Origin of the sequence: Castellaniella sp., assembly GCF_049671645.1 — a bacterium.
In the GTDB taxonomy this organism is placed as follows: Bacteria; Pseudomonadota; Gammaproteobacteria; order Burkholderiales; family Burkholderiaceae_B; genus Castellaniella.
Window position 1 is genome coordinate 57137 of sequence record NZ_JBATVG010000019.1, and the last position, 115343, is coordinate 172479.

Genomic DNA, 115343 nt, shown 5'->3' on the forward strand with positions numbered 1-115343 from the left:
CCCCCGAACAACACGCCGCCATGATGACGCAGCTGGGCCTGGACCAGCCCCTGATGACGCAGTATTTCCATTACATCTGGGGCGTGCTGCACGGCGATCTGGGTACGTCCCTGACGACCCGCGAACCCATCTGGTCGGAATTCGTGCCGCGCTTCCAGGCGACCCTGGAGCTGAGCGTCATCGCCATGTTCATCGCGCTGCTGATCGGGATTCCGGTCGGGGTGCTGGCCGCCGTCAAGCGCGGGTCCTGGTTCGACCACGTATCCATCACGGCCGCCCTGACCGGCTATTCCATGCCGGTGTTCTGGTGGGGCCTGATGTTGATCATGCTGGTGTCGGTGCAGTGGAACCTGATGCCGGTGTCCGGGCGCGTCAGCGCGGCGCTGTTTCTGGACCCCAGCAACCCGCTGACCGGATTCATGCTGATCGACACCCTGTTGTTCGGCGAGCCCGGTGATTTCTGGGATGCCCTGCACCACATTTTGCTGCCGGCCTTCGTGCTGGGCACCATCCCGCTGGCGGTGATCGTGCGCATGACGCGCTCCTCCATGCTGGAAGTGCTGAACGAGGACTACATCCGCACCGCCCGGGCCAAAGGGCTGTCGCGGTTGCGGGTGGTGATCGTGCATGCCCTGCGCAATGCCCTGCTGCCGGTCATCACCGTCATCGGCCTGCAGGTGGGGGTGCTGATGGTCGGGGCCATCCTGACTGAAACCATCTTTTCCTGGCCGGGAGTCGGCCGCTGGCTGATTCACGGACTGGAGCAACGCGACTACCCGGTCGTGCAGGGCGGCGTGCTGATCGTGGCCACCCTGATCATTCTGGTGAACATGTGCGTGGATATTCTGTACGGCCTGGCCGACCCGCGCATCCGCCAGCAGCGGGGACGCAAATGACCGAACTGACCACCGCCATGCCGGCCCCTCCGGGGCCGCTCAAATCCTTCTGGCAGGATTTTTCCCGCAATCGGGGCGCCCTGATCGGGCTGATCTACATCCTGCTGATGCTGTTCATCGCCATCGCGGCCAATCTGGTCGCGCCGCACGATCCGGCTGCGCAATTCCGCGAGCATCTGCTGCAGCCCCCGGTCTGGCATTCAGCCGGCAGTTGGCAATTCATCCTGGGCACCGACGATGTGGGCCGCGACATCCTGTCGCGCCTGATCTACGGCGCGCGGCTGTCGCTGCTGGTGGGCTTCCTGGTCGTCAGCGTGTCGCTGGTGCTGGGGATCTTCTTCGGCGTGCTGGCGGGCTATACGGGCGGCGTGGTGGACATCACCATCATGCGCCTGGTGGACATCATGCTGGCGCTGCCCAGCCTGCTGCTGGCCCTGGTGCTGGTGGCGATTTTCGGCCCGTCCATCGTCAACGCGTCCCTGGCGCTCAGCTTCGTGGCCCTGCCGCACTACGTGCGACTGAGCCGCGCCGCCGTGCTGCGCGAAATGACCCGCGACTACGTCATCGCATCGCGTGTGGTGGGCGCGGGCGCCTGGCGGCAGATGTTCATCAACATCCTGCCCAATTGCGTGGCGCCACTGATCGTGCAGGCCTCGCTGGGATTCTCCAACGCCATCCTGGACATGGCCGCCCTGGGCTTCCTGGGCATGGGCGCCCAGCCGCCGACCCCGGAATGGGGGACCATGCTGGCCAACGTGCTGCAGTTCGCCCAGAGCGCCTGGTGGGTCGTGACCTTCCCCGGCCTGGCCATTCTGCTGGCGGTGCTGGCGTTCAATCTGATGGGTGACGGGCTGCGCGACGCGCTGGACCCGCGCCTGAAAGTCTAGGGGGGCGGATCATGCTGGAAGTTCGCAATCTGTCCGTGCATTTCGGTGACGAATCGGCGCCCTTCAAGGCTGTCGATCGCATCAGTTATCACGTCAACGCCGGCGAGGTCGTCGGCCTGGTGGGTGAATCGGGTTCGGGCAAATCGGTCAGTTCCCTGGCGCTGATGGGCCTGATCGATTTCCCCGGCCGCGTGCAGGCCGATGCCCTGTGTTTCGAGGGACAGGACCTGCTGTCCCTGTCGGAAAAGAAACGCCGCGCCATCGTCGGGTCCAAGGTATCCATGATCTTCCAGGATCCCATGACCAGCCTGAACCCCTGTTATACGGTGGAATATCAGATCGCGGAGGCCCTGCGGGCGCACCAGGGCGGGTCGCGGCGCGCGCTGCGGGCCCGCGTGCTGGAACTGCTGGAACAGGTCGGCATCCCCGACCCGGCCTCGCGCCTGAAGGCCTATCCGCACCAGTTGTCCGGCGGCATGAGCCAGCGGGTCATGATCGCCATGGCGATCGCCTGCAACCCCCGCCTGCTGATCGCCGACGAACCTACCACGGCGCTGGACGTCACCATCCAGGCGCAGATCATGGATCTGCTGCTGTCGTTGCAGCGGCAGCAGGGGCTGGGCCTGGTGCTGATCACCCACGATCTGGCGCTGGTCGCCCAGGCGGCCGACCGCATCCTGGTGATGTACGCCGGGCAGATCGTCGAATCCGGCCCCGCCGCCGATATTTTCAAGCGGCCGCGCCACCCCTACACCCAGGCGCTGCTGCGTGCCCTGCCGGAATTTTCCAGGGGCGCGGACCGCCTGGTGTCGCTGCCCGGCGTCGTGCCGGGGCGCTACGACCGGCCGCAAGGCTGCCTGCTCAGCCCCCGCTGCCCCTACGCCACCGAACACTGCCGCGCCGTGGAACCCACGCTGACCGGGCCGGAAGGCCGCCAGGTGAAGTGCCACACCCCACTGGATGACCAGGGCCAGCCGACCGGACTGTCCACCGAGGTTTCCGCATGAACACCCCATCTTCATCGGCCGCGGACACCGTCGGCAATACCCGTATCCCCGACGCCGCCGGCGACGTCGTCCTGCAGGCCATCGACCTGAAACGCCACTATCCCGTCGAAACCGGCTTCCTGAAGCCGAAGCGATCCGTCAAGGCGCTGGATGGGGTGTCCTTTTCGCTGCACGCGGGCAAGACCCTGGCCGTGGTCGGCGAATCGGGGTGCGGCAAATCGACGCTGGCCAGGGTGCTGACCATGATCGAGCCGCCCACCGCCGGGCAATTGCTGTATCGCGGTCAGGACGTGTCCCACACCAGCGCCGAACTGACCCGCCTGCGCCGCAAGAAGATCCAGATCATTTTCCAGAATCCGTATGCCTCGCTGAACCCGCGCAAGCGCATCAGCGCCATCCTGGAAGAGCCGCTGCGGATCAACACCACGATGGACGCCGCCCAGCGCCGCGCGCGCGGGCAAGCCATGATGGAACGCGTCGGCCTGCGCCCGGAACACTACAGCCGCTACCCGCACATGTTTTCAGGCGGCCAGCGCCAGCGCATCGCCATCGCGCGCGGCCTGATGCTGGAACCGGAGATCCTGGTGGCCGACGAAGCCGTGTCGGCGCTGGACGTATCCGTGCGGGCGCAGGTGCTGAACCTGATGAAGGACCTGCAACGCGACCTGGGCCTGTCCTACGTCTTCATTTCCCACGATCTGTCGGTGGTGGAGCACCTGGCCGACGAGGTCATGGTGATGTACCTGGGCCGGGTGGTGGAACAGGGCGACAAGGCGGCGATCTTCGGCCGGCCCCTGCACCCCTACACCCAGGCGCTGCTGTCGGCCACGCCCCGGCTGAACCCCGAAGGCCACGGCGAACGCATCCGCATTTCCGGCGAGCTGCCCAGCCCCCTGAACCCGCCGCCCGGCTGCCCGTTCAGCAGCCGCTGTCCGCGCGTGATGCCGGTCTGCCGCCAGACCATGCCCGACCTGAAATCGCAGGGCGGGCGCCTGGTGGCGTGTTACGCAGTGGAGCAGGACCTGAGCGCCGGCTGAGGCGACCCTGCCGCGGCACGCGCTCAAGGCAGGGGCTGGGCCACCACCTGATCCACGAAGTGGCCGCACAGGCCCGTATAGACGCGCGGGTCCAGCATGGCATCGATATCGTCCTCGTCCAGCCGGCCGGCGACGACGGGGTCCTCCATGAGAGCCTGCTTCAGGGACCCGCCGCGCTCGAAAACATCCATGCAGATCCGGTACACGATCTCATGCGCCTCCTGGCGGCCCAGCGCGTCGCTCAAGCGCATCATGACAGCCTCGGACATCAGCAGGCCGTTCTGCAGAAAGAGATTCTTTTCCATGTTGCCCGTGCGCACGCTCAGGCCGTCCAGCACGGCGCCCAGCTTGCGCAGCACGAGATGCGTCATCGCGCATACCCGGGGAATGAACTCGCGCTCGGTCTGCAGCACCATCTTGTCGCGCTCATGTTCGGCCATGACGGCCTCGAGCGCCGCGGGAACGCTATGGCGCACCAGGCGGGCCACCGCAACGATGGTCTCGCACGCGGGCGGGTTGCGCTTGTGCGGCATGGTGCTGCTGCCGACCTTCCCCATCGCGAACGGCTCTTCCAGCTCGGCCACCTCCGTCTTCTGCAGGCAATAGATCTCATGCGCAATCTTGCCGGCGGTCGCCGCGCAGATCGCCAGGACGCACACGAGTTCGGCGATGCCATCCCGCGACACATGCCAGCTGATCTCCGGGGTTTCCAGACCGAGCTCCGCGAAGAGCGCCCGCTGGACAGCCAGCCCCTGTTCACCCAGGGCGGCCAAAGACCCCACCGCGCCGGAGAACTGCCCGACCAGCACGCGTTTTCGCATTTGCGCCAGGCGGCCCAGGTGGCGACGGATCTCGTCGGCCCAGACGGCCGCCTTGAAGCCGAACGTGATCGGCAGCGCCTGCTGCCCATGGCTGCGGCCCACCATCACCTGATCGCGGTAACGAACGCACAACGTCTTGATCCTGGCATGCAGTTCGCGCAGGGAGCGCTCGATTTCATCCAGCGCATCGCGCACCTGCAGGACCGTGCCGGTGTCCACGATGTCCTGGGTGGTCGCGCCCCAGTGGATGTATTCACCGGCATCCTTTTCGCAAACGCGCTTCATCAAGCGCAGCAAGGGCACGATCGGATGCGCCGTCCGGTCCATTTCCCGCTTGAGCTCCTCCAGGTCGATCAGTTCGACCCGGGCCTTGGATTCGATCTCCTCGGCCGCCCAGGCCGGAATGACGCCCAGCCGCCCCTGGACCCGGGCCAGCGCCGCCTCGACATCCAGCCAGCGCTGCACGACGGATTCATCGCTGAAGATCTCGCGCATCTCCGGTGTGCCGAACTGGTCACGGAACAAAACACTATCCATTACATATGCCGCCATTCCTGCTCTCTCCTCTTGGATTCACGGCCGCCTCCGACGAGGCGCCCAGTAGCGATGCTGCGTGTCCGGCCCACGCTCCGAAATCGTCCTGCTCCCCAAGTCCCGCCAGGGAGGCCTGCCACGCCCCCAGGACATGTGCCGGATAGTCGGCGCCCAGGACCCGGGACGACTTCTCGCACAACCGCCGCCACTGCCGCTCCAGGTCGCGCTCCGGGCGACTGGCGTCCGCAGCCGCCTCATGGCTGCCGGCCCGGGTCTTGAGGGTCACCCGCGCCTGAGCACGGCCCAGGGACGCATCGCCCCGGACCTCGGTTTTCCGGCACAAGTCGCGGATGCGGGGATCGGCGCGCGCAGCGGATGAAAACCCGGCAGCCCCTGCGGTCGCCCCGCCGGAAAGCGCCAGCGCCACCATGTGCCGGACACTGAACTTGGCTTGCAGCGCCGTGGCCGGCTCAAGGACGTCGCAGACCGACAGATATTGGGGTTCGATGTCGATATGCACCGATTCGATATCCCCGGGAACGCACCGCGCCCGCAACAGCAGGGCTGCTTCGACCGGCGCTTGCGTGCCATAGCACGATTCGTGATATTTGAAGACGATGTCGCGCGCATGCCAGTGCGCTCCGGACACCTGCGGGGCATCCGGAAACCGTTCGCGAGCGTAGAGCCCCGCAAACCCGTCGGGCCGGTCGAACACATCCACGGGGGCGTCCATCCCGCTGCGCGCCAGCCTCACGGCCTGAAGTCCGACCACCGCCGAACGGGCCACCTGATAGGCCTTGCACGCCGTGCCGAACACCATGCGCAATCCGCCCGACTGGGTGGCCGCAATCGTGAGCGCTCGAGACAGTGTCTCCGCCTTCAATCCATACAGCCGGCCCACGGCCGCCACGGCGCCAAAACACCCCAGCGTGGCCGTGTTGTGCCAACCCAGGCGGTAGTGGCTTTCGCCCATGTAGGCGGCCAGGCGCGTCTGCATCTCGACTCCGGCCGCGAAAGCGGCGAGCGCCTCGCCGCCCGGCAGGCGCTCGGTCTCGCAGACCGCCAGGATCGCCGGCCACAAAGGGGCCGACGGATGGACCCGGGACGCCAGGTGGGTATCATCGAAATCCAGCAGATGCGCCGCCATGCCATTGGCCAGCACCGCCTGCGACAGGCCCAGGCGCACGCCCCGCCCCCAGACGGTGACGCTCGCCGGCGAGCCTTCGGAGACCAGTTCCGCCATCAGCCGTCCGGCGTCGGGCTCCCGGCTGCCGGCCAGGGCCATCCCCATCCAGTCCAGCAGGCAATGCGTGGCGATCACCGCCACGTCCCGCGGCAGCTCATCGGCGCCGAACCCGAGGCTGCGCTCGATCAGACGCGCGGTCAGGCTGGCGCGCATGCCGACACCCCCGCAGGCCGGTATCCCTTGCTGGCGGCGATCAGTTCACGGGTGTAAGCCTCGGCAGCCTTCCCCTGGTTCAGATCATCCCGGGTCATTTCCTCGACGATCCGTCCATGGTTCATGACGGCCAGCCGCGAACACATATGCGCCACGACAGCCAGATTGTGGCTCACCATGACGTAGCTGAGGCCGCGTTCACGGCGCAGACCGTCGAGCAGATTCAGGATTTCCGATTGCACCGAGACATCCAGCGCCGACGTGGGCTCGTCGAGCAGCAGGACCTCGGGTTCCGTGATCAGCGCCCGGGCGATCGCCACGCGCTGGCGCTGTCCTCCCGAGAGCTGATGGGGAAAGCGGAACCGGAAACCCGGGCCGAGGCCGACGTCCTTCAGGGACTGCAGGATGCGGGCTTCCGCATCGGGAATTTTATGGATGCTCAGGGGCTCGGACAGAATGCGATCCACGGGATGCCGCGGATGGATGGAACCATAAGGGTCCTGGAACACCATCTGCACCCGGCGGCAAAAGGACGTATTCCGGGAATGGCCGACCGCAACCCCGCCGATTTCCATGCGCGCGGCATCGCTGGCGGCAAGCCCCATGATCGCCCGCAGCACCGTCGATTTACCGGAGCCGGATTCCCCGACCAGGCCGAAGCTCTCACCGCGTCCGACCCGGAAGGACACATCCTGCAGGGCGTGGAATTCCTTGTAGCGCACATTGAGGCCCGCTACGTCGATCATCGTGTCGCTGCCGTTCATTGTTCCCATGCCTCCTGCCTGTCCAGCACCGCCAGGCGCTCTCTCTGTTCCCCCAGCCTGGGCGCGCAGGCCAGCAGGCCCCGCGTGTATGGATGCTGCGCGGCATGCAGCTGATCGGCGCGGCACTCCTCCACGACGCGCCCCCGATACATGATCAGGATCCGGTCGCAGAACGTCGACACGAGGTCAAGATCGTGGCTGATGAAGATCAGGCCCATATTGTGTCGGGACACCATGTCGTCGATCACTTCCAGGATCTTGTTCTGCACGGTCACGTCCAGGGCCGATGTGGGCTCATCGGCGATCAGGAGCCTGGGCTCCGGGATCAGCATCATGGCAATCATGACGCGCTGCCCCATGCCGCCGCTGATCTCGTGCGGATATGCCTTGAATACCCGCTCGGGGTCCTTGATGCGCACCGCCTCGAGCATCTCGAAGCTGCGGGCGCGCGCATCCTGCCGGCTGGCCCGATGGTGCGTCCGGTAGGCTTCCATGATCTGCGCGCCCACCGTCATGACCGGATTCAGCGAATAGCGCGGGTCCTGCATCACCATCGAGATCCGGCGCCCCCGCACCTCGCGCCATTGCGCGCCGGTGAGCGTGCGCAGGTCGACGCCATCGAACTCCATCTGATCGGCCGTCACCCGGGCCGGCGGACGCAACAGTCCCAGGACAGCCCTGGAAGAGATCGTCTTGCCCGAGCCGGACTCGCCCACGATGCCGATCTTCTCGGTCCCCATCGACCAGCTGACATCGCGGATGGCATGGACAGGCCCTCGCGGCCCTTCGAATGTGACGTTCAGGTTGCGCAATGACAATAAAGGCTTTTGCATGCGGAATCACCTCGCCTTGGGGTCGAGCACGTCGCGCATGCCGTCCCCCAGAATATTGAACCCTAGGCTGACGACACAGATGGCCAGCCCGGGAATCGTCGCCACCCACCAACTGTCGATCAGGTAGTTCCGTCCATCGGCGATCATGGCCCCCCATTCCGCCTGCGGGGGCGGCGCTCCAAGGCCCAGGAACCCGAGACCGGCCGCGATCAGGATCACCCCCGCCATGTCCAGCGTCAGGCGCACGATGACCGAGGACAGGCACAACGGCGTGATGTGCCCCACCAGGACCCTCAACGGCGAAGCCCCCTGCAGCTCGATGGCCTGGATGAAGTCCGTGCCGCGATACATCAGCGTCTCGGCCCGCGCCAGACGCGCATAGGCGGGCCAGGAGGTGACCGCGATGGCGATGATGGCGCTCTCGACGCTGGGCTGCAGCACCGCCGTGAACGCCAGCGCCAGCACAAGCCGGGGAAATGCCAGGAAGATGTCCGTGATGCGCATCAGCACGCGATCGAGCCACCCGCCGACATAGCCGGCCACAATCCCGATGGCCAGTCCCAGGGGTCCCACGATGGCGGCCACCATCACGATGATCAGCAGCGTCATGCGCGAACCGTAGATCACCCTGCTCCAGATATCGCGGCCCAGGTGATCGGTGCCGAACCAGTGCTCCGCGCTGGGCGGCAGCAGGCGCTGCGCCAGCGCCTGCTGGTAGGGGTCCTGGGTCGCCAGCCAGGGAGCGAACGCCGCGCACAGCAACAGGGCGAGCACGATGCACAGCCCGATCACCGCCAGGGGGCTGCGAAGAAAGGCGAGCAACAGAAGATAGAGCTGGCCGAGATTGGCCTGCAGCCGCGACGCGGGCGAGTCCGCCAATAACCACGATTTCATGTGCGCGCACTCCGGGTTCGTGGATCGAAAAGCATGCCCAGGGCATCCGAAACCGCATTCAGCAGGACAAAGCAGACGCCGATGACGGTCGTCCCGGCCAACACCGCATTCATATCCGCGGCAAACAGGGAATTGGTGATGTACAGGCCAAGGCCGGGCCAGGCGAACACGGTTTCCGTCAGCACGGCGCCTTCCAGCAGATAGGCGAAAGACAAGGCGATGACGGTAATCAGCTGGGCCAGCACGTTGCGAAACGCATGCAGGACGATGCGGCCTTCGCTCAGGCCCTTGACCCTGGCGGTCACGATGTATTCCTGACCCAACTGCTCCAGCATGAAGGACCGTGTCATCCGGATGATGTACGCCATGGACATATAGCCCAGCAGCGCCCCGGGCAGCACCAGATGGGACAGGAAGTTGCGGACAATATCCCACTGGCCATGCCACACGGCATCCAGCAGGACAAAACCCGTTTCCCGCTCGATGATGTATTCATACACGGCATCGATGCGGCCCACGCCGGCCACCCAATCCAGCTTGACGTAGAAGACCAGCAGGCCGACCAGGCCCAGCCAGAAGATCGGAATCGAATATCCGACCAGGGCGACCAGGCGCACCAGCTGATCCAGGAGCGTGTTTTTCCTGACGGCGGACAGGATCCCCAAGGGCACGCCCAGCAGCACGCCGATCAGCGTCCCTGTCACGGCCAATTCGATCGTGGCGGGGAAAAAAGCGGCGATGTCGCGCACGACGCTCTGCGAGGTCAGGACCGATGTGCCGAAATCCCCCTGCGCGACTTTATACAGATACATCAGGAACTGATGGTAAAGCGGCTGATCCAGGCCCAGTTCCGCATAGACGCGGGCATAGACTTCCGCCGTCGCCCGATCGCCCACGATCACCAGCACCGGATCGACCGGGACGACCCGGCCGATCATGAAAGTGACCAGGAGCAGGCCGAAAATGGTGACCGCGAACATGGACATCTGTAGGCACAGGGCCTTCGCCCCTGCCTGCAACGACCGGAATTTGAACCAATTCGTCATGTTCAGCCATCCTATCCTTGGTGATACGACCCGCGCCTGCATCACGTCACTTCACCTTGCGGGTGTTCCAGAACACGGCGGTGTCAAACCCGGGGCCCGGGGTGAAGCCGCTGGTGTTCTTGCGAGAAACCGTGCTTTCGACCAGCTGGAACATCATGATGATCGGCGAGTGCTCCTGCACGACCTTCTGCTCCTTCTGGTAGATCTGCTTGCGCGCGGCGGGATCCCGCTCGAGCATGGCCTTTTCCGTCATGGCCGACAGCTCCGGAATATCCCAGGCATTGCGCCACGCGGCCGATTTGTTCGTCGAAGCATCCGAATTATCGGGATTGCGCACGAAGAACTCGGCGGTGGAATGGGGGTCCAGATAGTCCGGCGACCAGCGCGCGAACGCCAGTTCATGACCGCGCGCCCGGTAGGTCGCCAGCACCTGCGCCTGATCGCGCAGCACGAGATTGAGCTTGACGCCCGCCTGCGCGAAAGTCGCCTGCATCGATTGGGCGATATCCGGGAACGGCGGCGGGTTGGCCACCAGGAAATCGATGGAGAAGCCATTCGGATAGCCGGCCTCGGCCAGCAGTTTCTTGGCCTTTTCCACGTCCAGGCGGTAGGGCTTCTCCTCCAGGCCCATATCGCCGGTCAGGAAGGACTGGTGGACCGCGAAATAGCCATCCAGGAACGAATCGGCCATCCCCTGATAATCGATCAGCCAGCGGAAGGCTTCCCAGACCTTGGGATTGGCCAGAATCTCATTTTTCGTGTTCAGCCCGACATAGTAGGTGTTCACTTTCTTGAACACGTCGACGCGCAGGTCCTGATTCGAACGCGAGGCCTTGATCTGATCCGGCCCCAGATCGCGGGCGATGTCCACGTCCCCGGCCTGCAGGAGCAGGCGCTGGGCGGAGGGCTCGGGAATATGACGCACGATGAAACGCTTGAGCGCCGGAGCGCCCAGATAGAAATCCGGATTGGATTCCATCACGACGGCATCCTTGGGCTTCCAGGCCACCAGCCGATAGGCGCCGGCGCCGGCCGAGCGGGTCTTGAGCCAGTTGTAGCCATAGTCCCCGTCCTGTTCGTGCTTTTTGACTTCCTCGCTGTCGACCACCGACGCCACCCCGGCGGACAGGCAACTGATGACCAGCGAGGGGGAATACGACTTGCCGACCTTCAGCACCAGCGTGCCGTCATCCACCGCCCGGACCATCTCGGCGACATTGTCCTTGTTCCAGCCCAACTGCTGGAAAATGAACACCGGGGTCTTGGCCAGGTAGATCACGCGCCGCAGGGAATACTCGGCATCCCGGGCCGTCAGGGCGCGGCCGGATTGGAACTTCAGGCCCTGGCGGATTTTCAGCTCGTAGGTCAGGCCATCCTCGGAGACCTTCCACGACTCTACGGCGCCCCCCACCAGTTTGCTGAAGTCGTGCGGATCATAGGCCATGAGACGCACGTAAAGATTGTTGATGATTTCCCCGCTGCCCCACTCGAACACCTCGGCGGGGTCCAGGGATTTGATGTCGTCGATCTTGCGCGCCATGACCAGGGTGTCGTCCGGCGTGGCGGCCTGGATGGGGCCGGCGCCTCCCAACACGGCTGCCGCGATGGCTGCCCCGAGCGCCCGCTTCCAATATTTTGCATTCATGTCTGTCTCCTGTTTTTAAACGGCATCGGGCTCTAGGCCACCGACCGTTGCGTCACGAATTTCGTCACCGTATAAGCTTCCAGCCCTTCGACTCCCCCCTCGCGGCCATACCCGCTGTCCTTGATTCCGCCGAAAGGCGCTTCCGCCACACCCAAGGCAAAATGATTGATCGCCAGCATGCCGGCCTGCATGCCCGCCGTCACACTGGCGATCCGATCCGCGGACCGGGTAAAGGCATAGGACGCCAGGCCATAGGCCGTGCTGTTCGCCTTTTCCAGCGCTTCTTCGACTGTGTCGAACACATCCAGAACCGCCACCGGACCAAAGGGCTCCTCCTGCCAGATCCGCGCCTGAGCGGGGACATCGGCCAGCACCGTGGGCCGGAAGAAAAACCCCGCTCCTTCGAGACGGGCGCCGCCGGCAAGCACCGTCGCCCCTCGTTGGACGGCGTCATCCACCAGCGCCTGCAAGGCATCGACACGACGGCCGCTCGACAGCGGCCCCATCTGCACGTCCGGCCGATCCCCCCGCCCCACGACGATCGCATCGGCGGCCCGTGCGAACTCGGCGGCGAAACGCTCATAGACGCCCCGCTGCACGAACAGCCGGGTCGGCGAAATGCAGACCTGCCCCGCATTGCGAAATTTGGCGGCCGCCACCGAGCGCGCCACCTCGCCGGGGTCCACGTCGTCGAACACCAGCACCGGCGCATGGCCCCCGAGCTCCAAAGTGCAGGGCTTCATGTACCGGCCCGCCAGCTGGGCCAGCGCCTTGCCCACGGGCACGGACCCCGTGAACGAGACCTTGCGGATCACGGGGGACGGAATCAGGTGGTCGGAGATCATCGGCGGATCGCCGAACACGAGATTCACCACGCCCGCGGGCAGACCGGCATCCGCCAGGGCCTGCACCAGCGCGGCGCTGCCGCCCGGCGCTTCTTCAGGCCCCTTGAGCACGATCGAGCAGCCCACGGCGATCGCCGCGCCGAGCTTCTTGGCGGCTTGCGACGCCGGGAAATTCCAGGGACTGAACGCCGCCACCGGGCCGATGGGCTCGCGCAGCACGATCTGGGACACATCCGACTGGCGGGCCGGAATCATGCGCCCGTAGGCGCGACGCCCTTCTTCGGCGCACCAGTCGAACGCGTCGGCGCAGTTGCGCACCTCCTGCTCAGCCTCGACGACAGGCTTGCCGATTTCGCGGGAAATCAGGGCGGCGATCTCCGGCGCGCGCTCCCGGACCAGGACGGCGGCCCGGCGCAGCACATCCGCGCGATCGCGGGCTGCGATCCGTTTCCAGTGCTCGAAACCGCGCTGCGCGCTCGCCAGCGCGTCATCCAGATCCTGCGTCGTCGCTCTGGCCACGCGGCCCGTAATCCGCCCGCTGGCGGGATCGACGACATCCCGGACCGATCCGTCGCCCGCGGGCCGCCAGCGGCCGTCGATGAACAGACCGGCCAGCGTCTTCTCCATATCGACCCCGCTCATTGGACCAACTCCGCCTGGCGCGCCACGACGAGCGCCTCATCGAGCCCATGCGCAATCCCGTCGAACAGTTCGTCGATCTGCTCCTTCGTGATGATCAGCGGCGGGCTGATCGCCACCGCATTGCGGATGCCGCGCACCAGCACGCCGCGATCGGCAGCCTTGTTCTGAACCACCGCCGCGATATTGTTCTGGGCATCAAAGGGGGCTTTCGACGCCTTGTCCCGCGTGATCTCCAGGGCCCCGATCAGCCCGACGCCCCGCGCTTCGCCCACCAGCGGGTGATCCGCCAGGGACCTCAATCGATGCTGGAAATGAGGCGCCACCGCGCGGACATGGCCGACGATATCCCGCTCTTCATAGATCTTCAGGGTTTCCAGCGCAACGGCGGCGCACACCGGATGGCCCGAATAGGTCACGCCATGCGCGAACACCCCCAGATCCCTGGTCCGCTCGACAACCTTGTCATAGACCTTCTGGCTGACAAGGGTGGCTGAAATCGGCAGATATGAAGCCGACAGGGCCTTGGCGACCGTCATGATGTCGGGCTCGAGATCGAAGGTGTCGCTGCCGAACATGTTGCCCGTCCGGCCAAAGCCGCAGATGACCTCATCCACGATGAAGAGAATGTCGTGCTTTTTCAGCAAGGCCTGCACCTGCTCGAAGTAACCCTGCGGCGGCACGATCACGCCGCCCGAGCCATTGACCGGCTCGGCGATGAAGGCGGCGACCGTTTCCGGTCCCTCGCGCAGAATCAGGGCTTCCAGGTTGCCCACGATGCGCCGGGTAAACTGCGCCTCCGTCTCGCCCGGCCGCGCCTCGTGGTAGTAGCTGGGGCAATCCGTATGCAGGATCCGGTCGATCGGCAGGTCGAAATCCTGGTGATTCGCGGGCAGGCCGGTCAGGCTGGCCGCGGCGACCGTCACGCCGTGGTAGGCGCGCCAGCGGGAGATGATCTTCTTCTTTTCGGGCCGCCCCATGGCATTGTTGTAGAACCAGACGAGCTTCACGGCAGCGTCATTGGCCTCGGAGCCGGAGTTCGCGTACAGAACTTTCCCGAGCGACTTGGGCGCGATCGACAACAATTTCTCGGACAAATCGATGGCCGGTCCATGAGATCGCGAATTGAACAACTGGTAATAAGGCAGCTTCGACAGCTGCCGCGTCGCCGCCTCCACCAGCCGCGGTTCCGAGAACCCCAGGGAAGCGCACCACAGGCCGGACATCCCTTCCAGGTAGCGGCGCCCCTGGTCGTCAAACACATAGACGCCTTCGCCGCGCTCCATGATCAAAGGCCCCTTGTGCAGGTGCGTATCCAGATTCGTATATGGATGAACCAGGCTCTCGATATCCTGGGACACTCTGCGTTGTTCACTGCTCATTGCCTGTCTCCTTCCCTGACTGAATATTGCTTCCCGCCTGCCCCTTGGGCAGATCCATCAAAAGCGCCAACCGGCCGGGGCGCGCGCCATGCGGCGCTCACCGGCCCTTGAAATCGGGCGTCCGCTTCTCGCGAAAGGCGCTGCGCCCTTCCTCGATGTCCTGGCTCGCCTGCACCACGCCCAGTTGCGCGAGGGTGGCCGCCATCTGTTCGGAAGGCCCTTGCGGCAGGACGGAGCGCCGGACGAACCCCTTGATGGTGCGCAGCACCAGCGGCGCCATGGCGGCCAGCTCCCGGGCCATGTCGAGCGCGGCATCGACCTGCTGCCCGACCGGCACGATCTCGTTCACCAACCCGACTTCATACGCCCGCTGCGCATTCATGGGCTTGCCGCGCAAAATGAGTTCCATGGCGATCTTGTGCGGGATGCGGGCCGCCAGCCCGGCGATCATGCCCCCGGTAAAGCCCATCTTTCCCTCCGGGTACGAGAAACGGGTGTTGTCCGCCGCCACCGCCAGATCGCACATCATGTGCATCACCATGGCCCCGCCCACGACCCAGCCTGCCGTCGCGGCAATGACGGGCTTGTCCGTGACCACGCCCACCCCGGGGATGCAGCGCCAGAGTTCGGGCAGATTATTGACGTCGGCGCCTGCGGAGAAGGCCTCGTTGCCCGCCCCGGTAATGACGACCACCCGTTGCTCGGAGGCATCGAACTCGGTCAGGGCCTGCTGCAACGCCAACGCGGTATCCCTGCAGATGGCATTGCGTCTATCCGGCCGATTGATGGTCAACAAGGTGACCAGGCCATGCTGTTCCGTGATGACTACGCTCATGAATTCGCCTCTTCCGTCCTATCGTCAAACAATCTGCGCGCGGGCATCCACCGCGACACACCCCTGCCCCGCCACGCGCACCTTGAGCGGATTGATCTCGATCTCGAAATCCGCCTCGCGCCAATCATGGGCAAGCCAGCTCAGGCGCACCACCGCATCCACCACCGCATCGACATCCAGCGCCGCGCGCCCCCGGTAGGCCCCCAGCAGGGGCGCGACCTTCAAGGCCTGCAAGGCCCGCACGACGGCATCCGGCGCCGCCGGCGCGGGCAACACCACAAAATCCCGCAGCAATTCCACCAGCACGCCGCCGCTGCCGATCACCACCTGCGCCCCGAACTGCGGATCCCGACGGGCGCCGAGAATCAGTTCGAGTTCGCCGCTTTCCATGGATTGCAGGGAGAACCCCTGTATTTCAGCCTGGGGCAAGGTCCGGGAAATGCGCTCGCGCATGGCCTGCAGGCCGGCCTCCAGCGCCCCGGCGTCCCGCACCCCCAGGAGCACGCCGCCCACATCGGATTTATGCACGATCGTGGGGGAAATCACCTTGGCCACCAGAGGAAAACCCACCTCGGACGCCCGGCGCACCGCCTCGCCGATATCGGCCGCGATCACCTCGTCATTGACTGGAATCCCCGCCGCCGCCAGCAGGCGCTTGCTTTCCGACTCGTTGCGGGCGCCCGGCTCCGCCTCCGCGGGCCGGCACCCCGCCGGCCGGACCGGCGCCGTCCACGGCTGGAACGCGGACCAGCGCCGCCATGCCGCCAGGGCATCCACCGCTTCCGACAGGGAATCGGCATAGGGCACTCGCTTGCCGCGCAGGAAATCGCGCGAGGCCTGGGCCGCCCGCCCGGGATGGACCACGAACAGCAAGGGTTTCGGGCTCCCGTCACCGCCTCTGACCAGGGCTTCGGTCACATCATCGAGCATCGGCGCGGTGGTCAGGGCCACCAGCACCGCATCCACCCGCTCATCCGTGAGCGCGACCCGGACGGTGCGCTCCGCGACGTCGACGGAATTCTCGCCCGCCTCGTATTTGCGTCCCCCCATGTCGATGGGGTTCAGGGCCTGGCCGTCCGAATAGAACTCGTCGAAGGCCGCCCTGGTGCCAGCGGTGAACTCCGCAAGGGGAATACCCGACTCGCACAGCCGATCCGCCGCCAGAGCGCCGCCACCGCCGGAAGGGGTCACCACGGCCACCTGCTCAACCGCGCGGCCCGGCTTGCTGGCCATCGCATGCGCCAGCAGCAGCATGGCGGCGGGGTCCTCCATCAACACGACGTTTTCCCGAGCGCACACCGCCTGGAGCGCTGCATAATCCCCCGCCATGCTGGCCGTATGGGAAAACGTCGCCTTGCCCCCGGCGGCCGTGCGGCCCGCCTTCACCGCAAGCCAGGGTTTCCCGGCCTCGCGGGCCTGGCGCGCCAGATCCACGAAGCGGTCCGGCGACTTGATCCCTTCGATGTAGGTGCAGATGACGCGCGTCCTGGCATCATGGATCAGCATCTCGACGAAATCGCACAGTTCCAGATCGGCCTGGTTCCCCACGGAAATGCAATGGCTGAACCCCACGCCCTGGGCATGCATGCGGTCGAACAGCGTCGCCATCAGGGCGCCGCTCTGGCTGATGAACCCGATCGGGCTTTCGATGAGCTGGTCCACGTTCATGGCGGGCGAGGAACACATCACCAACTGATTCGCGGGGCTGACCAGGCCCAGGCAGTTCGGACCGATCAGGCGCATGCCGCCCGCCCGGGCGATTTCGACGATCTCGCGCTCGAGGGCCGCGCCCTGCGGGCCATCATCGGAGAACTTCGAGGTGATGACGATCCCGCATCTCACCCCCCGCTCGGCGCAGGCAGCCACCTGCTCCTTGACCTTCGCCTGCGCGACGGCCAGCACCACCATGTCCGGCGTCTGCGGCAGAGCCTTGACGGAAGGAAAGGCGGGGATCCCGAACAGGCTTTCCCTGAAAGGGTTGATGGGATAGATCCTGCCCCCATATCCATGCTTGAGCAGCATGCGGTACAAACGCCCGCCGAACTTGGTCTGATCCTCCGACGCGCCAATCACCGCCACCGACCCCGGATTGATCAGTTCAGCCAGGATTCCCGCAGATACCGTGCCGCTCATGCTTTCACACTCCTGTCATTCAATTCTTGGGCGGCAGCCCGGAAGGCCCGGATCCGCTCACACAAACCCGGACGCGAAGCCGACAGCACCAGGGCGTTCAAATCCCGATCCCGATGCAGGCTCTGTCCGGCGGCGGCGTACACCGCGCCCCGCGTCTCGACGTCCAGGCGCAGACTCTCCGCATGCAGGCGCTCGATCAACGCCTGGGCGCCTGCCTCATCCACGCAGGTATGCGCCAGCCCGCGCTCCAGGGCTTCGGCCTGAGAAACCCAGCGGCCGCTTCCCACCCAGTCACAGGCAGCGGCGGCGCCCACGCTGCGCGCCAGGCGGCCGGTCCCCAGGACCAGGCCGAACGCCGCCCCGGGAAACCTGAAACTGGACTCGGCCACCAGAATCCTGCGCTGGCAGGCCACAAAGAGGTCCGCGCCCGCGCCCACCATGCGGCCATGGCCCAGGGCGACTGTGATGAACGGAGCGCTCTGGAGCTTCTGCAGCATCAGCTCGATCCGGACGAACCGGGCCATCAGCGCGTCATCCGTCGCCTCATCCAGGTTGCCCAGATCGAAGCCCGTGCAAAAATGGGGGCCCTGCGCATCCAGGACGAGCAGCGTGGTGCCATCTTCATGGCAGCGGCTGATGACGGCCTCCAAGGCGTGCACCATCTCGGCCGAAAGGCTGTTGCCTTTGTGCGGACGGTCCAGCGTCACGCACGTCCTGGTGCCCTGAACACGAATGCGGACAAGTTCCGTCATGACGCCCTACGCCTCTCTCGCCCAGAGGTTGGGACACAAGGCATTCGAATACCCCGAAATGAACGGCTTGACTTCATTCGCCTTCAGATCGTAGACACTGCGCCGGATTTTGCCGATATTGCCGCCATACAAGTGGATGCTGATGGAGACCTGACCGTCGACCGCGTTGCTGACGGCGTGGATATCCCCGTTGCCCGGCGTGACGCAGGCGACATCTCCCGGCATCAGGGTCTGCGACGGACCGCTCTGGCGCACACGTCCATCCGCCCCCTTTTCATATGGCACTTCCTGCTCGGCCCCGCGCAACATGCCGATGACGCCCCACACGGTATGGTCGTGCACCGGCGTGGCCTGCCCCGGCCCCCAGACGAAACTGACCAGAGAAAACCGGTCCAGCGGATCGCCATACAGCAAATGCTGCTGGTAGAACTGAGGATGCGGCTGGGCCATCGCCTCCGGCAGCCAATCATCCACCGCCACCAGGCCCCTCATCCAGCTGCTTGCCTCTGCCAGGACTGCCGTCTGCGACAGATCCGGGCGGCCGACCAATCGGCTGATGGCCTCGACAAACTCCAGCAACTTCTGACTCATGATCTTGCTTCCTTCAGATTTTCGGAAAGCGCCGCGCGGATGCTATCCGTATGCTCTCCCAGCCCGGGAGGATGCCGACGAATCGGCAAGCCGCGGCCGTCCAGCCTCAAAGGCGAGGCAAAAGTCTTCGTCCGGGCGCCGCCCGGCAGATCAAGCGCCTGCACCCACTGCATATGCACAACCTGGGGATCCGCGAGCGCCGCGGAATAGGTATTGATCCGCGCATGCGGCACACCCGCCCGATCGAACACCTCGATCCAGTACGCCACCGACTGACCCAGAAAGCGGGATTCCAGAATCTCTTTGAGCGCGGCCTGATGGCGGGCGCGATCCGTCGTCGTCAGAAAACGGGGATCCTCCGGCAGATGGGGCAGCCCGACGGCCTCGCACACGGCCACCCAGAGTTTGTGATTCCCCGCCGCGATGGCGAAATACCCATCGCCAGCCTGGTAGGCCTGATACGGCGCATTGCGTGGATGCGCGGACCCCAGCCGCACCGGATCCCGGCCGGCGCCGAAATATTCGCTGGTCTGCAGCGCGGCGATCCCCAACGTGCAGCCGAACATCGGCACATCGATGTGCGCCCCCTCGCCCCCCGCGCGGACATGGGCGAGTTTGGCCGCAATCGCAAATGCGGCATACAGGCCCGAGGCGAAGTCCGACACCGGCACGCCGCATTTCGCCGGCAGCCCCTGCGGGTCCCCCGTCACGCTCATGACACCCGCCGCCGCCTGGATCGTCAGATCGAAGCCGCCCTCGCCCGCCCTGGGTCCGGTCTGCCCATAAGCGGAAATCGAGCAATAGACGAGATCGGGCCGCTTTTGCTTGAAATTGGAGAAATCCAGGCCGAGGCGCTTCATCACGCCGGGCCGATTGTTCTCGATCACCACGTCCGCATCCAGGACCAGTTTCGTGGCCAGGCGCAGGTCATCGGCGTCCTTCAGATTCAGGACCGCCGAGCGCTTGTTCCGGTTCAAGGAGGCGAAGTTCTCGCTATAACCCTCATTCAGAGGTGGCCAGGTCCTCAGGGCATCCCCGTCCGGCGCCTCGACCTTGACGACATCCGCGCCCATGTCGGCCAGCAGCATCCCGCAAAACGGCCCGGCCGCGACAGAACAGAACTCGACGACCTTGATATCAGCCAGGGGCAGACCCTGTGCACTCAACTCATCCATCAGACGCCCTTGATCAGTAAGAAAGCATGTGCACAGCTTAAAATCGTTCTAAAATAGCATACAACTGTTCTATTTTATGGAACTCACCATGAACAACACCCTGATCAAGGGGCTGCAAATCATCGAGCTTCTCGCAGACAGCACCACCCCGCTGTCGCTGACGGAGATCGCCCGCGCACTCGGTCTGACCAAAAGCAACATCCACCGGCTGCTGGGCGCCCTGAGCGAGAGCAACTACGTGATCCGGGATCCGGACAGCGGCACTTACACCGCATCCATCCGGCTCTGGGAGCTGGGCTCCGCCGTCCTGGCAAAACTCGATCTACGGCTGCATGCCGCCCACCTGATGGAATCCCTGGCGGAACAGACAGGCGAGAGCGTGCACCTGTCCATCCAGGACCGGGACGAAGTCGTCTATGTGCACAAGGTCGACAGTCCCAACCCGATCCGGGCCTATTCCCAGATCGGAGGACGCGCGCCCATCCATTGCGTCGCAACGGGCAAGGCCATGCTGGCCTTCAAAAACCGCGAATCGCTCCTGTGGAGCACCCGGCATCTGCAGGCGCACACGGAGCACACCATCACAAGCCCCGAGGCCATGCTGGTCGAAACGGAACGGATACGCCGCCAGGGCTATGCCTTGAACGCCGGCGAATGGCGCGAAGGCGTCCACGGCGTGGGCGTGCCGATCTTCGACGGCACAGGACAGGTGATCGCCGCCATCGGGCTCTCCGGGCCCAAGGACCGCTTCACGCCGGAACACATCGAGGCATGCGTCGACCTGCTGAAACAGGCCGCCCAGGACATCATGACGAACCTGGGCAGCAGCCCGTCCCAGCACGCCCTGACGCATCTGTACCGCTGACGCATCGCGCCCGCGGACAACACGATCAGGATGCCGGCGCGGCCTCGGCTTCCAGGCGGCCGGCTAGCGCCCCGACCGGATTTCCTTGAACCCACGCGCCGTATACAGCCAGACCACGGCCATCATGGCGCACACCCAGAACACCCTGGACGGCCCGCTGCCGCGCACCAGGATGCCGCCCAGCACGCCGCCGGCGAACACGCCCAGGGACTGCGCGGTGTTGTAGAAGCCCAGCGCCAGGCCCTTGTAAGAGGGCGGCGCCACCCGCGACACCAGGGACGGCTGCAAGGCTTCCAGGATGTTGAAACACACGAAGAACCCGATCAGGGCCGCCACCACCAGTGCGAAGGAATCCATCAGCCAGGGCAGCGCCCCCAGCACGATGGCCAGCCCCAGCACGGCCCATTCCAGGGCAGGCTTATGGGCCTTGCGGGTTTCGGTGTAGAACACCGCCGGCACCATCAGCACGAAAGACGCCAGGATCACCGGCAGATACACCTGCCACAGGCTGGCGGAATCAAAACCGCCCAGGCGGCCCAGCAGGCCGGGCGCCACCATGAACAGCGCCATCAGGATGAAATGCAGGCAGAACACGCCGAAATTCAGGCGTAGCAGGTCGCGATGAGCCAGCACGTCGCGCGGGGTGGCCTGGATGATGTCGGCCTCGGACTTGGGCACATCGGGCACGAAGAACATCGCGATCAGCAGGCAGACGAAGCCCAGCAGGCTGATGGCCCAGAACAGGCCCGACAGGCCGAACTCGCCCACCAGCACGGGGGACAGCACCAGCGACAGGGCGAAGGAAATGCCGATGGACCCGCCCACCATCGCCATGGCGCGGGTGCGGACTTCCGGCCGGGTGGCATCGGCGATCCAGGCCGTGATGGCGGCCGACACGGCCCCCAGGCCCTGCACCACGCGCCCGATGGTGACCCAGTCCACGTCATTGGTCAGGGCGCAGATCACGCCGCCCGCGACGAACAGCAGCATGCCGAACACGATGATGGGGCGCCGGCCATAGCGGTCGGACGCCATGCCCAGCGGGATCTGCATCACGGCCTGCGTCAGACCATAGGCCCCCAGCGCCAAGCCCACGCGGGCCGGATCGTCGCCGCCCACCAGGGTGCGGGCCGCCACGGCGAAAATCGGGGTCAGCAGGAACAGGCCCAGCATGCGAGCGGCGAACAACATGGACAGCGCCACGCTGCTGCGCCGTTCGAGGGCGGTCAGTTTCAAGCCCGGGGAAGAGGAACGAGGCGACATAATCAGGGCATACCGCAATGAGGATGAAAGAAGGCTGCGCGTTATAGTAGCAAGTTGGCCTTTGAAGAACCTGAACTCCCCTACCGGCATGGACGCCATCTGCATACGCGGTGCTCGCACGCACAATCTGAAGAATATTTCGGTCGACCTGCCGCGCCGCCGGCTGGTCGTCATTACTGGTCTGTCCGGGTCGGGCAAATCGTCGCTGGCCTTTGACACGCTGTATGCCGAAGGCCAACGGCGCTATGTGGAAAGCCTGTCGGCCTATGCCCGGCAATTCCTGCAGATGATGGACAAGCCGGACGTGGACGTGATCACCGGCCTGTCGCCAGCCATTGCCATCGAACAGAAGACCGCCGGCCACAACCCGCGCTCGACGGTGGGCACGATCACGGAAATCCACGACTACCTGCGCCTGCTGTATGCCCGCGTCGGCACCCCCTACTGCCCGGACCATGACCTGCCGCTGCGGGCGCAAAGCGTCAGCCAGATGGTGGACCAGGTGCTGACCCGCCCGGAAGGCAGCCGCCTGGCCATCCTGGCCCCGCTGGCCCGCAATCGCCAGGACGATCTGGCCGCGGAATGCCGGCGGCTGCAGGCCCTGGGGTTCGTGCGCGCCCGCATCGACGGCGTCATCCACCCGATCGACGGCAGCGCCCCTCTGCCCCAGCCCGACGGCGGCTGGAACCTGGACGTGGTGGTCGACCGCCTGCGGGCCCGGCCCGACAGCCGCCAGCGGCTGGCCGAAAGCTTCGAGACCGCGCTGGACCTGGCCCAAGGCCGCGCCGGGGTGCTGGATCTGGATTCCCAGGAAGAATGGGCGTTTTCCGCCGCCTACGCCTGTCCGGTCTGCGCCCGGGGCATGGGCAGCCTGGAACCGCGCCTGTTCAGCTTCAACAACCCGGTAGGCGCCTGCCCCGCCTGCAACGGCCTGGGCCAGGTGGATTCCTTTGACCCGGATCGCGTGGTGGCCTTCCCCGAACTGAGCCTGGCGGCAGGCGCCATCCACGGCTGGGACCGGCGCAATGCCTTCAGCTACGCCATGATGGCCAGCCTGGCGCAACACTACCGCTTCAACCTGGACACGCCGTTCCAGGACCTGGACGCCGCCACCCGCGACCATATCCTGCACGGCTCGGGCGCCGAGGAAATCGCATTCCAGTACCTGGGCGAAGGCGGCATCCCGGCGATCCGGCGCCATGCCTTCGAAGGCGTCATCCCGAACCTGGAACGGCGCTGGCGCGAAACGCACTCCAATGCCGTGCGCGAGGAACTGGGCCGGCTGCGGCACACCACCAACTGTCCGGAATGCCACGGGGCGCGGCTGTGCACCGAGGCCCGTCACGTATTGATCGGCACGGATTCCGGGCCCGGCCAGCGGCGCGGGCGCGCCATCTTCGAGGTCGAAGCCCTGTCGCTGGCCGACTGCCGGCGGTGGTTCCAGGATTCCGACCTGGGCGGCGCGCGCCGCGAGGTCGCCGAGCGCATCGTCCACGAGATCCGCGCCCGCCTGGACTTCCTGGACAACGTCGGCCTGGGCTACCTGTCGCTGGACCGCAGCGCCGACACGCTGTCGGGCGGCGAGGCCCAGCGCATCCGCCTGGCCAGCCAGATCGGATCGGGCCTGACAGGAGTGATGTACGTGCTGGACGAACCGTCCATCGGTCTGCACCAGCGCGACAACCGGCGTCTGATCGACACCTTGCAGCAGTTGCGCGACCTGGGCAACAGCGTGATCGTGGTGGAGCACGACGAGGACATGATCCGCGCGGCCGATCACGTGCTGGACATGGGGCCGGGCGCCGGCGAACAAGGCGGCCATGTGGTCGCCCAGGGCACGCCGCAGGACATCGCCGTCCAGCCGCAGTCGCTGACCGGCCAGTACCTGGCGGGCGCCCGGCGGATCGCCATCCCGCCCCGCCGCGCCGTCGCGCCCGATGACCCGGACCTGCACTGGCTGCGCGCGCTGGGCTGCCGCGGCCACAATCTGCAGGGCGTGGATCTGTCGATCCCGGCCGGGCGCTTCACCTGTGTGACGGGGGTGTCGGGCTCGGGCAAATCGACCTTGATCAACGATACGCTGGTGGCGGCCATGAGCCAGCGCCTGCACCGCGCCCAGACCACGCCCGCCCCCTTCGACCACCTGGAAGGCCTGGAGCATTTCGACAAGATCATCAGCATCGACCAGAACCCCATCGGCCGCACGCCGCGCAGCAATCCGGCCACCTACACGGGCCTGTTCACGCCGATCCGCGAACTGTTCGCAGGCGTCCCCGAGGCCCGTCTGCGCGGCTATGACGCGGGACGGTTTTCCTTCAACGTCAAGGGCGGGCGCTGCGAGGCCTGCCAGGGCGACGGCATGGTGCGGGTGGAAATGCATTTCCTGCCCGACATGTACGTGCCCTGCGAGGTCTGCCAGGGGCTGCGCTACAACCGCGAAACCCTGGACATCCGTTATCGGGGCCACGCCATCAGCGACATCCTGGACCTGACCGTGGCCCAGGCGCTGGAGCTGTTCGCCGCCGTGCCCACGGTGGCCCGCAAGCTGCAGACCCTGATGGACGTGGGCCTGTCCTACATCCGCCTGGGGCAAAGCGCCACCACGTTGTCGGGCGGCGAAGCGCAGCGCATCAAACTGTCCCAGGAACTGTCGCGTCGCGGCTCCGACCGCACACTGTACGTGCTGGACGAACCCACCACCGGCCTGCATTTTCACGACATCTCCGTCCTGCTGGACGTGCTGCAGCAACTGGTGCAAGCCGGCAGCACGGTGCTGGTGATCGAACACAACCTGGACGTGATCAAGACGGCCGACTGGGTGGTGGACCTGGGCCCCGAAGGCGGCGCGGGCGGCGGACGGATTGTCGCCCAGGGCACGCCAGAGGCCATCGCCGCCGCCCCTGACAGCCACACCGGCGCCTGGCTGAAACACGTGCTGGAACCCCGCTAGCGTCCCGCTCGGATCGAGCCGAACGGGACACTGGGCAAAGCCGCCGCCGCGACCTATCATCGACATCATGCGCATCCTGCTGATTGAAGACGAATCGGAACTGGCCAACTGGCTGGCTCGCAGTCTGGCGCGGCACGGCGGCTTCACGGTCGACTGGGCCGATGACGCCGAACTGGCCGAACGCCGCCTGGCGGTCGAGGAATTCGACGCCATCGTGCTGGATCTGGGCCTGCCGGGCATGAACGGCCACGAATTCCTGCGCCGCTTGCGCAGTCGTGACGACCGCTGCCCCGTGCTGGTGCTGACGGCGCGCGACGCCATGGCCGAACGCATCGGCTCCCTGCACGAAGGCGCCGACGACTTCATGCAAAAGCCGTTCGCCATCGAAGAGCTCGAAGCCCGGCTGCACGCCCTGGTCCGCCGCAGTCGGGGCCGCGAACATCCCCGCTGGATGCTCGGCGATCTGGTGCTGGACATCGGCAGTCAGCGGTTTCTGCACCGCGACGCCCCGCTGGCCTTGTCGCCCCGCGAATACGCCGCCCTGAAAGTACTGATGCAAAAAGCCGGCGAGCCCGTGACCAAGCAGCAGATCCTGGACCGCATCAGCCCGGACGACACCAGCATCAACCTGGAAGCCATCGAAGTCCTGGTGCACAGACTGCGCAAGAAACTCACCGACACCGGGGCGCAGATCGTCACCCTGCGCGGCATGGGTTATTGCCTGGAACCCGCCGACCATGGCCCCGGCTGAGCCCCGATCGCACAGCCTGCGGGCGCTGTTGCTGTGGATGCTGATCCCGGCCCAGGTGGCCGTGCTGAGCGTCGCGCTGTGGTATTCCAGCCACCAGTTGCACAATCAGATCGACCTGGCCTATGACCGCTCCCTGATCGGCGCCCTGCGGGCCATCGACCACAACATCGCTACGGAAAGCGGCGGCCTGGCGGTGGAACTGCCCTACCTGATGCTGGAATTCTTCGAGCTGACGGCCAACAACACGGTGTACTACCGCATCCTGACCGAGGACGGCCTGGCGGATATCGGCAATCAGGCGCTGCCCCTGCCCGAAGAGCGCCTGAAGTCGGACGTCCCGGTTTTCTACGACCGCGACTACCTGGGCACGCCGATCCGCATCGCCGCCATGGCCCGGCGCATGACGCCGCCCCTGTACGGGCAGGAACAGGGGCGGGTCATCGTCATGGTGGGCGAGGACCGCAGCGGCCGCGACGGCGTGATCCGCGACATCATGCTGCGCAGCATCGCGCGCGACGTGATCGAAGTGCTGGCGTCCTCCGGATTGATCTTTCTGGGCGTGCTGATCGGACTGCGGCCGCTGACGCGCCTGTACCGCACGCTGAAAGGCCGCAAGACCGACGACCTGAGCCCGATCCTGGCCCCGGAACTGCCCCGTGAAGTCCAGCCTCTGGTGCGCGCCGTGAACCAGCACGTCGCCCGTCACGCCCGGCAGGCCCGGCGGCAACGCCAGTTTCTGGACGACGCCTCGCACCAGTTGCGCACACCGCTGGCCGTCCTGAATACCCAGCTGGACTACGCGCTGCGCGAACCCGACCCTGCCGAGGCCCGCACCGCCCTGCTGGCGATGCGCCAGGGCCTGGTCCAGGCTCAGCGCGCCGCGGCCCAGATGCTGGCGCTGGCGCGGGCCCGCGAAGCCGACGAACAGAGCGATACTCTGCAGCCCGTCGCGCTGACGCCGTTGGCCCAGGATGTCATCCGCCAGATCTACAACCTGGCCCGGCAGAAGCAGCAGTCCATCGCCCTGGAGGGCGCGGAACTGGATGCGGTCGTTCCGGGCATCGAATGGCTGCTGCGCGAGGCCCTGGTCAACCTGATGGACAACGCCATCAAATACACCCCGGCGGGCGGGACCATCACCTTGCGCATCCTGCGGACGTCCGGGCAGGTCTCACTGAGCGTCCAGGATACGGGGCCGGGCATGTCGGACGCCGACATCGGCAAGGCCGGCCGACGTTTCCGGCGCGGCCAGGCCGGCAAACACAGTCACGGAGCGGGCCTGGGACTGGCCATCGTGCACACGATCATGCAGCGCCATCGGGGCGCGCTGAGCATCCGGTCTCCAGGACAAGGCTGCGAGGTGACCTTGGTCTTCCCCGCCCCATCCACGACCTGACGCAGGGTCAAGGCTCCGGCGCCAGGCTGGAGTACTCCTCGCATTCCACTCGATTGCGGCCGGCCGCCTTGGCCCGGTACAAGGCGCCGTCGGCCTGGCCGATCAGCCATGCGGCGGTATATTGACCGCCGACCTCCAGGGCGGCCACCCCGATACTGACTGTCACGCGGCCATCCAGCCCATGCTCGTGGGGCAAGCCCAGCTGCGCAATATGATCGCAGACCTGACGGGCGAGCCGACACGCCGCGTCCCGGTCCGTGTCCGCCAGGATGGCGGCGAATTCCTCGCCGCCGTAACGCGCCACCAGGTCGCCGGGGCGACGGAAGGTCTGGCGCAGCACCTGCGCCACCTGCTGCAAGACGGCATCCCCCGCCTGATGCCCATAGGCATCGTTGTAGCGCTTGAACCAGTCCACGTCGATCATCAGCAGACTGATGGGAAAACCGCCGCGCCGGGCGCGCTGCCATTCCTGCGCCAGCACGTCGTCGAAATGACGCCGATTGGACACCCCGGTCAGGCCATCCGTGACGGAAAGTTCCGTCAGTTGCTGATTGACGAGCACCAGGGCCCGAGTGCGTTCGGCCACCTGCTGTTCCAGAGCCTGATGATGACTGCGCAAGCGGTCGGCCATGCTGCCCAAGGCCTGCACCAGCAGCACGATTTCCCGGACCGGGCTGCGCACCCGAGGGGGGGCCTGCCATTGGCCCTCGGCCAGGCAACGGGCCCAACGCATCAGAGACTGCAGCGGCCGCGACAGCCACCAGGCAGCCAACGACGCCGCGATCAGCCCCAGCACCCAGAATCCCAGGATCAACAGCCCGATGCGCTGAATGGATTGCTCCACCGGCACCGCATAGCGGCTTTCCGGCAAGGCCAGCGCCAGGGTCAGCATGGGGCCATCTGGCAGCTGGATGGACTGCCAGTAGGTCTGGTAGCGCTGATCCTGCGCGACGATCCGCTGATGGCCGAAGGGCCGGCCCGATTCCCGGATGGCGGCGCCCATCTGCTGGATCATGGGTTGCGGGCTGTTGACGGCCTGCATCCGGGACGCCCGGCCGGCATGCTCGGTATAGACCTGCCCGCCCCCGGAGCTGGCCAGCAGATGGCCATCGGGCTCCATCAGGAACGACAGTCCGCCCAGACCGTCCATTTCCGCCGCCAGGAACCGGCTGATCTGCGTCAGCGCGATATCGGCGGTCAGCACCCCCTGCAACTGATGCCCGGCGTCATACAGAGGCACGGCCATGCCCATGCCCATATCGTCATAGCCGCCGTCATGCGCCCGGATGTCGTACTGATACGCCATGTACCAGTGCAGGGCGCCGGCCTCGACGGCGGCCTTGAACCAGGGGCGCGCGCGGGGGTCGAAATGCGCGTTGCCGGCCGGCAAACGGGTACTGCGGCGATTGGCGTCGTCCACCCGGAAAAGATGCAGGACGCCGCCATCCGCCTGATCGGCTTCCAGGATCCGCAGGCTCTGCCCCGGCTCTCGGGGCGGGCGGCTGGCCGCCAGATAATCGCCGGTGACGGTGCCCACGGACAGATACGTCAGCAAGGGTTGCTGACGCAGTTGCAGCAGGAAGCTATGCAGCAAGGGCGTGCGCGCATCCAGCGACAGCAGGCCATCCTGCAGTTGACGGACGTTGAAGGTGGCGGCGGCGCGGGGAACCTCGAAAAAAGCCGCGACCTTGCCGCGCAACTGGCCGGCCATCTCTTCCACCCGCTGTTGCTCCATGCGCTGCACGGTCTGGATGGAAGCGGTGAAGACCAGCCAGCCGGCCAGCCCCACGATCAACGGCAGGGGAATCAGGGTGGCCAGCAGCAAGAGCATGCGCAGCGACAGCAGCCCCGCCGCCGGCCCCTGGCCCGGCGACCGGGCGGGCCACACATGGCTGCGATACAGGAACAGCAGCACACACACCAGAGTCAGGCCGCCGCCCAGGCCCCGGATGAGCCAGAGCCGCGCCCCATCGTAAGCCAGATCCGGCTGGGGAACCGCAGCCAGCGCCCAGTTGCCGTCGGGCAGGGAAATCTGCGCCTGGGCATGCGCCTGATCAAACAGGCTGGCGTCGCCATACAGGACATGAGTGGGCTGATCCGCCGCCGGACGGCTGCGGATGGCCAGATCGAACAGGACATCCGGGCCTTGCAGGCCGGCCTGCTGCAAGGTCCGGTCCAGATCGACCGTCAAGGCCGCCATGCCCCGGTAACGGGGCGGGCCGCCCGGAGGCCCGTCCAGGAAGAGCGGCGTGCGGACGATCAAACCCGGACGCCCGGTCTGCACCAGGCGAGCGCTGCCATCGATGACCGGCACCCGCTGCTGGATCATCTGCTTGATCTTGGCCATGAATTCCGGATGCAGGCCGTAATCCATGCCAATGACGTTTTCATTGCCCGCGACGGGATAGACCTGGGTGATCTTGAGCCGGTCGACATAGACGATGCTGCGGATATCGGCCCTTTGACCCACCATCCGCATGGCCAGCGCGGCAAAGGCCGGAGCTTCCTGCCCCGGCGCCACGGCGGCCAGGGTATCGGCCAGCCGGTGGTTCAGGGCCAGCAGCGCATACAGATCATCCGACAAGCGGCGGGTATGCAGGTCGAGCTGCTGCCGCACCTGGGCCATGACGGCGGCATCATGACGCGAACGGTCCCAAGACTCCAGCCCCAGCGTGGCCCCCAGCCCTGCCAGCACCAGCACTACCACGATGGACAGGATCCTGTTCAATCGATTTTCCTACCGAGGCTGCTTTGTATGAAAGTGTGTCACCAACCGCCGCGTCTGACCAGTCCAAAATCGACGGCTGCCGGGCGAATCGGGGATTTTGGCCTAGGGTTATCCCGCAACCGCACCATTTTGAAAGCATTTGGAAAGCCTGCGCTGCTTAAGGTGCGAGGGTACCTGGCCACCGCTGACACCCGAGCCAGGTTTTTCCATCATCAGGAGACTCCGATCATGACCCCTCGCTCCTTGTCGCTGCTGCTGGGCGGCGCCTTGCTATCACTGGGCCTGGCTGCCTCAGCCGCCCCGACCAAACCCGAATGCATCGCCCCGGCCAACCCCGGCGGCGGTTTCGACCTGACCTGTCGCCTGGCCCAGGAAGGCCTGAAGACCGCGGGCGCCCTGAGCGACCCGATGCGCATCGTCTACATGCCCGGCGGCATCGGCGCCGTGGCCTACAACCACGTGATCGCGCAAAAGCCCGACGATCCCAATTCCATCGTGGCGTTTTCCGGCGGTTCGCTGCTGAATCTGGCGCAGAAGAAATTCGGCCGCTACAACGTCAATGACGTGCGCTGGCTGGCCGCCGTCGGATCGGACTACGGCGTGGCCGTGGTGCGCGACGATTCGCCCTACAAAAGCCTGAAGGAACTGATGGCCGCCTTCAAGCAGGACCCCGCCAAGATCGTGCTGGGCGCCGGCGGCACCGTAGGCAGCCAGGACTGGATGAAGGCCGCCCTGACCGCCCGCGCGGCCGGCGTGGACTACCGCAAGATGCGTTTCGTGGCCTTCGAAGGCGGCGGCGATGCCCTGACGGCCCTGCGCGGCGGCCACATCCAGGCCTATATGGGCGATGCCGCCGAGGCCTTCACCATGCTGGAAGGCGGCGCCCCGATCCGCGTGCTGGCCGTCTTCAACGATCAGCGCCTGCCGGGCAAACTGGCCTCCGTGCCCACGGCCCAGGAAGAAGGCTTCGACATCCAGTGGCCCATCATCCGCGGCTTCTACGTCGGCCCGAAGGTCTCCGACGCCGACTACCAATGGTGGGTGGACGCCTTCAACAAGACCCTGGCCGATCCGTCGTTCGCCGCCATCCGCGACAAGCAGGGCCTGTTTCCCTTCAACAAGTCGGGCGCCGAACTGGACGCATACATCAAGGAACGCGTCGCCGACTACACCAAGCTGGCCAATGAATTCGGCCTGATTCGTCAATAAGCACACACCGGACCTCGCCATGAGTGATCGCACTTTGGGCTTCTGCGCCCTGATCTTTGCCGGCCTGATGGCGTGGTTCGGCCACGACCTGCAGGCCCCCTTTTCCTACGAGCCGGTGGGCCCGCGGGCGTTCCCCATGCTGATCGCCCTGATCATCGCCCTGTGCGGTATCTGGCTGATGGCCAAGCACTGGAACGATCGCCGCAAGGGCGAGCCCATCGACTGGCCGCGCCTGCTGCTGATGGTGGTCTACATCTTCGGCTACGCCCTGCTGTTCGAATGGCTGGGCTTCATCATCGCCACCGCCATCGTCACCGTGCTGATCGGCCGCCTGTTCGGCGGCGGTTGGGCCAAGATGATCATCGGCGGGGTCGTCATGGGCATTCTGTTCTTCCTGCTGTTTGACGTCACGCTGGACGTCGTGTTGCCGCTGGGCCCCCTGGAGTTCCTGTCATGAGCGAAATCCTTAGCCACCTGAGCATCGGTTTCGATGTCGCCTTTTCCTGGATGAACCTGCTGGTCGCGGCCCTGGGCGCCTTCCTGGGCACGCTGGTGGGCGTGCTGCCGGGGCTGGGCCCCATCAATGGCGTGGCCATGCTCATCCCCATCGCCTACGCCCTGAACCTGCCTCCCGAGACCGCCCTGATCCTGCTGGCCGCCGTGTATGTGGGCGCCGAATACGGCGGGCGCATCAGCGCCATCCTGATCAACGTGCCGGGCGAAGCCAGCGCCATCATGACGACGCTGGACGGTTATCCGCTGGCGCGCAAGGGCCTGTCCAATGTCGCCCTGTCGCTGTCGGGCTGGTCGGCCTTCTGCGGCGCGCTGGTGTCCACCATCGGCGTGATCATCCTGGCTCCCTTGCTGGCCCGCTGGGCGCTGGCCTTCGGCCCGGCCGAATATTTCGTGCTGATCGTCTTCGCCTTCTGCTGCCTGACCAGCCTGCTGGGCAACCAGCCCGTCAAGGGCACCCTGTCTGCCATGCTGGGCCTGGCCATCGCCACCGTCGGCGTGGATGCCAATTCCGGGGTCTACCGCTACACCTTCGACTCCGTGCACATGTTCGACGGCATCGACTTCGTGGTCGTGGTGATCGCCTTGTTCGCCATCGCCGAATTGCTGGAACTGCTGGAATCCGCCATCCGCGGCGAATCCCCCGAAGTCCCGCCCAATGAGCGCAAGCTGTTCAACCTGCAGGAACTGCTCTACACCAAGTGGACCGTGATGCGCAGTTCGCTGCTGGGCTTTTTCATCGGCGTGCTGCCGGGCGCGGGCGCCAGCGTGGCATCCGCCGTGGCCTATTCGAACGAAAAGCGCTATCAGGAAGGCCGCGATCCCAACGCCTGTTTCGGCCAGGGCGACCTGCGCGGCGTGACCGCTCCGGAAGCCGCCTCCACGGCGTCCGCAGTGGGATCCTTCGTCCCCATGCTGACCCTGGGCGTGCCCGGTTCGGGCACCACGGCGGTGATGATGGGCGCGCTGACCCTGTACAACATCACCCCCGGCCCGGTGCTGTTCGACACCAAGCCGGAACTGGTCTGGGGGCTGGTCGCGTCGCTGCTCATCGCCAACGTGCTGCTGTTCCTGATGAACATCCCCATGGTGCGGGTGTTCTCGAAGGTGCTGTCGCTGCCGAACTGGCTGCTGGTTCCCGGCATCCTGTGCATCAGCTACATCGGCGTCTACGCCATCAATGCAGGCACGTTCGACCTGACGATGGCGGCGTTCCTGGGCCTGGTCGGCTACCTGCTGCGCAAGGGAGGCGTGCCCATGGCGCCCATGGTGCTGGGCGTGGTGCTGGGCGACATGATGGAACAGAACCTGCGTCGGGCGCTATCCATCACCGATGGCGACCTGAGCATTCTGTGGGGCAGCCCGATCGCCATGGGGCTGTGGATCGTCTCCCTGGCCATCGTGATCATCCCGCCGATCCTGCGCCGTCGCTCGAAGGGCAAACTGTCGGCCACCGCCGTCGCCGCCCTGGAGGGTGAGGAATAACCCGCCGGACACCGCCCCCGCGCCGGGGCGGAGCGCCCCTCGCAACACTCGCTGAATGCCGCCCCCAAGGGCGGCATTCCTATTCCCAGACGGGCGGACTGCTGAGCAAGTCACCCGCCGGCCGGTCCCAGGACCAGTCCGCCGCCCCCACCCGGCATGGCGCCCGCAAGCGATGCGCCGGCCCCCAGGCGGTGGCCTCGATGGCGGCCTCGTAGGCTTCCTGCGGGGCCTGCCCCACGGCGGGCTCCGGCGTTTGAGACTCAGCCCCGGCGCTGCCATCGGAAGCCGCCGCTTGCGCATCATCGGCCGCCTCGGCGCCGGACGCCAGCAAGGCGGCCGTGCGGGCCAGCGATACCCGCCAGATGCTGCCGCGCAGCCGTTCCCGGCGCTGGATCAGGCCCTTCAACACGCAGGCCGCCATCCAGTAGCCGGTCGCCTGGTCCAGCGCCTGCACCGGCAGCGGGTCGGGCGCCCGGTCCGGGCCGCCGGACCAGGCAATGCCCGTGCTCATCTGCACCAGGCTGTCGAATCCCCGGCGCATCCGCCAGGGCCCGGTCCAGCCCCAGGCATCCAGGCACACATCCACCAGGCCGGGACGGATCCGCTGACGGACATCCGCTCCCAGGTCCAGGCGGTCAAGGGCATCGGGCCGGTAGCCGTGCACCAGCACGTCGGCCCGCGCCAGCAACCGTTCGAAGCGCGCGCGCCCGGCCGGATCGCGCAGGTCCAGCCAGGCGCAGCGCTTGCCCACCGTGACTTCCGGAACCATGCCGGGCTCTTGCCAGTCGGCCGGGTCCAGGCGCAGCACCTGGGCGCCGCAGGCCGCCAGGAAGCGGGTGGCCGCCGGCCCGGCCAGCACCCGGGTCAAGTCCAGCACTCGCAAGCCGGCCAAGGGACGAGCGGGATCGACGGGACGGCCCGAAGCATCCTCGAGCAGACCCGGCAATCCGCTCTCCGACGACGCCCATGTTCCGGCATCGCCGCCCGCGGCGCCAAGGCCCGCCGCCCATGGCATGCCCGCGCAGGACAAGCCATCGCGTCGATGCAGCAGCGGCTCCGCCGCCACGGCCAGGCCCTGGGGGTGGCGCCGCCACTGCGCCGGCGCGCGCAGGGCGGCGGCGCACGCCGCCTGATCCACCAGCGCCGTTTCCAGCGCCTCGGCGGCCCAGGCCCGCACCCGCGACTCAACGGCGGCGCGGGCGGCGTCGGGCGGCAGGTCCAGCACCTGCAAGGCCCGTTGCCGATGGTGGGCGGCATTGGCATGGATGCGGATCCAGCCGTCCTGGGCAGCGTAGTCGCCGGTAACGGCGTCACGCACCTTGGGAACGTCCCAGCCCAGCGGCTGCAGGCTGGCGCCGAACCACCAGGATGCCAGGGGCCGGTCCAGCCGCACGAGCGGAGGACGGGCGGGATCGACCCAGCGGGCCAGCAGCATGGACGCCGCCCCGATGCTGGCGCAGGCCAGGTCCGTAACGGGGTAACGCGACGCCAGCATGCCCTGGCCTTCGATCCGGATGGCGCCGTCCGCCCAGGGTTCGTCCAGCGCGGCCAGGAAAGCGCGCAGGAAAAAGTCGGATGCGGCATTGTGGGGTGTCATGGACGCACCTCCTCTGTTGCTGCCCGCAGGGACTGCAGTGTGGCCAGGTCCCTCCACCTCACCGCTTGCAAGCGGTTCGGATTCGTCAGGCGCACTGCAGTCCGCAGTGGACTGCAGCGCGTCCATTCTCATCCACCTCGCCGCCTGCAGGCGGCTCGGATTAATCAGGCACGACGCAGTCCGCAGGGACTGCGCCGTGTCCAGATTAATCCATGCGGAAGATCGCGTGGTGCTCGCGGATGGCGTAGCGATCGGTCATGCCGGCCACGTAGTCGGCGATGGCGCGCGCCTGGTCGACGGGGTCATCGCGCCGGTATTCATCGGCCAGCAGGCGGGGATCGTCCATGAAGGCGCCGAACAGATCCCGCACGACGCGGCGGGCCTTGTAGGTCATGCGCATGACCTGAGCGTGACGGTACAGGTTGTTGAGCAGGAACTGCTTCAGGGCATCCGCCTGGGCCCGCAGCGCGTCGGAGAACGCCGCCAACGGCGCCGCCGCCCGCACGGCATCGACGCTATCGGGCTGCAGCCGGGCGATGTTCGCCGCCGTGGTCCGGGTCAGATCCAGCACCAGCGTGTTGATCATGGCGCGGATGACCTCGGACACCAGGCGCTTGCCTTCCACGTCGGGGTAGCGGCGCCGCACCTGTTCGTGGTGCGCCGCGAAGATGTCCAGATCCAGCAATTGCGACACGGTGATCAGGCCCGAGCGCAGGCCGTCATCGATGTCGTGGTTGTTGTAGGCGATCTCGTCGGCCAGATTGGTCAGTTGGGCTTCCAGGGACGGCTGGGTGCCATCCAGAAAGCGGGCGGCCACGGGCCCCAGCTGGCGGGCGTGGCGGCGTGAGCAATGCTTCAGGATGCCTTCGCGGGTCTCGAAACACAGGTTCAGGCCGTTGAAGGCCGCATAGCGTTCCTCCAGTTCGTCCACCACCCGCAGGCTTTGCAGATTGTGCTCGAAACCGCCCGCCGCCGGCGCGAATTCACGCAGGCAGGCGTTCAGTTCATCCTGGCCCGCATGGCCGAACGGCGTGTGTCCCAGGTCATGGGCCAGGGCGATGGCCTCGATCAGGTCTTCGTGCACGCCCAGGTTGCGCGCCAGGGTACGGGCGATCTGGGCGACTTCGATGCTGTGGGTCAGGCGGGTGCGGAACAGATCACCTTCGTGATTCAAAAAGACCTGGGTCTTGTATTCCAGCCGCCGGAAGGCGGAGCAATGCACGATGCGGTCCCGGTCGCGCTGGAAGTCGCTGCGGCCCTGGGGGGGCGATTCCGGGTGCAGGCGCCCGCGCGTGGCTTCCGGATGGCAGGCATACGGGGCCAGCGTCGCCATGATCAGGCCCTCGCCCCGGCGGGCAGCATCGGACGGACCCGATCGTCGTCCACGGCCTGCACGCTGGCGCGGCCCAGTTCAGGCAGCAGCACATAGCGGATATGCCGTCCCTCGGTCTTCTTGTCCACCCGCATCAGGTCCAGCCAGCGGTCCGGCCCCAGGTCGGGCGCCTGCACGGGGCAGCCGATGGCCTGGACCAGCGCGCGGATGCGATCGACCACGGCAGCATCCAGGCCGCAGACCCGGGCGGAGAGTTCCGCCGCCATCACCATGCCGCAACCTACGGCCTCGCCGTGCAGCCAGCGACCGTAGCCCAGCCCGGATTCGATGGCGTGTCCGAAGGTGTGGCCGAAATTCAGGATGGCCCGCAGGCCGGATTCGCGCTCGTCCTGGGACACGACCCAGGCCTTCAGTTCGCAGGCGCGGCGCACGGCATATTCGATGGCGTCGTCGTCCAGGTCCCGCAGGGCCTGCACATGGGACTCGCACCAGGCGAAGAACGGCGCATCGGCGATCATGCCGTATTTGATCAGTTCGGCCAGGCCGGCGGAGATTTCCCGGGCAGGCAGCGTCGCCAGCACCCGGGTGTCGATTTCAACGGTTTGGGGCTGGTAGAAGGCGCCGATCATGTTCTTGCCCAGCGGGTGATTGATGGCGGTCTTGCCCCCGACCGAGGAATCGACCTGCGCCAGCAGCGTGGTCGGCACCTGGACGAAGCGCACGCCGCGCATGTAGCAGGCGGCGGCAAAGCCGCACATATCGCCCACCACCCCGCCCCCCAGGGCGATCAGCACAGCCTTGCGATCCAGCCCCGCGCCCAGCAGCGCATCGAAAATACGATTCAGCGATTCCCAGGTCTTGAACTGTTCGCCATCCGGCAATTCGACCCAGCAGAGCGGCGCATCGATGCCGGCCAGCGCCGCGCGCACCTGATCGCCGTACAGACCGGCCACCGTGGTGTTGGTGACGACGGCCAGCGCCGTGGCGTCGGCCGGCAGACTGGCGGCCAGGGCGTCCAGCCGCCCGGGACCGATATGGATGGGGTAGCGCCCGCCTGGGGTCTCGACTTGAACAGTATGCATGGGGGTCCTAATGGGGAAGAGGGGCCGGCAACAGGGGCAGCAGACTGCGCACGACCTGGGAGACGGGCTGGTCCGCCGTATCCTGGCGGATGTCGGCCACACTGTCGTACAAGGGCTCGCGCTGGGTCAGCAGATCGGCGATGCGCTGGCGGGGATTGTCGGTGCGCAGCAGCGGCCGGTTGCGATCCCGCGCCACGCGCCGGTACAGCTCGTCCACGCTGGCGCACAGATAAACGACACAGCCGCGTTCGCGCAGCATCCTGCGGTTTTCCTCGGCCAGCACGGCGCCGCCGCCGGTGGCCAGCACCAGCCCCGGCACCCGGGTGTATTCATCCAGCAGGGCGGTTTCACGCCGACGGAAACCGGCCTCGCCCTCGATGTCGAAAATGGTCGCCACACGCACCCCGCAGCGAGCCTCGATGGCATGGTCCAGATCGACGAATTCCCGACCCAGGGCGGCCGCCAGCTGGCGACCAATGGTCGTCTTGCCCACCCCCATCATGCCCACCAGGAAGATCGGCGCGGCCGCGTCCTGGGCGGAGCCTGGTGCAATTGTGGTGGCGGTGGGAACGGATTCCATCGACATGGGGATGCGGTGCGAGGTTGGTTTGCGTGTATTATCGCATTGGCTGATTCGCGGGCTCCGAGGCCCCCGATCCGGCGCCCCGGCGGCCGTTTCACATCCGCATTCGCAGCATCCGGTTACATAGACTCCGCTCCCGATCTCTGGTCTGCATCCGCCAGGCCTTACAATCGCCTCTGATGAGAACCACCAAAACTCCCACCAAGTCCAAGGCGCCTGCCCGTTCCTGGCTCACGCGCCTGGTCGTGAAGGCGCTTGTCCTCTGCGCCGGCCTGGGCGTCTGCGCGGCCTTGCTGCTTTCGCTGGCGCTGGCGCTGGCATGGCCCAATCTGCCCGACCTGCACGCCATGACCGATTACCGGCCCCGCGTGCCGCTGCGCATCTACACCGCCGACAAGGTGCTGATCGGTGAATTCGGCGAAGAACGTCGCAATGTACTGCGTTTCGACGAAATTCCGGACATCATGAAGTCCGCCATCCTGGCGGCCGAAGACGACCGTTTCTACCAGCACGGCGGCATCGACTGGGCCGGCGTGCTGCGCGCCGCCATCGCCAACATGGTGCACATGTCCAAGACCCAGGGCGCCAGCACCATCACCATGCAGGTCGCCCGCAATTTCTACCTGTCGTCTGAAAAGACCTACACGCGGAAATTCTACGAACTGCTGCTGACCTTCAAGATCGAAGCCACCCTGACCAAGGACCAGATCCTGGATCTGTACATGAACCAGATCTTCCTGGGACACCGGGCCTACGGCTTCGCCGCCGCCAGTCGCACGTATTTCGGCAAGCAGCTGGCCGACATCACGCCGGCCGAGGCCGCCATGCTGGCCGGCATCCCCAAGGCCCCGTCGCGTTTCAACCCGATCTCGAACTTCGAACGCGCCAAGGCCCGCCAGGCCTACGTGCTGGGCCGCATGCGCAGCCTGGGCTATCTGAACGACGCCGAATACCAGCAGGCCAAGGACCAGCCCATCGTCGTCAAGTCGGCGGCGGGCACGCCTTCGGGCCGCTATCTGGTGCATGGCGAATATCCGGCCGAGCTGGCGCGCCAACTGCTGTACGGCGTCTATCAGGACGACATCTATTCGCGCGGCTTCAACATCTACACCACCATCGATTCCAAGGACCAGGAAGCCGCCTACGAATCCCTGCGCGCCGGGGTGCTGGATTACACCCGCCGGGCGCCCTACCCCGGCCCCGAGGAAACCATCGATCTGCCCGCCGGCATCGAAAACCAGCCCGAGGCCTTCAACGACATCCTGGACACCGTCCAGGAAAAATACCCGGACAACGGCGACCTGCTGACCGGCATCGTGCTGTCGGCCAGCCCGACCGAGGTCAAGGTCGCCCGCAGCCCCACCGACATCATCACCATCGCCGACAAACGCGCCCTGCGGGTCGTCGCCCGCGGCCTGACGGCCAACGCCAAAGGCGCCGTGCGCATCGAGCGCGGATCCGTGGTCTACGTCCACAAACAGGACGACTATTGGGAACTGCTGAACAAACCCAGCATCCAGGCCGCCCTGGTGTCGCTGCGGTCCCAGGACGGCGGCGTGGTCGCCATGGTGGGGGGGTTCGACTTCGAAGAAGGCAAATTCAACCGGGTGACACAGGCCTGGCGCCAGCCCGGGTCCTCGTTCAAGCCCTTCATCTACGCCTCCGCCCTGGAACGCGGCCTGACGCCGGCCACGCAGATCTCCGACGAGCCTTTTTCCCTGACGGCCGAACAGACCGGCTCCAAGGCCTGGAACCCCAAGAACTACGGCCGTTCCTACGAACCGATGCTGACCATGCGCCAGGGTTTGTACAAATCCAAGAACATGGTGTCCATCCGCATCATGCAGGCGGTCGGTCCCCAGTACGTGCAGGACTACATCACGCGGTTCGGCTTTGACCGGTCCCGCCAGCCGGCCGTGCTGCCGCTGGCGCTGGGCGCAGGCAGCGTCACGCCTCTGCAATTGGCCGGCGGCTACGCCGTGTTCTCCAACGGCGGCTACCGCGTGCCGCCCTATCTGATCGACCATGTGACCGACAGCAGCGGCAAGGTCATCATGCGGGCCCGTCCGACCATTGCCGGCGACACGCTGGCCCGGGTCATCGACCCGCGCACCGCTTACGTCATGGACGACATGCTGCGCGGCGTGGCGACCGTGGGTACGGGCGCGCGCGCCCACCGCGAACTGAAGCGCAACGACATCGGCGGCAAGACAGGCACCACCAACGATTCCCAGGACGCCTGGTTCGCGGGCTTCACGCCAAAACTGGTGGCCGTGGCCTGGATGGGCTTCGATCAGCCCAAATCCATGGGCCAGGGGGAAACCGGGGGCGGCGCCGCGCTGCCGATCTGGGCAGGCTACATGCGCACGGCTCTGGCCGGCCAGCCGGAAATTCCGCCCGGCCCCATGCCCAGCGGCCTGACCCGCACCGATGGCGACTTCTATTTCTCCGAATTCCCGCCCGGCATCGCGATTGCGCGCGTCGGCCTGCCCGCCCCGGGCGACCCTGCCCCGGGCGCTCCGGCGCCCGGCCAGGATGGAATCGGCGCCTTGCTGGACCAGTTGCACGGTCAGAACGACAACGAGGCCGCCGTTCCCCAACCCGTCCGTGTCCCCTTCTGATGACAATCCGAACCCATACCCGTTTCTCCGCGGGCCTGGCGGGCGCCTGCGTGGCGTTGCTGCTGGCCGGCTGCGGCATGAAAGGCCCGCTCAAGCCCGCCACCCCACCCCCGCCCGCTGACGCGACCCTGGTCGCGCCCCCCACCGTCACTCCCGCCACCACACCCAAGCCCTGATTGCGCCCATGACCGCTGCCCCTCATTTCCCGATCCGGGACGGTATCCTGCATGCAGAAAACCTGCCGCTGACCGACCTGGCTGACCGCTACGGCAGCCCCCTCTACGTCTATTCCCGCGCCGCGCTGCAAGAAGCCTGGCACCGCTACGAAACGGCCATCGCCGGACGCGACGCGCTGATCTGCTATGGGGTCAAGGCCAATTCCAACCTGGCCGTGCTGCATGAATTCCAGCAACTGGGGGCTGGATTCGACATCGTCTCGGGCGGCGAGCTGGCCCGCGTGCTGGCGGCGGGCGCCGCCCCCGACCGCATCGTGTTCTCCGGCGTGGGCAAACAAGGCTGGGAAATCCGCAAGGCATTGGCCGCCGGCATCAAATGCTTCAATGTCGAATCGGCCGCCGAGCTCGAACGCCTGGCCGATATCGCCCAGGAAATGGGCGTGTGCGCCCCGGTATCGCTGCGGGTGAACCCGGACGTGGACGCCAGGACCCACCCCTATATTTCCACCGGCCTGAAAGAAAACAAGTTCGGCATCGACATCCGGAAAGCCCCCGCCCTGTACCGCCAGGCACGGCAGATGCCCGGGCTGAAGATCGTCGGCGTGGATTGCCACATCGGATCGCAGATCACCGAGATCAGCCCCTACCTGGATGCCCTGGACAAACTGCTGGCCCTGATCGATGTCCTCGCCGCCGATGGCATCACGCTGCGCCACCTGGACCTGGGCGGCGGCCTGGGCATCCGCTACACCGACGAAACCCCGCCGCATCCCGCCGAACTGCTCAATCCCGTGTTCGCAGCCCTGCAGGCACGCGGCCTGGACTACCTGCAGGTGATCCTGGAACCGGGCCGTTCGCTGGTGGGCAACGCCGGCGTGCTGCTGACCCGGGTGGAATACCTGAAGCACAACGAGGCCCGCAATTTCGCCATCGTGGATGCCGCCATGAACGACCTGATGCGTCCCGCGCTGTACCAGGCCTGGCACGACGTGGCCCCGGTGCAGCCGCGCACAGGCACCCGCACGGACACCTACGACATCGTCGGGCCGATCTGCGAAAGCGGCGACTGGCTGGCCAAAGACCGCTCCTTGCCGCTGGAACAAGGCGATCTGCTGGCCATCCACTCGGCCGGCGCCTATGGCTTTTCCATGTCCAGCCAATACAACACGCGGCCCCGGGCGGCCGAAGTGCTGGTCGACGGATCGCAGCACTGGCTGATCCGCCCGCGCGAATCGGTCCAGGATCTCTACGCCCACGAACGCATCCCGCCGCGCTCCTGAATGCGCGGCGACGGGGCGGCCTAAAATCCGCATGCGCTTTGTCGTAAAACGCATATCGCTGTAACCTATCCGAAGATCGGCAAGATTGCAGTTTCCTGTCCTCATCGACCCGCTGCATGTCACCATTGAAGGATTCCGCCGCCGCCCCCTCCCCGCTCCCGGCCCCTCGGCCCGGGAGCCCTCGCGTCTTCCTCAGATTCTTCCTGGTTCCCATGCTGCTGGGCCTGGGCGTGCTGCTCAGCGCCTGGCTGTTCCCCGCACACTATGCCAGCCAGTCCGGCCAGGGCATGGCCACGCATTTTCTATCCGGTTCATTCAGCGGTCCGCACCACGCCATCACGGCCCTGCGCACCAGTCCGACCCGCCTGGCTCAGCAGATGCCGGCCGGCCCCGCCTGGTTGCTGGCTGACCTGACCTCCGTCCCCGGGTCCGACGACCCGGCCCCGTCCGCCCTGCTCTTGCGCAGCACCCTGGTGGCGCCTCCAAGCTGCTGGCTGCTGGACAGCCGGAAAGCCGGCCCGCTGACGGCCCTGAGCTTCCAGACCCGCATCCTGGGCTACACCGCCACGATCCCGCCCGGGGCCTCAACGGCGGACCAGGTCGTGTGCCAGCTGGATCAAGTGATCCCCGGCCTCCTGGCCATCGAACAATGGCAGTCCCCGGCCCTGGCCACGGTCACGGCCCATGACGCCCATGCGTTGGGCCTGCTGGAAGGCGGGCTGCTGGTGCTGGCGGCCTTCATCGCGGCCATCGCCCTGACGACCCGCGATCACCTGTACGTGCTGCTGACCGGCTGGATCCTCTGCAATCTGCGCCTGGGCGCCTGGGCGCTGGGTTGGGACCACCTGTGGCTGGGCCACCTGCTGTCGCCGCACGAGCTGATCTGGTCCCGCCAGCTGACACTGCTCCTGTCCTTCACCGCGACCTGGCTGCTGTTCACCCGCTTGTTCCAGCAAAGCCTGGGGGCCGCCATGCGCCACCGGCTGCAGTTGATCGGCCTGGCCTTTTCCGCCCTGATGCTGCTGCCCCTGTTCATCCCGTCCTATGAGATCTTCCAGGCGATCAGTTTCCTGGGGGCATGGGCGGGCACGGCGCTGGTCGCCACCATCCTGATTCACGCCCTGTTCCGCTTCACGACCCGGTCGCTGTTCTGGCATACCCTGGGCGTCTGCCTGGCCACCGGCATCCTGGTGACGGGGTTGATCCTGATCGCCCTGGACCGGAGCGCGGTATTCGGCGCCTGGCTGGCCGTGGGGCTGTTTCTGGCCTGCAACCTGCTGGTGGCGCTGGCCACTGCCAACCGCACCCGCGAAGACCGGCAGATGCGGCTGCGCCAGCGCAACGAGCTGATCGCGCATGATTCGCTGTCGCCGCTAGGGCTGTTCACGCTGGGGGCCACCCGCCACTTCGAGCACCTGAACCCCAACGCCCGCACCATGCTGCAGGTCCAGCCCGACATCGAAATTCCCGCGCTCAGTTGGAGCGCCTTTTTCCCGAACGTCGACTGGGTGGCCGTATCGCTGGCCACTGAACAAGGGCGGGATACCGAGATCCAGCAGCATAGCGCCGATCCCAAGGCGCCCACCCGCAGCTTCCTGCTGCGCGCCACCCTGGCGGGCAGCCGCATCGAGGGTTCCCTGCAGGACGTCACCGCCCGCACGGAAACCCTGCGCAATCTGCGCCTGATGACGGATCACGACGCCCTGACCAATACCCTGAACCGGCGCGGGATCGAAGACACCATGCAGGCCGCGATCCAGGATCTGCAGACATCCGGCACGCCCTGCGCCCTGTCGTTCCTGAGCCTGGATCACCTGAAGCGGGTCAACGACCTGTTCGGGCATTCGGCCGGCGACCAGCTGCTGCAACTGGCCTGCGACCGGCTGAAGTACGCACTGACCGAACAGCAGAAACTGGGCCGCATCGGCAGCGACGAATTCATCATCCTGTTCCCGCAGATCCGCGCACGGGAAGCCCGGCGGATCGCCCAGGACATGATCGACAGCCTGAACAGTTCGCCCTTCTACGTGGGCGACCGTGCCTTCCAGATCAAGAGCGCGATGGGCCTGATCGACCTGGATGCCCGCATGCGCCCCAAAGACGCCATCGCCGCCGCGACCCGGGCCTGCCGCGATGCCCGCAAGCAACACCAGGACATCGTGCTGTACGAGGAAAACGCCCACGAGCTGTTCGACCACATCAACGAATTGCGGGTGTTCGAACAGCTTGAACAGGGCACGCCCCCGGACGATATCTACCTGGCCATGCAGCCCATCATGTCGCTGCGCCACCCCCTGCAGACCCTGAACTTCGAGGTGCTGCTGCGGGTGCGCAGCGACGGCGAACACCCTCTGCAGACGCATAAAATCATCCAGGCCGCCGAAGACAGCGGCATGATCACCATGATCGACAAATGGGTGTTCTCGACCGCCCTGCAGTGGATGTCCAAGCATCACCTGAAACTGGGCCAGACCCAGCAGGTGAACATCAATCTCAGCGGCGTGTCGCTGAACGACGACCGGTTCATCGATACGCTCTTCGGCATCCTGAACCAGCAGCCGCAGCTCACGCGCCGCCTGTGCGTGGAAATCACCGAAGGCGTGGCGCTGCAGGACCTGGAACGCACCCGGCAGTTCATGCGCCGCCTGCAGCGCATGGGTGCCCGCGTGGCGCTGGACGATTTCGGCGCGGGATACACATCGTTTTCCTATCTGAAGGAACTGCCCGCCGACACGATCAAGATCGACGGCACCCTGATCCGCGACATGCTGAGCAGCGAGGCCAACATCGCCATCGTCAACAGCATCGTGGACCTGGCCCATAACCTGGGCATGGAATGCATCGCCGAATGGGTGGAGGACGTGGCCACACTGCGCACCCTGGCCGAGATGGGGGTGGACTACGTGCAGGGCTACGTGATTTCAGCGGCGCGGGCGCCCTCGGACATCCTGGCCCACGACAACATCCTGCCGCTGATCGGCAATCCGGCCGCCCAGGCCTACATCGAGGAAATCAGCGGCCGACGGGTCTAGTGGCCTGTTCGGTTAATACCCGTACCAGATTCGGCGTCCGCGCCGCCCACCCTGCCAATGCGTTCGCAGCCGGGCGGCAGCCCGGCCGGGGCATCACAGCTCGCCGTAGGAATGCAGGCCGGACAGGAACATGTTCACGCCCAGGAAGGCGAAGCTCGTGACCAGCAGGCCGCTGAGCGCCCAGTATGCGGCCATGGACCCGCGCAAGCCCTTCATCAGGCGCATGTGCAGCCAGGCCGCGTAATTCAGCCAGACGATCAGGGCCCAGGTTTCCTTCGGGTCCCATTGCCAGTACGTGCCCCAGGCGTCCGCCGCCCACAGCGCCCCCAGAATGGTCGCCACGGTGAAGAACGCGAAGCCCACCGCAATCGCCCGATACATGATGTCGTCGAGCAGTTCCAGCGACGGCAGGCGCTGGGCGATCGGCGCCCGGAACGCCAGGATGGTCCCGACGATCAGCGCCCCGACGCCGAAATACAGCATCCACGTGGCGGACAGTTCCTGCGAACCGAAGACCAGCGGTTCGGCGCACAGCACGGCGCCCAGCAGGAAGACGGGGATCAGCGGTTTCCATCTACGGGTTTCGCCATGCGATTTGACCAGATAGGCGAAGCCCACCATGGCCGCCAGGCTGAAGGTGCCGTAGCCGATGAAGTTCGCCGGCACGTGCAGTTTCATCCACCAGCTTTTCAGGGCCGGCACCAGCGGCTGGATCTGATAGGCATCGCGCGAGAACGAATACCACAGCAGGAACACCACCAGCGAACTGATGACCAGCAGCACGAAACCGCCCAGCGCCCGGGTAGCGTAGCGACGTTCGTAGTACAGGTAGAACAGGGCCGTGATCAGCGACATCAGCACAAAGACTTCATACAGGTTGCTGACGGGGATGTGGCCGATATCCGGCCCCATCAGGTGGCCTTCACGCCAGCGCACCAGCAAGCCCGTCAAGCCGGCATAGACCGCGCCCCAGGTCAGGACCGTGCCCAGCCAGGCGGCGGTCTTGCTGGCGAAACCGATCCAGTAACAGACGGTGGCCAGCACGAACAGGGCGCACATCCACAAAATGGCCGACTGCGAGGACAACAGGTATTTCAACAGGAAATTGGACTCGGCCCGCGACAGGTCGCCCTGCAGCAAAGCGCCCGTAGGGCTGTAGAGCCAGATGGCCAGCAGGGCGCTGGCGCCCGCCGTGATCATCAGCACGCGCAGCGGACGCCACAGCCAGCCCAGCCAGCTGAACACCGCCGCCGCGCCGATCAGGATCAGCTTTTCGTAGTAGTCCATGAACTGGCCATAGCTGGTCAGCACATAGCCGGCGCCCACGGCCAGCAGCAGGAAAAAGGCGAAATCGGTCCAGTCGGGCCGGCCGCGCCGGCCTCGGCGATCGCCGCTGGTATTCATGTTCTGGGCCCAGAGGGCCCCTGCATCAGGCGTCAGGATGTCAGTTGTCATGGGATCCTCCGAGGCGGCGCAGCGCATCGCGCAGGCGCTCAAATTCGTGATTGAAATCCAGGTTGCGGCGCTGGGTCGTCATGGCCGCCAGCCAGCTGCTGCCGGTATTCGACGGACGGATCCAGACCCAGACCCGTCTTTCCCGAATATAGAACATCGAGAACACGCCCAGTACCAGCAAAAGGCAACCGAGGTACACCGTGTTCTTGCCGGGGCTGCGAGCCACCTGGAAAACGCTGGCCTGGACCTGCTGGAAATTGGACAGTTGCAAGGCGACCGGCGCCGGGTAATCCGGCAACGATGCCAGCGCCAACACCGACAGGCGCAGCCATTGAGCTTCATGTTCGGCCTGCGGCCCGCTGTCGGGCAGCGCCGGCAGGTGCTGCTGCGCCCGCATCAAGGTGCGCAATTCCCGCAGACTGAGCTGAATCATGGGCACGGCGAAATTCAGGATCTTTTCCCGTTGGTCGGGCGGAGCGGAATCAATGATGCCGTTGAAGCCGCGCTGCGAGAACGTGCGCAGCGCCCCCTGGGCCGCCTGGAACATCAGGTCGCGCTGTTCGCCTTCAGGCGCATTGTGGGCGGCAAATTGGCGGGCGGCCTGATCGCGCAAGTCCGGATCGGCCAAGGCGGCGCGCAACTGCATGAATTCCTGCATCGTGCCGCCATCATCGGCCGGAATGCGCAGGTAACGGTAAGGCTCGGCCGCCGTGTTGCGCGTCCCCAGCAGGAACATCGGAAAATCGTCGATCCGCACCGGCAGCATGTACTGAGTGAATTCGTGGGCCTGTCCGTCGGCTCCGACCAGGCGGTACTGGACACTGGGACCGACATTGCGCAGATGGTCGTTGCGCGGCCGCGCCGCGCTGCCGGTCACGGCGGCCACGTCGCGGATCAGGTCGACCGGCTGCGGATCGCCGTCACCCCCCATGTTCTCGACATTGATGACGCGCAAGCCGGTGTAATCCACCGTCTGAGCGCCCAGAGCGGCGGGCAGTTGGGCGTTTCCGCCAACCGTCCCGGACAGATCCAGGGACTGCGAGCCCGTGCCCGACAGAGGCCAGGCCTTCAGCTGCAAGGTACTGCCGCCATCGTCGAAACTGGACTGATAGACGGTCACGCCCTTGTAGCGCAAGGGTTCGTTGACCTTGATGGTGCGGTCGAAGGATTTCCCGGTGGCCAGGTCCGTCACGACCACGTCGCTGCGAAAATCGCTGGGCATGCCGGTGTCATAGTATTTGACGTAGAATTTTTTCAGCTTGACTGAAAACGGCAGCGGCTGCAACAGGACGCCCTGGCCCACCGACACGATGCCCATGCTGCTTTGCTTGCCATCGGGAATCAGCATATTGGCGCGAAAACTGGGATTGCGCGCCGACAGCCGTCCGGATTCGGGCACATCGGAAATCAGCATATTGCCCACGACCGGCTGCTTGTCGAACAGCCAGGTCTGGAACCGCACGGGCAGTTCGCTATCCAGCAACCCGCCCAGGCAGATCACGATGATGGCCACGTGCGCGAAAATGTATCCCAGGCGATTGGCCGCGCCCTTTTTCGCCGCCACCATCCTGCTGTCGCCATCGGCGCGCACCCGGTAGCGGAACCCCTGGCGACGCAGCAGCGCCCCCACCTGTTCCACGGCCTGATCGGGGCTCAGCGCGCTGTCCACGTCCACTTTGTGGTGAAAGGCCTTCAGGCTGGATCCGCGCACATATTCCCGGAAGGTGCGCATGTCGCGCAGCATCTTGGGCGTATTGCGCATGACGCACAAGGTCGTGGACACGACCAGGAACGCCATGATCAACAGGAACCAGGGGCTGTTGTAGATATGCCAGATGGAAAACTGATCAAAGACCGCATACCAGAACGGACCGAACTGATCGATGTAAGTGTTGGTGGCCTGATTCTGCGGCAATACGGTGCCGATCAGGCTGGCCACGCAGATGAACACCAGCAGGCTGATGGCGAAACGCATCGAACCCAGAAGTTCGACAATGTCCGCACCCCGCACACGGGGACTGGAAGAAGACGTCACGGCTGCCCGACTCAAGAAAAAAGGGAGGCGCGCTTGCGCGTCCCCCCCTATATATTTTTTAAAGTTCAACCTTACACCGACTGCGCCAGGATCCTTCCCAAAACCCCAGACGCAACCGGGAAATGCCCCGGCTGGCGAACGGCCGCGCGGCTATCCATGCAGCCCGCGTGCCCCGGCCAACCGGTTACCCATCAGCGCAGCCCGGCGGCGAAATCCGCCACAGCGGCCAGATCGGGGTCGGTCATGCGGCTGGCGATGTCATGCATGATGCTGTTTTCGCGATCACCGGAACGGAACAGCTTGAGCTGTTCCAGGAGATATTCCGGATGCTGGCCCGCCAGACGCGGAAATTCGCCCGGCAACCCGGCGCCATTGGCCGAGTGGCAAGCCGCACAGGCCGGCACCTGGCGATCGGCGATGCCGGCGCGCCAGATGTGCTGGCCGCGATCCATGGTGGCTTCGTGGGTGGCGGTGCCCGCCTTGTCCCAATCGAGCTTTTGCTGCGACAGGTACAGGGCGACGTTCTGGACGTCCTGGGCGGTCAGCGACGGCGCAATGGTGGACATGATGGACGGAGCGCCATCGGCCCCGGTGCGCGCAGCGCGCTTGTCGCCCTGGGGCACGAAATCGTGCAGCTGCTTGGCGATGTATTCGTGCGGCATGGCGGCCAGATTCGGGTTGGCCGGAATGGTGCTGTTGCCGGCGTCGCCGTGACAGGTCACACAGGCCAGCACGCCGCGGGACATGTCACCCTTGATGAACAACTGCTCGCCGGCCTTGGCATCGGGCGTGGCGGCGTCCTGAGCGTGGGTCAAACCAGGCAGGGCGCCGGCGAGCACCAGGCTGCCGGCCATGAACATACTGGAAAGCGCACGCTTCATGAGGTCCTCGGATTCGGATACGAGCGCCGCAAGGCGCCATCAGGTCATGAGGCCAGGCCGCCCATGGAAGAAGCCCCAAGGCAGCCGGCGTAACAAATACAAGCGAAGATTATACAATAGGCACCAGGCGTCCTTCGCTGCCCATGTCGGCCAACGCCAACGCCGCAGGCCGGCACCCGATGCGCCTGCCCCTTGTCCTCCGTGCCCACAGGGCCTTCACCGATCCGCCGTGTCCCTTCTCCATCGTGCCCGTTTTACGGTCTCTGCCGCCCGCCTGGACCAACTGCCCGCCCCGACCACCGCCGAGGTCTGCTTCGCGGGCCGGTCCAATTCCGGCAAATCATCCGCCATCAACGTCCTGACCAATCAGCGCCGCCTGGCCTTTTCCAGCAAGACGCCCGGGCGCACGCGCCTGATCAACCTGTTCGGCATCCCCGATCCCATCACGGATGACGCCTGGCTGGGCTTTCTGGTTGATCTGCCGGGCTACGGTTATGCAGCGGTGGACCGCGCTTCCCGCGACGAATGGGCGGAAGTCCTGGGCGGCTACCTGCACGAGCGCAGCAGCCTGGCCGGGGTGGTCCTGCTGATCGACATCCGTCGCGGCGTCACCGACCTGGACCGCCGCCTGGCCCACTGGATCGGCCTGCGCGGCCTGCCCACACTGGCCCTGCTGACCAAAGCCGACAAACTGCCCTATGGGCAGCGGATCCGCGCCATCGCCCAGGTGCGCAAGGACCTGGCCGAGATCGGCACGCTGACCGCGCTGCCCTTTTCCGCCACCCACCGCATCGGCCTGGAAGACGCCGCCGCCCACATCGAAAACTGGATTTCACCTCAGGTCGTCCCCTGACCGGACCGCTCGCTGTGGCTCACGCGCCTATTCCCTGATCATCCCCAGGACTCTGACATGACTGATTTTCTACCCCCCGTCGATTTCCCCACTGCCCGCCTGCGGCGCAACCGGCGCGATGATTTTTCGCGCCGCCTGGTGCGCGAAAACCGTCTGTCCGCCGACGACCTGATCTATCCCGTCTTCGTGCAGGAAGGCCGCAATGTCCGCGAACCGGTGGCCTCCATGCCCGAAGTCGTCCGCCATTCCCCCGACACGCTGCTGCGGGCGGCCGAGGAATGCCTGTCCCTGGGCATCCCGGTGCTGGCCCTGTTCCCGCACATCGACCCGGCGCTGAAAACGCCGGACGGCGCCGAGGCCGCCAACCCCGACGGCCTGATTCCCCGCACCGTGGCGCTGCTGAAGCAGCACTTCCCCGAACTGGGCGTGCTGACCGACGTGGCCCTGGACCCCTACACCAGCCACGGCCAGGACGGTCTGATCGACGCCGACGGCCAGCTGCTGAACGAACCCACCGTGGCCATGCTGGTGCGCCAGGCCCTGACCCACGCCGGCGCCGGCGTGGACATCGTCGCCCCCAGCGACATGATGGACGGGCGCATCGGCGCCGTGCGCCAGGCCCTGGACGCCCACGACCGCATCCACACCCGCATCATGGCGTATTCCGCGAAATACGCCAGCGCCTTCTACGGCCCCTTCCGCGACGCCGTGGGGTCCGCCGCGAATCTTGGCGCGTCCAACAAGGCCACTTACCAGATGGACCCGGCCAACCGCCTGGAAGCCCTGCGCGAAGTCGCCGCCGACATCCGCGAAGGCGCCGACATGGTCATGGTGAAACCCGGCCTGCCCTACCTGGATGTGCTGCGGGAAGTGAAAGACGCCTTCGGCATGCCGACCTACGCCTATCAGGTCAGCGGCGAATACGCCATGATCAAGGCGGCGGCGGCCAACGGCTGGCTGGACCACGACAAGGTCATGATGGAATCGCTGCTGGCCTTCAAGCGCGCAGGCGGCGACGGGATCCTGACGTACTTCGCCGTGGCGGCCGCCAAACTGCTGAAGCGCTAGGGCTGGCCCAGCCCTGCCAGGCATCCGGGGCGCCCTGCGGGGCGCCCCGGATGTTTTGTGCCTAATGCGAGGGCCGACGCACGGCCGGGCGCACTCCGACCGTGACATCCAGCGCCAGGGCCTTGCCGCCGCGCAGCACACCCAGGTGGGCGGTGCTGCCGGCCTTCATGGGCGCCAGGCGGTTCAGCAAGTCGAATGAATCGCGCACCGGCTGGCCGTCCAGCGACTGCAGGATATCGCCCACCTGCAGGCCCGCCCGCGCGGCCGGCCCGCGCGGAAACACCCGGGCCACGATCGCTCCCCGATCATCCTTCAACCGGAAGGCCCGGGCCAGGTCGGGCGTGATGTCCTGCGGCTCCAGCCCCAGCCAACCGCGCTGCACCCGGCCATGTTCGATGATCTGATCCAGGATCTGATGCGCCGGACCGGAAGGGATCGCGAATCCGATGCCCAAGGACCCGCCGGTTTCGGAATAAATAGCCGTGTTGATACCCACCAGACGCCCTTGGGTGTCGATCAGCGCGCCACCGGAATTGCCCGGATTGATGGCCGCATCGGTCTGGATGAAGTCCTCGTAGGTGTTGATGCCCAGGCGATTGCGCCCCAAGGCGGACACGATGCCCTGGGTGGTGGTCTGTCCCACGCCGAAGGGGTTGCCGATCGCCAGCACCACGTCGCCCACCCGCACGGACTGTTCGGGATCGAACACGATGGTCGGGAGCTTATCGAGATCGACTTTCAGCACCGCCAGGTCGCTTTCGGGGTCCGCCCCCACCAATTTGGCCGTGGCCTGGCGGCCGTCTTTCAAGCTGACCTCGATGGCATCGGCGGATTCGATCACATGGTTGTTGGTCAGGATGTAGCCATCGGCGCGCACGATCACGCCCGACCCCAGGCTGGTGGAATTCTGCCGCTGGGTAAACCCCGGCAGGCTGCGCAGCAACTGCTGCAGGCCGGGGTCCGGCGGCAGGGGAATCAGCGGCACGTCGACATGCTTGCGGGTATAGACGTTGACCACGGACGGCGCGGCCCGGGCGACGGCCGGGGCATAGCTGACGATGGCCTGCCCCGCTGCCGCGTTCGGCGCCGGACGGCCCGAAGCGGACAGGGCCGCCGTGCCGCCCGACGGGGCGTCACGCTCGGGCAGCCATTGCGGCCGCAGGGTGGACACCAGAAACAGCACGCCCAGACACACGGTTACGGTCTGAGCGAAAATCAGCCACAATCGTCTCATAGACACAGACTCCGGGCGACATCGCCGCAAAAAGGACAAACCCCCAATGAAACCACAGATTTCCCGCCAGGAACTGGAAAACTGGCTGAACGGCACCCTGCAGCCGGAACGATTCAAAGATTATTGCCCCAATGGCCTGCAGGTCGAGGGCCGCGCCGACATCCGCCATATCGTCACTGGCGTGACGGCGTCCCAGGCCCTGATCGAAGCCGCCATCGCCCGCCATGCCGATGCCATCCTGGTGCATCACGGCTGGTTCTGGAAAAACGAGAATCCCTGCATCCGCGGCCCCAAGCACCGGCGTCTGTCGGCCCTGCTGGCCCAGGACATCAATCTGTTCGCGTATCACCTGCCGCTGGACGCCCACCCGGAATGGGGCAACAACGCTCAGCTGGCCCGGGTGATGGACTGGACGCCGGACATCCAGCCCGACGGCACGCCGCACCGCTGCGGCCCCGACGATCTGATCTGGCTGGGCGCGCCCGCCTGGGATTGCACGGTGGGCGAGCTGGCCACGGATATCGCGCAGCGGCTGGGCCGCAAGCCGGTTGTGATCGGGGAACTCGATCAGGCGGTGCGCCGGCTGGCGTGGTGCACGGGGGCGGCGCAGGGGATGATGGAGGCGGCGCTCGCGGCGGGGGCGGATTGCTATGTGAGCGGTGAGATTTCGGAACCGACGGTGCATCTGGCGCGGGAAACGGGCAGCGCTTACATCAGCGCGGGGCACCATGCGACTGAACGCTATGGGGTGCAGGCGCTGGGGGCGGCGATCGAGGCGCAGTTCGGGGTGCCTTGCACGTTCGTGGATATCGACAATCCGGTGTGACGGCCCGGCATTGCGGGGCTGGGACTCATGGGCGTTCGGCTGCCGGTGGCGGATCTCCACCGGCGCGAGGCTGCTGATCGAGAGTCTCACCGTCGCGTCCCGGCGCTTAGCGGCCCTGGTCGCGATTTCGCGGGACCTCATCGCCGTGCCCTGGGGCTTTCCGGCCCCGGTCGCGACTCGGCGGCTGCGCCGGATATGGACGAGTAAGCTCCAACAGGGCCGGAAAGCCCCAGGGCACGGCGATTGACGCGGATTGTGACGGTGTTCGACGGGACCGAGGGGTGCGACGACACATGTCCCGAGGAATTGCTGCCTGGTGGAGTATCGCGACGGCTGGGCCGCTGCGAAGCGTCCGATCAGCGTGGCGCATGCAAACGGCCCAATGCCTCTTTGATGGAAGGCACAAGAACGTTGCAGGAAGGGCGGCGCGCCTTCAGGGCGCGCCGCCGCCTCGGGTCGAGGCAGTCTATTTCTTCAAAGAATCCCGTATTTCGCGCAGCAGGACGATGTCTTCGGGGGTGGCGGGGGCTGCCGCCGGCGCGGGAGGGGCTTCGAGGCGGCGGCGGGCGTTGTTCACCATTTTCACCAGGATGAAGACCACCAGGGCCAGCAGGATGAAGTTGACGAAGATGGTCAGGAAGTGCCCCCACGCGAAGACGACGGCGCCGGCCTTGGTCAGTTCGGCGGCGGTCATCGCTCCGGCGTAGCCTTCGGGCAGGCGCATCACCCAGAACAGGTTGTCGAAATTGACCTGCCCGCCCAGGATGAAGTTGATGACCGGCATGACCAGGTCATTGACGATGGAATCGATGATCTTGCCAAAGGCGCCCCCGATGATGACCCCGATGGCCAGGTCCATCATGTTGCCCTTGACGGCGAATTCCTGGAATTCCTTGATGAAACCACGTGCTCCGGCCATGATGCGTGTCTCCTTGGCATTTACCCCATTGGTCGTAACGCTATAATACGCGGTTGAGGACCCCCGTGGGATGCGCCGGCAGGGCCTGGCCGGCCGCCGCAGCTCACGCGTATGCAGAGATTATTGTCAAACCGCTCCGCCCGCTGGGCGGCTATCAGGGATAACAAATGAGTCAGAATCCGACACAGTCCGACGAGCAGGGCGCAGTCGACCCGAACCTGCCCCCCGATCCTTCGCGACGTTTCTGGGTGGCTTCAGCCTGTACCCTGGGTGGGGTGGCTGGTATCGCGACGGCTGTCCCGCTGGTCGGGTCATTTGCCCCGTCGGAAAAGGCCAAGGCCGCAGGCGCCCCGGTCGAAGCGGATATCTCCGGCCTGCCCGAAGGCCAGATGATGGTCGTCGAATGGCGCGGCAAGCCGATCTGGATCGTGCGCCGCACGAAGGCCGAACTCGAAGACCTGCCCAAGCACGACGCGGAACTGGCCGACCCCCAGTCCAAGCGCCCCGGTTTCACGCCGGCATTCGCCGAGAACGAATGGCGCTCGCGCAAACCCGAATACTTCATCTGCATCGGCATCTGCACTCACCTGGGCTGCTCGCCCACGGCCCACTTCCAGACGGGCGCCCAGCCGGGCCTGCCCAACGATTGGCCGGGCGGCTGGCTGTGCCCCTGCCATGGTTCCACCTTCGATCTGGCCGGCCGCGTGTTCAAGAACAAGCCCGCGCCCGACAACCTCGAAGTTCCGCCCTACGCGTTTTCTCCCGACGGGTCACACGTCATGATCGGGGTCGACGAATACCCCAGCAAGGCCTGATGAACGCGCCGTTCATCTTTCCGTGATACTGATAGGAGCCGTTCATGGCCGAAAATAATGTCGAGACGACCGGGTTGCTGGGCTGGGTAGACCGCCGCTTCCCCCTGAGCAAAATGTTCAAAGAGCATATGTCCGAATACTATGCTCCGAAAAACTTCAATTTCTGGTATTTCTTCGGGTCGCTGGCGCTGCTGGTGCTGGTGATCCAGGTCGTCACCGGGATCTTCCTGGTGATGAACTACAAGCCCGACGCGCGCTTCGCCTTCGAGTCCGTCGAATACATCATGCGCGAAGTCCCGGGCGGCTGGTTCATCCGCTACATGCACTCGACCGGCGCGTCGATGTTCTTCGTGGTGGTCTATCTGCACATGCTGCGCGGCCTGTTCTACGGGTCCTACCGCAAACCGCGCGAACTGGTCTGGATCTTCGGCGTGGCGATCTTCCTGTGCCTGATGGGCGAAGCCTTCTTCGGCTACCTGCTGCCCTGGGGCCAGATGTCCTACTGGGGCGCCCAGGTGATCGTGAACCTGTTTTCCGCCATCCCGTTCATCGGTCCCGACCTGTCCCTGTGGATCCGCGGCGACTACGTGGTGTCCGACGCCACGCTGAACCGCTTCTTCTCGTTCCACGTGATCGCGATTCCGCTGGTGCTGATCGGCCTGGTCGTGGCGCACATCATCGCCCTGCACGAAGTGGGTTCCAACAACCCCGACGGCGTTGAGATCAAACAAGGCCCGAAGGACAAATACGGCCGTCCGGTCGACGGCATCCCCTTCCACCCCTTCTACTCGGTGCACGACATCGTGGGCGTGGCGGGCTTCCTGATCGTCTTCGCCGCCATCATCTTCTTCGGCCCCGAAATGGGCGGCTACTTCCTGGAATACAACAACTTCATTCCGGCCGATCCGCTGAAGACCCCGCCGCACATCGCGCCGGTCTGGTATTTCACGCCGTTCTACACCATGCTGCGGGCCACCACCAGCGACTTCACCTGGATCCTGTCGGCCGCCTCCGTCGTGGCCGCCCTGGCGCTGTTTGCCAAGGGCAAGCTGTCGGGCATCTGGCGCCTGGCCATTCCGGCCATCCTGATCATCGTGGCCATCCTGATGAAGACCCTGGATGCGAAATTCTGGGGCGTGGTGTCCATGGGCGGCGCCGTCGTCATCCTGTTCTTCCTGCCGTGGCTGGATCATTCCCCGGTGAAATCGATCCGCTACCGTCCGTCGTGGCATAAGTTCCTGTACGGCATCTTCATCGTCAATTTCCTGATCCTGGGCTGGCTGGGCACGCAGCCCGTGACCCCGACCTTCACCATGATGGGTCAGATCTGCACGGTGATCTATCTGGCGTTCTTCTTGCTGATGCCCGTCTGGAGCCGCCTTGGAACGTTCAAGCCGGTCCCCGACCGCGTTACGTTCCGCGCTCACTAATGGCCCATCACTGACTGTTACGGAAAGATCATGATCAAAAAACTGCTCGGTGCCCTGGCCCTTTCCCTGACCTGCACGCTGACCTTCGCCGCCGAAGGCGGTGTGCACCTGGATCGCGCCCCCGACCGCATCACCGACCTGTCCGCCCTGCAAAATGGGGCGAAGCTGTTCGTCAACTACTGCCTGAACTGCCACAGCGCCAGCTCCATGCGCTACAACAAGCTGATGGACCTGGGCCTGACGGAAGCCGACATCAAGAAAAACCTGCTGTTCTCGCGCGACAAGGTCGGCGATCTGATGACGATCTCCATGACCCACGAAGACGCGAAGAAATGGTTTGGCGCCGCGCCCCCGGACCTGTCCGTGATCGCCCGCGCGAAAAACAGCAACTTCGGCCCCTCGGGCGTGGACTACATCTATACGTATCTGCGCAGCTTCTACCGCGACACGACGAAGAAAACCGGCTGGGACAACACCGTGTTCCCCAGCGTCGCCATGCCCAACGTGCTCTGGGAACTCGAAGGCCCGCGCAGCTACACCAGCGTCCAGGTCCACGAGGTCTCCGACGACAAGGGCGCTGCGCACTGGACGCGCACCACCAAGGTTTTCGACGCGTCTGGCTTCGCCACCGTCAAAAACGAAGCCCTGCCCGGCTACGAGGGCGAATCATCCCTGTCCGGACGCTTTGACTCAGCCGATCCCAAGACCTTCAGCCAGTTTGAAAGCAACGTAGCCGATCTCAGCAACTTCCTCGGCTGGATGGCCGAACCGGGCCAGCTGTTGCGCAAGCAGATCGGCGTCTGGGTGATGCTGTTCCTGTTCCTGTTCCTGTTCGTGGCCATCCGCATGAACCACGCCTACTGGAAGCATGTCCGGTAAAACGTGCGCCCTTCGGGGCGCATCCCCCGCTTTTTCTGCATTGGAATCCTCGACATGATGGTGCTCTATTCCGGGACGACCTGCCCCTTTTCGCAACGCTGCCGCTTCGTGCTGTTTGAAAAAGGCATGGACTTCGAAATCCGCGATATCGACCTGTACAACAAACCGGAAGACATCGCGGTCATGAACCCCTACGGCCAGGTCCCGATTCTGGTCGAACGCGACCTGGTCCTGTACGAATCGAACATCATCAACGAATACATCGACGAGCGTTTCCCACATCCCCAGCTGATGCCGGCCGACCCCATCATGCGGGCCCGCACGCGCCTGTTCCTGTACAACTTCGAAAAGGAACTGTTCGTCCACGTGTCCACGCTGGAAAACCGCAACATCACGGACGAAAAGGCCCGCGACGCGGCCCGTGCCAACATCCGCGACCGGCTGGCTCAGCTGGCCCCGCTGCTGGTGAAAAACAAGTTCATGCTGGGCGACGAATTTTCCATGCTGGACGTGGCCGTGGCTCCCCTGTTGTGGCGCCTGGCCCACTACGGCATCGAACTGCCGAAAAGCGCGGCCCCGATCCAGAAATACGCCGAACGCCTGTTCTCCCGCCCCGCCTACATCGAGGCGCTGACGCCGTCCGAAAAGGTCATGCGTCGCTGATCATGCAGGAAACCTCGACCAAACCGTACCTGATCCGCGCCCTGCATGAATGGTGCACGGACAACGGCTATACGCCTTATCTGGTGGTTACGGTGGACGCCAACACGGTGGTGCCGGTCGCGCACGTGCACGATGGCCAGATCACGCTGAACATCAGCCATCTGGCCACCAATCGGCTGACGATGGGCAACGAATACATCGAATTCGAATCCCGGTTCAACGGCGCGGTCGAGCACCTGTTCATCCCGGTGGCCGCGGTCTCGGCCGTCTACGCGCGGGAAACCGGCGCCGGCATGGGCTTCGAGGTCGTCGCATCCCAGCCCTACCCCGGCGGCGACGATGCACCGCCCGAGACAGCGTCGGCGGCATCGGCCCCGACACCGGACGACACACCGCCCGCCAGCCCCAAGCCGTCCCACCTGAAGATCGTCAAATAAGACCGCCATTCCTGTAGAATGGCGGTCTTTCGCCGGCTTAGCTCAGTTGGTAGAGCAGCTCACTTGTAATGAGAAGGTCGAGGGTTCGATTCCTTTAGCCGGCACCACGGACATCAGGCGAAACGCCACCTATTTGGGTGGCGTTTCGCTTTCCGGCTTTCCACGAGCGACCTGCAAACACATCTTGGGATACGGCCGCCAACATAAAGAATGCATCTCCGGCGCTCTAGGTGGAAAACCCTAGCCAATCTTGATAGGCCGGCCGCTCGGAACCTGCTAAAGTGAAAGCAAGATATCAGGCGCCGGGCAACAGGGCTGCCGAACTCTAGGGTTTCCTGGGGTAACCGCCAAAACGATATACTGTATACTTAAATCAATAATCGACGGGCGAAAAGTCCATAGATGGTGTCATGACTCAAGAAAAGTGCAGAACCTTGGGTGAACTCAAACAGGCGTTGACACGCGATTACAACCTGATCAATTCGCGCCTGTTTTCTACCGGGGTTGTTACCCTGAAGATTGACATCGTGGACGAGAAAATATTCATGCTGGCTGTCCACAAAAGAGTCGTACCTCTACAGATCGTCAGTGAACAGTCAGCGCTAGTAGCGGATATTGCGGACTATTATCTGGTCCGCTTGTTCAAAAGCCAACTCAAGGAGATCCTGACCAAGAACTACCAATTCGAAGTCAGTTCAATATTCAAAGATTACGATCGAGACGACGAGCTGTCATCCACGGTCGTCTTGCTGAAAAAAGAAGTACAGGCGTACCTGCATTAAGCCCTGAAGGCTGTGATGCAATACCCTGGGTAGCTCATGCTGACTGGTTGAAGGTCTTTTAGGTTCCTCGCATGAAAACTTGCGAGGCTGCCAAAAGCGCATGATATCGCCGGCACCCGATACTGGAAGATGATTCCAGTGTTTGGTGTCGGCTTTTTTATTGGAATTTCGACATGAAGACTGTATCCGACCTCCTGGATTCCCTGAACATCATCACAGGTGGCCGCATGGTACCTTCCGTGGAGGCAGCCAAGGATGGAGAGTACGAATTCGTCATACTGAAATCATCTGGCATCTACGGGAAAAGCGTGCTGGAAATCCCCAGCCTGATCTACGGAGACCCCGCGAAGCAAATCAAGAAAATCGCTGTCTGCATGACACTCACCGAGCAAGGCGTGGAGCTTGCGGGGGCCACCGGCGTCGATGCAATCGTGGCGCACCACCCGGTGGCTGACGCCGCGAGCTGCGGTGGTGTCACGCTCCGAGACTACCTGGATCTGTATGGGATTGCAGTCCTGGAATGCCACGAAGCCTTTCACGGCCTGCATCCCGGAATTGCCCACCTGCATGGTCACACCATCCTCAAAAGCAGCATCGCATATGGGGGGATACACGGGAATGTGATGTACGTGGGCGCACCACTGAAAGGAATACACAGCATGCGTGACATCCTTCTGCGCCTGGATCAGTTCATGGGCCTGGACGTCGAAGAACAAATGCTGGAGGCGGAAAGATGCATCAAAGGCTCCACCGATATTCAAGAAGGCAGTCTGGTAACCCGAGGGCGCGTGCTGCTGGGCGACCCGGATAGCCCCATCAAAAAACTGGTACACATTTTCCCGCACACCGGCTTCACTGCGGATCACTTGCGCTCGGCCCTCAAGGATGATCCGGACATCGATACCGTGCTGGCGTCCATCAGCCGTGTCTACGAAGGACACGCCCTGGTCGAGGCTGCGAGCGAGCTGGGGCTCAAGCTGATGGTTGGCAATAGCCATGTGCTGGAAATCATGGAAAACGGGATGCCGCTTGCCCGCGCCCTTCAACGACTACTCGACGGTGTGGACGTTCAAATATTCAGAGAGCGAGTGACGTCAACTCCAATTGACGTTTTTGGAAACGCACGGATGCAGGAATATGCCCTACGCTTTTCGGAAGCTCACCTGCTCGGAAAAAACGCATTGACCTACGTTGAATGACCTGTTGAAGATACTGCGCCACCCTTTACATAAACAAGCAAACTACCGGAGACAAATCATGAGTATCTTGAAATCGATACAGAAGCTGGCATTGCACCGACCCTTTCAAGTGGTCGTGTCGATCGCCACCGCAGGAGCGGTGGCCCTGTCGGTTACGCCGGTCAACGCGGCATCACCCACAAAAGTCCGCTATCAGGAAGTCGTCCGCTCGATACTTTACATGCCCATGTATGTTGCCTTGAACCAGGGATATTTCATGGACGAGGGACTGGATGTCGCCCTCAAGACATCCCAAGGCACCGATAAAGGAATGGCGGCATTGTTGTCGGGCGGCGCGGACGTGGTGTTGATCGGCCCGGAGGCGTCGGTCTACGTCAACAACAGTGAATCTCCCGTCAAAACTCGTCTGTTTGCAGGCTTGACCGCAACCGACGGGTTCTTGTTGATGGGCAAGAACCCCACCAAGCCCTTTGACTGGAATGAAATCAAAGGCAAGACCATCATGTCGTTTCGCCAGGGTTCCAGCCCCGACGTTTTCCTGGAAACCGCAATTAAGCAACACGGGCTGGATCCGGACAAAGACGTCAAGATCATCAGCAATATCGGCCCCGCTGCGCGCGCCGGCGCATGGATGGCAGATCGAACCGACTACGCTATCTTCCTTGAACCTGAAGCCAGCAACATGGAAAAGGCCGGCAAGGGCGAAGTCGTGGCTTCTATCGGCCAAGAGGTCGGGCCGGTCGACTTCACCTCGTTTACCACGACGGATGACTACATTGCCAAGCATCCAGAAGTACTGGAGGCCTGGACCAGGGCCATCTATCGGGCTCAGCAGTATGTCCAGACAGCGACTCCCGAAGACCTGGCCAAGCATATAGATTCGTATTTCCCCGGCGTGAGCCAGGCGGAACTGGTCAAAGCGATCAATCGCTACCGTCCGCTGAATTTGTGGAAAAAGACCCCGTTGATCGAGCAGGGGGCCATGGAAAAGCTGCAGGACATGCTGATCGATCGCGGCTTGCTCAAGCCTGACCAGCGCATCCCCTATGAGCAGCTGGTGGACGTCAGTTTTGCTAAAAAGGTGACGCCATGATGACAGCGGAGGCCCTTGAAACCTGTCCAACGACACGTTCAGCCCACACAGAAAACCGCATCGAGATCAGCCATGTCTCGTTACGCTACTTCACGCCACAGGCGGAAATACTGGCGCTGTCCGATATCTCGCTGACCGTCGAGCCGGGCGAATTCGTCAGCCTGATCGGTCAGTCCGGATGCGGAAAAAGCACGCTGCTATCCATTATCGCCGGGATCCTTCCTCCGTCGGAAGGCAAAGTCTATGTGGGAGCGCAGCAGGTCACCAAGCCATCGCCTCGGATAGGCTACATGCTTCAGCAGGACTATCTGTACGAATGGCGCACGATCATGGATAACGCTCTTCTTGGCGCACAGATTCAGGGGCGCGACATGAAGGTCGCGCGGGACCGCGCCGTACATTTCCTCGAAAAATGCGGCTTGGGCCGCTTCCTGGACCAGTACCCCAAAGCGCTGTCCGGAGGCATGCGACAGCGAGTCGCCCTGGCCCGCACTCTCACGACCGACCCGGATGTAGTGTTGTTGGACGAGCCATTCTCCGCCTTGGATTCACAGACCAGGCTTGCCATCGCCGACGAGGTCGTGGATGTCTTGCGCGCCGAAGGCAAGACGGTGGTGCTGGTCACCCACGACATCGGCGAAGCGATTTCCATGACTGACAGGGTCGTTGTCCTGTCTCGTCGTCCGGGTCGCATCAAGTCGGAGCACGCCATCCACTTTCCCAGCGTCCCCAGCGGCCGGCCGACACCTTTCGAAGTACGGACGCTTCCGGAATTCAATATGTATTTCAATACTCTGTGGGACGAATTGGACGTCCACGTCGAGGGCTAAGTCACGCGGGAGCAGATCACATGAACACTCAAACCACTGAAATGAGCCTACCCTCACCCAGACAGTCTGGAGCGCTGGCTACCGTGCCCAGCCCCCCTTATCTGGCCTATCTGCGCCGCGAAGCCAAGCGACGACGCTTCGTGCTGACTGTCCGGATTATTTTGCTGATGGCGGTGCTGGCGCTATGGGAAATATTGGCCCGCACGCACATCATGAATCCCCTGCTGACCAGCTACCCCAGCGCCGTCTGGCCGACACTGGTCGATCTGTTCCAGAACGGCGACCTTCTGTCCCATACTTGGGCCACGCTTCGCGCAACATTGGTCGGCTTCACCATCAGCATGCTCGTCGGCGTAGGCATTTCCGCCATGTTGTGGTGGTCCACGACACTCTACAAGATCATCGACCCGTTCATGGTGATCGCCAACGCCATGCCCAAGATCGCTCTGGTTCCCATTTTCTATATTTGGCTGGGCCCCGAATATTCGATCTACGGCATGGCCGTCGCCATTTCCATCTTCATTACGATCATGGTGGTCTATGAGGGCTTTCGCGGCATCGACCCGAACAAGATCAAACTGGCCATTACATTGGGAGCGACGCGCCGCCAGGTATTGACCATGGTGGTGCTGCCGGGCAGCGTATCGACACTATTGGCAGCGCTCAAAATGAATATCGGTCTGGCTCTGGTGGGCGTCATTGTCGGGGAATTCCAATCCGCCAGCCAAGGCTTGGGGTTCCTGATCATCAATGGCAGCCAGGTATTCAAGCTCAATATCGTGATGGCCGCCATCGTCGTGCTGGCACTGCTGTCCGGCCTCATGTATTTGGTCATCTCCCGCGTCGAAAAGGCCACGGTGAGCAAGTATTCCTGAATGGCGCAGAGCCGCGCAGCACTGGCTTCAGACAGCGCTGCGCGGCTCTGCGTGTGTAGCCTGCTCTTGCGCCCGCCTCTGTGTGCGGGCCACGACAGCTCGAAGGACCCTGATCACACCGGCAGCAAGAAGGTCGACGGTTCGATTCCCTCAGCCGGCACCACAGATTCAGGCCCCCACGATCCCCCCATCCTGCTTCCAGATCACGACCGTGGCCGGTCTGGGGCGCGTCGCCTGATCGCCATCCGGCCAGCGTGACGCGGACAGCGGCTGGGCCTGGGCTTCGTCCAGCGTCGGGCCTTCCCCGGGATGCTGGATGTTGACGAAGACGAAGCGCTGATCCGGCGTCCAGGTGATGCCGGTGACTTCGCAGCCCTTGGGACCCGTCAGGAAGCGGCGCAATTCGCCGGTTTCAGGATCGGCGACCAGCATCTGGTTATTGCCCTGGCCGGCATAATCCCCGCCGTTGCTGTATTTGCCATCCGTCAGGATCCATAGGCGGCCCTGCGGGTCGAAACCCAGGCCATCGGGGCTGTTGAAGGTGTTGTCCGGCGTCACGTTCCGGGAGCCTCGACGGGGATCATCCTGGCCATAGACACCCGGATTACCCGCCAGCAGGAAGATGTCCCACGTGAAATCCTGACTGGACGCCGCCTGGCCGGACTCGCGCCAGCGCACGATCTGGCCATAGATATTCTTGTCACGGGGGTTGGCGGCATCCGCGCCGGGATGCGCCGGGCCGCCCGGCCAGCGCGGCTTGCCACTGCCGCGCGCGCTGTTGTTGGTCAGCGTGACGTAGGCTTCGCGCCGGCCCGGATGCACGGCCACCCATTCGGGCCGGTCCATGGGCGTCGCGCCCACCGCATCCGCAGCCTGCCGGGTCTTGACCAGCAACTCGCCCATATCCTCGTTGAACAGGGCGCCCAGCCGCCCGCCGTCCGCCGCGGTCGTGTCCAGGACCAACGGGATCCAGCGGCCGACCCCCTGGCCGTCCGCGCCCGCATCGAACCGCGCGACATACAGGACGCCGCGTTCCAGCAGTTGGCGGTTATGGGCGGCATCGCCCGGGCGAAAGACCTGGTCCGATACGAATCTATAGAGATACTCGCTTTGCTGGTCATCGCCCATATAGACCACCACATGGCCATCGGGAGCGATGGTCAGCGCGGCGTTCTCATGCTTGAAACGCCCCAGCGCGGTCAACTTGCGCGGCGCGGCCTTGGGATCGAACGGGTCGATCTCGACAATCCAGCCGTGACGATTGTATTCATTGGGCTCCCGCGTCCAATCGAAGCGTTCGTCGTGCAGGTCCCAGGCATAGTCCGGATCGGAGGTCTTGCTGCCGCCTTTGTAGCGCTGCATATGCTCGCGATAGGCCGCATCCGGATAATCCACCGTCTTCGCGTCCTGGCGGCCGATGCCGAAGTAATCGGTGAAGTTCTCTTCGCAGGTCAGGTAGGTATTCCAGGGCGTCCAGCCGTTGCCGCAATTGCCGAACGTGCCCCGCGCCTGCCGACCGCCGGCATCCGCCTTCGTGCGCAGCAGCGCGTGCCCGGCTGCCGGACCGCTCATATCGATCGGGGTATTGGCGTGAATGCTGCGGTTGTAGGGCGAGTCCTCCACCAGTTGCCACCGTCCCTGCGCATCCAGCCGGATATGAGTGACGGATACGCCTTGCGCATGCTGGGCCTTGCGGATCCAGTCCAGCGTCCATGTCGGGCCGCCTGGCTGCACTCCGACCGGGAAGAAGTAGTGCGGCGTGACATATTCATGGTTGGTGACCAGCAGGCCTTCCGTGCTGCCGCCCGAAGCTCCGTCCTTGCCGTCGATGGGAAAGAAGTGCATGCCATCGTGGTTGTAGCCGACCTGCTGTTCCTGGGCGGCACCATCGTCGCTGGCGTCGCCCTTGAACACGGGCGCGCCGGCCCGCAGGGGATCCCCCCAGCGCTTGATCACGGCATAGCCATACCCTTCGGGCACGACCACAGTATCGGCCGTGCTCATGGGCACGGGTTTGAAACCCAGCACCGGCGCGGCTGAAGCCGAGCCGGCGGCAGCCAGCGCCCGAGCGACCGGCAGCATCCCGCCCAGGAAACCCACGGCTCCCACGCTCAGGCCACCGGCCAGGAAGCCGCGGCGGCTGACGCGCGCCTGCAGATGCGCGAGCGATTCCTGGCAGGAAGGATTCGCGGGGATATCGTCCAGATCATATGATTTCATGGTCATCACCGGCTGTTCAGCAGTTGTTCGGCGCGCAGCAGCACCAGTTCGTTGTCGTCCTGGCGATTCGGTTCGCGGCTGGACGAGAAGGGAAAGTTGTTGTCGTTGCCGACGACGATATGCTCCGCATCCACGACATCGACGTTTTCAATGGTGAAGAAGGGAAACTGCAGGACGCCGTCCGTCAGCGGTTTGCGGGCGATGCCCTTGGGATCCTGGATTTTCAGCAGATCGATGTAGGCCACCTTGCGCACGGCCTGCCCCGCGTTCTCATCCGAGAAGGCGATTTTGTAGATCCGCTTGAACGACGGCAGACTGGAAAAACAGCCCCGGGTGTCCTTCGCCCCGGACGCGCAGGCCTTGTCGGGCGTGCCTTCCCCGTTATCCCGCTCGATCACCAGGCCGGACTGCGCGTCGATCATATTGAAATCACCGATGGCGTGGTCCTTGCCCTCCAGGGGGTAGAACCAGGAGCGGCCCGTCCATTTTTCGTCGGCGACGCTGAATTCGAGGACGCGCAGCACCGTCTTGCCTTCCCTGGCTTCCCAGGTTCCGGCCTGCGCATCCCACAAAGGACCTTCCAGCAGGGGATACAGGAAACGGCCGTCCGGCGAAGCGGCCATGCCTTCAAAACCCTTGGAGCGCTTCAGGTTCACGCCCGTGTACGACTGTCCCGGCCCGCCGGGCGAGGCCACGCCGAAATGGTCCGGCGAGCGGACCGGCGCGCCGTCGACCTGCGTTTCGAAAAACGCCAGCACCTTGCCCGTGCGGTCGGTCTTGATCAGATAAGGACCGAACTCATCTCCGATCCAGAAGTGTTCGCCGATGGGCTGGAAGCTTTCGGTGTCCAGGTCCGAGCCCGTCAGATAGCGCTGCGTCGTGTCTTCGTGCACGATGCGAAACGGGATCTTCTTGTCGGGATCGTTCAGGAAGACCGTCCGCAGCGGCGCGAGCTCGCCCTTCTCCCAGTCGATACGGTACTGGTTCAGGTACAGCATGGAATCCATGGAATTGGCCTTGGCGCCAAAGCCGTTGTCAGTCAGTATCCAGGCCGTGCCGTCTGCCATCATCTTGATGCCGGAATGGCCCTGGCGAGGCTGGCCCTGGATCGGCAAGGCCATGCCGGTCGGCCGGTCCGCCGAATGACCCATGACGGTCTCCAGCGCATCGACACGACGCTGGGTCGTGTACTTACCGGATATTTTCAGGTCGGCCGGGGCGTCCGCCGGCGCCGGCACGACACTTTTTGCCGCCAGCACGGCATGCCCCCGCAACTCGGCGGGCGTCTCCTGCTGCGCGGCGACAGCGAATGGAAGGGCGCCGACGACCGCGGCGATGATCGGCAAATGGCGAAACTGCATGGGCTCATCCTTGAAAGGCTGGGAGAGGAGCACGCAGTCTAGTGGTCGCAGGTGACGAGCATGTGACAGCAGGGGTGGGGCCGACACGCCTGGCCGGCACTGAAGATCTCAGATGCCGGCCCCGCGTGTGTCTCACACCCGACAAACCCCCATGGAAATAAGGGTTAACACTAGTAAAACCTGTCTATAAACTGTATACTAAATACAAGTCGATCGAGACGAATTCAGACAGGAGACCATCATGGCATCCCCTAAACGCTACCCTTCCACGCCGGTAGGCGAACTACTGGGTCATTTCTACAATCACAGGTCAGTCCTCCGGCGCACCATCCCGCTGTTCGCGATCACCGCGAAGGATCTGGCCCGGGCCCTCAAGGGAGAAATCGGGATGGCTCCCGGCGAACCCGCTCGCTGCGAGCCGCAACACCCGCATGCCGGCGCGTCACACGCCAGCCGCCGCCACGCGCACGCATCGTGAATTCACGCTCTGCATCCACGCGCGGCGCGCTTCAGCCCTGAATCCGGCGGCGGTCATCATCAGGCCGCTACCGGATGGTCGCGGTGGTGAAAGGTGAAGCTATCCGAATAGATGTAGTCCAGTTCAGCACCCAGCCCCAGCAACAATCGCTTGGTATCGGTCACCATGCCGGGCGATCCGCACAGATAAAAGGCGAACTCGGACACCTCCTTGAAGTCCTGGGCGAGGGCTTCCTGCACATGGCCGCGCCTTCCCTGCCAGGCATCGGAAGCCCGGGACAGGACCGGCACGAAATTGAACTCATACAAGCGGCCGGCCCAAGAGTCGAGTTCCTCTTTGGCATAGAGATCCGTCTCCGTGCGCATCCCCCAGTACAGTGACACCGGAGGACAGTCCTCATCGTCCAGCAGGGATTCCAGAATGGCGCGGATCGGGGCCAGGCCCGTGCCGGTCGCCACGAAAACCATGGGGCGGTAGTCATCCGGGTGATAACAGAATGTCCCGCGCGGGATCTCGACGTCCAGCGCATCACCCGCAGCAAGCGACCCCAGGCGGTCTTGAGTGAAATGCCCGCCCGGCACACGCCGGATGTGGAATTCGACCTCGTTGCCGAAGGGATAAGCGCCCGCCATTGAAAAGCTGCGCTCACCCGCGCCCTTGAGCAGGATATTCATATGCTGGCCAGGCCGGTAATCGCAGTCCAGGTCCTCGGGAAGCTGAAGCACCAATCGTGAAATGTCCGCAGTGAGCGGTTCAACGGCCCTGACCACTGCGGGCGTGCGGACAGGATCGGGCAATTCCAGCCCCTTGCCGGCCGGCGTGATCACCGCATCGCAATCGGGATGCGCCTGGCACGCCAGGGCATAGCCCTGGGCAGCCTCTTCCTCGGTGAGCGCCATCGGGAATTCATCGTAGTGTACGGATCCCTCCTGCAGCTTGATCCGACACGTGCCGCACCCTCCGAAGGTGCACTCGTGCGGCAGCTTGACGCCGGCGCGCAGGGCGGCATCAAGAATGGTTTCATCCCGTGAAACCTCGAATGCCTCGTCGGTATCCGATACCACTATCCGATGACTCATGGCGGCTCTCCAGACTTGCCCGGTGGCGGGCTTATTTCTTGATATCGGCTTCCACCAGCACGGTCATGCCCTTATCCTTCAACGCGGCAGCCAGCGCCCGCAGGCCGGCAAGTCCCGCTTCCGTGTCCTGTTTGCCATTGCCGCCGCTGAGCCCGATGCCCCCGATGACCTCATCGTCCACCACGATCGGAAACCCGCCCACGAAGGCCGCAAAGCGTCCCTCGAAGGTCAGCTGAATGCCAAAGGCTTCGTTGCCCGGCAAGGCCGGCCCGTTGGGCGGGGTGGTGAACAGGTGTGTGGAACGCTTGTGCCCGGCCGCCGTGAAGGCCTTGTTCATGGCAATCTGCGGTCCGGTGATCCGGGCGCCATCCATGCGCTCCAGCACGATCGGGAAACCGCCGGCATCGACCACGCATACAGTCTCCAGCACTCCGATTTCCCGGGAGCGCGCGATGGCCGCATCCACCATCAGGCGGGCCTCCGCCTGTTCCAGCTGTACGGTCTTTTTCATGTGTTTTCTCCAGTTGCATTAGCGCTTCGATGGTTTCCCCTGAAGCCGTCTTCAAAATAAAGGCTCAAACGCCGCGATAGACCGTTTTGATCTGCGTGAAGAACTCCAGGCCGGCGCGTCCGGACTCTCTGAACGTCGCGGTGCTGGAGCGCTTGATGCCGCCAAAGGGCGCGTTCACCAGGTTTCCGGTCGTCGTGCGATTGATCTTGACCGTCCCGGCTTGTATATCGTTTGCGAACCGGTGGGCGAGGCGCGCATCCCGCGTCACGATGCCCGCCGACAAGCCATATTCGGTGTCATTGGCGATGCGGATCGCCTCTTCATACCCATCCACCGCCAGGATCGCGATGACGGGGCCGAAGATCTCTTCGCGCGCGATCCTCATGCCGGGCGTCACGTCGGTGAAGATCGCAGGCGTCACGAAGTAGCCGTTGTCGTATCCATCCCCGCTCAGGCGATCCCCTCCCGCCAGGTGGGTAGCCTCCGCTTTGCCGATCGCGATGTACTCCAGGACGGTCTTCATCTGATTGGCGGTTGCCAGGGGCCCAAGGTCGTTGCCATGCTGCATACCGGGACCGATCTTGAGTTGCGCGACCCGCTGCAGCAGTTTTTCGGTGAACGACTGGCGGACCGCGCCGTCGACCAGTACCCGGCTGGTGCCGGTGCAGGCCTGCCCGGTCAGCGACAGGCCGCCCTTGATCGTCAGATCCACGGCCAGATCGATATCGGCGTCCGCCATCACGATCAGCGGGTTCTTGCCCCCCAGTTCCATCTGCAGCCGCGTCGTCATCGAGGCGCCGCGATGGATGGCCTCGCCCGCCTGCGTCGACCCCGTGAACGTCACGGCGCGGACTTCGGGCGACTGCGTCAGGACATCGCCGACCCGGGACGCCCGGCCGGTCAGAAAATTCAGGACACCGGCCGGGATGCCGGCATCGACCAGCGCCTCCGCCAGGCGGTAGCCGGACAGCGGCGTGTCTGTGGACGGTTTGAAGACCACGGTGTTCCCCGTGATCAGCGCGGGCGCGATCTTGCGGGACGGTATGGAGATCGGGAAATTCCAGGGCGAGATGACGGTCACGACGCCCAACGGCTCCCGCTGGGTATAGACCACCATATCGGGATCGTCCTGGGGGAACGTCTCGCCCGAATAGGTTTGACCCTCGATCGCATAGAACCGCAATGTGCCGGCGGACCTGAGCACCTCCGCCTTGGCCTGCGACAGCTGCTTGCCTTCCTCGCGGGTGAGTTCCTCGGCGATCTGGTCCGCCCGCTCGTGCAGCAGCTCGGCCGCACGGATCAGAATGGCGGCGCGCCTGGAGATCGGCGTGGAGTGCCAGGACGGGAAAGCAGCATGCGCGGCATCGATCGCGGCCCGGGCATCCTGCCTGTCCGAATCCTGGAACTGTCCAACGATGTCCGACGTATCCGCGGGGTTGAGGTTGGGATAGACGTCACCCGAGGCCGCAACCTGCCATTTTCCGTCGATGTAATTCTTGAAAACCTGCGTATTGATATGACTCACAGCCAATCACCCTGTTACCGGCCCCCCCTGACACCAATGGCATGAGGTCCGGATCGATTGCATGAAGAATGGACTCGCCGACCGCGCGCAGGCGGGCTGCACGCAGCCTGCCTGCGCACAGGCGGATTTATGCCGCCATTTCCAGTTCTTCGAGCGAGATCTCGTTCTTCACGTAATCGTTGTACAGGGCCGTGGTGTACAGATACCGCATCTTTGCGCCGATCTCACAGATATGCAGGCACTTCTGCTGCAGCTCCACCGTGTTGGCGTGCTCCAGGACGATCTGATAGCCACGCTCGCCGTGGATTTCATCCGAGACGATGTGCAGGTCGAAGAATTCCGCTTCTTCGTCGGTGAAACCGTACTTTTCCTTCAGGATCGGCGACTGCTTGCGATAGATCGAGGGCACCTGGGATTCCAGCCCCACCACCAATCCGGCCACCGCGACGATGGGGTCTTCCCGCATCGCCACGCAATAGCACCAGGACTGCAGGGCGCGCGTCGTCGGCGACATGTTGTCCGGATTTTCGACGCGCTCGCGCGTCGTGCCGCAGGCTTCCGCGAATCGGATCAATAGATCGGTGTGCCGATCGCCGCCGATTTCTTCCTCGTACATATTGGCCAGGAGGAAATCCTTCGCTTCAGTGAAGTCGTCCGGCATGCGCGCATAGACGTAGGCCAGGTAATCCGCAAACGGCCCCACGTAGTGATAATGGTTTTCGGCCCAACGCGCCATATGAGCCCGGCTCAGTTTGCCGGTTGCCCAAGCCACGCTGAAGGGAGCCTTATTCGCGCTATTACCCTTGATCGCCAATTCCAGGGCGGTGCGGAATTCATCTTGGTTCATCAATGTAGCCATTTCCATTCCCGTATCAAAACACAGCACAAAAGTAGGTGGTCATAAGACCTCGCCCAGGAAATCCGCATACTGCGCGTGCGGATCGGACGGTACGTACAGACTATTGTATACCGTATACCATTGAAGAAAATAAGGGTTATCCCCGAAATTTTGAATCTTGAATTATCGAGGCCTGAGGGCGCTCAGCCACTGACCGTCCTTCCTCGGATCCGCCGCGCCCTGCAGGTTCCCCGCCGGGGCGCGAAAGATCGCATGCGCACCTCCGAAGTCGCTGCGACCGGCCAATTCGCCAGCCGCCGCGTGGGGTTCCCCGTAGCCAGACGCCCGCAGAGCGCGCGCCAGGTCATCCGGAAAGCCTTTCTCGATCGCCAGAGTGTCCCCCGCTTCAAGCCGCCAACGCGGGGCGTTCAGGGCATCCTGGATATCCCACCCCCAGGCCAGCACCCGCGTCAGTATCTGGATCTGTCCCTGGGGCTGCATCAGGCCGCCTACGACCCCCATGCCCAGAAGAAACTCGCCATCCCGCGTGGTCATCCCCGGCACCACCGTATGGTAGGGCCGCTTGGCGGGCGCGGGGCCATTGATATGACCCGGTTCGGAAAAGCCAAAACCACGGTTCTGCATGCAGAACCCGCCCCCCGGCACTGCGATGCCGGAACCGAAGCGCTTGAAGACGCTGGACATGAGCGTGATCGCCAGGCCTTCTCCATCCACCACGACCGTGCAGACCGTGTTGCCGGCAGGATCGGCGACTGTCCGCTTGGCCGCCGCCATCGCGGATGCCGTGGATCGGACCATGTGCACCCAAGTATCCGGATCCTCCGCGGCGCCGCCATGATCCTGGACAGCCGCCAGCGCATCGAGAATCGCGACGCCATGCGTATTGGGGGGACATTCGTGAATCCGGGCTCCGTGGAATTCCAAGGACAAAGGGGTCACGAAATCACCGGCATGCCGTTCGAAATCCTCGGGCGCCAGCACACCTCCCATCCGCTGCACCGCCCGTGAGGCGTCCTCGGCAACCGGCCCGCGATAAAAATAGTCGGGTCCGTCCGCGGCGATATGCTCCAACGTGTCGGCCAGTTCGGGATTTCGAAAGGCATCCCCCGGCGCCGGCGGACGCCCTGCGCGAAACATCCGGGCGCAAACGGGATCTTCGCGTAGCACGAAGTCGAAGATCGCCCACTCGTGCGCAGCAACCTTGGCCACGGGAAACCCTTGGCGCGCATGACGAATCGCAGGACCGAACACATCACGCCACGCCAGGCGCCCGAAGCGTCGGTGCAGATCCCACCAACCTCGTACAGCGCCCGGCGTGGTCACCGACAGGGGGTGGCGCTCGGGAATCCGGGCGCCGGGCAATGCGCGCACCATGGCCTCATCCAGGGCCAGCGGCGCGCGCCCGGTACCGTTATAGCTGAGCACGGGTTGCCCGTCCTGATGGATCATCGCCAGCAAGTCGCCGCCGATGCTCGTCGCCATGGGTTCCACGACCCCCATGACCGCATCGGCCGCAATGGCGGCATCCACCGCCGAACCGCCGCCCTCCAGCACATCCCTGGCGGCCTGCGCCGCCAGGGGATTGCCGGTGGACACCATAGCGCCCGATTTCCGCTGATTTCCGCTCATCACGTGACTCCTATACTCCGACGACGATCCCCACCCCTGCGAACTGGTCAGAAGCTATGGTTCAAGCCCAGCCCCGCCTCGGTCGCCTTCAACCCGTCGATGTAGGCGATGTTCGTACCGTACGACCCATAGACGTACACGCTGGTGCGCTTCGAAAGCGGATACACATACCGCGCGCTGTATATGCTCTGATCGCCTGCATAATCGCCCAGCTTGTCCCCATCGTCCAGGTTGGATGCGGTGCGCGCCCAGGCGAACCCGGCCGTACCGCCCCCGAAAGGCACGGACAGGCCGACATAGTAATTACTGGCTTTGAAGTCATGCGACATCAGGAATTCGTCATAGTCCGTGATCGTCGAACCCGCCTTCGCAAAAACCTGTGCGAACAGGGCACTGTCCCCAAAGGCTCCCACGCCGTTGAGTTTTGCGTACCGGTCCTGCCCATATCCCAGCGCCAGCTTCGCCGGACCGAAATCATACGATCCAACCAATGCCCAGCTGGTCGCCGCATGTTCCGATTTCCCCGTGCCGGCCCGATCATAAGTGGCGACCGCATGGATCGCCTGATCCGTATACTGCATCCCCAGGGAAAGGTAGCTATCACGATCCCTGTTGTATGTGTCGGGATCCTGATTGTTGCGCACGATCGTCCCATTGGCGGCATAGCCGACACCCGCCTGGAAGCCTGAAAAATTGGGCGTCAGGTACCGGAACATATTGTCCACGCGCACGGATGCCGCGCCGAAGGTTTTATCGATATCGCCCATGGACGTGGTGCTGTTGATGCCGAAAAACGGATCCGCGAGGTTATATTGGCGTCCCATCGCGAACGTCCCCCAATAATCGCTGGAAAGACCGACGTTGGACTCGCGGTGGAACACCCGGTCGGTGACGGTCGTCCCATCGCTCGGGTTGATGCCGGATTCCAGCACGAAGAAGGCGCGCAGGCCATCCCCCAGGTCCTCGACCCCTTGAAAGCCGAATCGGCTGCCCGCCAGATAGCTGTCGTGCAGACCGGAAGCAGTGCTCGAATAATCGATGCCTGCTTTATTGAGTTTCCGCTGGCTGAAGCCATAGCCGGTATCGACGACGCCATACAGGGTCACGGACGTTTCCGCGTGCGCGATACCCGCGACTGCGAAGCCGCCGATCAGTGACAGAATAAGAGCTTCCCTCTTCATGATATTTCGAGTCTCCATCTTATTTATAGGTTGCTGCGCTCCCGCTTCCCATGAACCAGGGCGTCAGTTGGACAATGACATGCGGCACATTTCCCGCAGCCCGGCCGCTCCAGCCTCTCCATACGGCCCGGCCTGCGCACCCGCACTTTTTTCAAGACAGCATCTGAAATCGCCTCCCATGGTTTTCGATTGAAAAAACCTGCCCATACGCAGGCCGAAGCACTGCGCACGGAAGGACATTCATCGGATAATCAGTGATGCACGATGCCGATCAGGCGCCTGGCATTACGGGTCCTGGGCGGACACCACCAGGGAGATCTCGACGGGGGCGCCGCCCGGCAGGGAATGCACCCCCACCGCGGTCCGGCTGCCGATGCCTGAAGCGCCCAGAACGGCGAACAGGCGGTCGGACGCGAAGTCGGCGATTTTTGAATGCGCCTCGTAGGCCTCTTCCGCCGCGACATACACGACCATATTGGCGACCCGGGAGATCGTCTCTCCCTCATGCAGCTGGCTGGCCGCGGCGCGCAACGCATTATCGACGGCCAGTTCGACCGACTCCCGATAATCCTGGATCGGGCGCTGCATCGACACCTTGCCTTTCATCAACAGGGTTCCGTTATTTCGCGGAGTCATCCCGGCGGTGAATATGGTGGCGCCAATCCTGGAGGCAATACTGTAATGACCCTGAGACACAGGCAAGGAAGACATCGTTCGATCCCGAAAGCATCATGGCGTACATGCCGGAAGGAGGAAGCGCGTTCACATCGGGAACGGCGCTCCCTCTCGTGGGCAGTTCTCTAGACCATCCAGATGGAGGCGTACATGGTCGACACCGCGAGGGCGGCCAGCACTGGCAGCGTCAGCCCCCGGACGAGGTCCAGCACTGACACGCGCGCGAACCCCGCCACCGCGATCAGCGATGACCAGGCAATCAGGGTGCCGCCGCCCGTCCAGATCGCGCCCATCTGACCGATGGCTGCCAGCGTCGCCGGATCCATCCCGATCACCGGGCCGATCGCGCCGGCCAGAGAGCCCGTCAGCGGCAGTCCGGAGAATCCGGAGCCATCGATCCCCGTGACCATCCCGACGACCAGTTCCCCGAAAGACATCATGAAAGTGTTGTTGGGGATATAGTGCTGCCCCGCCGCAATCAGCTCAAAGAGCAGGCTGGGCGCCTTGTCGGCCGCGATGCCCAGAATCTGCGCCGTCGCATCGCTGGTGCCCAGGAAGAAGAAACCCGCGATCGGGAGCACCGACCCCATGGCCTTGAAGGCGAACACGAACCCATCGGTCATGTAGTCAGGGCAAAGGTCCAGCATCCTGCGCGGACCGACAAACATCAGACAGGCCAGCATCATCAATACGAAACCGACCCCGCCGACCAACCCGGCGGCATCCCCGCCCCGCAAGGCGGGCAGCGAGGGGTAGACCGAGGGCAGCACCAACACCAGGATGACCCCCAGAAACGCCAGCGGCGTCACCACGGCAAAGGTCCGGGCGCACTTTTTCAGATGCGCCCTGGCGCGCGAAGCGGCGGGCACGTCCTCTTCAGGAGCTTCCGCGCTGTGCGCCATTTCGGCCTTGTCAAAGGTACCTGCGCGCTCGACCTGACCGAGCCCGCCGTCACCCGCCCTGGACTGCCACTCTTCCAGCAAGGCGGGATCCGGCTTGCAAATGCTTTTGCGGGTGAACAGATAGGCCAGCACCAGCGCCACCACGCCGGTGATCAGCGACAACACCAGCGCCTTGTCGGCGACGGCTTGCGCACTGACGGCCGCCCCTGCCGCCTTGGCGCTGATTCCAGGCGCCACGCCAATGATGTAGTCGGACGACAGCGCCATCCCCTGGCCCGCGATCGCAATCACCATCGCGCCGGTCAGCGGGGGCAGCCCGGCCGCGATCGCTGCCGGCAACAGGACCGCCGAAACCAGAGGCACCGCAGGCGTGGGCCAGAAAAACAGGGAAAACAGATACGTCACCACCGCGATGACGATGTAGGACGACAAGCCGCCTCGCATGACTTTTTGAAAAGGCTTGACCATCAGCACATCGGCCCCGGTCGCCTTCAATGCGCTCAGCAGCGCCGTCATGAAGGTAATGACCAGGAAGATATTGAACAGTTCGCGCGCCGCCACGAAACTGGCCGAGAAAATGCCGATGAACCCATTGACGGGATTGCCTGTCAACGACGTGACAACGAGAAACGTACCGATCACTGCCGGTACAACCACGTTGGCACGAAAGATCATTGTGACAATGATGACCACCACACTGGCCAGATATAGCCAATGCGACAGGTTGAGTGTGACTTCTGAACCCATGAGCCTCCCCTCGTAGGCGAATCCCGAAATAAGGATTCAAGGATGGAAATTGCAGAGATGAATGATCCGACCGTGGAGATCAGGGTACGATGACCTATTCCGTATCCTGTATACTTTATATTATATTCTTGAAGCCTATAGGTTTGTACGCGGGGTTTTCCCTAAACTTTCAGGCCTAAAACAAGAAATTCATTGGATCTCATAGGACAAATCAGGGAAATCACGGACTTTTCGTCCAGCGGCGATCTGGATGTCACGGCTTTCCGCAAGGACTTGCTATCATAGTAAGCCACGCAAAACAGTATACAGAATCCATTCGTAGCCCTTTATCTTCCGGAAGCCTCATGACATCTCTCGATCTGCTGCCTTTCACCGATCCATGGGTCTACGCGCTGATGGCATTCCTGATTGTCGGCTCGGCATTCCTGCAAGGCATCGGCGGCGTCGGGTTCACCATGTTCGCAGCCCCCATCGCCCTGATCGTCAGTCCCGAGCTGGTCCCCGGCCCCTTGCTCACTCTGGGCGGCATGGCCACCCTGCTGACCGCGCTGCGGGAGCGGCAGCACATTGCCTGGCAGCCGGCATCCTTTGCGCTTGGGGGGCGGGTCATCGGCGCCCTGATCGCCGTCTTCGCGCTGAGCCAGCTGGCTCCCCGGGCCATGGGTCTGGTCTTCGCGGGCCTCATCCTGATGGCGGTCATCCTGAGCGCGTCAGGCCTGAAGCTCAGAGTCACCCCGTCCAACGCCAGTATCGCCGGCCTGATCTCCGGCATCATGGGCACCCTGACCTCCGTCGGCTCTCCGCCCCTGGCGATCGTCATGCAGCACAGCGCGCCGGCGACCATCCGCGCCACGATAGGCGCCATTCTTGCGTGCGGCGCCACCGTGTCGCTCGCGGCACTCGCCGTCGCTGGCCACTACGGGCTGCGCGACGTCCTGCTGAGCGCCAGTCTGATTCCCTTTCTGCTCTTCGGCTTCCGGCTGTCCAACAAGGCGCGCTACTCCGTCAGCGGCCCTGCGCTGCGCTACGGGCTGCTGACTTTCTGCGCGCTCAGCGCCGTGGGTCTGATCGCCAAAACGCTCTGGCATTGATCGCAAACCGACGCAAAGCCTCACGCATCTTCCCTCAGCCGCACGTTCGGGGACTTGTATACTAAGAAATTGTCCAAGAAGCGTCGAGAGCAGGACCATGAGCACGACCACAATGAAATTGAACAACTACGCGCATGGCAACACCCGGGGGGGTGACTCACTGAAGATCGGCGAACAGTATTCGCCGCTTTTCGCCGTCATCCGCGACAAGCTGCGCGACCGGATACTGCAAGGGGAATTCAGGCCGGGCGCACGCCTGGTCGAAAGCCGCCTGTCCGACGAAATGGCCGTATCCAGAATCCCCATCCGCGAAGCCCTGAGGGCGCTCGCCGCGGAAGGGCTGGTCACGATCGAGCCCCGCAGGGGGGCCTCCGTCGCCATCCTGTCCGACGAACTCGCCTACAACATGGTGGAGGTCCGCGCGGCGCTCGAGGGCCTGAACGCCCGCCTGGCGGCCGAACGGCGCGACGATGCCGCGATCGCGGAACTCCAGCTCATCCTGGAAGAAGGGATGCAGGCGGCCGAACGCGAGGACACGGACGCCTGCCGCCACCTGAACCGCATATTCCACGAAACACTGGCCACCGTCACGGGGAATCCGGTGCTCATGGACCTGATGAATTCACTCCGCGACCGCACCGCCCTGGTGTTCGCCCCGAGCAACATGCGCAGAGTCAAGGAGAACTGGGCGGACCACGCGCAGATCCTGCGCGCCGTCATTGCCGGAAACGTCGAACTCGCGGGCCTCTTGGCCACCCAGCACGTGCATAACGCGGCACGCGCCTACGTCGAGGAACGCGGCGGGGTGCCCCCGCAATGGGCGCGGTAGTCCCCGATTGACGATGGGTTACCAGGAAACCTTGATGTCGCCCGTCACAAAGGTCTGGCACGCCATCCGGTAGCCGGCCTCGAAGTCTTCCGGCTTCAGGTGCCGCCGCTCCTTGGGCTTGATGTTGTCGGTATTTTCCTGCCCTTCCTCGATGAGGCATTTGCAGGTGCCGCACAGCCCTCCGCCGCACTTGAACGGGATTCCGCCTTTCTCGCGGATGGATATGCGCAGCAGGTTGCTATTGTCCGGCGCCTGCACGGACTTCGCGCCGCCATTCAGAAATGTAATCGTCACCATCGCACCGCCCCCCCTCAAACAGCGGCTTCAGAGGTCTGGCAGCGCTGCAGCACCGCATCCAGGCCGCCAAAGCGGACCAGATGATTCAGTTCCGCGCGGGCCTGATCCAGCGTCTCGAAATGTTCGAGAAATTTGGTCGACACGACATTACGGACATGCGGCGGTTCGTCTTCGACGATCCGCACCTTCTTGTCCGACTCCAGGCGCGCGATCTGAAACACGGCCTTGCAGCGGCCATAGAACAAATATTGATAGGTCTCCACCACGGCGTCCTCAGCCTCCAGCGTCGAGGTATACAGGCCAGGCTTGCTGGTCAATATGACATACATGAGCATTCTCCAAGACTAGGAAGGGGCGCCGACACGATGATGAACGGGCTCGACATCCTGGGTCAGTTCAACGTCATGCGTCAGCCATAGCTGACATACCAGCCGGTAGCCTTCGTCCAGCAGCCCCCCGAGCTGCTTTTTCTCCTTCCAGTTCGGAATCGGCAGATGCTCCGCTCCGTCCAGGATCTTGCAAGCGCACGTGGCGCATTTGCCCATGCCGCACTGATAGGCGAGGTTGGGGTGGGGAAACTGTCGGATGCCGGCGCGAACGACCAGATTGGTGTTTTCCTGCACTTCGCCCCGATAAACCTGCCCACCTTTGTGGAATGTAACTTTCACCATGAAATCGATCTCACGACAAGAATGCTGATTTCTGGATATTGTATACCGTTTTAATGAAAGCGCATCGGGACTATCCCTGAGGACAACTCACGACAGGGGCATCAGCGTCCGGCCCGGGCAGGCGCGCTCCCCAGCCCGGGCGCTTCGCGTTCGCTTTGGCGCAGGTAATTCTGGGCCAACACAGCGCACACCATCAGCTGGATCTGGTGGAAGATCATGAGGGGCAGCAACACCGGGCCGATCGCGCCGGCGCTGAACAGCACCCCCGCCATCGGAACCCCTGTGGCCAGGCTCTTTTTCGAACCGCAGAAGACAATCGTGATCTCATCTTCGCGCTGAAACCCCATGCGCCGTGTCGACCACGTATTCAAGCACAATACAAAAGCCAGCAGCGCCGCGCAGACCGCGACCAGCAGCACCAGGGAGACTGTGTCCACCTGATGCCACAAGCCGCCAATGACCGACTCACTGAAAGCGGTGTACACCACCAGGAGAATCGAACTTTGGTCGACATTGCGAACAAGGCGACGATGCCCGTCCATCCATTGGCCGATCCAGGGCCGCGCCAGATGGCCCAGGACAAAGGGCAGCAGGATCTCCAGGCTGATCCGCCCGATGGACTGCAGCAAAGAGCCCGAGCCCAGCGCCGAGGTGTCAGCCGTCAGCAAGAGCTGCAGCAGCAATGGCGTAATCACGATCCCCAGGATGCTGGAAGCCGACGCCGCGCAGACGGCGGCCGGAATATTGCCCCGCGCGATCGAAGTGAAGGCAATCGCCGACTGCACGGTGCCCGGCAACACGCACAGGTACAGCACTCCGATATAAAGCGGCATGCCCAGCAGCGGCACCAGCACGGGACGTAAAGCCCACCCCAGGATCGGAAAAATCACGAAGGTCCAGGTAAACACGACGATGTGCAAACGCCAGTGCGTCACCCCCGCCAGAATGGCCTGTCGGGACAGCTTGGCGCCGTGCATGAAGAACAACAAGGCAATCGCGGCCGAAGTCAGGTGCTTGAAGAACTCCGCCCCCTGTCCATGCGCGGGCAACAAGGTAGCGGCCGCCACGACCGCCACGAGGGTCAGGGTGAACCGATCGAAAAGTAAGCGTAATTTGGTGGACATGCCGTTGATCTCGCAGCAGTTACAGGACAGGCGGATTCAGCTTAAACTGCAAATGAACATGCGTCTGGCGCTAAATGACCATGAAACATTTCCAAAGCGACAAAAAACCACTCGAAACCGTGTCGGGACACCCGCCTCGGACGCCCCTCCGGGCGCTGCCGCGGCCCCTCTACGGCAGCGCGGACCAGCACCCCAACATCGTTCGCGCCCACCCCCACCATCACCGCTGGGCCCAACTATCCTACGCCATACAGGGTCATCTTCAGGTATGGACTCCCAAGGCGCATTTCATCGCGCTTCCGCACCGGGCGGTCTGGATTCCCGCCCACGCCAGGCACCAGGTTCACCAATCGCCGCAGGCCATCATCCGCAGCCTGTACCTGGACGGCGGCGCCCTGGGCCTCGACTGGCCCGACTTTCGCGTACTGGCCATTTCCCCGCTGCTGCACGAACTCATCCGGGAATTTGCCACATTACCCAGCGACTACGACGAAAGCGGGGCCGATGGCAGGCTGGCGCAGGTTCTGGTCGACCGGCTCACGAAGGCGCCGGAAGTCGGACTCATCCTGCCCTGGCCGACCGATGCCAGGCTAGGCGCGATCTGCCGGCAACTGCAGAATGATCCGGCTACGGACCTGGATCTGCCGACGCTGGGCTCCAGGCTGGGGGTGTCCGCGAGAACACTGACACGGATATTCCAGCGCCAGACCGGCCTCGGCTTCAGGCTCTGGCGTCAGCGCGCGCGCCTCGTGCACGCCCTGCCCCTGCTTGAACGCGGCGACAGGATCACCGACGTCGCCCTGGCCTGCGGCTACGACAGCCTATCCTCTTTCATTGCCACATTCCGGGAGCATACGGGCTCCACGCCTGGAATTTTCGCGGCAAACGCACGGCCGGGAACCGGCGCGCGCGAGGGCGATTGAACCCGTCGTCATGGCGTATCGGTCCGCAGGACGATCACAGCGGACCTGAATGACTCAAACATGACTCGGAAGGCTTTCTCCCAGGACCTGGTAATACGACCCCGTCTCGCGCGGTGCCGAGGCCACCAGGACCAGGCGATGGTCGCTCCAGGTGATCGGCCGCCTTGGCGGGATGAGCGACAGATCGCCATCGCCGGCGTGGCGCAGCAGCGACACGTGAGGGCGAAACGGCTCCGCGGGCTGGGGAAAACCCAGTCGCGCCAAATCCCGCCACAAGGACCGATGCAGGGCGGCCAGCCACGGCGCAGGGGTCAAGGGTCCGGCCCAGACGATGCGCGGGCCCCGGAAACGCCCGAAATGATCCAGGGTCAACGGCCCGACGGGCCCGCGCGGCGCGCGCGACAACGCCACCAGCTCCGGAATCCGGCTGGCCGCCACATCCCCCAGAAACGCCAGCGTCAGGTGCAGGGTATCGGCCCGCATCCTGCGCCCGCCGCAGACGTCATGGGCCGCCCGGGCCCAGCCGGTCAGTTCCGTCACCGTGCCCGCATCGGGCCAGAGGGCGAAGAACAGGCGGCGGGTGTCGGTCTGCTGTCCGGACATCGGTTCCTCCATGAACGCGGCGCCATGCGCGAAAGCCCTATCCCAGCACAGGCCGCGTCGTTTTGTAAAGGTGTGTCCTGCCGAGCACGCCATCCCCGGAAGGACCCGATACAAAAGGCAGCGACTCACACACATTGAAAGGCTGTCTCCATCCTGGCTGCGGAACTAAGCCCTACCATCCCTGTCATATCAGCATCCGCTTTGCGCGGAGGACATCATGGACAACAGCAAGAGCCCGGCCACGGCCGCCATACGCCGCCACTCACACGCCAAAGGGCGCGCCGCGCGCCTTGCGATACTCGCGGCGTTGCTGGGCGCGCCTGCTCTGACGGCGCCCATCGCCGCCCAAGCGGGCGTCAGCATCGGCATCGGCGTCACCATCGCCCCGCCCGCTTTGCCGGTCTACACGCAGCCCGTCGCCCCGGCTCCCGGCTACATCTGGACCCCGGGCTACTGGGCCTGGGGGCCGGATGGCTATTACTGGGTGGACGGCGTCTGGCTGATGCCGCCTGCCGTGGGCATGCTGTGGACGCCCGGCTGGTGGGGCTGGTCGGACGGCTACTACCGCTGGCACGGCGGGTATTGGGGGCCTCAGGTCGGTTTTTATGGCGGCATCAACTACGGTTTCGGCTACTTCGGCGTCGGATATGTCGGCGGCGGATGGCGGGGCGACCATTTCTACTACAACCGGGCTGTAACCAACGTGAACATCACCAACGTCCGGAACGTCTACGTGGACAAGACCGTCATCCACAACACACGCAACGACCGCGTCAGCTATAACGGCGGCCGGGGCGGCCGGCAAGCGGCCCCGAGCACCGAACAGCGCGCCTACGCGGCGCAGCGCCACCAGACGTTGCCGCCCATGACGTCCGGACGGCGCGATTCCGCCGCCCCGCCACATGGCTCGCAGCGCCCGGACTCGTCGCCCGCGAGCCGGCAGACAGGTGAGCCGCGGACGCGCGTCGGCACGCCCGCGCACCAGGAGCCCGCGCCCCGCCAAGGCGGCAGGCCGCAAGCGGCCCCGGACAGGGCGACGGCCCCGCGCCCGGAAAATCCGGGTCCCTCGATGAACGAGGGGCGCAGTCGCCGCGAACAGCAGGGCCGGCCGCCCGAAGCCGCCCGCGCCGCGCCGCAATTCAACGGAGCGCCGGAACGCCCCCGCATGGATGCGCGCCCGGCGGCAGCCCCCGAGCGCCCCCGCCAGGACATCAGATCGCAGGAATTCAGGCCGCCGCGTGCCGAAGCCCCGGCACGCCAGGAACGACAAGGCGCCGAACGCCCGGGAAACCGGGGTGAAGGCCATTCTCGTCAAGGCCGGAACGACCGCTGAGGCCGTCCCATCGGGGGCTTACTCAAGGAGCGCATCATGCAACTCAACTCTGCCACACATGCAAATCTTCGCCTGACCCGCACGGCGGCCCTGGCCGGACTGGTGCTGGCCGGCGCCGGCTTTCTGACGCCGGCCTGGGCCGCCCTGCCCGCCCTGCAGCACCAGGGCAGCGTCGCATACGTCAGCGGCGGGATCGGAATCGACGAATCCACGTCATTCAAAGAAGCAATGGCGAAATTCCCGCTGTCCATGACGTTCGACCAGATGGCGCAAGGCAAGGGCGACTATGTGGCCGACGTGAAGGTCGCCATCGCCGACGCGCATGGCAAGCCGGTGCTGGACACCACGGCGCAGGGTCCTTACCTGCTGGCCAGGCTGCCGGACGGCAGATATCAGGTCAAGGCCACCTATCAACAACAGACCGAAACCCGGGACGTGACGATCGCCGGCAAAGGATCGAAGCATCTGGTGTTCTCGTGGCGGGCGGACGCCGCAAAGAAATAATGCCAACGCGGCGATTTGCCGACGACAGATCCGGCTGCCGCCATCCGCCAGCCGACCGGTTCAATCAGGCCGCGCCGGCCGCCGGGCCCATCCCCTGCCCGACTGCCGGATCCCCGACACCGGACTGCTCCACCGACCCGGCCCCCGCATGCAGGCCGATCACGGTCCACCCCGCCGCCGGATCCAGGTCCTGGTCCGGGGTGAATGGAATGGCGTAGCCCTTGGGGTTCACCGCGAACAGCGGGATGACGGCCTTGTCCGGATCCTGGGCCCGATACTGCGCAAAATCGAAAGTATCGGACAGCCGGGTCGCCTTGATCTGGGCGCCGGCCATCAACAGGCTGGACAATTTCCAGTACCCCACTCCGGGCGCGAACAGTGTGCGGCCCCGGTATTCCGGGTCCAGCGTGTGCTTTTCAGCCGGATCGCCATCGGATGACAAGGGCAGGCTGAAGACCTTCTGCTTGCCGAACTCATCGCGACCACGCACCATGATCAGTTGGTTGACGTGATCCCGCGCGCCCAGGGCCAACAACCGGCCCAGGCCGCTGGTGTCCAGATTGTGCTGGGCATGTTCCGACACCAGGCTGCCGTGATAAGTGGGCAAACCCAGCATGCGGGCCTTGGACAGGCTGTACCAGTCGCTGTCGCACAGACGCACGGGCACGCCCTGTTCATGCAGCGCCAGGCCGATCGCCCGCGCCACCGGATTGGCGCCGGAAATCAGGAAACCCACCCGGTCCGGTTCGGCGGACTTCAACAGCCGCGCCATGGGCCGCGCCGTCAGGCTCTGCCAGATCACCGTGCCGATAATGACCAGGAAGGTCATGGGCAGCAGCCGGTCGGCCTGCGGCACATCCAGGGATTCGAGCCGCAAGGCGAACAAGGCCGACACGGCCGCCGCCACGATGCCGCGCGGCGCGATCCAGGCCAACAGCGCCCTTTCCCGCCACTTCAGCGGCGACCCCCAGGCGGCGAACAGGACTTTCAGCGGCCGGCCCACCCACAGCATGCACACCAGCACGGCCAGCGCCGGCCACCCCAGGTTGAAGAGCTGTTCGGGCGCCACCCGGGCCGCCAACAGGATGAACAGGGCGGACAGCAGGATCTGACTGAGGGTTTCCTTGAACTCCAGGATATCGCGCACCGGAATTCCGGGGCGATTCGCCAGCCAGATCCCCATGACGGTCACCGCCAGCAGGCCGGATTCATGCTGCACTGTATTCGACAGGGAAAACGCGGCGAAAACCGAGGCCAGCACCGACAGGTTCAGCAGGGAATCCGGCACCCAGCCGCGTCGCAGCAAGACGCCCAGCAGCCATCCGCCCGCCACGCCGAAACACAGACCGGTCGCCGCGGTCGCGCCCAGCGACCACAGGGCATGCGTCCAGGCCTGCGTGGCCCGCAGGGCCACCATCAGGTCGTAGGACAGCACCGCCAGGATCGCGCCGATCGGATCGATCAGAATGCCTTCCCAGCGCAGGGCATGCGCAACCGGCGCCACGGGTTTCACGGTTTTCAACAGCGGCGCGATGACCGTGGGGCCGGTCACGCAAGTCAGCGCCCCGAACAGGACCGCAAGGTCCCAGGGGAAGAGCAGGAAAACGTGCGCGGCCCAGGCCGCCACCGCCCAGGTGATCAGCAGGCCGCCCGACACCAGGCGGCGCACGACGCGCCGCAGCCCCCGGATCTGATGAAACTCCAGCGTCAGGCTGCCCTCGAACAGGATGACGGCCACCGCCAGGGATACGACGGGAAACAGCAAGGGACCGAACAGTTCGTCGGGTTTGAGCCAGCCGGCCACCGGCCCCACCGCGATACCGGACAACAGCAGCGGCAAAATCGCCGGAATCCGCAGTTTCCAGGCCAGCCACTGGGCCGCCATGGCGATGACGCCGATGCTGGCCAGCAATAATTCAGAGCTGATCGTCACGTGCTTTCCTTGTTTTCCGCACGGCATGCCACCAGGTTCGCAGCCACGTCCGGGGCCCTTGCGCCCGCATCTGCCGCCAGCCTTTCAGCAAGCCATAGGATAAATGGGTTTTTTCCTGTCCGACGGGGATGTCCGCGCGCACCCGCATCCAGGACGATTTGGCATGGCCCAGCCGCTGGTCGGGATAAACGCTGCGATGACCGATGATCAGGTAGGCGGCAATGGCGGCTCCCGACACGTAGACGGTGCCCACCACCCCGCCGAACAATTCCACCCCCATCAGAATCGCCGCCAGCGGGGTATTGGATGCCGCCGCCACCACGGACACCAGGCCGACGGCGGCGCCCAGGGCGGGGCTGATGCCGAACAGATGGGCAAAGGCATTGCCGGCCACCGCGCCGATGACGAACTGCGGGGTGACGATGCCGCCGTAGAAACCGGAGCCCAGGGTCACGGCCACCAGCAGGGATTTCCACAGGAACCCCAGATACGGCATGGGCTCGCCCTGCAAGGCATGATCCATCAGCGGCAGGCTCAGCCCCAGGTAGTCGGTGGGGATCAACGTCACCAGCGCGGCCAGCGACAACCCGCCCAGCAGCGGCATCAACGGCGGCCAGAGGGCATAACGGGCCTGCAGGCGCTGGCAGGCATTGCGCACGGCATAGATCAGGTCCACGAACACGCGAGCCGCCACCCCGCACAGCATGCCGATCAGCACGGTGCGCAGGAACAGGGATTCGGAAAACGCGGGCAGGTCCGCAATGAGATAGGACTGATAGGGAATGCCCCAGGCCTTGCTGACCTGAAAAGAGGTCATGCCGGCGATCAGAGCGGGGAACAGGAAGTCGTGGCGGATGCGACCAATGATCAGCATTTCCACGCCATAGATGGCGCCCGCGATCGGGGTGCCGAACACACTGGCAAAACCGGCGCTGACGCCGCAGGCGACGATGCGTTGGCGCAATTCCCGGTTCAGGTGGAACGCCTGGCCGACCATGGCCGCCAGGGACGCCCCCAGGTGGGAACACGGGCCTTCCTTGCCGGCCGAGCCGCCGCTGGCCAGGGTGATGATGGCGGCGACGGGCTTGAGCAGCAGGGTACGCCACGGCAGGCGTCCGCCCTGCTCGTGGACGGCGGCGAAGATCGAATCCTTCAGGCCCGGCGTGCCCAGCATGCGATAGCCATACCCCATGATCAGGCCATTGGCCAGCCCGGCTGCCGGCAGCATCAGCCAATAGGCCCAGTGCGGCGCATGCAGGGTCTGGTCCGTGGAAAAGAACAAGGCATGCAGAAAGATGCTGACCCCGGTGCCGACGATCAGGCCCACCAGGGACGCCAGAACCAGCCATTGCAGCACCGTCGCCAGCATGATGGCTGGCTCTAGTAGATCGACGCGGGGCGTGAAGGGCAGTTTCATGGGGCGGAAAGATCGGGAGCAGCCCTGACCCGGCGATGCCCGCCGCTGCCCGAGAGGCGCGGCGGCGGGCCCACGCGCCCGACCCAGAGATTGACTAGAGAACCTGCGTGGCGCGGGCGACGAAGCGCCCCGCCCGACCGACGCAGGCCCGGTCCTGCGCAGTATAGCTTAGGCACCCATTGACCCAGACCTGTTCGATGCCTTCGCTGAACTGAGCGGGCGACGCGTACGTGGCGCAATCGCGCACCCGGTCGGGATCCAGCACGACGATGTCGGCGAAGCCGCCCGCCAGCAGCCGCCCGCGCCCTTCCAGGTGAAAGCGCCCTGCCGACAGGCCGGTCATCTTGTGCAGCGCCTGTTCCAGGGGCAACAGCCCCTTGACCCGCCAATACTGGTCGAGAACCCGGGGAAACGCCCCCCACAGGCGCGGATGCGGCCGTTCGTCATGAGGCAGGCCATCGGACCCGATCATGGTCAGGGGATGGCTGACCACGCGGTCCACATCGTCCTGGTGCATCTGGAAGTAGCAGGCGCCGCCCGGCTGCAGACGCCGGCAGGCCTCGACCTGGGACACGCCCCAGTCGGCGGCGATGTCGGCCAGATAGCGGCCCGCCATCTCGGGATGCGCCGCGCTGCCGGTGATCAGAATGTCGATGATGCCATCCACCAGGTCCTCTCGCAGCACCGTGGACCCGGCGGTGTAGGGATAGACGTCCAGGCCGATGGGCTGCCGGCGCGCCAGCTGTTCGACGCGAGCCAGGGTTTCCTCGGTGCGGCCCCAGTTCATCGGCCCGGCGCATTTATGGTGCGACAGCACCAGGAACGCGCCCCCCAGGCGGGCTGTCAGGGCAGCTTCGTCGATGGCTTCCATGATGCCCTTGAGCTCATCCCGGACATGGGTGGCGTAGACGCCCTGATACGGGGCCACGACCCGCACCAGGGCGGCCAGCTCGTGGACGTCGGCCGCATAGGCCGGACGGTAGAACACGCCCGAGGACAGTCCCACCGCGCCGGCCCGCATGGCGGCATCCAGGGTGCGGCACATGGCCCCCAGTTCCGCCTCGTCGGCGGGGCGGTCCAGATCGGCCATGGCCTGCATGCGCAAGGCCGTATGGCCGATCAGCAAGGCGATGTTGACTGCCGGCCGGACGGCATCGACCGCCGCCCGATAAGAAGGCACGTCCGGGTAACGGAACTGCCGACAGCCCAGCAGCGACAGGGGGGCGGCGGGTTCATCCGTCACCATGGGCACCAGCGAGATCCCGCAGTTGCCGCCGATCACGGTCGTGATCCCCTGCGACAGCTTGGGCAGCATGTCGGGCCGATCCAGCACGATGGCATCATCATGGGTGTGAACGTCCACGAAGCCGGGTGCCACCACGCGCTGGCCGCAGTCCACGCGCCGCACTGCGGCGCCGCCGGGCGCGGGTCCACCCCCGGGCTCGCTCACCGCCACGACGCGGTCCCCGCGGATCCAGACGTCGGCCGCCCGCAAGGGGTTCTCGGAACCATCGTGCACCAAGCCATTGCACAAGACGGTCAGGGTTGCATCATCCATGTTTCAGTAAAGTCCGGTATAGACGGAGCTGTCCACGCCATGCTGCTCCAGCACGCGCTTGAACTGCTTCAGGTTTTCCAGGGTTTCCGGCCCCAGCGTTTGCGCCACGCGCACCATCAGAATTTCGATGACCAGCAAGTGGGCCAGGTAGGCCTCCGTGCCGACCCGCATGGTGGTGTCCTGGGGCACGGAGACTTCCAGGCACAGGTCCGCGCATTTCGCCAGCGGAGTGCCCGGCTGGGTCAGTGCGATGACCGTCGCGCCCCGGCTGCGCGCCAGACGGGCGGCTTCCAGGGCGAATGGCATGCTGCCCACATGTGAAATGGCGAAGGCCACGCCCTGCTTGTCCAGAGAGCTGGCGGAAATCAGCTGCTGATGAGGATCGGTGAAGGCATGTGCGCGAATGCCCAGGCGAAACAGGCGGGCCTGCAATTCCTGCGCCATGAAGCCGGAGGTCGCGCCCACGGAATAGGCATCGACCCGCGAGGCCGCCACCAGACGCTGCGCCACTTGATCCAGCACGGCCACGTCCAGGCGCCGCTGCAAGGACGCCAGGGAGGAAATCGCCCCCTGGATGATCTTGCGAGCCACATCCGGGCCGTCGTCGCTGAGCGACACGTTGCGATGCAAATGGTGCGGCGACAAGGCCAGATCCTGTGCCAGCGCCAGCATGAACTCGCGCACGCTGTCGTAGCCCAGGCTGCGGCAGGCGCGCACCACCGACGGCATGGACACCCCTGCCTGCGCGGCAATGGATTCGACGGTCTGGTTGACCAGGGTGGCCGGATCGGCCAGCAGCACAGCCACCACCTGCTGCTGGGCTTTGGGCAAGGTCGGCAGGGCGGCCTGCAGCCTTTGTTGCAGACTTTCCTCGGGCCAGGCATTCATGGCATGCATCCTGTCAGAATTCAATGGTGACGGCATCGATCACACCGCCCCGGGCATCAATCAAGGGCATCCAGGACCATTTATCAAAGGTCGTGCAAGGATGCGAGATGCCCAGGGCGACCCGGTCGCCGACGGACGGCGCCGGGCCTGCGGGATCGAAGTGCAGATAAGCGTGATGATCATTCAGGGCCGTGACGGCCCAGCCTTCGGGAACCGGCTGGTCCGCCGAAGCGCCGCAGGGCGCCAGGCGGACAGGCTGCGGCAGCGACAGGTCGAAGGAAACGTCCCGCTTGCCGCAACCCAGCAAGGCCAGGCCGGGCTCGGGCACTGACTGCACCATGGCCCAGACCGACAAGGCGGGCCTCAGGCTGTCGTCCAGGCCGGCGCGGGCTTCGATGTTGCGCAGGAAGCCGGCGTAGTGGCCGTGATCATGAGCGATGTAGCAGCCCGACCGCAGCACGCCGCGCAGCGGCCGCGACACCTCGGCCCGCAGAGCCGGCGCCACCACGTCGAACACGGCCGAACCGCCCGCGCTGAGGATGATGGCATCGTCCTGGAACAGGCCCGCCCGGTCGCATTCCTGGGTGATGCCGCGCACGGCATCCAGAAAGGCCGACACGGCCGCCTGATCGCCGTGCAGGTCGCACTTGGCCAGGCCGCCTTCATAGCATTCGATGCCGCCCAGGCGCAGGGCGCCGCTGTCATGGATGCGCCGGGCCAGCGTCAGGGCCTGGTCCGCCGTGCGGCAGCCGGTGCGCTGGCCGGCGACGCCGACTTCCAGCAGGCAGTCCAGGGGCGCCTGGCGGTCGCGCCGGCGCGACCAGGCCTCGACCCGCTCGACCTGGGCCACGGAGTCCACCAGGAACCAGATCCGCAGTCCGGCGTACGCATCCAGCAGCGCCACGATCCCGTCCAAATCGGCCGTGCACAGGACCTGATTGGCGATGATGATGTTTCGCGCCCCCGCGCGCACGCCCACGCCAGCCTGCCAGACCGTGGCGAAGGTCAGCCCCCAGGCGCCCGCGTCCAGTTGGCGGCGGAAGATCTGCGGCGACATGGTGGTCTTGCCATGGGGCGCGATGACGATGCCGCGCGATTCGGCGAAGGCCTGCATCCAGCGCAGATTGTGTTCCAGGGCATCGGCATCCAGCACGGCGATCGGATAGGACAGATCGTCCCGGTAAAGATTCCAGCCCCGGCTGCCGATCCGTCCCGGCGGGCAGGGGGCGGCCGCCAGCGGGTAGCCCTTGCAACGTTCATCGAGCAGGAGCGTGTCCTGTGTCATATCCTGGATTCCTTTCAAAGTCATTCATCCCGCCAGCAGGCTGTCCAATGACCGTCGGCCACCTGGCGCGGCGTCATATCGTGGCTGGCGCACCGGGCCTCGGCCAGTGGACAGCGTGTGCGGAACACACAGCCCGATGGCGGATTGGCCGGGCTGGGCAGATCGCCTTCCAACAATGGAATGTCGCGCCTTTGCGCCGGATCGGGCGCGGGCGAGGCGTTGAGCAGGGCGCGGGTATACGGGTGCCTGGGACGGGCATAAAGCTCTTTCGTCGGCGCGATTTCCACCACGCGCCCCAGATACAGCACTACCACGCGATCGCACAGATATTCCACCACATCCAGGTCATGCGAAATGAACAGCATCGTCAGGCCCAGTTCCCGGCGGATATCCGACAGCAGGTTGATGACCTGGGCCTGGATGGACACGTCCAGCGCCGACAAGGGTTCGTCGGCAACGATGAATTCCGGCTCCACGGCCAGGGCGCGGGCAATGCCGATGCGTTGACGCTGACCGCCGGAAAACTCATGGGGATAGCGTTCCGCGTGATCCTCGTTCAGCCCGACCTGGCGCAATAGAGCGTGGATGCGCGGCAGACGGGCGGCCCCCCGGTGCAGGCCATGGGTGTCCAGGGACTCGCCGATGATCTGGCGGATGCGCAGGCGCGGATTCAGGCTGGCATAGGGATCCTGGAAGATCATCTGGATCTGCGCGCGCAGGGGCCGGTAACGGCGCTGGCTGATGCTGGCCAGGTCGATGGGTTCCGCCCCGCCGTGATACAGCACCTGGCCGGCGCTGGGGTCGGTCAGGCGGGTCAGCATGCGGCCGATGGTGGTCTTGCCCGAACCCGATTCGCCCACCAGGCCCACGGTTTCCCCACGTCCGATGAAGAAATTGACGTCCGTCACCGCCCGCACGGGCGCGGCTGGCGAACCGAAGTTCTTGCCCAGACCCCGGATCTTGACGAGAGGCTGGTCGGTGCTATTCATGGAACGCGTCCTTCACCCGGATGCAGCGGGCTTCCTGATGTTCGTTGACCCGGTACAAGGGCGGCATGGCCAGATCGCATTCGGGCGTGGCCACCGGACAGCGCGGACGAAAAGCGCAGCCGGGCGGCATGTCGAAGGGGCTGGCCACCTGCCCCTGGATGGCGGGCAGGCGCGGGCGCGCACCGGCGACACGGCGCTGCCGGGCCAGGGCCGGCAGGCAATCCAGCAAGGCGCGGGTATAGGGATGTGCCGGCTGGGCGAACAGATGATGGACGTCGCCGCGCTCGACGATACGCCCCGCGTACATGACGGCGATTTCATCGGCATACTGCGCGACCACGCCCAGATTGTGCGTCACGAACAGGATGCTCATGCCGGTTTCTTTCTGCAGCCGCCCCATCAGAGCCAGGATCTGCGCCTGGATGGTGACATCCAGCGCCGTGGTGGGTTCGTCGGCGATCAGCAGCGTCGGTGTGCAGGCCATGGCGATGGCGATCATCACGCGCTGGCGCATGCCGCCCGACAGCTGGTGCGGATATTCATGCAAACGCCGGGCGGCCGCCGGGATCTCCACCATGTCGAGCATACGCTGCGCGTGCGCCAGGGCCTTGGCCTGGTCGTAGCCCCAGTGCAGCCGCACCGATTCGGCGATCTGCTCGCCGACCTTCAGCAAGGGGTTCAGGCTGGTCATGGGTTCCTGGAACACCATGGCGATCTCGTTGCCGCGCAGGGTGCGGAATTCGGCGGCCGACAGGCCGATCAGCTTGACGATGTCGCCGTTGCGCCGCTGGAAATACGCCTGGCCGCCGACCCGGGGATGCGAGGCGCGGTCATGCAGGCCCATCAGGCTGAGATTGGTGACCGATTTGCCGGAGCCCGATTCGCCCACCAGGGCCAGGGTGCGCCCGGCGGGCACGGTGAAGGACACGTCCGACACGCTCTGGACCCGGCCGCGCTCGGTCATGAAAGAAGTGGACAGGCCTTCGACCCGCAGCCGGGGGGTTTCAGCCCCGGCCGGCGCCCCATCACGGGCGGGCGCGGTCGCCTGCGGGAGCGCGCTCATGTGTTCTTCCTTAGTTTGGGATCCAGGGAATCGCGGATGCCGTCGCCCACGATCTGCAGGGTCAGGGACGTGAAGACGATGGCCAGGCCCGGATAGATGATGGTCCAGAAGGCCTTGTCCATGTAGTTGAGGCTGCCGGCGATCATCGTGCCCCAGGTGGGGATGGACGGCGGCACCCCGACACCCAGGAACGACAAGCCGGCCTCGGCCAGGATGGCGTAGGCGAAGATGAAGGTCAGCTGCACCAGGATCGGCGACACCAGGCCCGGCAGCACGTGCATCCACAGGATCTTCCAGGTGGGCGTGCCCAGGGCGCGGGCCGCATCGACGTACAGCAGGTCGCGCAGCACCAGCGTCGAAGCCCGCGCCACCCGGGCCACGCGCGGGGTGTAGACGATGACCAGCGCCAGCACGACGTTCCACAGCGACGGTCCCAGGATGGACACCAGGGCGATCCCCAGCAGGATGTCGGGGAAGGCCATCATGGCGTCGATGACGCACATGACGGCGCCGTCGATGCGGCGGAAATAGCCGGACAGCATGCCCAGCAGCGTGCCCAGGATCACGGCGCCGATGGCGGTGGCGAAACCGATCATCAGCGAATAGCGCCCGCCATAGGCCACGCGCAGCATGACGTCGCGCCCCAGCTGGTCGGTCCCGCCCCAGAACTGCCAGGATGGCGCTTTCAGGCGCTGAGTGATGGCGATGGCATTGGGGTCGGCGGACGACAGCCAGGAAATGCACAGCGACAGCAGGATGATGACCAGCAGCACGGCCGCCGACAACGCGACCACCCGGCGGGCGAACAGGCGGCGCACCCAGATCCGCCCCGGGCTGTCGCGGCGCGGCTGCGGCGCCGCCGTCTGCGCGGCATCGGGCATGACGGCATCGGGGCGGGCGCTCATCGCACTCTCCGGATGCGAGGGTCGATCACGGTGTACAACAGATCAATCATGAAATTGATGACCACATAGATGAAGGCCACCACCAGCAAGGCGCCCTGGATGACCGGATAATCCCGGCGCAGCACGGCCCGCACGACCAGGCCTCCCACCCCGGGCAGATTGAACACGGTTTCCGTCACCACGGTGCCGCCGATCATCAGAGCCATGGTCAGGCCGATGACGGTGACGATGGGCACCAGCGCGTTCTTCAGCACGTGGCGCAGGATGATGACGGGTTCGGAAAGGCCTTTGGCGCGGGCGGTGCGCACGTAATCCTCGCTGAGCGTATCCAGCATGGACGCCCGCGTGAAGCGGATGATCAGGGCCGAATTCAGGATGCCCAGCACCGCCGACGGCAGGATCATGTGATTCAGCTTCAGCCACAGGCTGGCGTCCGGCGGGCCATAGCCGGAGGCCGGCAGCCAGCCCAGCTGCACGGCGAAGATGCGGATCAGGATCAGCCCCATCCAGAAACTGGGGATGCTGGCCGCGCACATGGCGATGGCGCTGAGCACCTGATCGGTGCGCGAGCCGCGCCAGACCGCCGCCAGCACCCCGCAAGGCACGCCGATCAGCGTGGCGATCAGCACCGACAGGCTGGCCAGCATCAGCGTGGGCTCCGCCCGGTTCCACAGGACTTCGGTCACGGGGGCCTGCATGAAGATGGAGGTCCCCAGATTCCCCTGCACCACCTGGCCCAGCCACAGCGCGAACTGGGTCGGCAAGGGCCGATCCAGGCCGTATTGCGCACGCACCTGGGCGATGTCGCTTGCCGTGGCGTGGTCGCCCAGCATGACGGCGATGGGATCGCCGGACGCCAGGTGAATCAGCGTGAACACCATCACCGCCACGATCAGCAGCACCACGCAGCCCCCCGCCAAGCGGGAGGCCAGCATTTTCAGAGACGCGCGCATCGTCCCCCCATCAGGCCAGCTTGACGTTCCAGAAGGCCGGCCAGGCGCTGGGCGTATAGCCCTGCAGCTTGGCGGACCGCGCCGACAGGCTGTTGAACTTGCCCAGTTCGATGAATGGCACCTGATCGTAGACCAGTTCCTGCACCGGCCCCCACAAGGGCCCGCGCTTGCTCAGGTCCATTTCGTGGTTGAAGGCTTCCAGCACGGCTTTCTTTTCCGGGGAGTCCCACCAGCCCGGCGCGTTGTCGCCCAACTGCGGGGGCGACAGCATGGGTTCGGGGAAGATGCCGGAATGGGTGATGTAGATATCCCAGACAGCCGGGTCATTGCGCCGCTGCAGCAAGGTGGCCCAGTCCACCACCTGCAGATCCACGCCCAGGCCCGCGCGCTTGAATTGTTCGGACAACACCAGCGCGATGTTGTAGTGGAATTCGTACTGGCGGCTGGCCAGGATGCGGATAGGCTTGCCGGCATAGCCGGCTGTTTTCGCCAGTTCCGCCGCTTTTTTCGGATCGTTGACGTTGTAGCGCTTTTCGCCGGCCAGGGAATAGTACGGCGTCCCCTGGGGGAAGAAATTGGCGCCGGTGCTGAAGAATTTCGGGTCGCCGAATGCGGCGGCCATCAGCTCTTCCGCCCCGATGGCCGTCTGCGCCGCCTGGCGCAGCGCGGCCGAATCCAGCGTGCCCTTGGTGTTGAAGACCAGATAGGGGAAACCGAAGTTCTTGCCGATCAGCGGCACGATCTGGTCGCCGCCCTTTTCCAGACGGCCTGCGGACTCGACCGGCAGCAAGTCGGCGAAATCGAACTGGCCCGACAACACGCCTTCGACCCGGGTATTGGAATCGGGAACCGGGATGAAGCGCAGTTCCTGGATGTAGGCGACACGACGCCCGCCATAGCCGTCGGCGGCTTCGGTACGCGAGGCATACTGGTCGAATTTCTCCAGGATGGTGTATTGATCGGGGCGGCGTTCCTTCAGGCGATAGGGGCCGGTGCCGACGAATTCGGTCAGTTGGGCCGCGATGGTGCGTTCCGGCATGATGGCGGCCATGCTGGTCGGCAGGGCCAGTTGCGCCAGCAACGGGGCGTAGGGAGATTTCAGCTTGAAGGTCAGGACGGAATCGGACGAGGCTTCGACCGAGACGACCTGGGCGGCCACCGACTTGCCGCGCGGCGACACGGACATCCAGCGTTTGATCGAGGCCACGACGTCGCTGGCCTGCACGGGCTTGCCGTCATGAAACACCAGCCCGGCACGCAAGGGGATATCGACCTGCTTGCCGCCATCCTGCACGGTGGGCATGCCGGCTGCCAGCATGGGCACGATGCGCCAGTGCGAATCGAAGGTATACAGCGGTTCATAGACGTGCTGCATCAGGGTGCCGACCAGATCGGCCGTGGTCAGCATCGGGTCCAGCGTCTGCGGCTCGCCGATCATGGCCAGGCTGACGGAATTCTTGCCTGCCGCAAAGGCCGACCGCCCCATCAGGGACAAGGCCGGCAGCCCCAGGGCGCCGGCCAGCAATACCTGGCGCCGCCTGGGATCGAGAGGTTGGCCAGACCGGGATTGGCCAGGAAAAGCGCGTGATTGCATGTGTCTCCCCGTTAGTAATAAAATTACATCAACATGCTATTTTCAGGGCAGTCCGCTGTCAATATTCCCATGTTCAGGGTTTTCCCTGTAAATTTATTACATCGGAGTCCATATGTCTTCCTTGCAACTGCTGGGCGGAGAACCCAAGGCCTCGGACCGCCAGATCCGCCCCTTTTCCCCGGCCGTCCGCGCCGGCGATTTCGTCTTCGTCTCGGGCCAGGTGCCCGTCGACGCCCGAGGCGAACTGGTCACGGGCGGCATCGAAGCCCAAACCCGCCAGGTGTTCGAGAACCTGCGCCGCGCCCTGGCTCTAGCCGGCTGCGCGCTGGACGATGTCTGCAAGATCAACGTCTGGCTGGATGACGCCCGGGATTTCGGCGCCTTCAACCGCGTCTATATGGAATGCCTGGGTGCGCACCGCCCCGCCCGTTCCACCGTCGAATCCCGCCTGATGGTCGATGCCAAGGTCGAAATGGACGTCACGGCATACCGCCCCCAGGCCGATTGACATCATCGGAGCCAGAGCCGCAGCCCCTCGGGCGCCATCCGCGACCGTCCCGAAAGACCCCTGTTTTCCTAGGGTGATTCCCCAGTTTCAGGCCAGATTGATCCTGCTACGATGCACGATCTGTCTCTGTCTGGAATACAAGAGGAAAGCACACCATGAAAATGACAAAATGGCTGGCCACGGCGGCCATGGCTGTCGCGGCCGTTGCCTCGATCCCAGCCCATGCTGCCGATACCAAATTCATCAACATCCTGACCGGCGGCCAAAGCGGCGTGTACTACCCCATGGGCGTCGCCCTGTCGCAGATCTATAACAAGAACATCCCCGACGCCAAATCCACCGCCCAGGTGACGAAAGCCTCGGCGGAAAATATGAACCTGATCCAGGCCGGCCGCGGCGAGCTGGCCTTCGCCCTGGCCGACACGGTGTCCGACGCCTATACCGGCAACGCCGAAGCGGGCTTCAAGGCCCCGCTGAAGAAACTGCGCGGCATGACCGCCACCTACAACAACTACATCCAGATCGTGGCCAATGCCGAGTCCGGCATCAAGACCCTGGCCGACCTGAAAGGCAAGCGCATTTCCGTGGGCGCCGCCCGTTCCGGCACCGAACTGAATGCCCGCGCCGTGCTGAAAGCCGCCGGCCTGAGCTACGACGACTTCTCGAAGGTCGAATACCTGCCCTTCGGCGAATCCGTCGAGCTGATGAAAAACCGCCAGCTGGACGTCACCCTGCAATCCGCCGGGCTGGGCGTGTCCTCGATCCGCGATCTGGCCACCTCGGTCAAGATCGTCGTCGTGCCCATCCCCGCCGACGTGGTCGCAAAGATCAACAACCCCGCCTACCAGCCGGCCACCATCCCGGGCGATACCTATGAAGGCATGGCGGGCGACACGCCCACCGTGGCGGTGCCGAACTTCCTGATCACGTCCGACGCCGTGCCCGACGATCTGGTCTACCAGATGACGAAGGTCTTCTACGAACAGCTCGACACCCTGAAATCGACGCACAACGCGGCCAAGACCATCGAACTGGCCAATGCCCTGAAAGGCATGCCCGTGCCGGTGCACCCCGGCGCCGAACGCTACTACAAGGAAGTCGGCCTGATCAAATAAGATCGGCCCGCATCCACCCGGCATCTCCCCAAGCCCCCTCCGGCCTATCTCCCGAGGGGGCTTCATGAATTGGAACCCAAAACATGAGTTCTGCTCACGAGCACATCGACAAACCCATGTCGCGCGGCGTCTTCTGGATCGCCGTGATCTTTTCCTGCTTCCAGGTCTGGACGGCCGCCTACAGCCCCCTGTCCAGCCAGGTCATCCGCGCCATCCACGTAGGCTTCGTGCTGCTGATGGTGTTCGCCCTGTACTCGCGCAGCGGGCGCCTGGGCACGATCATCGGCTGGTCGCTGGGCACCGTGGGCTTCGTCACCAGCCTGTACCACTGGATCTATGAATCCGACCTGACCGCGCGCGCGGGCCAGATGACCGACGCGGACATGGTGATCGGCATCATCACCATCATCCTGGTCTTCGAGGCGACGCGCCGCATGATGGGCTGGGCATTGCCCATCATTTGCGGGCTCTTCCTGGCCTACGGTCTGTTCGGCCAATACATCCCGGGGCCGTTCATGCACCGGGGCTACGGGCTGGACCAGATCGTCAGCACCATGAGCTTCGGGGTCGAAGGCATCTACGGCACGCCCACCTACGTCTCGTCCACCTACATCTACCTGTTCATCCTGTTCGGCGCGTTCCTGGAACAGGCCGGCATGATCCAGCTATTCAGCGATTTCTCCATGGGCCTGGTCGGGCACACGCGCGGCGGCCCGGCGAAAGTCTCGGTCGTCAGCTCCGGCCTGATGGGCATGATCAACGGCTCGGGCGTGGCCAACGTGGTCACGACCGGCCAGTTCACCATTCCGCTGATGAAGCGCTTCGGCTATTCTCCCGCCTTCGCCGGCGGGGTCGAGGCCACATCCAGCATGGGCGGCCAGATCATGCCGCCCGTGATGGGCGCGGTGGCCTTCATCATGGCCGAAACCCTGAACATCCCCTACATCGAAGTGGTCAAGGCGGCCATCATCCCGGCCATCCTGTATTTCACGACGGCCTTCCTGACCGTGCACTTCGAAGCCGGCCGGCGCGGCCTGCACGGCCTGGCAAAGGAAGACTGCCCCAACCCCTGGGCCGCCGTGCGCAAGAGCTGGTACCTGCTGATTCCGCTCATCGGCCTGGTGGCGTTGCTGTTTTCAGGCTATACGCCGCTGTTTTCCGGCACGATCGGCCTGGGACTGACAGCCATCCTGATCTTCGGCGCCGCCGTGATCCAGGGCGCCCGCCCCATGGTGCTGCGCTACGTGTTCTGGTTGCTGCTGGGCATCGCCTGCGCCGGCTTCGTGAAATTCGGCGTCACGGATTTCTTCGTCATCATCGCCGCGCTGGCCGTCATCCTGCTGTTTCGCCGACATGGCCGCGACGCGCTGAAGCTGGCCGTCAATTCGCTGGCGGAAGGCGCCCGTAACGCCCTGTCCGTCGCCACGGCCTGCGCCCTGGTCGGCGTCATCATCGGCATCATCAACCTGACCGGCGTGGCCGCCGAGTTCGGCGGCCAGGTGATCGCCATCGGCGAAAACAACCTGTTCCTGGCCCTGTTCCTGACCATGATCACCTGCCTGGTGCTGGGCATGGGCATCCCCACGATCCCGAACTACATCATCACCAGCTCATTGGCCGCTCCGATCCTGCTGAAACTGGGCGTGCCGCTGATCATCTCGCACATGTTCGTGTTCTATTTCGGCATCATGGCCGACCTGACGCCGCCGGTTGCGCTGGCAGCCTTCGCCGCCGCGCCGATCGCCCGGGAAAACGGCCTGAAGATCAGCATCCAGGCGCTGCGGGTCGCGGTCGCCGGCTTCGTCGTGCCCTACATGGCGGTCTATGATCCGGCCCTGATGCTGCAAGGCGGCAGCGCCATGGACGTCATCTATGTGGTCTTCAAGGCGCTACTGGCCATTTCCCTGTGGGCGGCCGGCGTCGCCGGGTTCATGAAGACGCGGCTCAACGCCTTCGAGCGCCTCTATATCGTGCTGGCCGCCGCCCTGCTGGTGGCAGCGGCGCCGATCACCGACTATCTGGGCTTCGCGGCAACCGCGCTTTTCCTGGTCTGGCATCTGGCCCGCAGCCGCCGGGCTCAGGCGCAGACCCAGGCGGCGTGATGCTGGGGGCGCTGGGCGTCTGCCTGACCCTGGCGGCGGCGCCTCAGGTGCCGCCGCGCTTCGTCCCCGTCCAGGCCTTCACCCTGGCCTGGACGCACTCCATCGAAAAGATCCGCTGGGAAGAAGACTACCGGATCGAACGGGATACCTCGGGCCGGCCGGTGCTGGTCGCCGGCCTCGCCCGCATCCTGGGTTCGGGCGCGGGAATGGATCCGCCGCCCGATGCGGTGCATCATGCCGACGGCTGGTACGAATACCAGCCGCATACCGCGCCGCTGCGCATCCTGCGCCTGACCCGTTCCCCCTACACCGCCGATTACGACTGGTGCGTGAACGGACGCTGCGAACCCCTGCGAGCCATCATGCCCACCGATGGCGACGTCACACTATTGAAACCCTGCCGGCAGCCCTGAATCCACAACCGGGGATTTCCCCCACTGGACTGCCCGGCTTTGTAAAACTCGGTATCATCGCCTTTTCACCGAGCTTTCCATCCCATGAGGAATGCGCCGCCCGCCACCCGCCCCGACACGCCGCTGCTGCAGCACTGGCGGGCCGAGGCCGTGCGCCTGCGCGAAGCGCATTGGGGGCCGCTGGAAGACCGCGCCGCCTGCCAGGCGGCGCTGCGTGCGCCGGCCCAGCTAGGCCCGCGCATCCTGGCGCGGGCAGCCTGGCTGGCCGGTCACAGCCCGCTGCAGGACTGCCTGGACCGATGGTCCCTGGGCGCCCGCTGGGCGCTGGGCGCCCTGTGGCTGGCGGCAGGCCTGGCAGGGATCGGCGCGGCCGGCGCCGCCCTGAACCCCAGCCAGGGATCCGTCAATCTGGCGACGGCCCTCCTAGGACTGCTGGGCCTGCATGCCCTGACCCTGCTGATCTGGTTGATCGGCTGCCTGCCCGGGCTGCAGCCGGCCACAGCCCTGTCGCGGCTGTGGCTGTGGCTGACCCGCAAGATCGCGCGCGGCCCTGATGCCGCCCTGGCGGCCCAGGCATTCCTGTCGCTGCTGGCCCGGGCCCGCGCCTGGAAGCCCGCGGTGGGCCTGCTCAGCCACGGGGCCTGGACCATCGCCTACCTGGGCGCCATCCCCACGCTGATCATCTTGCTCAGCACCCGCAGCTATTCCTTTCACTGGGAAACGACGCTGCTGTCGCCCCAGTCCTTCGTAGTCTTCAGCGAATGGCTGGGCAGCCTGCCCGGATTGCTGGGCTTTCCCACGCCCGACCGGATGGCCGTGGCGCTGAGCATGGGGGGCGCCGGAACCGCATCGGCCGCCATCCAGGCCGACTGGTCCCTCTGGCTGATCGGCTGCCTGCTCAGCTGGGGCCTGCTGCCCCGGCTGCTGGCCCTGGCGGTCTGCGGCGCATGGCTGCGCCAGCGACTGCGCCGGCTGGCCATCGATCCGGACCTGCCCGGGTGGCTGGAAGTCCGCGAACGCCTGCTGCCCACGCACCAGTCCCTGGGCATCGACCGCCCGGCCCCCGCCGACGGCCCCGTCCGCGCGGGCGCCGCCGCCGTCCGGGCCGCCACGACGCACGCCGCCGTGCTGGCCTACGAACTGGGGCCGGATCTGGCCTGGCCGCCCGACGGCCTGCCCGATACCGTGCAGGACCTGGGACGCTGCGACAGCCGCGAAGACCGGCAGCGCATCCGCGCGCAGCTGGACGCGGCCCATCTGCTGCTGATCTGCGACGCCCGACTGACGCCGGACCGCGGGACCGCCGCCTGGCTCGACGAACTGGACCATGCGTGTCCCGACCTGCGCATTCTGTGCCTGGGCGGCCCGACGGAACGCCGGCAGGCCTGGCAGCAAACCCTGTCCCGACAACACCTGCGCCAGGTCTCCGACCTGGCCGCCTGGCTCGAACACATCGGATTCGTCCCCCATGACTGACGTCATCCCCCCACTCGACCTGGCCGTGGTCGGCCACACCAACACCGGCAAGACCTCCTTGCTGCGCACTTTGCTGCGCGACGAACTGTTCGGAGAGGTGGCCGACAAGCCCGGAACGACCCGCCACGTCGAAAGCGCCCAACTGCTGTCCGCGGACGGCAAGCCCATGCTGATCCTGCGCGACACGCCGGGCCTGGAAGACGCCATGGGTGTGCTGGACTACCTGGACCAACTGATCGCTCCTCAGGAACGGCCGGATGGCCCGGATCGCATTCAGCGCCTGCTGGACAGTCCGGAGGCCGCAGGGCGGTTTGAACAGGAATGCCGGGTTCTGACCACGGTGCTCGCCGCCGACGCCGCCCTGTACGTGATCGACGCCCGCGACCCCGTGCTGCCCAAGCACCGCGATGAACTGACCTTGCTGGCCGCCTGCGGCCATCCCATCCTGCCCGTCCTGAATTTCACCCGCAGTCCCCTGGCCAACATCGCCGCCTGGCGCGACGCGCTGGCGCGTCTGGGGCTGCACGCCACAGTCGATTTCGATACGGTCGCTCCGGCGCTGGACGGCGAAAGCCAGATGCTGGATCGCCTGGCCCTGATGCTGGACCAGCACGCCACCACCCTGATGGCGCTGCGCACGGATCTGGGCGAACAGCGGCTCAAACGCTTGCAGGACGCCACACGGCTGATCGCCGAATTGCTGATGGATGCCGCCGCTTTGCGCCTGCCCTGCGCCCAGGACCCGACCGACATGGCGACCATCACGCTGGTGCTGCGCAAACGCACCCGCGACCGTGAGCAGGACTGCGTGCATGCCTTGCTGAAGCGCTACCGTTTCAGCAAGGCCGCCTTTCCCCACCACGCACTGCCGCTGGAAGGCGAACGCTGGGGGATGGATCTGTTCAGTCCTCAGGCCTTGCGCAGCTTCGGCGTTCAGGTGGGCAAGGGCCTGGCCACCGGCGCGATGGCCGGCGCCACGCTGGACATGCTGACCGGCGGGCTGAGCCTGGGGGCCGCCACGCTGCTGGGCGCCGCCATCGGCGGGGTCTGGCAAGGCGCCAATCAGTGGGGCAAGCGCCTGATGGGCCGCCTGGCAGGCAATATGGAAATGACGGTGGACGACCCGGTGCTGCATCTGCTGGGGCTGCGCCAGCTGGCCCTGGTGCGCGCCCTGGAATGCCGGGGGCACGCCGCCATGCGCCCGATCGACGAAGACCTGATGGCCCTGGCCGCGCCGGCGGCGGACCCGCCATCTCCGGCGGATGGCACGGCCGGCACGGACACGAATGCGGCCCCGGAGCCAGGCGCCGCCCTGCACCGCCTGCCGCCCGACGTGCAAGCCGTTCTGGACGAGGCCCGCACCCACCCGTCCTGGTCCACCATCGGCGAGACGCCAAGCCCGGACCCGCGCCGCGATCTATTGATCGGCCAGATGGCCCACGCCCTGTTCCTGGCGCTCTAAGCCGTCGGCAAGGGCCTGCCCGCCAGGCCAGCAGGTTGAATGCGCGCCGGACTCACCAGCTGCCCGACGCGCCCCCGCCGCCGCCTCGGCCTCCGCCGCCGCCACCCGACCCGCCGCCGGAGCCGCCGCCTCCGAAGCCGCCGCCAAAACCGCCCCCGAAGCCGCCGTCGCCGCCTCCGCGACGCCCGGAACGACCGCGTCCGAGCCGCTTCGCCACCCCCAGGGCGCGGCCCAGCACCGCCAGCACCAGGCCTCCCAGCGCCCCCAGAGCGGCCCAGCCCCAACTGCCGGTCGCGACGAACACGAATCCACCCACCAGCAGCGCGCTGAGCCAGACAGGCATCACCAGCGCCATGAAGGCCAGCGGCAACACCATGGCGTACGGCGCGTCTTCTTCATCGCCCGACGACGCGGGCGGCGGCAGGGTCTCGCCACGCATCAAGGTCTGCAAGGCCCCCACGCCGGCCTGCAGGCCGCCGAAAACATCGTTCTGAGCGAAACGCGGCGTGATCTGCTCCCGGATGATGCGTCCGGCCGCAACATCCGTGACGGCGCCTTCCAGCCCATAGCCGACTTCGATGCGAACGTGACGGTCCTGCACGGCCACCAGCAGCAGCACGCCATCATCCACGCCTTTTCGACCGACGGCCCACTGATCGAAGACCCGGCGGGCATACTGTTCGATGGTGTCGGCGCCGGTCGTGGGCACCAGCAATACGAACAGCTGCGACCCCTGGCTGGATTCCAGCCCCCGCACCTGCCCGGTCAAGGACTGGATCTGGGCCGCATCCAGCGTGTGGCTGAGGTCCACGACCGGCCCCGTCCAGGTCGGCACAGCCACGACGGACTGGGCTGCGGGCGCGGGTGAAGTCCGCGCCGACTGCGCCAGCCCCGGGCGGACGCACAAGGCCAGCGCCAGGCCCAGCAGCAGCGCCGGGAGCCCGCCCCACCGGACGGCCCCCTGCCGGGCAAGCGCCCCGGAATCAGGAATCGCCCTCATTTCGCCGCGGCCGGCGCCGGCAGGTCGAACTTCACCTCCGGGTCCCGCATCACGGCATCTGCCTTGTCCAGCCCATACTGCGCCTTGGGCTGGTAGCCGAACACGCGGGCCGTGATCAGGGTCGGGAATTCGCGGATCGTCAGGTTATAGGTCTGCACCGCCCCCACATAGCGTTCCCGCGCCACCGTGATGCGGTTTTCCGTGCCCTCCAGCTGCGTCATCAAGTCACGGAACAAACCGTCGCTTTTCAGCTGCGGATAGTTTTCGGACACAGCCAGGAGGCGCGACAGGCTGGAACTGAGCGCGCCCTGGGCCTGTTCGAAGCGGGCGACCAGCGCCGGATCCGACAGGTCGTCGGCGCTGATGCGGATCTGCCCGACCCGGGCGCGGGCATCCGTGACCTGCTGCAGCACGGTGCGCTCGTTGACCATATAGGCATTGACCGACGACACCAGCTTGGGCACCAGATCCGCACGGCGTTCGTACTGGTTCAGAACCTGGGACCAGGCGGCCTTGACCTGTTCATCCTGGCGCTGAATCTCGTTGTAGCCGCAGCCCGACAGCAGCAGCGACAGGGCCGCTACGGCGGCCAGATTCAGATAACGTCGGATCATGCGGACCTCGTGGAGCGGACAATGAGAAGCCATATTGTAGAAATTCCGCTGCGCGCGCAACACTTCGGACCGTCAATAACGGTCAACGCCCCCTTATCGCGACAACTGCGCGCGCACGCGCCGCCCGGCACGCTATAATTCAGCCTTTCGCGCAGCTTACCAGTCACTGCGCGGCCTTCCCCGGCCTTCATTCCCCAAGACCCGAACCTGCCCACCCAGGGCGCTCCGTTCAACAGGTCCCCAGGTACGGCCGGCGGCACTTTTCCAGATATTTTTCATACGTCGGCCTCGATTGGTATCTCTCGACTCGAGCGATAGGCGGTCGCTGGAGTCACACTGTTGGACACTTCAATCACTTTTGCCTCGCTGGGCCTGGCAGAACCCCTGCTGCGCGCCGTTCACGACGCGGGCTACACCCATCCCACGCCCATCCAGGCGCAGGCGATTCCCCGCGTCATGGAAGGCGGCGACCTGCTGGCCGCCGCCCAGACCGGCACCGGCAAGACGGCCGGCTTCACGCTGCCCATCCTGCACTACCTGATCCAGAACCCCGCCGCCAGCCGCCAGGCGGGCCGCCCGCGCGTGCTGGTGCTGACCCCCACCCGCGAATTGACCGCCCAGGTGGAAGAATCGGTGCGCCTGTACAGCCAGCACACGCAGATCCGCTCCATGGTGATGTTCGGTGGTGTCAACATCAACCCGCAGATCACCGCCCTCAGGAAGCCGCTGGACATCCTGGTCGCCACGCCGGGCCGCCTGCTGGACCACGCGCAGCAAAAGACGCTGGATCTGTCCGGCGTGGAAATCCTGGTGCTGGACGAAGCCGACCGCATGCTGGACATGGGCTTCATCCACGACATCCGCCGCGTGCTGAGGCTGCTGCCCGCCAAACGCCAGAACCTCCTGTTTTCCGCCACGTTCTCGGATGAAATCCGCAGCCTGGCGCAGGGCATCCTGCGCAACCCCGGCGAAGTGTCGGTCGCCCGGCGCAATACCACGTCCGAGCTGGTCAGCCAGCGCGTGGTCATGACCGAACAGTCCCACAAACGCGATCTGCTCAGCCACATCATCCGCGAAAGCGGCTGGCATCAGGTGCTGGTCTTCACCCGCACCAAACATGGCGCCAACCGCCTGGCTGAAAAGCTGGTCAAGGACGGCCTGACCGCCGCCGCCATCCACGGCAACAAAAGCCAGGCCGCGCGCACCAAGGCGCTGTCCGGCTTCAAGGACGGCAAGGTCGCGGTGCTGGTCGCCACTGACATCGCCGCCCGGGGGCTGGATATCGACCAATTGCCCCAGGTCGTGAATTTCGAACTGCCCAATGTGCCCGAAGACTACGTGCACCGCATCGGCCGCACCGGCCGCGCCGGCAGCACCGGCTCGGCGCTGTCGTTGGTGGATTCGTCCGAAATCAAGCTGCTGCGGGCGATCGAACGCCTGACCAAGCAGAGCATCGAACCGATCACCGTCGAGGGCTGGAATCCCGGCGCCATGGTGACGGCGGATTCCGCCCCGGACGCCCGCGAAAAACGCGCGCTGGCCCGACTGGATGGCGACGTGCGAGGCGGCGGCCGCACCGGCGGTCGTCAGGATGCGGGCCGGTCCGGCAGCCGCGACGGGCACCGCCGCCCGTCCTCGGAGCCGCGTCAAAGCCAGGACAATCGCCGAGGCGATGGCCGCCGCAGCGACACCCGCGCGGCCGGCAACCGTCCCAACCGCAGCGGCAATGCCGCCGCCGCGCCGCGACGCGACGCCCGTCCGCAAGGCGGCCGGTCGGCCGCATTGCTGCACAAGGCGGACTGAATCCCATCCGCCCCGGCCCGGCGCCGTCCGGGCCCTTTCCGACCACAAGAGCCGAACCCACCCGATCATTGCCCATGAGCCTGACCGCTGAAGTCGCCCGCCGCCGCACATTCGCCATCATCTCCCACCCCGACGCCGGCAAGACCACCCTGACGGAAAAATTGCTGCTGTTCGCAGGCGCCATCCAGATCGCCGGCAGCGTCAAGGCCCGCAAGGCCAGCCGCCACGCCGCCTCCGACTGGATGGAAATCGAAAAGCAGCGCGGCATCTCGGTGGCATCCTCGGTCATGCAGATGGAATACCGAGATTGCGTCATCAACCTGCTGGATACTCCGGGCCACCAGGATTTTTCCGAAGACACCTATCGGGTCCTGACGGCGGTGGATGCCGCCCTGATGGTGATCGACGCGGGCAACGGGGTCGAGCCCCAGACCATCCGCCTGCTGCAGGTCTGCCGCGCCCGCAACACGCCCATCATCACCTTCATCAACAAGCTGGATCGTGAAGTCCGCGAGCCGCTGGACCTGTTGTCGGAGATCGAAGGCCACCTGGGCATGGATGCCATCCCGTTTTCCTGGCCCGTGGGCATGGGTCGCCATTTCGGCGGGGTCTTCGACATTCGCCACGACCACATGCGCGTGTTCCGCCCCGGCGCCGAACGCGACCAGCACAACGACGAAACCATCGAAGGCCTGGACAATCCCGTCCTGAAACAACGCTTCGATGACGCCTACGACAAGGCGCGGGAAGAAATCGAACTGATTTCCGGCGCCGTCCCGGAATTCGATCAGACCGCATTTCTGGCCGGCCGCCAGACGCCGGTGTTCTTCGGCTCGGCCATCAACAATTTCGGCGTGCGCGAAGTGCTGGACGCCCTGGTCGAACTGGCCCCGGCGCCCGGCCCGCGCGCGGCCCTGGAGCGGCCCGTCGAACCCGACGAACCCAAATTCACCGGCGTGGTCTTCAAAGTGCAGGCCAATATGGACCCCGCGCACCGCGACCGCGTCGCCTTCGTGCGCGTCAGTTCAGGCCACTTCCAGCGCGGCATGCGGCTGAAGGTCGCCCGAAACGGCAAGGAAATCCGCCCCAACAATGTGGTGTCCTTCCTGTCGCAACGCCGCGAAATCGTGGAAGAAGCCTTTGCCGGCGACATCATCGGGATCCCCAACCACGGCATCCTGCAATTGGGCGACGTGCTGACCGAAGGCGAATCGCTGACCTTCACCGGCCTGCCGTTCTTTGCGCCGGAACTGTTCCAGGCCGTCGAGGTCAAGGACCCCCTGCGCACCAAGCAGCTGCGCACCGGCCTGACCCAGCTGGGGGAGGAAGGCGCCATCCAGGTGTTCCGGCCCGAGGCCGCGGGCGGCGCCCTGCTGCTGGGCGCCGTGGGGCAGTTGCAGTTCGAAGTCGTCGCCCACCGCCTGAAGACCGAATACGGCGTCGATGCCCGCCTGATGCCATCGCGCTACAGCATGGCTCGCTGGATCACCAGCCGCGACGCCAAGGCCCTGAAGAAATTCATGGACGCCAACGCCGCCAACATCGCCCATGACGTCGTCGACGCCGTGGCGTTCCTGGCGACGTCGCCGGCGCAACTGCGAGTTGCCCAGGAGCGCTACCCCGACGTCGAATTCCACGCCATGCGCGAACACGCGGGACGGGTCTTTGGCGCCGGTGTCTGATCCTATCTCGCATTCTGTCACAAGCGCTGACGCACCCGGTGCGGCAAGCGGGCCGCATTCGATACAATGGCACGGTTGACCGCACTGACCGACGAAGGAATCCGCCCATGTCCTGGCGTCTGATTTTTGCCATTCTGCTGCTCGCCGCCGGGGCTTCGGCCTGGGGCGGCCTGCGGCTGGGCGACTGGCTGATCATCCACAGCCCGGCGCAAGTCAAGACCACCGAACCGCCGGTCGAACTGACCGACACCCCGGTGCTGGACGCCAACGGCAAGCCTTTCATCGCCTCGGCGCCCCAGCCCCTGGCCGACGGGCGCCAGGGTGTGCCCAGCCTGCCGCCGCCGGTCGACTGGAAAGTCCAGACCGCCCCTCTGATGGACGAACATCGCCCGATCGCGCTGGCCACCACCACCATCAGCATGGACGAAGCCATCGCCCTGGCGGCTCAAGGCCAGCAGGACGACAACGGCCTGCAGGGCATCGCCAACGTCGGCACCCTGATCACGAGCCAGCCGGTGCAGCCCATCGACGTCCCGCCGCCGCCACCGCCGCCCGACACCTCGGACACCGCGGCAGCCGGCGGCAGCGATTGGCAGGTGCCTTTCCAGGCCGAACTCAAAGTCTGCGAATCCATGGGCTTCTTCTCGCGGCCCTCCTGCGCCTGGGCCGCCCGCAACAAATACTGCGAAGCCCACCAGGCCTGGGGCAAGGCAAAAGACTGCCCCGCCCAACACTGATCCATTGCGCCTTGCGCAAAAAAGCCGCTGCCCGGTTGCCGGACAGCGGCTTTTTGCGTAACGAAAACCTGCAGCGGGCCGATCAGACCTGCGATTGCAGGTAGTTCTGCAGCCCGACCTGTTCAACCAGGCCCAATTGGGTTTCCAGCCAGTCGATGTGTTCTTCCGTATCGTTCAGGATGGTCTGGAACAGATCGCGGGACGTGTAATCCTGCACGGATTCACAGTATTGCATGGCTTCTTTCACTGTGGCCTGGGCGGCCGATTCCAGCTTCAAGTCGCACGCCAGGATTTCCGGGACCGATTCACCGATCAGCAGTTTATGCAGATCCTGCAGATTGGGCAGGCCATCCAGCATGAAGATGCGTTCGATGAGCAGGTCGGCGTGTTTCATTTCGCCGATGGATTCTTCGTATTCGTGTTTGCCCAGTTTTTCGTAGCCCCAATGACGCATCATGCGGGCATGCAGGAAATACTGGTTGATGGCTGAAAGTTCGTTTTTCAGCTGCTGATTCAGATATTTGATGACAGTCTTGTCGCCCTTCATGGCCTGTGCTCCTGAGAGACGGCCCGCGTGCGCGGGCTGCAAGCCATTAGGCTAACACGCGAAGCCCCACAGGGGGAGTCCCCCGCGAGGCATGGGGCCGGCGCCCCGGAGAATCAGGCGACGCGCCGGATTTCGGTGCTGGTCAACAGCGGCGCCTGCACCACGCGGGCGGGCGCCATCGCCGGGGCCGCAGCCAGTTCGGTGGCGTAACGCCCCCCCGGCAGATAGTCGGTTGCCGTATCGGCGCATTGGCCGCAGCAGGTGGCGATGCCCAGCTGAGCCTGCAGGTCGCTGAGATCGGCCGCCCCCTGGGCAATAGCTTCCTGAACCTGACGCTCGCTGATCGCGTTGCATACACAAATATACATGCGAATCATTATCATCCTTCTTTTACGTCATGGCAAGCACTTTCCGCACCTCAGCCCAGCGCTTTTCGCAAACTGGCCGCCGGCACGCCCATGGCCTCGCGGTATTTGGCCACGGTGCGGCGGGCAATCACCAGCCCCTGGTCCGCCAGCAATTGGGTCAATCGCATGTCGGACAGCGGCTTGCCCGGGGGCTCGGCATCCAGCAGCACCCGCATGACGGCCTGGATGGCCCGCGCGGAGGCGTCCTCACCGGATGCCGTCTGCACGCCCGTGCCGAAAAAATGCTTCAGTTCATAGACGCCCCACGGGGTCTGGGCATATTTCATCCGGGTAGCGCGGGAAATGGTGGACTCATGCAACTCCAGCGCCTGCGCCACCTCGCGCAGCACCAGGGGACGCAAGGCGGACTCCCCCTGCTCCAGAAACGCGCGTTGATGGACGGCCATGAATTCAGCCACCCGCAGAATGGTCTGGCGGCGCTGGCCCAGATTCTGGATCAGCTGCCGTGCGACGCGCACCTGTTCGCGCAGCACCGGGGCGTCCTCGGCCTCCAATTGGGCCGCCAGGCCGGAGTCCACACGCAAACGCGGCTCCAGGGCGGGATTCAGGCTGACCCCCCACCGGGCGCCGGACCGGTGGAACAGGACGTCGGGCACGATATAGCAGGTGGCGTCCTCGTGCCAGGCGCTGGTCGGACGGGGATCCAGCCGCAACAGAGCCTGATGGGCGGCATCCAACAGCGCCCGGCTGCAGTTCAGGGTTTCGCACAGGCGCCCCCAGCGCCCGGCGCCCAGATCCTCCAGGCATCGGGTCAGACGCAGCGCGCAGTCCAGCACATCCGGCGGCCATTGCGCCGACCGCGCCCGCAGTTGCAGGCGCAGGCACTCGGGCAAATCGCGGGCCCCCACACCCGCGGGATCGAAGGATTGCAGCAAGCGCCGCGCCGCCTGCCACTCATCCTCCTGGATGTCCCAATCCCCCGGCAGCGCGGCGGCGTGGGCAGCGGGATCAAAATCCAGGTAACCCCGTTCGTCCAGTTCGCCGATCAGCACGGCGCCCAGGGCCTGATCCCGGAGGCTGGCCCGGGTCGTGCGCAATTGTTGCAATAAATGATCGGCCAGGCTTCGCGAGGCCGGCGATTCCGGGATATCATCCGTCACAGCCTGCCTGGCAGGCTGCGTCCAATGGCGTTCCAGCATCTCGGCCTGGGCCGAGGCGGCATCCGCCGCGGGCTCATCCAGTTCCAGCACGGGATTGTCCGCCACCGCCTGGGCGATTTCCTGTTCCAGTTCCAGGGTCGAGCATTGCAACAGCCTCAGGGCCTGGCGCAGTTGCGGGGTCAACGCCAGTTGTTGGTGCTGACCCAGTTCCAGGGACGGTTGCGAACGCATATTCAACCCATTGAAAGCCATGAATCAGGAATCATTCCAAACCCCCAGCCGGCAGGATTCCGCCCTGTTGCGCCGGATTCTGCTGAAGCTGACGGCCACGGCCAAAATCGCGTCGGCCACACTGGTCGTGCTGGTGGCGCTGGTCTGGTATGACCTGCTGAATCGCCTGCTGGCGTTTGGCAATGGCATTGATTATGCCGGAAACCACATCATGGGGGCGGAAGCGACCGCCTTGCTGCAGCGCTACAACCCGTACTTCTGGGGGGCGCTGGTCATCCTGTGCACCATTATCGTGGCCTGGCTGGTGTATCAGACGGTGCGGTCGATGCTGGCCCGAGCGCGTCTGAAGCTGGTGGACGAACACGCGTTCCAGCAATTGGCCGCGCAGCTCTCCGCTCCGGCGCTGGACGTGCTGCTCTGGGCCTGGCAACCGCACGACGAGCCGCTACGCGTGGGCGACCTGCAATTGGCCCATCGGGAACTGGCGGCAGGCCGGTCCGCACGCCTGCAGCGGGCGGCCCAACAGCTGGCCGTGCTGGAAACCGCCCGACAGCGGGATTGACGCCCGGGTCTCGCCCGGAAAACGCACCTCACCGCGGTAGGTCGTCGCCCGCAGGGAATCATTGGCGGCGATGCCGCCACCAGTACACGGCCACTCCCACGATCAGAGCGATGCCCAGGTAACCCAGGAGCGGATACACCGTGCCCACCAAGGTGGTGAAGCCGGCGAAACTCAGGCCCAGGCCGATGAAAGTGGAAGCAATGCTGATGATCCGGAATTTCGGCGTCTCGGGATCGGCGAAGCGGGCGCTGAAGGCAAAGAACATGCCCACGGCCGTGCTGTAGATCATGCAACACAAGGACACCATCATCAGCCAGCCCAGCCACGGGCTGATGCTCTTGGCCAGCAAAACCGTCGGCATCTCGGCCCCCTGGATCCGGTCCAGATTGGCAAACAGGCCAACGTTCAGCAGCAGGATCAGCACCCCCAGGCCCAGGCCGCCCAGCACGCCGCCCCGCGTCGCATTGAGAATATTGCGGCTGCCCCCCGACAACACCGCCAGCAGCGGGAAGCCGACCGCAATGTTGAACGAGGCATAGAGCACCCCGCCCAGGAACCAGTTCGGCGCCGCGCGGTCCTGCTGCGTGGCGGCCAAGGCGTTCAGGCTATCCAGACCGGTGTCGCTGCGCAACAGAGCATAGATGACCAGCACGATGACCAGGCACAGCAGCAGGGGCGTCACGGCACTGATCAGATCGACAATGCGCTGCACGTTCAGGCATAGCGTCAGCGACACCAGAATGGCCATGAACAGACCGCCGGCGATCAGGGGCATGCCCAGGTGCTCGCGAAACAGCGACCCAGTCCCCGCCAACATGGCTACTCCCACCCCGAACAGGAAGAAGATCAGCGCCAGATCCACCACCGAGCCCAACTTGCCGCCAAAGACGGCATTGAGCACAACTTTGTGGGAGTGCGCCTGCAACTGAGTGCCGATGCGCGCCACCTGCATCCCCAGAAATGTGAACAAGAGTCCCGACACCAGGGTTCCCGCCACCCCCCAGATGCCGAAATTCGTGAAGAACTGCAGGACCTCTTGACCCGAGGCGAAACCGCCTCCGATGATGACGCTCATGTAGGCCGAAGCCAGTTGGAGAATCTGTCGATTCATGGTGCTCTCACTCGCCCCTCGCAGGCTGGCATCGCCCGTCGGGCACGTATTCGGATATTGGACAAAGCCTGCATTGTGCCAAGCTGAACAGAAGCTGACACTTGCGCAAATGCAGAAAATATGTTTGACTCTAGGCTATGAACACATCGTGCGCACCTCTCCACGTCCACCGGCAGGCTCCTGCCGGGGCGATTGCGCGCGCGCCTGCATCCGCTCGGGTGCGGTTCTCTCCTGTCCTACTGGGTCTACTGCTAGCGATCGGTTGCCGGGCCTAGCGCCGCGTGGCAGTTCGGCAGCCTGTTCCAAGCCACCTCTTCGCGACCCCGCGATTGTTGTTCGTCCGTGATCCGGACCCTATTCCCAGACAGGTATCGCCATGATCCAGAACCCCGCCACCAAATACATTCCGTTCGCCCCGTTCACACGCGACTACGCCGAACGCACCTGGCCCAGCCACCGCACCACCACGCCTCCGATCTGGATGAGCACTGACCTGCGCGACGGCAACCAGGCCCTGATCGAACCCATGAGCGTGGACCGCAAGCTGCGGTTCTTCGACCAACTGGTGAAAATCGGCTTCAAGGAAATCGAGGTCGGCTTCCCCTCCGCCTCTCAGACCGACTACGACTTCGTGCGCAAACTGGTCGAGGAAAACCGCATCCCCGACGACGTCACCATCATCGGCCTGACCCAGGCGCGCGGCGACCTGATCCCGCGCACCGTGCAGGCGCTGTCCGGTGCGAAACATGCCATCGTGCACATGTACAACGCCTGCGCGCCGGCCTTTCGCAAGATCGTCTTCAACATGAGCCGCGACGAAGTCCGCGCCGTGGCCGTCGAGGGCACAAAGATCGTCAAGGCCGAGGTCGCCAAGCATCCGGAAACCCACTGGCGCTACGAATATTCCCCGGAGGTCTACAGCACCACCGAACCGGAATTCGCCCTGGAAGTCTGCAATGCCGTGGTCGACACCTGGCAGCCCACCGTCCAGGACAAAATCATCCTGAACCTGCCCGCCACCATCGAGGCCACCACCCCCAACCTGTACGCCGACCAGATCGAATGGATGCACCGCAACCTGGCCCAGCGCGACAAGATCGTGCTCAGCGTGCACCCGCACAATGATCGGGGCACGGCCGTGGCCGCCGCCGAATTCGCCGTCATGGCCGGGGCCGATCGCATCGAAGGCTGTCTGTTCGGCAATGGCGAGCGCACCGGCAACGTCGACCTGGTCACGCTGGCCCTGAATCTGTACACCCAGGGCGTCCATCCCGGCCTGGATTTCTCCGACATCGACGAAGTGCGCCGCTGCGTGGAAGACTGCAACCAGTTGCCGGTCCACCCGCGCCACCCGTACGTGGGCGACCTGGTGTTCACAGCCTTTTCCGGCTCGCACCAGGATGCCATCAAAAAGGGCTTCGCCGTCCAGAAGCCCGACGCGGTCTGGGAAGTCCCGTATCTGCCTATCGACCCCGCCGACCTGGGCCGCAGCTACGATGCAGTCATCCGCGTCAATAGCCAGTCCGGCAAGGGCGGTGTGGCCTATCTGCTGGAACACGAACATGGCCTGGCCCTGCCGCGCCGCCTGCAGATCGAATTCAGCCGCGCCATTCAACGCGTCACGGATGAAACCGGCCGCGAGGTCACGCCCAAAGACGTCTACGACATCTTTTCCAGCGAATATCTGGATCGCGAGACCCCCTGGAAGCTGGTGCGCCACCGCATCACCGGCAGCCCCAAGACCACCGGGCAGAAGCAATTCATGATCGAGGTCGAAATCCAGGCGGACGGCCAGACCCGGCACCTGTCGGGCCAGGGCGACGGGGCGATCTCCGCCTTTGTGGACGCATTGGGCATCGAAGCCCGCATCATGGACTACCAGGAACACGCGATCGGCACCGGCACGGACACCCGGGCGGCATCCTACGTGGAAATCCGCATCGGCGACGAAGCCAACGGCTATGGCGTCGGCATCCACGAAGACATCGTGACGTCGTCTTTCCTGGCCATCCTGAGCGCGGTCAACCGCTATTCCGCCGCCGGCAAGGACCTGCCCGCCCGCGTATCGGCGG

General features: G+C 65.0%; 101 protein-coding genes and 1 tRNA gene (2 of these 102 running past the window's edge). 46 read left to right on the forward strand and 56 right to left on the reverse strand.

What is annotated here, in order from left to right; genetic code table 11:
* The 4 genes in view from dppB to WBG56_RS08830 are tightly spaced (at most 11 nt apart) and all read left to right on the forward strand, a layout consistent with a single transcriptional unit that may run on beyond the window.
* Positions 1-896, forward strand: partial view of a dipeptide ABC transporter permease DppB gene (gene dppB / locus WBG56_RS08815; protein WP_424267356.1) — the 3' portion only. It extends 133 nt beyond the left edge of the window; the window shows 896 of its 1029 coding nt (coding positions 134-1029); its start codon lies beyond the left edge, outside the window; the stop codon is at positions 894-896.
* On the forward strand, positions 893-1783 hold the full coding sequence (dppC, locus tag WBG56_RS08820; protein WP_424267358.1) for a dipeptide ABC transporter permease DppC: 891 nt from the start codon (positions 893-895) through the stop codon (positions 1781-1783). The genes dppB and dppC overlap by 4 nt, the downstream gene beginning before the upstream one ends.
* A gap of 11 nt (positions 1784-1794) precedes the next feature.
* Positions 1795-2790, forward strand: a complete 996-nt coding sequence (dppD, locus tag WBG56_RS08825) for a dipeptide ABC transporter ATP-binding protein (RefSeq protein WP_424267361.1) — start codon at positions 1795-1797, stop codon at positions 2788-2790.
* Positions 2787-3827 (forward strand): peptide ABC transporter ATP-binding protein, encoded by a 1041-nt coding sequence (locus WBG56_RS08830; RefSeq protein ID WP_424267363.1) that lies wholly within the window; start codon positions 2787-2789, stop codon positions 3825-3827. The genes dppD and WBG56_RS08830 overlap by 4 nt, the downstream gene beginning before the upstream one ends.
* 23 nt (positions 3828-3850) lie before the next feature.
* Here the strand turns inward: WBG56_RS08830 and purB are convergent, their stop codons facing one another.
* The 14 genes from purB to WBG56_RS08900 form a co-directional block, all read right to left on the reverse strand.
* A complete protein-coding gene (gene purB / locus WBG56_RS08835; protein WP_424267365.1) occupies positions 3851-5185 on the reverse strand; it encodes an adenylosuccinate lyase in 1335 nt (444 codons plus the stop codon).
* Complete coding sequence (locus tag WBG56_RS08840) at positions 5178-6581, reverse strand: MmgE/PrpD family protein (protein ID WP_424267367.1); 1404 nt, start codon at positions 6579-6581, stop codon at positions 5178-5180. The genes purB and WBG56_RS08840 overlap by 8 nt, the downstream gene beginning before the upstream one ends.
* Positions 6566-7327, reverse strand: coding sequence for an ABC transporter ATP-binding protein (locus tag WBG56_RS08845; protein ID WP_424267846.1), 762 nt, complete (start codon positions 7325-7327; stop codon positions 6566-6568). Before WBG56_RS08845 ends, WBG56_RS08840 begins: the two co-directional genes overlap by 16 nt.
* A gap of 14 nt (positions 7328-7341) precedes the next feature.
* Positions 7342-8178, reverse strand: coding sequence for an ABC transporter ATP-binding protein (locus WBG56_RS08850; protein ID WP_424267369.1), 837 nt, complete (start codon positions 8176-8178; stop codon positions 7342-7344).
* Positions 8179-8184: 6 nt separating this feature from the next.
* The gene (locus WBG56_RS08855) at positions 8185-9072 is read right to left on the reverse strand and encodes an ABC transporter permease (protein WP_424267371.1); all 888 of its coding nucleotides are present in this window, start codon (positions 9070-9072) and stop codon (positions 8185-8187) included.
* Positions 9069-10118 (reverse strand): ABC transporter permease, encoded by a 1050-nt coding sequence (locus WBG56_RS08860; RefSeq protein ID WP_424267373.1) that lies wholly within the window; start codon positions 10116-10118, stop codon positions 9069-9071. The genes WBG56_RS08855 and WBG56_RS08860 overlap by 4 nt, the downstream gene beginning before the upstream one ends.
* Positions 10119-10164: 46 nt before the next feature.
* Positions 10165-11763 carry an ABC transporter substrate-binding protein gene (locus WBG56_RS08865; protein WP_424267375.1) on the reverse strand — a complete coding sequence of 533 codons (1599 nt, stop codon included), beginning with the start codon at positions 11761-11763 and terminating at the stop codon, positions 10165-10167.
* Positions 11764-11795: 32 nt separating this feature from the next.
* A complete protein-coding gene (locus WBG56_RS08870; protein ID WP_424267377.1) occupies positions 11796-13250 on the reverse strand; it encodes an NAD-dependent succinate-semialdehyde dehydrogenase in 1455 nt (484 codons plus the stop codon).
* On the reverse strand, positions 13247-14629 hold the full coding sequence (locus tag WBG56_RS08875; RefSeq protein WP_424267379.1) for an aspartate aminotransferase family protein: 1383 nt from the start codon (positions 14627-14629) through the stop codon (positions 13247-13249). The genes WBG56_RS08870 and WBG56_RS08875 overlap by 4 nt, the downstream gene beginning before the upstream one ends.
* 97 nt (positions 14630-14726) lie before the next feature.
* On the reverse strand, positions 14727-15464 hold the full coding sequence (locus WBG56_RS08880) for an enoyl-CoA hydratase/isomerase family protein (RefSeq protein WP_424267381.1): 738 nt from the start codon (positions 15462-15464) through the stop codon (positions 14727-14729).
* Between the two features lie 24 nt (positions 15465-15488).
* Positions 15489-17597, reverse strand: a complete 2109-nt coding sequence (locus tag WBG56_RS08885) for an acetate--CoA ligase family protein (protein ID WP_424267383.1) — start codon at positions 17595-17597, stop codon at positions 15489-15491.
* Positions 17594-18349: an enoyl-CoA hydratase/isomerase family protein gene (locus WBG56_RS08890; RefSeq protein ID WP_424267385.1), complete on the reverse strand. Its 756-nt coding sequence runs from the start codon at positions 18347-18349 to the stop codon at positions 17594-17596. The genes WBG56_RS08885 and WBG56_RS08890 overlap by 4 nt, the downstream gene beginning before the upstream one ends.
* Before the next feature lie 6 nt (positions 18350-18355).
* Positions 18356-18940, reverse strand: coding sequence for a cysteine dioxygenase (locus WBG56_RS08895; protein ID WP_424267387.1), 585 nt, complete (start codon positions 18938-18940; stop codon positions 18356-18358).
* A complete protein-coding gene (locus WBG56_RS08900) occupies positions 18937-20115 on the reverse strand; it encodes a CaiB/BaiF CoA transferase family protein (RefSeq protein WP_424267389.1) in 1179 nt (392 codons plus the stop codon). The genes WBG56_RS08895 and WBG56_RS08900 overlap by 4 nt, the downstream gene beginning before the upstream one ends.
* An 88-nt stretch (positions 20116-20203) precedes the next feature.
* Between WBG56_RS08900 and WBG56_RS08905 the strand changes: the two genes are divergently transcribed.
* Complete coding sequence (locus WBG56_RS08905) at positions 20204-20980, forward strand: IclR family transcriptional regulator (protein ID WP_424267391.1); 777 nt, start codon at positions 20204-20206, stop codon at positions 20978-20980.
* A gap of 63 nt (positions 20981-21043) precedes the next feature.
* Here the strand turns inward: WBG56_RS08905 and WBG56_RS08910 are convergent, their stop codons facing one another.
* Positions 21044-22243 (reverse strand): MFS transporter, encoded by a 1200-nt coding sequence (locus tag WBG56_RS08910; protein WP_424267393.1) that lies wholly within the window; start codon positions 22241-22243, stop codon positions 21044-21046.
* An 88-nt stretch (positions 22244-22331) separates the two neighbouring features.
* On the opposite strand from WBG56_RS08910, the gene uvrA reads away from it, so the two are divergent.
* The 3 genes from uvrA (at position 22332) to WBG56_RS08925 (ending at position 27340) form a co-directional block, all read left to right on the forward strand.
* Positions 22332-25193, forward strand: coding sequence for an excinuclease ABC subunit UvrA (gene uvrA, locus WBG56_RS08915; protein ID WP_424267848.1), 2862 nt, complete (start codon positions 22332-22334; stop codon positions 25191-25193).
* A gap of 67 nt (positions 25194-25260) precedes the next feature.
* Entirely contained in the window at positions 25261-25944 is a 684-nt protein-coding gene (locus tag WBG56_RS08920; protein WP_424267395.1) for a response regulator, read from the forward strand.
* On the forward strand, positions 25931-27340 hold the full coding sequence (locus WBG56_RS08925) for a sensor histidine kinase (RefSeq protein ID WP_424267397.1): 1410 nt from the start codon (positions 25931-25933) through the stop codon (positions 27338-27340). Before WBG56_RS08920 ends, WBG56_RS08925 begins: the two co-directional genes overlap by 14 nt.
* 7 nt (positions 27341-27347) lie before the next feature.
* On the opposite strand, the gene WBG56_RS08930 is transcribed toward WBG56_RS08925, so the two are convergent.
* Positions 27348-30068, reverse strand: a complete 2721-nt coding sequence (locus tag WBG56_RS08930; RefSeq protein WP_424267399.1) for a diguanylate cyclase — start codon at positions 30066-30068, stop codon at positions 27348-27350.
* A gap of 228 nt (positions 30069-30296) precedes the next feature.
* Between WBG56_RS08930 and WBG56_RS08935 the strand changes: the two genes are divergently transcribed.
* The 3 genes from WBG56_RS08935 to WBG56_RS08945 are packed head-to-tail and all read left to right on the forward strand — an operon-like array spanning position 30297 to position 33275.
* Positions 30297-31277: a Bug family tripartite tricarboxylate transporter substrate binding protein gene (locus WBG56_RS08935; RefSeq protein ID WP_424267401.1), complete on the forward strand. Its 981-nt coding sequence runs from the start codon at positions 30297-30299 to the stop codon at positions 31275-31277.
* A 19-nt stretch (positions 31278-31296) separates the two neighbouring features.
* Entirely contained in the window at positions 31297-31734 is a 438-nt protein-coding gene (locus tag WBG56_RS08940; protein ID WP_424267403.1) for a tripartite tricarboxylate transporter TctB family protein, read from the forward strand.
* Positions 31731-33275, forward strand: coding sequence for a tripartite tricarboxylate transporter permease (locus WBG56_RS08945; protein WP_424267405.1), 1545 nt, complete (start codon positions 31731-31733; stop codon positions 33273-33275). The genes WBG56_RS08940 and WBG56_RS08945 overlap by 4 nt, the downstream gene beginning before the upstream one ends.
* A 79-nt stretch (positions 33276-33354) precedes the next feature.
* Here WBG56_RS08945 and WBG56_RS08950 read toward each other — a convergent pair whose 3' ends face one another.
* The 4 genes from WBG56_RS08950 to WBG56_RS08965 form a co-directional block, all read right to left on the reverse strand.
* Positions 33355-34872, reverse strand: a complete 1518-nt coding sequence (locus tag WBG56_RS08950) for a CoA transferase (protein ID WP_424267407.1) — start codon at positions 34870-34872, stop codon at positions 33355-33357.
* Positions 34873-35077: 205 nt separating this feature from the next.
* Positions 35078-36205 carry a deoxyguanosinetriphosphate triphosphohydrolase gene (locus WBG56_RS08955; protein WP_424267409.1) on the reverse strand — a complete coding sequence of 376 codons (1128 nt, stop codon included), beginning with the start codon at positions 36203-36205 and terminating at the stop codon, positions 35078-35080.
* A 2-nt stretch (positions 36206-36207) separates the two neighbouring features.
* Positions 36208-37287 (reverse strand): 3-dehydroquinate synthase, encoded by a 1080-nt coding sequence (gene aroB / locus WBG56_RS08960; protein WP_424267411.1) that lies wholly within the window; start codon positions 37285-37287, stop codon positions 36208-36210.
* A 7-nt stretch (positions 37288-37294) separates the two neighbouring features.
* Positions 37295-37867 (reverse strand): shikimate kinase, encoded by a 573-nt coding sequence (locus WBG56_RS08965; protein WP_424267850.1) that lies wholly within the window; start codon positions 37865-37867, stop codon positions 37295-37297.
* Between the two features lie 182 nt (positions 37868-38049).
* Here WBG56_RS08965 and WBG56_RS08970 point away from each other — a divergent pair, with 182 nt between their 5' ends.
* The 4 genes from WBG56_RS08970 to WBG56_RS08985 all read left to right on the forward strand — a co-directional run bounded on the left by WBG56_RS08970 (position 38050) and on the right by WBG56_RS08985 (position 44979).
* Positions 38050-40491, forward strand: a complete 2442-nt coding sequence (locus WBG56_RS08970) for a penicillin-binding protein 1A (RefSeq protein WP_424267413.1) — start codon at positions 38050-38052, stop codon at positions 40489-40491.
* Positions 40491-40667 carry an LPS translocon maturation chaperone LptM gene (gene lptM, locus WBG56_RS08975; protein WP_424267416.1) on the forward strand — a complete coding sequence of 59 codons (177 nt, stop codon included), beginning with the start codon at positions 40491-40493 and terminating at the stop codon, positions 40665-40667. The genes WBG56_RS08970 and lptM overlap by 1 nt, the downstream gene beginning before the upstream one ends.
* An 8-nt stretch (positions 40668-40675) precedes the next feature.
* Positions 40676-41947 carry a diaminopimelate decarboxylase gene (lysA, locus tag WBG56_RS08980; RefSeq protein ID WP_424267418.1) on the forward strand — a complete coding sequence of 424 codons (1272 nt, stop codon included), beginning with the start codon at positions 40676-40678 and terminating at the stop codon, positions 41945-41947.
* Between the two features lie 212 nt (positions 41948-42159).
* Positions 42160-44979, forward strand: coding sequence for a putative bifunctional diguanylate cyclase/phosphodiesterase (locus tag WBG56_RS08985; protein ID WP_424267420.1), 2820 nt, complete (start codon positions 42160-42162; stop codon positions 44977-44979).
* Between the two features lie 93 nt (positions 44980-45072).
* On the opposite strand, the gene ccsB is transcribed toward WBG56_RS08985, so the two are convergent.
* From ccsB to WBG56_RS09000, 3 genes are all read right to left on the reverse strand, one after another.
* Positions 45073-46383: a c-type cytochrome biogenesis protein CcsB gene (gene ccsB / locus WBG56_RS08990; RefSeq protein ID WP_424267852.1), complete on the reverse strand. Its 1311-nt coding sequence runs from the start codon at positions 46381-46383 to the stop codon at positions 45073-45075.
* A 40-nt stretch (positions 46384-46423) separates the two neighbouring features.
* Positions 46424-48409, reverse strand: a complete 1986-nt coding sequence (locus WBG56_RS08995) for a cytochrome c biogenesis protein ResB (protein ID WP_424267854.1) — start codon at positions 48407-48409, stop codon at positions 46424-46426.
* 251 nt (positions 48410-48660) lie between these two features.
* Entirely contained in the window at positions 48661-49350 is a 690-nt protein-coding gene (locus WBG56_RS09000; protein WP_424267422.1) for a c-type cytochrome, read from the reverse strand.
* A 229-nt stretch (positions 49351-49579) separates the two neighbouring features.
* Between WBG56_RS09000 and yihA the strand changes: the two genes are divergently transcribed.
* Together yihA and hemB are read left to right on the forward strand one after the other, a co-directional pair.
* Positions 49580-50203, forward strand: a complete 624-nt coding sequence (gene yihA, locus WBG56_RS09005; protein ID WP_424267424.1) for a ribosome biogenesis GTP-binding protein YihA/YsxC — start codon at positions 49580-49582, stop codon at positions 50201-50203.
* Between the two features lie 57 nt (positions 50204-50260).
* Positions 50261-51271: a porphobilinogen synthase gene (gene hemB / locus WBG56_RS09010; protein ID WP_424267426.1), complete on the forward strand. Its 1011-nt coding sequence runs from the start codon at positions 50261-50263 to the stop codon at positions 51269-51271.
* 61 nt (positions 51272-51332) lie between these two features.
* Here hemB and WBG56_RS09015 read toward each other — a convergent pair whose 3' ends face one another.
* Positions 51333-52505: a trypsin-like peptidase domain-containing protein gene (locus WBG56_RS09015; RefSeq protein ID WP_424267428.1), complete on the reverse strand. Its 1173-nt coding sequence runs from the start codon at positions 52503-52505 to the stop codon at positions 51333-51335.
* A 46-nt stretch (positions 52506-52551) separates the two neighbouring features.
* On the opposite strand from WBG56_RS09015, the gene WBG56_RS09020 reads away from it, so the two are divergent.
* Positions 52552-53331: a Nif3-like dinuclear metal center hexameric protein gene (locus WBG56_RS09020; protein ID WP_424267430.1), complete on the forward strand. Its 780-nt coding sequence runs from the start codon at positions 52552-52554 to the stop codon at positions 53329-53331.
* Between the two features lie 466 nt (positions 53332-53797).
* On the opposite strand, the gene mscL is transcribed toward WBG56_RS09020, so the two are convergent.
* Positions 53798-54250, reverse strand: a complete 453-nt coding sequence (gene mscL / locus WBG56_RS09025) for a large conductance mechanosensitive channel protein MscL (RefSeq protein ID WP_424267432.1) — start codon at positions 54248-54250, stop codon at positions 53798-53800.
* A 167-nt stretch (positions 54251-54417) separates the two neighbouring features.
* On the opposite strand from mscL, the gene petA reads away from it, so the two are divergent.
* From petA to WBG56_RS09080, 11 genes are all read left to right on the forward strand, one after another.
* A complete protein-coding gene (gene petA / locus WBG56_RS09030; protein WP_424267434.1) occupies positions 54418-55065 on the forward strand; it encodes a ubiquinol-cytochrome c reductase iron-sulfur subunit in 648 nt (215 codons plus the stop codon).
* Between the two features lie 44 nt (positions 55066-55109).
* Positions 55110-56495, forward strand: a complete 1386-nt coding sequence (locus tag WBG56_RS09035; RefSeq protein ID WP_424267436.1) for a cytochrome b — start codon at positions 55110-55112, stop codon at positions 56493-56495.
* A 30-nt stretch (positions 56496-56525) separates the two neighbouring features.
* Positions 56526-57374 carry a cytochrome c1 gene (locus tag WBG56_RS09040; RefSeq protein ID WP_424267438.1) on the forward strand — a complete coding sequence of 283 codons (849 nt, stop codon included), beginning with the start codon at positions 56526-56528 and terminating at the stop codon, positions 57372-57374.
* Between the two features lie 54 nt (positions 57375-57428).
* A complete protein-coding gene (locus WBG56_RS09045) occupies positions 57429-58037 on the forward strand; it encodes a glutathione S-transferase N-terminal domain-containing protein (RefSeq protein WP_424267440.1) in 609 nt (202 codons plus the stop codon).
* Between the two features lie 2 nt (positions 58038-58039).
* Entirely contained in the window at positions 58040-58474 is a 435-nt protein-coding gene (locus WBG56_RS09050) for a ClpXP protease specificity-enhancing factor (RefSeq protein WP_424267442.1), read from the forward strand.
* A gap of 31 nt (positions 58475-58505) precedes the next feature.
* Positions 58506-58581 (forward strand) — tRNA-Thr (locus WBG56_RS09055).
* Between the two features lie 303 nt (positions 58582-58884).
* The gene (locus WBG56_RS09060; protein WP_424267444.1) at positions 58885-59256 is read left to right on the forward strand and encodes a DUF2294 domain-containing protein; all 372 of its coding nucleotides are present in this window, start codon (positions 58885-58887) and stop codon (positions 59254-59256) included.
* Positions 59257-59429: 173 nt separating this feature from the next.
* Positions 59430-60455, forward strand: coding sequence for a Nif3-like dinuclear metal center hexameric protein (locus tag WBG56_RS09065; protein WP_424267446.1), 1026 nt, complete (start codon positions 59430-59432; stop codon positions 60453-60455).
* A gap of 58 nt (positions 60456-60513) precedes the next feature.
* Positions 60514-61548, forward strand: coding sequence for an ABC transporter substrate-binding protein (locus WBG56_RS09070; protein WP_424267448.1), 1035 nt, complete (start codon positions 60514-60516; stop codon positions 61546-61548).
* Positions 61548-62378 carry an ABC transporter ATP-binding protein gene (locus WBG56_RS09075; RefSeq protein WP_424267856.1) on the forward strand — a complete coding sequence of 277 codons (831 nt, stop codon included), beginning with the start codon at positions 61548-61550 and terminating at the stop codon, positions 62376-62378. The genes WBG56_RS09070 and WBG56_RS09075 overlap by 1 nt, the downstream gene beginning before the upstream one ends.
* A gap of 83 nt (positions 62379-62461) precedes the next feature.
* Positions 62462-63253: an ABC transporter permease gene (locus WBG56_RS09080; protein WP_424267450.1), complete on the forward strand. Its 792-nt coding sequence runs from the start codon at positions 62462-62464 to the stop codon at positions 63251-63253.
* A 168-nt stretch (positions 63254-63421) separates the two neighbouring features.
* Here the strand turns inward: WBG56_RS09080 and WBG56_RS09085 are convergent, their stop codons facing one another.
* Positions 63422-65473: a PhoX family protein gene (locus WBG56_RS09085; RefSeq protein WP_424267452.1), complete on the reverse strand. Its 2052-nt coding sequence runs from the start codon at positions 65471-65473 to the stop codon at positions 63422-63424.
* Positions 65474-65478: 5 nt separating this feature from the next.
* Positions 65479-66834: an esterase-like activity of phytase family protein gene (locus tag WBG56_RS09090; protein ID WP_424267454.1), complete on the reverse strand. Its 1356-nt coding sequence runs from the start codon at positions 66832-66834 to the stop codon at positions 65479-65481.
* Between the two features lie 241 nt (positions 66835-67075).
* Here WBG56_RS09090 and WBG56_RS09095 point away from each other — a divergent pair, with 241 nt between their 5' ends.
* Positions 67076-67312 (forward strand): hypothetical protein, encoded by a 237-nt coding sequence (locus WBG56_RS09095; protein WP_424267456.1) that lies wholly within the window; start codon positions 67076-67078, stop codon positions 67310-67312.
* A gap of 59 nt (positions 67313-67371) precedes the next feature.
* Here WBG56_RS09095 and WBG56_RS09100 read toward each other — a convergent pair whose 3' ends face one another.
* From WBG56_RS09100 to WBG56_RS09135, 8 genes are all read right to left on the reverse strand, one after another.
* A complete protein-coding gene (locus tag WBG56_RS09100) occupies positions 67372-68391 on the reverse strand; it encodes a 2Fe-2S iron-sulfur cluster-binding protein (RefSeq protein ID WP_424267458.1) in 1020 nt (339 codons plus the stop codon).
* A 31-nt stretch (positions 68392-68422) separates the two neighbouring features.
* Positions 68423-68902 carry a GlcG/HbpS family heme-binding protein gene (locus WBG56_RS09105; RefSeq protein WP_424267460.1) on the reverse strand — a complete coding sequence of 160 codons (480 nt, stop codon included), beginning with the start codon at positions 68900-68902 and terminating at the stop codon, positions 68423-68425.
* 64 nt (positions 68903-68966) lie between these two features.
* Positions 68967-70427, reverse strand: a complete 1461-nt coding sequence (locus WBG56_RS09110; protein WP_424267462.1) for an aldehyde dehydrogenase family protein — start codon at positions 70425-70427, stop codon at positions 68967-68969.
* Between the two features lie 127 nt (positions 70428-70554).
* A complete protein-coding gene (locus WBG56_RS09115) occupies positions 70555-71286 on the reverse strand; it encodes a TenA family transcriptional regulator (protein WP_424267464.1) in 732 nt (243 codons plus the stop codon).
* Between the two features lie 162 nt (positions 71287-71448).
* Complete coding sequence (locus WBG56_RS09120; RefSeq protein WP_424267466.1) at positions 71449-72915, reverse strand: gamma-glutamyltransferase family protein; 1467 nt, start codon at positions 72913-72915, stop codon at positions 71449-71451.
* A gap of 47 nt (positions 72916-72962) precedes the next feature.
* A complete protein-coding gene (locus tag WBG56_RS09125; protein ID WP_424267468.1) occupies positions 72963-74096 on the reverse strand; it encodes a porin in 1134 nt (377 codons plus the stop codon).
* A 285-nt stretch (positions 74097-74381) separates the two neighbouring features.
* Positions 74382-74807, reverse strand: a complete 426-nt coding sequence (locus WBG56_RS09130) for a RidA family protein (protein ID WP_424267471.1) — start codon at positions 74805-74807, stop codon at positions 74382-74384.
* Positions 74808-74896: 89 nt separating this feature from the next.
* Positions 74897-76420 carry a hypothetical protein gene (locus tag WBG56_RS09135; protein WP_424267472.1) on the reverse strand — a complete coding sequence of 508 codons (1524 nt, stop codon included), beginning with the start codon at positions 76418-76420 and terminating at the stop codon, positions 74897-74899.
* A 344-nt stretch (positions 76421-76764) separates the two neighbouring features.
* On the opposite strand from WBG56_RS09135, the gene WBG56_RS09140 reads away from it, so the two are divergent.
* Both WBG56_RS09140 and WBG56_RS09145 read left to right on the forward strand, forming a co-directional pair.
* A complete protein-coding gene (locus tag WBG56_RS09140) occupies positions 76765-77511 on the forward strand; it encodes a TSUP family transporter (protein ID WP_424267474.1) in 747 nt (248 codons plus the stop codon).
* A 112-nt stretch (positions 77512-77623) separates the two neighbouring features.
* Positions 77624-78340, forward strand: a complete 717-nt coding sequence (locus WBG56_RS09145) for a GntR family transcriptional regulator (RefSeq protein ID WP_424267858.1) — start codon at positions 77624-77626, stop codon at positions 78338-78340.
* An 18-nt stretch (positions 78341-78358) separates the two neighbouring features.
* Here the strand turns inward: WBG56_RS09145 and WBG56_RS09150 are convergent, their stop codons facing one another.
* The 4 genes from WBG56_RS09150 to WBG56_RS09165 all read right to left on the reverse strand — a co-directional run bounded on the left by WBG56_RS09150 (position 78359) and on the right by WBG56_RS09165 (position 80432).
* On the reverse strand, positions 78359-78637 hold the full coding sequence (locus tag WBG56_RS09150) for a 2Fe-2S iron-sulfur cluster-binding protein (protein ID WP_424267476.1): 279 nt from the start codon (positions 78635-78637) through the stop codon (positions 78359-78361).
* Between the two features lie 14 nt (positions 78638-78651).
* A complete protein-coding gene (locus WBG56_RS09155) occupies positions 78652-78966 on the reverse strand; it encodes a ferredoxin (protein WP_424267478.1) in 315 nt (104 codons plus the stop codon).
* A gap of 15 nt (positions 78967-78981) precedes the next feature.
* The gene (locus WBG56_RS09160; RefSeq protein WP_424267481.1) at positions 78982-79308 is read right to left on the reverse strand and encodes a 2Fe-2S iron-sulfur cluster-binding protein; all 327 of its coding nucleotides are present in this window, start codon (positions 79306-79308) and stop codon (positions 78982-78984) included.
* A 101-nt stretch (positions 79309-79409) separates the two neighbouring features.
* On the reverse strand, positions 79410-80432 hold the full coding sequence (locus WBG56_RS09165) for a bile acid:sodium symporter family protein (protein ID WP_424267483.1): 1023 nt from the start codon (positions 80430-80432) through the stop codon (positions 79410-79412).
* Between the two features lie 80 nt (positions 80433-80512).
* Here WBG56_RS09165 and WBG56_RS09170 point away from each other — a divergent pair, with 80 nt between their 5' ends.
* Entirely contained in the window at positions 80513-81355 is an 843-nt protein-coding gene (locus WBG56_RS09170; RefSeq protein WP_424267485.1) for an AraC family transcriptional regulator, read from the forward strand.
* A gap of 54 nt (positions 81356-81409) precedes the next feature.
* Here WBG56_RS09170 and thpR read toward each other — a convergent pair whose 3' ends face one another.
* On the reverse strand, positions 81410-81958 hold the full coding sequence (gene thpR, locus WBG56_RS09175) for an RNA 2',3'-cyclic phosphodiesterase (RefSeq protein WP_424267487.1): 549 nt from the start codon (positions 81956-81958) through the stop codon (positions 81410-81412).
* Positions 81959-82175: 217 nt separating this feature from the next.
* On the opposite strand from thpR, the gene WBG56_RS09180 reads away from it, so the two are divergent.
* Both WBG56_RS09180 and WBG56_RS09185 read left to right on the forward strand, forming a co-directional pair.
* Entirely contained in the window at positions 82176-83291 is a 1116-nt protein-coding gene (locus WBG56_RS09180) for a hypothetical protein (RefSeq protein ID WP_424267489.1), read from the forward strand.
* 36 nt (positions 83292-83327) lie between these two features.
* Complete coding sequence (locus WBG56_RS09185) at positions 83328-83795, forward strand: carboxypeptidase regulatory-like domain-containing protein (protein ID WP_424267490.1); 468 nt, start codon at positions 83328-83330, stop codon at positions 83793-83795.
* A gap of 64 nt (positions 83796-83859) precedes the next feature.
* Here the strand turns inward: WBG56_RS09185 and WBG56_RS09190 are convergent, their stop codons facing one another.
* The 10 genes from WBG56_RS09190 to WBG56_RS09235 form a co-directional block, all read right to left on the reverse strand.
* Complete coding sequence (locus WBG56_RS09190; RefSeq protein ID WP_424267492.1) at positions 83860-85728, reverse strand: cation:proton antiporter; 1869 nt, start codon at positions 85726-85728, stop codon at positions 83860-83862.
* The gene (locus WBG56_RS09195) at positions 85712-87145 is read right to left on the reverse strand and encodes a chloride channel protein (protein ID WP_424267494.1); all 1434 of its coding nucleotides are present in this window, start codon (positions 87143-87145) and stop codon (positions 85712-85714) included. The genes WBG56_RS09190 and WBG56_RS09195 overlap by 17 nt, the downstream gene beginning before the upstream one ends.
* A 94-nt stretch (positions 87146-87239) precedes the next feature.
* Positions 87240-88703 (reverse strand): N-acyl-D-amino-acid deacylase family protein, encoded by a 1464-nt coding sequence (locus WBG56_RS09200; RefSeq protein WP_424267496.1) that lies wholly within the window; start codon positions 88701-88703, stop codon positions 87240-87242.
* A 3-nt stretch (positions 88704-88706) separates the two neighbouring features.
* The gene (locus tag WBG56_RS09205) at positions 88707-89591 is read right to left on the reverse strand and encodes a MurR/RpiR family transcriptional regulator (RefSeq protein WP_424267498.1); all 885 of its coding nucleotides are present in this window, start codon (positions 89589-89591) and stop codon (positions 88707-88709) included.
* Between the two features lie 13 nt (positions 89592-89604).
* Complete coding sequence (locus tag WBG56_RS09210) at positions 89605-90876, reverse strand: amino acid deaminase (protein WP_424267500.1); 1272 nt, start codon at positions 90874-90876, stop codon at positions 89605-89607.
* Positions 90877-90896: 20 nt separating this feature from the next.
* Positions 90897-91865, reverse strand: coding sequence for an ABC transporter ATP-binding protein (locus tag WBG56_RS09215; RefSeq protein WP_424267502.1), 969 nt, complete (start codon positions 91863-91865; stop codon positions 90897-90899).
* Positions 91858-92928, reverse strand: a complete 1071-nt coding sequence (locus WBG56_RS09220; RefSeq protein WP_424267504.1) for an ABC transporter ATP-binding protein — start codon at positions 92926-92928, stop codon at positions 91858-91860. The genes WBG56_RS09215 and WBG56_RS09220 overlap by 8 nt, the downstream gene beginning before the upstream one ends.
* Complete coding sequence (locus WBG56_RS09225) at positions 92925-93833, reverse strand: ABC transporter permease (RefSeq protein ID WP_424267506.1); 909 nt, start codon at positions 93831-93833, stop codon at positions 92925-92927. The genes WBG56_RS09220 and WBG56_RS09225 overlap by 4 nt, the downstream gene beginning before the upstream one ends.
* Positions 93830-94786, reverse strand: a complete 957-nt coding sequence (locus WBG56_RS09230; RefSeq protein ID WP_424267508.1) for an ABC transporter permease — start codon at positions 94784-94786, stop codon at positions 93830-93832. The genes WBG56_RS09225 and WBG56_RS09230 overlap by 4 nt, the downstream gene beginning before the upstream one ends.
* Positions 94787-94796: 10 nt before the next feature.
* Positions 94797-96380, reverse strand: a complete 1584-nt coding sequence (locus WBG56_RS09235; protein WP_424267510.1) for an ABC transporter substrate-binding protein — start codon at positions 96378-96380, stop codon at positions 94797-94799.
* Positions 96381-96492: 112 nt separating this feature from the next.
* On the opposite strand from WBG56_RS09235, the gene WBG56_RS09240 reads away from it, so the two are divergent.
* The 6 genes from WBG56_RS09240 (at position 96493) to WBG56_RS09265 (ending at position 103456) form a co-directional block, all read left to right on the forward strand.
* A complete protein-coding gene (locus WBG56_RS09240) occupies positions 96493-96888 on the forward strand; it encodes a RidA family protein (RefSeq protein ID WP_424267512.1) in 396 nt (131 codons plus the stop codon).
* Positions 96889-97043: 155 nt separating this feature from the next.
* Positions 97044-98003 carry a TAXI family TRAP transporter solute-binding subunit gene (locus WBG56_RS09245; protein ID WP_424267514.1) on the forward strand — a complete coding sequence of 320 codons (960 nt, stop codon included), beginning with the start codon at positions 97044-97046 and terminating at the stop codon, positions 98001-98003.
* Between the two features lie 83 nt (positions 98004-98086).
* Positions 98087-100105: a TRAP transporter permease gene (locus WBG56_RS09250; RefSeq protein ID WP_424267516.1), complete on the forward strand. Its 2019-nt coding sequence runs from the start codon at positions 98087-98089 to the stop codon at positions 100103-100105.
* Entirely contained in the window at positions 100105-100518 is a 414-nt protein-coding gene (locus tag WBG56_RS09255) for a DUF1850 domain-containing protein (protein ID WP_424267518.1), read from the forward strand. The genes WBG56_RS09250 and WBG56_RS09255 overlap by 1 nt, the downstream gene beginning before the upstream one ends.
* A gap of 84 nt (positions 100519-100602) precedes the next feature.
* Positions 100603-101994: a DUF2868 domain-containing protein gene (locus tag WBG56_RS09260; protein ID WP_424267520.1), complete on the forward strand. Its 1392-nt coding sequence runs from the start codon at positions 100603-100605 to the stop codon at positions 101992-101994.
* Positions 101987-103456, forward strand: a complete 1470-nt coding sequence (locus WBG56_RS09265; protein WP_424267522.1) for a GTPase/DUF3482 domain-containing protein — start codon at positions 101987-101989, stop codon at positions 103454-103456. The genes WBG56_RS09260 and WBG56_RS09265 overlap by 8 nt, the downstream gene beginning before the upstream one ends.
* A 52-nt stretch (positions 103457-103508) precedes the next feature.
* On the opposite strand, the gene WBG56_RS09270 is transcribed toward WBG56_RS09265, so the two are convergent.
* Positions 103509-104456 (reverse strand): TPM domain-containing protein, encoded by a 948-nt coding sequence (locus tag WBG56_RS09270; RefSeq protein WP_424267524.1) that lies wholly within the window; start codon positions 104454-104456, stop codon positions 103509-103511.
* Positions 104453-105070: a LemA family protein gene (locus WBG56_RS09275; RefSeq protein WP_424267526.1), complete on the reverse strand. Its 618-nt coding sequence runs from the start codon at positions 105068-105070 to the stop codon at positions 104453-104455. The genes WBG56_RS09270 and WBG56_RS09275 overlap by 4 nt, the downstream gene beginning before the upstream one ends.
* A gap of 339 nt (positions 105071-105409) precedes the next feature.
* Here WBG56_RS09275 and WBG56_RS09280 point away from each other — a divergent pair, with 339 nt between their 5' ends.
* The 3 genes from WBG56_RS09280 (at position 105410) to WBG56_RS09290 (ending at position 109292) form a co-directional block, all read left to right on the forward strand.
* The gene (locus WBG56_RS09280) at positions 105410-106873 is read left to right on the forward strand and encodes a DEAD/DEAH box helicase (protein WP_424267528.1); all 1464 of its coding nucleotides are present in this window, start codon (positions 105410-105412) and stop codon (positions 106871-106873) included.
* Positions 106874-106947: 74 nt separating this feature from the next.
* A complete protein-coding gene (locus tag WBG56_RS09285; protein WP_424267530.1) occupies positions 106948-108555 on the forward strand; it encodes a peptide chain release factor 3 in 1608 nt (535 codons plus the stop codon).
* 107 nt (positions 108556-108662) lie between these two features.
* Complete coding sequence (locus WBG56_RS09290) at positions 108663-109292, forward strand: hypothetical protein (protein ID WP_424267532.1); 630 nt, start codon at positions 108663-108665, stop codon at positions 109290-109292.
* A gap of 82 nt (positions 109293-109374) precedes the next feature.
* Here the strand turns inward: WBG56_RS09290 and bfr are convergent, their stop codons facing one another.
* The 3 genes from bfr to rpoN form a co-directional block, all read right to left on the reverse strand.
* Entirely contained in the window at positions 109375-109839 is a 465-nt protein-coding gene (gene bfr, locus WBG56_RS09295) for a bacterioferritin (protein WP_424267534.1), read from the reverse strand.
* A gap of 113 nt (positions 109840-109952) precedes the next feature.
* Complete coding sequence (locus WBG56_RS09300; RefSeq protein WP_424267536.1) at positions 109953-110207, reverse strand: (2Fe-2S)-binding protein; 255 nt, start codon at positions 110205-110207, stop codon at positions 109953-109955.
* A gap of 50 nt (positions 110208-110257) precedes the next feature.
* The gene (gene rpoN, locus WBG56_RS09305; RefSeq protein ID WP_424267538.1) at positions 110258-111598 is read right to left on the reverse strand and encodes an RNA polymerase factor sigma-54; all 1341 of its coding nucleotides are present in this window, start codon (positions 111596-111598) and stop codon (positions 110258-110260) included.
* A 19-nt stretch (positions 111599-111617) separates the two neighbouring features.
* Between rpoN and WBG56_RS09310 the strand changes: the two genes are divergently transcribed.
* Positions 111618-112160 carry a hypothetical protein gene (locus tag WBG56_RS09310; protein ID WP_424267540.1) on the forward strand — a complete coding sequence of 181 codons (543 nt, stop codon included), beginning with the start codon at positions 111618-111620 and terminating at the stop codon, positions 112158-112160.
* Between the two features lie 58 nt (positions 112161-112218).
* Here WBG56_RS09310 and WBG56_RS09315 read toward each other — a convergent pair whose 3' ends face one another.
* On the reverse strand, positions 112219-113271 hold the full coding sequence (locus WBG56_RS09315) for a hypothetical protein (protein ID WP_424267542.1): 1053 nt from the start codon (positions 113269-113271) through the stop codon (positions 112219-112221).
* A gap of 376 nt (positions 113272-113647) precedes the next feature.
* Between WBG56_RS09315 and leuA the strand changes: the two genes are divergently transcribed.
* Positions 113648-115343 carry the 5' portion of a 2-isopropylmalate synthase gene (gene leuA, locus WBG56_RS09320; RefSeq protein WP_424267544.1) on the forward strand. Its footprint extends 8 nt past the window's final position, so 1696 of the gene's 1704 nt are visible here — the first part of the coding sequence; the start codon lies at positions 113648-113650; the stop codon falls past the right edge of the window.

Excerpts from the sequence above, each read along its gene's own strand:
- dppC (WP_424267358.1), top strand. The coding sequence starts at position 893 with ATGACCGAACTGACCACCGCCATGCCGGCCCCTCCGGGGCCGCTCAAA.
- dppD (WP_424267361.1), top strand. The coding sequence starts at position 1,795 with ATGCTGGAAGTTCGCAATCTGTCCGTGCATTTCGGTGACGAATCGGCG.
- WBG56_RS08830 (WP_424267363.1), top strand. The coding sequence starts at position 2,787 with ATGAACACCCCATCTTCATCGGCCGCGGACACCGTCGGCAATACCCGT.
- purB (WP_424267365.1), bottom strand. The coding sequence starts at position 5,185 with ATGGATAGTGTTTTGTTCCGTGACCAGTTCGGCACACCGGAGATGCGC.
- WBG56_RS08840 (WP_424267367.1), bottom strand. The coding sequence starts at position 6,581 with ATGCGCGCCAGCCTGACCGCGCGTCTGATCGAGCGCAGCCTCGGGTTC.
- WBG56_RS08845 (WP_424267846.1), bottom strand. The coding sequence starts at position 7,327 with ATGATCGACGTAGCGGGCCTCAATGTGCGCTACAAGGAATTCCACGCC.
- WBG56_RS08850 (WP_424267369.1), bottom strand. The coding sequence starts at position 8,178 with ATGCAAAAGCCTTTATTGTCATTGCGCAACCTGAACGTCACATTCGAA.
- WBG56_RS08855 (WP_424267371.1), bottom strand. The coding sequence starts at position 9,072 with ATGAAATCGTGGTTATTGGCGGACTCGCCCGCGTCGCGGCTGCAGGCC.
- WBG56_RS08860 (WP_424267373.1), bottom strand. The coding sequence starts at position 10,118 with ATGACGAATTGGTTCAAATTCCGGTCGTTGCAGGCAGGGGCGAAGGCC.
- WBG56_RS08865 (WP_424267375.1), bottom strand. The coding sequence starts at position 11,763 with ATGAATGCAAAATATTGGAAGCGGGCGCTCGGGGCAGCCATCGCGGCA.
- WBG56_RS08870 (WP_424267377.1), bottom strand. The coding sequence starts at position 13,250 with ATGAGCGGGGTCGATATGGAGAAGACGCTGGCCGGTCTGTTCATCGAC.
- WBG56_RS08875 (WP_424267379.1), bottom strand. The coding sequence starts at position 14,629 with ATGAGCAGTGAACAACGCAGAGTGTCCCAGGATATCGAGAGCCTGGTT.
- WBG56_RS08880 (WP_424267381.1), bottom strand. The coding sequence starts at position 15,464 with ATGAGCGTAGTCATCACGGAACAGCATGGCCTGGTCACCTTGTTGACC.
- WBG56_RS08885 (WP_424267383.1), bottom strand. The coding sequence starts at position 17,597 with ATGAGCGGCACGGTATCTGCGGGAATCCTGGCTGAACTGATCAATCCG.
- WBG56_RS08890 (WP_424267385.1), bottom strand. The coding sequence starts at position 18,349 with ATGACGGAACTTGTCCGCATTCGTGTTCAGGGCACCAGGACGTGCGTG.
- WBG56_RS08895 (WP_424267387.1), bottom strand. The coding sequence starts at position 18,940 with ATGAGTCAGAAGTTGCTGGAGTTTGTCGAGGCCATCAGCCGATTGGTC.
- WBG56_RS08900 (WP_424267389.1), bottom strand. The coding sequence starts at position 20,115 with ATGGATGAGTTGAGTGCACAGGGTCTGCCCCTGGCTGATATCAAGGTC.
- WBG56_RS08905 (WP_424267391.1), top strand. The coding sequence starts at position 20,204 with ATGAACAACACCCTGATCAAGGGGCTGCAAATCATCGAGCTTCTCGCA.
- WBG56_RS08910 (WP_424267393.1), bottom strand. The coding sequence starts at position 22,243 with ATGTCGCCTCGTTCCTCTTCCCCGGGCTTGAAACTGACCGCCCTCGAA.
- uvrA (WP_424267848.1), top strand. The coding sequence starts at position 22,332 with ATGGACGCCATCTGCATACGCGGTGCTCGCACGCACAATCTGAAGAAT.
- WBG56_RS08920 (WP_424267395.1), top strand. The coding sequence starts at position 25,261 with ATGCGCATCCTGCTGATTGAAGACGAATCGGAACTGGCCAACTGGCTG.
- WBG56_RS08925 (WP_424267397.1), top strand. The coding sequence starts at position 25,931 with ATGGCCCCGGCTGAGCCCCGATCGCACAGCCTGCGGGCGCTGTTGCTG.
- WBG56_RS08935 (WP_424267401.1), top strand. The coding sequence starts at position 30,297 with ATGACCCCTCGCTCCTTGTCGCTGCTGCTGGGCGGCGCCTTGCTATCA.
- WBG56_RS08940 (WP_424267403.1), top strand. The coding sequence starts at position 31,297 with ATGAGTGATCGCACTTTGGGCTTCTGCGCCCTGATCTTTGCCGGCCTG.
- WBG56_RS08945 (WP_424267405.1), top strand. The coding sequence starts at position 31,731 with ATGAGCGAAATCCTTAGCCACCTGAGCATCGGTTTCGATGTCGCCTTT.
- WBG56_RS08950 (WP_424267407.1), bottom strand. The coding sequence starts at position 34,872 with ATGACACCCCACAATGCCGCATCCGACTTTTTCCTGCGCGCTTTCCTG.
- WBG56_RS08955 (WP_424267409.1), bottom strand. The coding sequence starts at position 36,205 with ATGGCGACGCTGGCCCCGTATGCCTGCCATCCGGAAGCCACGCGCGGG.
- aroB (WP_424267411.1), bottom strand. The coding sequence starts at position 37,287 with ATGCATACTGTTCAAGTCGAGACCCCAGGCGGGCGCTACCCCATCCAT.
- WBG56_RS08965 (WP_424267850.1), bottom strand. The coding sequence starts at position 37,867 with ATGGAATCCGTTCCCACCGCCACCACAATTGCACCAGGCTCCGCCCAG.
- WBG56_RS08970 (WP_424267413.1), top strand. The coding sequence starts at position 38,050 with ATGAGAACCACCAAAACTCCCACCAAGTCCAAGGCGCCTGCCCGTTCC.
- lptM (WP_424267416.1), top strand. The coding sequence starts at position 40,491 with ATGACAATCCGAACCCATACCCGTTTCTCCGCGGGCCTGGCGGGCGCC.
- lysA (WP_424267418.1), top strand. The coding sequence starts at position 40,676 with ATGACCGCTGCCCCTCATTTCCCGATCCGGGACGGTATCCTGCATGCA.
- WBG56_RS08985 (WP_424267420.1), top strand. The coding sequence starts at position 42,160 with ATGCTGCTGGGCCTGGGCGTGCTGCTCAGCGCCTGGCTGTTCCCCGCA.
- ccsB (WP_424267852.1), bottom strand. The coding sequence starts at position 46,383 with ATGAATACCAGCGGCGATCGCCGAGGCCGGCGCGGCCGGCCCGACTGG.
- WBG56_RS08995 (WP_424267854.1), bottom strand. The coding sequence starts at position 48,409 with ATGCGTTTCGCCATCAGCCTGCTGGTGTTCATCTGCGTGGCCAGCCTG.
- WBG56_RS09000 (WP_424267422.1), bottom strand. The coding sequence starts at position 49,350 with ATGAAGCGTGCGCTTTCCAGTATGTTCATGGCCGGCAGCCTGGTGCTC.
- hemB (WP_424267426.1), top strand. The coding sequence starts at position 50,261 with ATGACTGATTTTCTACCCCCCGTCGATTTCCCCACTGCCCGCCTGCGG.
- WBG56_RS09015 (WP_424267428.1), bottom strand. The coding sequence starts at position 52,505 with ATGAGACGATTGTGGCTGATTTTCGCTCAGACCGTAACCGTGTGTCTG.
- WBG56_RS09020 (WP_424267430.1), top strand. The coding sequence starts at position 52,552 with ATGAAACCACAGATTTCCCGCCAGGAACTGGAAAACTGGCTGAACGGC.
- mscL (WP_424267432.1), bottom strand. The coding sequence starts at position 54,250 with ATGGCCGGAGCACGTGGTTTCATCAAGGAATTCCAGGAATTCGCCGTC.
- petA (WP_424267434.1), top strand. The coding sequence starts at position 54,418 with ATGAGTCAGAATCCGACACAGTCCGACGAGCAGGGCGCAGTCGACCCG.
- WBG56_RS09035 (WP_424267436.1), top strand. The coding sequence starts at position 55,110 with ATGGCCGAAAATAATGTCGAGACGACCGGGTTGCTGGGCTGGGTAGAC.
- WBG56_RS09040 (WP_424267438.1), top strand. The coding sequence starts at position 56,526 with ATGATCAAAAAACTGCTCGGTGCCCTGGCCCTTTCCCTGACCTGCACG.
- WBG56_RS09045 (WP_424267440.1), top strand. The coding sequence starts at position 57,429 with ATGATGGTGCTCTATTCCGGGACGACCTGCCCCTTTTCGCAACGCTGC.
- WBG56_RS09050 (WP_424267442.1), top strand. The coding sequence starts at position 58,040 with ATGCAGGAAACCTCGACCAAACCGTACCTGATCCGCGCCCTGCATGAA.
- WBG56_RS09060 (WP_424267444.1), top strand. The coding sequence starts at position 58,885 with ATGACTCAAGAAAAGTGCAGAACCTTGGGTGAACTCAAACAGGCGTTG.
- WBG56_RS09065 (WP_424267446.1), top strand. The coding sequence starts at position 59,430 with ATGAAGACTGTATCCGACCTCCTGGATTCCCTGAACATCATCACAGGT.
- WBG56_RS09070 (WP_424267448.1), top strand. The coding sequence starts at position 60,514 with ATGAGTATCTTGAAATCGATACAGAAGCTGGCATTGCACCGACCCTTT.
- WBG56_RS09075 (WP_424267856.1), top strand. The coding sequence starts at position 61,548 with ATGACAGCGGAGGCCCTTGAAACCTGTCCAACGACACGTTCAGCCCAC.
- WBG56_RS09085 (WP_424267452.1), bottom strand. The coding sequence starts at position 65,473 with ATGAAATCATATGATCTGGACGATATCCCCGCGAATCCTTCCTGCCAG.
- WBG56_RS09090 (WP_424267454.1), bottom strand. The coding sequence starts at position 66,834 with ATGCAGTTTCGCCATTTGCCGATCATCGCCGCGGTCGTCGGCGCCCTT.
- WBG56_RS09095 (WP_424267456.1), top strand. The coding sequence starts at position 67,076 with ATGGCATCCCCTAAACGCTACCCTTCCACGCCGGTAGGCGAACTACTG.
- WBG56_RS09100 (WP_424267458.1), bottom strand. The coding sequence starts at position 68,391 with ATGAGTCATCGGATAGTGGTATCGGATACCGACGAGGCATTCGAGGTT.
- WBG56_RS09105 (WP_424267460.1), bottom strand. The coding sequence starts at position 68,902 with ATGAAAAAGACCGTACAGCTGGAACAGGCGGAGGCCCGCCTGATGGTG.
- WBG56_RS09115 (WP_424267464.1), bottom strand. The coding sequence starts at position 71,286 with ATGGCTACATTGATGAACCAAGATGAATTCCGCACCGCCCTGGAATTG.
- WBG56_RS09120 (WP_424267466.1), bottom strand. The coding sequence starts at position 72,915 with ATGAGCGGAAATCAGCGGAAATCGGGCGCTATGGTGTCCACCGGCAAT.
- WBG56_RS09125 (WP_424267468.1), bottom strand. The coding sequence starts at position 74,096 with ATGAAGAGGGAAGCTCTTATTCTGTCACTGATCGGCGGCTTCGCAGTC.
- WBG56_RS09130 (WP_424267471.1), bottom strand. The coding sequence starts at position 74,807 with ATGTCTTCCTTGCCTGTGTCTCAGGGTCATTACAGTATTGCCTCCAGG.
- WBG56_RS09135 (WP_424267472.1), bottom strand. The coding sequence starts at position 76,420 with ATGGGTTCAGAAGTCACACTCAACCTGTCGCATTGGCTATATCTGGCC.
- WBG56_RS09140 (WP_424267474.1), top strand. The coding sequence starts at position 76,765 with ATGACATCTCTCGATCTGCTGCCTTTCACCGATCCATGGGTCTACGCG.
- WBG56_RS09145 (WP_424267858.1), top strand. The coding sequence starts at position 77,624 with ATGAAATTGAACAACTACGCGCATGGCAACACCCGGGGGGGTGACTCA.
- WBG56_RS09150 (WP_424267476.1), bottom strand. The coding sequence starts at position 78,637 with ATGGTGACGATTACATTTCTGAATGGCGGCGCGAAGTCCGTGCAGGCG.
- WBG56_RS09155 (WP_424267478.1), bottom strand. The coding sequence starts at position 78,966 with ATGTATGTCATATTGACCAGCAAGCCTGGCCTGTATACCTCGACGCTG.
- WBG56_RS09160 (WP_424267481.1), bottom strand. The coding sequence starts at position 79,308 with ATGGTGAAAGTTACATTCCACAAAGGTGGGCAGGTTTATCGGGGCGAA.
- WBG56_RS09165 (WP_424267483.1), bottom strand. The coding sequence starts at position 80,432 with ATGTCCACCAAATTACGCTTACTTTTCGATCGGTTCACCCTGACCCTC.
- WBG56_RS09170 (WP_424267485.1), top strand. The coding sequence starts at position 80,513 with ATGAAACATTTCCAAAGCGACAAAAAACCACTCGAAACCGTGTCGGGA.
- thpR (WP_424267487.1), bottom strand. The coding sequence starts at position 81,958 with ATGTCCGGACAGCAGACCGACACCCGCCGCCTGTTCTTCGCCCTCTGG.
- WBG56_RS09180 (WP_424267489.1), top strand. The coding sequence starts at position 82,176 with ATGGACAACAGCAAGAGCCCGGCCACGGCCGCCATACGCCGCCACTCA.
- WBG56_RS09185 (WP_424267490.1), top strand. The coding sequence starts at position 83,328 with ATGCAACTCAACTCTGCCACACATGCAAATCTTCGCCTGACCCGCACG.
- WBG56_RS09195 (WP_424267494.1), bottom strand. The coding sequence starts at position 87,145 with ATGAAACTGCCCTTCACGCCCCGCGTCGATCTACTAGAGCCAGCCATC.
- WBG56_RS09200 (WP_424267496.1), bottom strand. The coding sequence starts at position 88,703 with ATGGATGATGCAACCCTGACCGTCTTGTGCAATGGCTTGGTGCACGAT.
- WBG56_RS09205 (WP_424267498.1), bottom strand. The coding sequence starts at position 89,591 with ATGAATGCCTGGCCCGAGGAAAGTCTGCAACAAAGGCTGCAGGCCGCC.
- WBG56_RS09210 (WP_424267500.1), bottom strand. The coding sequence starts at position 90,876 with ATGACACAGGACACGCTCCTGCTCGATGAACGTTGCAAGGGCTACCCG.
- WBG56_RS09215 (WP_424267502.1), bottom strand. The coding sequence starts at position 91,865 with ATGAATAGCACCGACCAGCCTCTCGTCAAGATCCGGGGTCTGGGCAAG.
- WBG56_RS09220 (WP_424267504.1), bottom strand. The coding sequence starts at position 92,928 with ATGAGCGCGCTCCCGCAGGCGACCGCGCCCGCCCGTGATGGGGCGCCG.
- WBG56_RS09225 (WP_424267506.1), bottom strand. The coding sequence starts at position 93,833 with ATGAGCGCCCGCCCCGATGCCGTCATGCCCGATGCCGCGCAGACGGCG.
- WBG56_RS09230 (WP_424267508.1), bottom strand. The coding sequence starts at position 94,786 with ATGCGCGCGTCTCTGAAAATGCTGGCCTCCCGCTTGGCGGGGGGCTGC.
- WBG56_RS09235 (WP_424267510.1), bottom strand. The coding sequence starts at position 96,380 with ATGCAATCACGCGCTTTTCCTGGCCAATCCCGGTCTGGCCAACCTCTC.
- WBG56_RS09240 (WP_424267512.1), top strand. The coding sequence starts at position 96,493 with ATGTCTTCCTTGCAACTGCTGGGCGGAGAACCCAAGGCCTCGGACCGC.
- WBG56_RS09245 (WP_424267514.1), top strand. The coding sequence starts at position 97,044 with ATGAAAATGACAAAATGGCTGGCCACGGCGGCCATGGCTGTCGCGGCC.
- WBG56_RS09250 (WP_424267516.1), top strand. The coding sequence starts at position 98,087 with ATGAGTTCTGCTCACGAGCACATCGACAAACCCATGTCGCGCGGCGTC.
- WBG56_RS09255 (WP_424267518.1), top strand. The coding sequence starts at position 100,105 with ATGCTGGGGGCGCTGGGCGTCTGCCTGACCCTGGCGGCGGCGCCTCAG.
- WBG56_RS09260 (WP_424267520.1), top strand. The coding sequence starts at position 100,603 with ATGAGGAATGCGCCGCCCGCCACCCGCCCCGACACGCCGCTGCTGCAG.
- WBG56_RS09265 (WP_424267522.1), top strand. The coding sequence starts at position 101,987 with ATGACTGACGTCATCCCCCCACTCGACCTGGCCGTGGTCGGCCACACC.
- WBG56_RS09270 (WP_424267524.1), bottom strand. The coding sequence starts at position 104,456 with ATGAGGGCGATTCCTGATTCCGGGGCGCTTGCCCGGCAGGGGGCCGTC.
- WBG56_RS09275 (WP_424267526.1), bottom strand. The coding sequence starts at position 105,070 with ATGATCCGACGTTATCTGAATCTGGCCGCCGTAGCGGCCCTGTCGCTG.
- WBG56_RS09285 (WP_424267530.1), top strand. The coding sequence starts at position 106,948 with ATGAGCCTGACCGCTGAAGTCGCCCGCCGCCGCACATTCGCCATCATC.
- WBG56_RS09290 (WP_424267532.1), top strand. The coding sequence starts at position 108,663 with ATGTCCTGGCGTCTGATTTTTGCCATTCTGCTGCTCGCCGCCGGGGCT.
- bfr (WP_424267534.1), bottom strand. The coding sequence starts at position 109,839 with ATGAAGGGCGACAAGACTGTCATCAAATATCTGAATCAGCAGCTGAAA.
- WBG56_RS09300 (WP_424267536.1), bottom strand. The coding sequence starts at position 110,207 with ATGTATATTTGTGTATGCAACGCGATCAGCGAGCGTCAGGTTCAGGAA.
- rpoN (WP_424267538.1), bottom strand. The coding sequence starts at position 111,598 with ATGCGTTCGCAACCGTCCCTGGAACTGGGTCAGCACCAACAACTGGCG.
- WBG56_RS09310 (WP_424267540.1), top strand. The coding sequence starts at position 111,618 with ATGAATCAGGAATCATTCCAAACCCCCAGCCGGCAGGATTCCGCCCTG.
- WBG56_RS09315 (WP_424267542.1), bottom strand. The coding sequence starts at position 113,271 with ATGAATCGACAGATTCTCCAACTGGCTTCGGCCTACATGAGCGTCATC.